At 36.0% G+C, this 102,606-nt stretch carries 75 protein-coding genes (1 of these 75 cut by a window edge); 36 read left to right on the forward strand and 39 right to left on the reverse strand.

The window, feature by feature from the left end; genetic code table 11:
* The 3 genes in view from VB248_RS13325 to VB248_RS13335 are tightly spaced (at most 9 nt apart) and all read left to right on the forward strand, a layout consistent with a single transcriptional unit that may run on beyond the window.
* A protein-coding gene (locus VB248_RS13325; protein WP_323297283.1) for an SLBB domain-containing protein crosses the window boundary here: on the forward strand, positions 1-1,849 show its 3' portion. It extends 320 nt beyond the left edge of the window; 1,849 of the gene's 2,169 nt are visible here — the last part of the coding sequence; its start codon lies off the left edge, out of view; it ends in the stop codon at positions 1,847-1,849.
* Between the two features lie 9 nt (positions 1,850-1,858).
* Positions 1,859-2,908 (forward strand): GNVR domain-containing protein, encoded by a 1,050-nt coding sequence (locus VB248_RS13330; RefSeq protein ID WP_323297284.1) that lies wholly within the window; start codon positions 1,859-1,861, stop codon positions 2,906-2,908.
* Between the two features lie 4 nt (positions 2,909-2,912).
* Positions 2,913-3,779, forward strand: a complete 867-nt coding sequence (locus VB248_RS13335) for an alpha-1,2-fucosyltransferase (RefSeq protein ID WP_323297285.1) — start codon at positions 2,913-2,915, stop codon at positions 3,777-3,779.
* Between the two features lie 54 nt (positions 3,780-3,833).
* On the opposite strand, the gene VB248_RS13340 is transcribed toward VB248_RS13335, so the two are convergent.
* Positions 3,834-9,371, reverse strand: a complete 5,538-nt coding sequence (locus VB248_RS13340) for an alpha-2-macroglobulin family protein (protein ID WP_323297286.1) — start codon at positions 9,369-9,371, stop codon at positions 3,834-3,836.
* A 192-nt stretch (positions 9,372-9,563) separates the two neighbouring features.
* Entirely contained in the window at positions 9,564-10,376 is an 813-nt protein-coding gene (locus tag VB248_RS13345; protein WP_323297287.1) for a DUF6515 family protein, read from the reverse strand.
* 159 nt (positions 10,377-10,535) lie between these two features.
* On the opposite strand from VB248_RS13345, the gene VB248_RS13350 reads away from it, so the two are divergent.
* Positions 10,536-11,432, forward strand: a complete 897-nt coding sequence (locus VB248_RS13350) for a 3-keto-disaccharide hydrolase (protein WP_323297288.1) — start codon at positions 10,536-10,538, stop codon at positions 11,430-11,432.
* A gap of 3 nt (positions 11,433-11,435) precedes the next feature.
* On the opposite strand, the gene VB248_RS13355 is transcribed toward VB248_RS13350, so the two are convergent.
* Positions 11,436-11,720: a DUF2934 domain-containing protein gene (locus tag VB248_RS13355; RefSeq protein ID WP_323297289.1), complete on the reverse strand. Its 285-nt coding sequence runs from the start codon at positions 11,718-11,720 to the stop codon at positions 11,436-11,438.
* Between the two features lie 396 nt (positions 11,721-12,116).
* Here VB248_RS13355 and rplK point away from each other — a divergent pair, with 396 nt between their 5' ends.
* From rplK to rplL, 4 genes are all read left to right on the forward strand, one after another.
* Complete coding sequence (rplK, locus tag VB248_RS13360; protein WP_109743999.1) at positions 12,117-12,554, forward strand: 50S ribosomal protein L11; 438 nt, start codon at positions 12,117-12,119, stop codon at positions 12,552-12,554.
* Positions 12,555-12,662: 108 nt separating this feature from the next.
* On the forward strand, positions 12,663-13,361 hold the full coding sequence (rplA, locus tag VB248_RS13365) for a 50S ribosomal protein L1 (RefSeq protein ID WP_323297290.1): 699 nt from the start codon (positions 12,663-12,665) through the stop codon (positions 13,359-13,361).
* Positions 13,362-13,363: 2 nt separating this feature from the next.
* Positions 13,364-13,897, forward strand: coding sequence for a 50S ribosomal protein L10 (rplJ, locus tag VB248_RS13370; protein WP_323297291.1), 534 nt, complete (start codon positions 13,364-13,366; stop codon positions 13,895-13,897).
* 136 nt (positions 13,898-14,033) lie between these two features.
* Positions 14,034-14,417, forward strand: coding sequence for a 50S ribosomal protein L7/L12 (gene rplL, locus VB248_RS13375; protein WP_323297292.1), 384 nt, complete (start codon positions 14,034-14,036; stop codon positions 14,415-14,417).
* A gap of 191 nt (positions 14,418-14,608) precedes the next feature.
* On the opposite strand, the gene VB248_RS13380 is transcribed toward rplL, so the two are convergent.
* Entirely contained in the window at positions 14,609-15,901 is a 1,293-nt protein-coding gene (locus VB248_RS13380) for a serine hydroxymethyltransferase (protein WP_323297354.1), read from the reverse strand.
* Positions 15,902-16,124: 223 nt separating this feature from the next.
* On the opposite strand from VB248_RS13380, the gene VB248_RS13385 reads away from it, so the two are divergent.
* Positions 16,125-16,700, forward strand: coding sequence for a peroxiredoxin-like family protein (locus VB248_RS13385; RefSeq protein ID WP_323297293.1), 576 nt, complete (start codon positions 16,125-16,127; stop codon positions 16,698-16,700).
* A 73-nt stretch (positions 16,701-16,773) separates the two neighbouring features.
* A complete protein-coding gene (locus VB248_RS13390; RefSeq protein WP_323297294.1) occupies positions 16,774-17,517 on the forward strand; it encodes a class I SAM-dependent methyltransferase in 744 nt (247 codons plus the stop codon).
* Here the strand turns inward: VB248_RS13390 and VB248_RS13395 are convergent.
* From VB248_RS13395 to VB248_RS13410, 4 genes are all read right to left on the reverse strand, one after another.
* Positions 17,510-17,920: a hypothetical protein gene (locus VB248_RS13395; protein ID WP_323297295.1), complete on the reverse strand. Its 411-nt coding sequence runs from the start codon at positions 17,918-17,920 to the stop codon at positions 17,510-17,512. The genes VB248_RS13390 and VB248_RS13395 overlap by 8 nt on opposite strands.
* Positions 17,921-18,730, reverse strand: a complete 810-nt coding sequence (locus VB248_RS13400; RefSeq protein ID WP_323297296.1) for an endonuclease/exonuclease/phosphatase family protein — start codon at positions 18,728-18,730, stop codon at positions 17,921-17,923.
* A gap of 104 nt (positions 18,731-18,834) precedes the next feature.
* Positions 18,835-20,625 carry a MutS-related protein gene (locus VB248_RS13405; RefSeq protein WP_323297297.1) on the reverse strand — a complete coding sequence of 597 codons (1,791 nt, stop codon included), beginning with the start codon at positions 20,623-20,625 and terminating at the stop codon, positions 18,835-18,837.
* Between the two features lie 54 nt (positions 20,626-20,679).
* Positions 20,680-21,324, reverse strand: coding sequence for an oxidoreductase (locus VB248_RS13410; protein WP_323297298.1), 645 nt, complete (start codon positions 21,322-21,324; stop codon positions 20,680-20,682).
* A 185-nt stretch (positions 21,325-21,509) separates the two neighbouring features.
* On the opposite strand from VB248_RS13410, the gene VB248_RS13415 reads away from it, so the two are divergent.
* The 6 genes from VB248_RS13415 to VB248_RS13440 all read left to right on the forward strand — a co-directional run bounded on the left by VB248_RS13415 (position 21,510) and on the right by VB248_RS13440 (position 32,552).
* On the forward strand, positions 21,510-25,496 hold the full coding sequence (locus tag VB248_RS13415) for an AAA domain-containing protein (protein WP_323297299.1): 3,987 nt from the start codon (positions 21,510-21,512) through the stop codon (positions 25,494-25,496).
* A 162-nt stretch (positions 25,497-25,658) separates the two neighbouring features.
* Complete coding sequence (locus VB248_RS13420; RefSeq protein ID WP_323297300.1) at positions 25,659-26,525, forward strand: UbiA family prenyltransferase; 867 nt, start codon at positions 25,659-25,661, stop codon at positions 26,523-26,525.
* 110 nt (positions 26,526-26,635) lie between these two features.
* On the forward strand, positions 26,636-28,012 hold the full coding sequence (locus VB248_RS13425; protein WP_323297301.1) for an L-serine ammonia-lyase: 1,377 nt from the start codon (positions 26,636-26,638) through the stop codon (positions 28,010-28,012).
* A gap of 357 nt (positions 28,013-28,369) precedes the next feature.
* Complete coding sequence (gene lon / locus VB248_RS13430; RefSeq protein WP_323297302.1) at positions 28,370-30,856, forward strand: endopeptidase La; 2,487 nt, start codon at positions 28,370-28,372, stop codon at positions 30,854-30,856.
* 340 nt (positions 30,857-31,196) lie between these two features.
* Entirely contained in the window at positions 31,197-31,931 is a 735-nt protein-coding gene (locus VB248_RS13435; RefSeq protein WP_323297303.1) for a hypothetical protein, read from the forward strand.
* 150 nt (positions 31,932-32,081) lie between these two features.
* Positions 32,082-32,552, forward strand: a complete 471-nt coding sequence (locus VB248_RS13440) for a DUF4231 domain-containing protein (RefSeq protein ID WP_323297304.1) — start codon at positions 32,082-32,084, stop codon at positions 32,550-32,552.
* Positions 32,553-32,646: 94 nt separating this feature from the next.
* Here VB248_RS13440 and rpsG read toward each other — a convergent pair whose 3' ends face one another.
* The 4 genes from rpsG to VB248_RS13460 all read right to left on the reverse strand — a co-directional run bounded on the left by rpsG (position 32,647) and on the right by VB248_RS13460 (position 37,181).
* On the reverse strand, positions 32,647-33,117 hold the full coding sequence (rpsG, locus tag VB248_RS13445) for a 30S ribosomal protein S7 (RefSeq protein ID WP_323297305.1): 471 nt from the start codon (positions 33,115-33,117) through the stop codon (positions 32,647-32,649).
* Between the two features lie 140 nt (positions 33,118-33,257).
* Positions 33,258-33,680: a 30S ribosomal protein S12 gene (gene rpsL, locus VB248_RS13450; protein ID WP_309921726.1), complete on the reverse strand. Its 423-nt coding sequence runs from the start codon at positions 33,678-33,680 to the stop codon at positions 33,258-33,260.
* 162 nt (positions 33,681-33,842) lie between these two features.
* Positions 33,843-35,039, reverse strand: coding sequence for a mannonate dehydratase (uxuA, locus tag VB248_RS13455; RefSeq protein ID WP_323297306.1), 1,197 nt, complete (start codon positions 35,037-35,039; stop codon positions 33,843-33,845).
* A gap of 150 nt (positions 35,040-35,189) precedes the next feature.
* Positions 35,190-37,181, reverse strand: a complete 1,992-nt coding sequence (locus VB248_RS13460) for an OmpA family protein (RefSeq protein WP_323297307.1) — start codon at positions 37,179-37,181, stop codon at positions 35,190-35,192.
* A 536-nt stretch (positions 37,182-37,717) separates the two neighbouring features.
* Between VB248_RS13460 and VB248_RS13465 the strand changes: the two genes are divergently transcribed.
* Positions 37,718-39,697: a pseudouridine synthase gene (locus tag VB248_RS13465; RefSeq protein WP_323297308.1), complete on the forward strand. Its 1,980-nt coding sequence runs from the start codon at positions 37,718-37,720 to the stop codon at positions 39,695-39,697.
* A 188-nt stretch (positions 39,698-39,885) separates the two neighbouring features.
* Here the strand turns inward: VB248_RS13465 and VB248_RS13470 are convergent, their stop codons facing one another.
* The 4 genes from VB248_RS13470 to VB248_RS13485 form a co-directional block, all read right to left on the reverse strand.
* Positions 39,886-40,812: a helix-turn-helix domain-containing protein gene (locus VB248_RS13470; RefSeq protein WP_323297309.1), complete on the reverse strand. Its 927-nt coding sequence runs from the start codon at positions 40,810-40,812 to the stop codon at positions 39,886-39,888.
* A gap of 434 nt (positions 40,813-41,246) precedes the next feature.
* A complete protein-coding gene (locus VB248_RS13475) occupies positions 41,247-42,521 on the reverse strand; it encodes a sensor histidine kinase (RefSeq protein WP_323297310.1) in 1,275 nt (424 codons plus the stop codon).
* Positions 42,522-43,010: 489 nt separating this feature from the next.
* Positions 43,011-43,796: a 5'-methylthioadenosine/adenosylhomocysteine nucleosidase gene (locus VB248_RS13480; protein ID WP_323297311.1), complete on the reverse strand. Its 786-nt coding sequence runs from the start codon at positions 43,794-43,796 to the stop codon at positions 43,011-43,013.
* A gap of 163 nt (positions 43,797-43,959) precedes the next feature.
* Positions 43,960-45,261 carry an NCS2 family permease gene (locus VB248_RS13485; protein ID WP_323297312.1) on the reverse strand — a complete coding sequence of 434 codons (1,302 nt, stop codon included), beginning with the start codon at positions 45,259-45,261 and terminating at the stop codon, positions 43,960-43,962.
* A 112-nt stretch (positions 45,262-45,373) separates the two neighbouring features.
* Here VB248_RS13485 and VB248_RS13490 point away from each other — a divergent pair, with 112 nt between their 5' ends.
* Positions 45,374-45,820 (forward strand): DMT family transporter, encoded by a 447-nt coding sequence (locus VB248_RS13490; RefSeq protein WP_323297313.1) that lies wholly within the window; start codon positions 45,374-45,376, stop codon positions 45,818-45,820.
* A gap of 169 nt (positions 45,821-45,989) precedes the next feature.
* Here VB248_RS13490 and VB248_RS13495 read toward each other — a convergent pair whose 3' ends face one another.
* The 4 genes from VB248_RS13495 to VB248_RS13510 all read right to left on the reverse strand — a co-directional run bounded on the left by VB248_RS13495 (position 45,990) and on the right by VB248_RS13510 (position 52,331).
* Positions 45,990-47,435 carry a TolC family protein gene (locus VB248_RS13495; protein WP_323297314.1) on the reverse strand — a complete coding sequence of 482 codons (1,446 nt, stop codon included), beginning with the start codon at positions 47,433-47,435 and terminating at the stop codon, positions 45,990-45,992.
* A complete protein-coding gene (locus VB248_RS13500) occupies positions 47,435-50,626 on the reverse strand; it encodes an efflux RND transporter permease subunit (protein WP_323297315.1) in 3,192 nt (1,063 codons plus the stop codon). Before VB248_RS13500 ends, VB248_RS13495 begins: the two co-directional genes overlap by 1 nt.
* Positions 50,627-50,652: 26 nt before the next feature.
* The gene (locus VB248_RS13505) at positions 50,653-51,738 is read right to left on the reverse strand and encodes an efflux RND transporter periplasmic adaptor subunit (RefSeq protein WP_323297316.1); all 1,086 of its coding nucleotides are present in this window, start codon (positions 51,736-51,738) and stop codon (positions 50,653-50,655) included.
* A 164-nt stretch (positions 51,739-51,902) separates the two neighbouring features.
* Positions 51,903-52,331, reverse strand: a complete 429-nt coding sequence (locus VB248_RS13510; protein ID WP_323297317.1) for a hypothetical protein — start codon at positions 52,329-52,331, stop codon at positions 51,903-51,905.
* A gap of 548 nt (positions 52,332-52,879) precedes the next feature.
* Between VB248_RS13510 and VB248_RS13515 the strand changes: the two genes are divergently transcribed.
* Positions 52,880-53,053 (forward strand): hypothetical protein, encoded by a 174-nt coding sequence (locus VB248_RS13515; protein WP_323297318.1) that lies wholly within the window; start codon positions 52,880-52,882, stop codon positions 53,051-53,053.
* Positions 53,054-53,055: 2 nt separating this feature from the next.
* Complete coding sequence (locus tag VB248_RS13520; protein WP_323297319.1) at positions 53,056-53,688, forward strand: hypothetical protein; 633 nt, start codon at positions 53,056-53,058, stop codon at positions 53,686-53,688.
* A gap of 51 nt (positions 53,689-53,739) precedes the next feature.
* Here the strand turns inward: VB248_RS13520 and VB248_RS13525 are convergent, their stop codons facing one another.
* Positions 53,740-55,188: a Gfo/Idh/MocA family protein gene (locus VB248_RS13525; protein WP_323297320.1), complete on the reverse strand. Its 1,449-nt coding sequence runs from the start codon at positions 55,186-55,188 to the stop codon at positions 53,740-53,742.
* A gap of 219 nt (positions 55,189-55,407) precedes the next feature.
* On the opposite strand from VB248_RS13525, the gene VB248_RS13530 reads away from it, so the two are divergent.
* Together VB248_RS13530 and VB248_RS13535 are read left to right on the forward strand one after the other, a co-directional pair.
* Positions 55,408-56,529, forward strand: coding sequence for a trans-sulfuration enzyme family protein (locus VB248_RS13530; RefSeq protein WP_323297321.1), 1,122 nt, complete (start codon positions 55,408-55,410; stop codon positions 56,527-56,529).
* 286 nt (positions 56,530-56,815) lie between these two features.
* A complete protein-coding gene (locus VB248_RS13535) occupies positions 56,816-57,979 on the forward strand; it encodes an acyl-CoA dehydrogenase (protein ID WP_323297322.1) in 1,164 nt (387 codons plus the stop codon).
* A 44-nt stretch (positions 57,980-58,023) separates the two neighbouring features.
* Here VB248_RS13535 and VB248_RS13540 read toward each other — a convergent pair whose 3' ends face one another.
* The 3 genes from VB248_RS13540 to VB248_RS13550 form a co-directional block, all read right to left on the reverse strand.
* Positions 58,024-61,209: a PAS domain S-box protein gene (locus VB248_RS13540; protein WP_323297323.1), complete on the reverse strand. Its 3,186-nt coding sequence runs from the start codon at positions 61,207-61,209 to the stop codon at positions 58,024-58,026.
* Between the two features lie 431 nt (positions 61,210-61,640).
* Positions 61,641-64,757, reverse strand: a complete 3,117-nt coding sequence (locus VB248_RS13545; protein ID WP_323297324.1) for a PAS domain S-box protein — start codon at positions 64,755-64,757, stop codon at positions 61,641-61,643.
* Between the two features lie 82 nt (positions 64,758-64,839).
* Positions 64,840-65,544 (reverse strand): MIP/aquaporin family protein, encoded by a 705-nt coding sequence (locus tag VB248_RS13550; RefSeq protein WP_323297325.1) that lies wholly within the window; start codon positions 65,542-65,544, stop codon positions 64,840-64,842.
* A gap of 232 nt (positions 65,545-65,776) precedes the next feature.
* On the opposite strand from VB248_RS13550, the gene ruvB reads away from it, so the two are divergent.
* Positions 65,777-66,802, forward strand: coding sequence for a Holliday junction branch migration DNA helicase RuvB (ruvB, locus tag VB248_RS13555; protein WP_323297326.1), 1,026 nt, complete (start codon positions 65,777-65,779; stop codon positions 66,800-66,802).
* A 263-nt stretch (positions 66,803-67,065) separates the two neighbouring features.
* Here ruvB and cobA read toward each other — a convergent pair whose 3' ends face one another.
* Both cobA and VB248_RS13565 read right to left on the reverse strand, forming a co-directional pair.
* Positions 67,066-67,857: a uroporphyrinogen-III C-methyltransferase gene (cobA, locus tag VB248_RS13560; RefSeq protein WP_323297327.1), complete on the reverse strand. Its 792-nt coding sequence runs from the start codon at positions 67,855-67,857 to the stop codon at positions 67,066-67,068.
* Between the two features lie 81 nt (positions 67,858-67,938).
* Positions 67,939-70,041, reverse strand: a complete 2,103-nt coding sequence (locus tag VB248_RS13565; RefSeq protein WP_323297328.1) for a nitrite reductase — start codon at positions 70,039-70,041, stop codon at positions 67,939-67,941.
* 291 nt (positions 70,042-70,332) lie between these two features.
* Here VB248_RS13565 and VB248_RS13570 point away from each other — a divergent pair, with 291 nt between their 5' ends.
* Complete coding sequence (locus VB248_RS13570) at positions 70,333-70,770, forward strand: hypothetical protein (protein ID WP_323297329.1); 438 nt, start codon at positions 70,333-70,335, stop codon at positions 70,768-70,770.
* A 36-nt stretch (positions 70,771-70,806) separates the two neighbouring features.
* Here VB248_RS13570 and VB248_RS13575 read toward each other — a convergent pair whose 3' ends face one another.
* Positions 70,807-71,445, reverse strand: coding sequence for a hypothetical protein (locus VB248_RS13575; protein ID WP_323297330.1), 639 nt, complete (start codon positions 71,443-71,445; stop codon positions 70,807-70,809).
* 252 nt (positions 71,446-71,697) lie between these two features.
* Positions 71,698-71,955: a hypothetical protein gene (locus tag VB248_RS13580; protein ID WP_323297331.1), complete on the reverse strand. Its 258-nt coding sequence runs from the start codon at positions 71,953-71,955 to the stop codon at positions 71,698-71,700.
* A gap of 227 nt (positions 71,956-72,182) precedes the next feature.
* Between VB248_RS13580 and prfA the strand changes: the two genes are divergently transcribed.
* Positions 72,183-73,259 carry a peptide chain release factor 1 gene (gene prfA, locus VB248_RS13585; protein WP_323297332.1) on the forward strand — a complete coding sequence of 359 codons (1,077 nt, stop codon included), beginning with the start codon at positions 72,183-72,185 and terminating at the stop codon, positions 73,257-73,259.
* Between the two features lie 212 nt (positions 73,260-73,471).
* Positions 73,472-76,015 carry a T9SS type A sorting domain-containing protein gene (locus VB248_RS13590; RefSeq protein ID WP_323297333.1) on the forward strand — a complete coding sequence of 848 codons (2,544 nt, stop codon included), beginning with the start codon at positions 73,472-73,474 and terminating at the stop codon, positions 76,013-76,015.
* Between the two features lie 91 nt (positions 76,016-76,106).
* Here the strand turns inward: VB248_RS13590 and VB248_RS13595 are convergent, their stop codons facing one another.
* Both VB248_RS13595 and VB248_RS13600 read right to left on the reverse strand, forming a co-directional pair.
* The gene (locus tag VB248_RS13595) at positions 76,107-77,288 is read right to left on the reverse strand and encodes a M20 metallopeptidase family protein (RefSeq protein WP_323297334.1); all 1,182 of its coding nucleotides are present in this window, start codon (positions 77,286-77,288) and stop codon (positions 76,107-76,109) included.
* 250 nt (positions 77,289-77,538) lie between these two features.
* A complete protein-coding gene (locus VB248_RS13600; RefSeq protein WP_323297335.1) occupies positions 77,539-78,984 on the reverse strand; it encodes a M61 family metallopeptidase in 1,446 nt (481 codons plus the stop codon).
* Positions 78,985-79,184: 200 nt separating this feature from the next.
* Between VB248_RS13600 and rpmH the strand changes: the two genes are divergently transcribed.
* From rpmH to VB248_RS13625, 5 genes are all read left to right on the forward strand, one after another.
* A complete protein-coding gene (gene rpmH / locus VB248_RS13605; RefSeq protein WP_309921952.1) occupies positions 79,185-79,340 on the forward strand; it encodes a 50S ribosomal protein L34 in 156 nt (51 codons plus the stop codon).
* A 109-nt stretch (positions 79,341-79,449) separates the two neighbouring features.
* Complete coding sequence (rnpA, locus tag VB248_RS13610) at positions 79,450-79,887, forward strand: ribonuclease P protein component (protein WP_323297336.1); 438 nt, start codon at positions 79,450-79,452, stop codon at positions 79,885-79,887.
* A gap of 122 nt (positions 79,888-80,009) precedes the next feature.
* Positions 80,010-81,674, forward strand: coding sequence for a S41 family peptidase (locus VB248_RS13615; protein ID WP_323297337.1), 1,665 nt, complete (start codon positions 80,010-80,012; stop codon positions 81,672-81,674).
* Positions 81,675-81,801: 127 nt separating this feature from the next.
* Positions 81,802-82,485, forward strand: coding sequence for a tRNA (adenosine(37)-N6)-threonylcarbamoyltransferase complex dimerization subunit type 1 TsaB (gene tsaB / locus VB248_RS13620; protein ID WP_323297338.1), 684 nt, complete (start codon positions 81,802-81,804; stop codon positions 82,483-82,485).
* A gap of 6 nt (positions 82,486-82,491) precedes the next feature.
* The gene (locus VB248_RS13625) at positions 82,492-83,007 is read left to right on the forward strand and encodes a DUF2480 family protein (protein WP_323297339.1); all 516 of its coding nucleotides are present in this window, start codon (positions 82,492-82,494) and stop codon (positions 83,005-83,007) included.
* Positions 83,008-83,034: 27 nt separating this feature from the next.
* Here the strand turns inward: VB248_RS13625 and VB248_RS13630 are convergent, their stop codons facing one another.
* Both VB248_RS13630 and VB248_RS13635 read right to left on the reverse strand, forming a co-directional pair.
* On the reverse strand, positions 83,035-84,225 hold the full coding sequence (locus tag VB248_RS13630) for an ATP-binding protein (protein WP_323297340.1): 1,191 nt from the start codon (positions 84,223-84,225) through the stop codon (positions 83,035-83,037).
* Positions 84,226-84,384: 159 nt separating this feature from the next.
* Positions 84,385-84,906, reverse strand: a complete 522-nt coding sequence (locus VB248_RS13635) for an HNH endonuclease (RefSeq protein ID WP_323297341.1) — start codon at positions 84,904-84,906, stop codon at positions 84,385-84,387.
* Positions 84,907-85,238: 332 nt separating this feature from the next.
* Between VB248_RS13635 and VB248_RS13640 the strand changes: the two genes are divergently transcribed.
* From VB248_RS13640 to pnuC, 4 genes are all read left to right on the forward strand, one after another.
* Positions 85,239-86,402, forward strand: a complete 1,164-nt coding sequence (locus VB248_RS13640) for an AIR synthase related protein (RefSeq protein WP_323297342.1) — start codon at positions 85,239-85,241, stop codon at positions 86,400-86,402.
* Between the two features lie 498 nt (positions 86,403-86,900).
* A complete protein-coding gene (gene tatC, locus VB248_RS13645) occupies positions 86,901-87,734 on the forward strand; it encodes a twin-arginine translocase subunit TatC (protein ID WP_323297343.1) in 834 nt (277 codons plus the stop codon).
* Between the two features lie 280 nt (positions 87,735-88,014).
* Complete coding sequence (gene nth, locus VB248_RS13650) at positions 88,015-88,662, forward strand: endonuclease III (protein WP_323297344.1); 648 nt, start codon at positions 88,015-88,017, stop codon at positions 88,660-88,662.
* 151 nt (positions 88,663-88,813) lie between these two features.
* A complete protein-coding gene (gene pnuC, locus VB248_RS13655) occupies positions 88,814-89,395 on the forward strand; it encodes a nicotinamide riboside transporter PnuC (protein WP_323297345.1) in 582 nt (193 codons plus the stop codon).
* Between the two features lie 56 nt (positions 89,396-89,451).
* Here pnuC and VB248_RS13660 read toward each other — a convergent pair whose 3' ends face one another.
* The 7 genes from VB248_RS13660 to VB248_RS13690 all read right to left on the reverse strand — a co-directional run bounded on the left by VB248_RS13660 (position 89,452) and on the right by VB248_RS13690 (position 101,806).
* Positions 89,452-91,758 (reverse strand): WD40 repeat domain-containing protein, encoded by a 2,307-nt coding sequence (locus VB248_RS13660; protein WP_323297346.1) that lies wholly within the window; start codon positions 91,756-91,758, stop codon positions 89,452-89,454.
* Positions 91,755-93,530 carry an nSTAND1 domain-containing NTPase gene (locus tag VB248_RS13665; RefSeq protein ID WP_323297347.1) on the reverse strand — a complete coding sequence of 592 codons (1,776 nt, stop codon included), beginning with the start codon at positions 93,528-93,530 and terminating at the stop codon, positions 91,755-91,757. The genes VB248_RS13660 and VB248_RS13665 overlap by 4 nt, the downstream gene beginning before the upstream one ends.
* A 4-nt stretch (positions 93,531-93,534) precedes the next feature.
* Positions 93,535-95,016, reverse strand: a complete 1,482-nt coding sequence (locus VB248_RS13670) for a toll/interleukin-1 receptor domain-containing protein (RefSeq protein WP_323297348.1) — start codon at positions 95,014-95,016, stop codon at positions 93,535-93,537.
* An 833-nt stretch (positions 95,017-95,849) separates the two neighbouring features.
* The gene (locus tag VB248_RS13675) at positions 95,850-97,307 is read right to left on the reverse strand and encodes a TlpA family protein disulfide reductase (RefSeq protein WP_323297349.1); all 1,458 of its coding nucleotides are present in this window, start codon (positions 97,305-97,307) and stop codon (positions 95,850-95,852) included.
* A gap of 79 nt (positions 97,308-97,386) precedes the next feature.
* Complete coding sequence (locus VB248_RS13680) at positions 97,387-98,817, reverse strand: TlpA family protein disulfide reductase (protein ID WP_323297350.1); 1,431 nt, start codon at positions 98,815-98,817, stop codon at positions 97,387-97,389.
* A gap of 74 nt (positions 98,818-98,891) precedes the next feature.
* The gene (locus tag VB248_RS13685) at positions 98,892-100,472 is read right to left on the reverse strand and encodes a TlpA family protein disulfide reductase (RefSeq protein WP_323297351.1); all 1,581 of its coding nucleotides are present in this window, start codon (positions 100,470-100,472) and stop codon (positions 98,892-98,894) included.
* A gap of 107 nt (positions 100,473-100,579) precedes the next feature.
* Positions 100,580-101,806 (reverse strand): TlpA family protein disulfide reductase, encoded by a 1,227-nt coding sequence (locus VB248_RS13690; protein ID WP_323297352.1) that lies wholly within the window; start codon positions 101,804-101,806, stop codon positions 100,580-100,582.
* A gap of 425 nt (positions 101,807-102,231) precedes the next feature.
* On the opposite strand from VB248_RS13690, the gene VB248_RS13695 reads away from it, so the two are divergent.
* On the forward strand, positions 102,232-102,537 hold the full coding sequence (locus VB248_RS13695; protein WP_323297353.1) for a Crp/Fnr family transcriptional regulator: 306 nt from the start codon (positions 102,232-102,234) through the stop codon (positions 102,535-102,537).
* The last annotated feature ends 69 nt before the right edge of the window (positions 102,538-102,606 follow it).

A 102,606-nucleotide genomic window follows, 5' to 3' on the forward strand; every position in this document is an offset into this window, starting at 1 on the left:
TGCTTTGGATAATTATAAAGTAAAAATTAGTCCAGAAGGAACAATAAAAATACTCAACCTTGCTCCTATTTACGTCAACGGACTCAGTATCGAAGCCGCATCCGAAAGAATCATTAAACATCTCAGGCAACTGTATCAAGGTATTAATCTGCCTCAAAGTGGTGTTTCGGCACAAATTACTTTGTCGAATGTAAGGAGTATTAAAGTAACGCTCACGGGCGAAGTACATCGCCCCGGTACTTATACACTTTCGTCTTTGGCGAGTGTTTTCAATGCCCTTTACTTGTCGGGCGGGCCATCTGAAAATGGTTCGTTTAGAAATATTCGAGTGATTAGGAATAACAGAATCATCAGAACGATTGATTTGTACGACTTTTTACTTCGTGCCGACCAAAAAGATAATATCAGATTACAAGACCAAGATGTTATCAGAATTGCCGATTATGAAACAAGAGTAGAAATTGCTGGCGAAGTAAAACGCCCAATGATTTTTGAAGTAAAACCCAACGAAAGCCTTTACGAAGTACTGCGTTTTGCTGGCGGTTTTACCGATAAAGCCTATACTTATCTGATTTCATTAAGAAGAAATACCGCCACAGCCCTAAAACTTTTCAATATTAGCCAAGAAGAAGTGGCTCATTTTATGCCCAAAAACGGTGATAAATATACCGTCGGAACAATTTTAGACCGCTACGAAAACAGAGTACAAATAAAAGGTGCTGTGTTCAGGGCAGGCGAATATGCACTGGAAACAGGACTGAGTACAGTAAAAGAGTTAATTGCAAAAGCCGAAGGACTTAAAGAAGAAGCATTTTTGAACCGTGCAAGTATTATTCGGAAACAGGAAAACAACGAGCCACTGCTGATTGCTTTTGACTTGGGGAAATTGATAAAAGGTGAAATAGAAGATATTCCTTTACAAAAAGAAGATATTGTTGAGATTAGAACGATTCCGTCTCTTCAAGAAAAAAGGACGGTAAGTATTTATGGTGAAGTAAACAAAAATGGCGTTTACGAGTTCATAGAAGGGCAAAGCGTTGCCGACTTGATACTCCTTGCAAATGGTTTTACCACAGGAGCAAGTAATGCAGAAATTGAACTTTCCAGACGAATTACGGACGATACCAAAAAGAACGAACAAGTAAAAATACTTACGTTTAAAATCGACCGTAATCTGAAAATTTCACCTCCAGAATCAGGCTTTAAACTTCAAGCTTTTGATAGAATTTATGTACGAAAATCACCTAATTATGAAGTACAAAAATCGGTAAGTATTAGTGGAGAAGTAAAGTTTGCGGGCGTTTATACTATCAAAGACAAAAAGCAACGCATCACAGATTTGGTTCATCTTGCTGGGGGTTTGAAAAATGGAGCTTTTCCGAAAGGGGCAAAATTTGTGCGAGATAGCTCAATTTTGGCAATAGATTTAGCCTATATTTTACAAAACCCAGATAGTCCCGAAAATCTTTTATTACTCAATGGCGATTACCTCGAAATCCCAAGAGCCTTAGAAACCGTAAAATTATCAGGGGAATTTTTAAATCCTGTTTCGGTTACTTTTCGGGGAAATCTTAGCGTTAAAGATTATGTCCGCCAAGCAGGAGGTTTTACAGAAAAAGCAGACAAGCGTAAATTGTATGTAAAGTACGCCAATGGTATTTCTGATAAAATCAGAAGTTTCTTGTTTTTTCATACTTTCCCCAAAGTAGAACAAGGAGCAGAAATTATTGTACCAAGTAAACTAAACGAAAATACTCATAAACTTTCCACAGGCGAACGCATCGCTTTGGTAGGAGCAATTACCTCTGTATCATATCTTTTTGTCAATATCAGCAACAATTTAAAATAAATCTATACCATGAAGCCTAATCCTATTTTCGACCAACACAAACTCAGGCAAATTTGCCATTTACTTATCCTCAAGAAAAGGAAAATACTCCTGAGTACCTTACTTTTTACTTCATTGGGCATTTGGGTTGCTTTGAATATCCCGAATGAGTACACTTCTTTAGTTCAGATTTTGCCCGAACTGGAAATCAAAGAAGGAACAGAAAGTATGAGTAATTTTAAATCTTTAGCTGGACTCGCTGGTGTTGACCTCAGCAGTTTTGGTTCAACCGAAGCCGTCCGCCCAGATTTATACCCGAATATTTTACAAAGTACTCCTTTTTTAATGGCTCTACTTCGTCTAAAAGTGTATTCGAGCGAGCATCAAAAAGAGATGTTCTTGGCGGAATATTTAAAGGAAAGTAGAAAAAAAGAGTTGCTTACAAAACTCTTTGGCGAAGCTAAAAAACATGATTTACCCATGCTTCATTCGCCTACGATTGTTCCCGAAATCATTCGTTTGAACAAAGAAGAGGATTCACAAATCAAAGAATTGCACAAAAGAGTAGTTACGGCTTTGGACAAAAAAACGGGAGTAATTACGATGTCGGTAAAAATGCAAGATCCCCTAATTGCCGCTACCCTTGCCCGATTCACCCAAGAGTATTTGATGAAGTATGTTATCCAGTACCGAACCGAAAAGACACAAAAAGACATCGACTTTTTGTCTTCTCGTATCGAAAAAGCAAGGAAACGCTATGACAAAGCACTTTTTGCCTACTCGCATTACCAAGATATGAATAGAAATTTATTTCTGAATATCGCCAAAGACGAAGGCAAAAAACTACAACATGAAGTTGAATTGGCATACAATCTTTACACGCAATTAGCAACGCAACTGGAAGAAACTAAGATTAGAATTCACCGAGAAACGCCCGTTTTTAAAGTACTCGAACCCGCACAAGTACCTGTGAGAAAGAGTAGTCCATCAAGAGGAATAATTATCCTTGGTTTTGCTCTGTTGGGTCTTTTTCTCTCTACTGCCACTATTTTGTTCAGAAATATTCATTTTTTCAAGTAAAAAGATGATTTATGTTTACCCAAAATTTCGTTCCAGAATAGACATTGGCATCAGAATCGGAGGCATGGGCTTGGCAAATTGCCTGCTGGTTTATGCCAGAGCATTGTGCTTGGCAAAAAAACTAAATGCCCAAATGATTGCTCCAACTTGGGAGCAATTCAATGTAGGCCCATACTTACGGCGAGAATCTGACAAAAGGCATTATCGTAAGCTTTTCAAAAAAGAAGGCATAACTGGCTGGAAAAAGTATTTTTTATTGAATCGTCTAAGAAAAATTTCAGAGAATGAATTATCGAAAATTGAAGATTTGAAGTCTCAAAATCTTTTGATAGAAGTAAAAGGCGTTCAACCATATTTCAAGGATTTGATTGCTGAACGAGATTTTATTGTAGAAAATGTTCTAAAACTGGTTTACCCTTTTCGTTTGAAAGAAGTACATACTTTTTCATTTACAGGGAAAATCGGTATTCATATTCGTTTGGGCGATTATCATCCTTCGGCACAAAAAAGCTTGGCTTGGTATGTAGAAATTATTCGTCAAATTGATTTACACACGAATTGTGGTTATGAATTTTTACTTTTTTCGGATGGAAAAGCAGAAGAATTAGTTCAAATTCTTTCCTACTCATCCAGAATTAAAAACATTCATTTTGGTTCAGCAATCGCCGACCTTGTGGCTTTATCAAAATGTGCATTTATCATTGGTTCAAACTCTACTTTTTCGGCTTGGGCGAGTTTTATGGGAGATAAAATGCTACTCATTCCAGAGCCAAAAGGCTATTTGAATGATTTTACGGGTTTGAATTATTATATTTTGGATGAAGAACCCACTTTGTCGCAAGAGATTTTATCGAAAATTGCTCTTTTATAAACAAAAATGCTGAGTTAGTTCAGTACCAACTCAGCATTCACAATCAAAAAATCTTTATTCTACCACCGCAATACCTCCACCTGAATAACTTCTGTACTCTCCACGATACATCGCATCTGCCGAAACTGGCCCCATTTGGAATTTACCTTTTGAAACGGCTCTTACCAAATAATAGAACGTTTGGGTTTTGTCGGAAACATTGGTGAAGAAATTAATTCTATCGTCTCGAATGTCAAAATGCTCTGGCGTACTTTGGTCTTTTATCCACACTAAATCTCTATCAGCATTCAATCTTGGGTTTTCAATTTCCAAACCTGCTGGAAGCATATCTGTCACCACTACGTTATCCACATTCAAACCATTCGATGTGGATAAGGTAATTTTCACCACAATCAATTGATTTTGTTTGAATTTAGCCTCGCCCAAAGGTTGTCCAGAACGAGTATAGAATTGCTTACGCACTCTTAAAATATTGTCCGTTTCTTCGTATTTGCCCGAAGCACTCAAACCTTCTGCTTGAGCGAAGTAATACAAAGTACCTTTTCCTTGCGTGCGAATCTGCGACTGGTTAGCGATATTTTTGACCAATAAATCTTTTGTGGTAAAATTGCCAACCACTTTTCCGTTGGCAATCAACGAAGCCGTAATGTTGCTTGCGTTGGCTTTTTTCGCCAATTTACCCAAAGCTAAAAAGGCAAAAGATTGCTCTTGCGTCGTTAGCCAACGTTCTTGCTTGAGTACTATGGAAAGTTGTCTTGCCAAAGTCGGAATCTGAATATTATTCGGGTCGGTATCAATCAAAGTATTCAATACCAAAGCCTGATTTCTAATCGGCGAGCTGAAACTTCCGCCAGATTGCTTTTCAGTTTGTTCAAAAGCATAATTTTTCGGTAAAATGGCTGAGTAACTTCTTACATCGCCAATCAAACTATAAGCTGCTGCTAATAAATACTTTTCGTCAGTTGTTAAAATATTCGGATTGGCTTTGTAATAATTCATGACCGAACGGTTGGGTTTGCCAGCCAAAGCCAAAACGTACAAACTATAAATGGTTTCTCGGCTTGCAATTACTTTGGTAGTAAAGCTACTTCCCACATAATAATATTCGTTTTCGGTCTTTTTCGTATTAGATTGATTACTGAGGTACTCAATCAGTTTGCCCAAAGTGGTATTATTTACTTCAAAATCATTTTTCTGAGCTTCCAACAAAAAGTGCGTGGCAAAAGCAGAACCCCACCAAGATTCACGCTCGCCACCTTGCCAATACGACATTCCTCCGCTTGGCAATTGCATCGTTTCTAATTTGCGAATGGCAGTTTCTACATTAAAGCGTGGATTCAACTGATTATCGCCCGTTTTCATATAAGGCTTTTTGCCCGACTGAATTTGTTTTACCAAATCGGCAAAGTATAATTGTGGGAAAGCCGAAGCCGTAGTTTGTTCTACGCAACCATAAGGATAATCCAACAAACTTTGGAACTGGTTCGTAAACTGCACCATTGGCGATTTACTCAAAGTAATTTCAGAACTAATACTGTTTGGTAAATAATCATGCACCAAATTTACCGAAGCCGTTCCGCCTCCATTTACTTGTCCAGCAACAGCCGTTTTCATCAAAGAAGTACTTGGGCGAATGGTTAAATCTATTTTTTCAGTAAACTTTTCTTTCAAACCATTTACCGTAACATTGACTACGGCATTGCCCGTCATCGCTCCTGCTTTTACAGAGAAGTAAGTTCTACCTTCTTTTTCTGCTGGAATAACCAAATTTTGCGTTCTTTGTCCCGTAACCATCAGTCCGCCCGATAAAGTAATATTGGCACTTACCGAAGCATTTTGTTTAGTAGTATTGGTGATATTTACAGGTACTTGTATTTCATCGTTTGGCGAAACAAATCTTGGCAAAGCCGTACTTACTACCAATGGGTCGGCAACTTTCATGTTTTTGGTAGCCGAACCAAATGCTTCGTCTTTGTAGCCGACTGCCATGATGCGTAAATCGCCAGAAAACTGTGGAATATCAACTTCAAAAGTAGTTTCTCCGCCAAAACCAGTTTTCACAATACCCGACCAAATCGCTACTAATTTTACTCTGCCGTTGATTAATGGATTGACTCTTTTTTCCAAATCATAACCATCGCCACCTACCGACGAGCTTCCCGAAATAGATAATTCTGGAAAAAGGAAAGGATATAAATCAAAGCTATTTACTTCTAAAGCCTGTTTTTGGTAAAAATAATTATAAGGGTCGGGCGTTTTAAAATTTTTCAATTGCAAAATGCCTTCATCGACTACCGCAATCGTTACTTCTGTATTGGCTTTGGTTTTAATGGTGATTTTCTGTTTGGTTTTTGAACGAGATTTTTCAACTGCCACAATTTCAATCGGCAATTGATTATCAACATCTTCGACCATCACAGGAGCGTAACCATGTGCCACCGTCAGCGGTAAATTTGAATCATCCAAAGGACGAATCAGCGTAGCCGAAACATAGACATTGGGCAAATGTTCTTCCCGAATCGGGAAACTCAACTCTGCCGATTTTTTGTCGGTTTCAATTACAAAATTTTCTAACACGTGATTTCGCTCAATGGTCACAATCAGTTTTCCAGCAAAAGGCGTTTTGAAAAGTACTTTGGCTTTGTCGCCTACATTGTACTTTTCTTTATCAAATTCCATTTCTACTTGTCCTTCGTTGTTTACTTCAAAAGAACTGTTTTGCGTACTGCCAAAACCATAAGCATAAAAACTTTGTGCCGTCCAAGACTTCGCTCCTTCGCTGTGTACTCTTACTTCGTATTCTCCCGAAACTGGCGGAGCATAAGCCACAGTAGTTTTACCATTATCAAAAGATAAAGCTCTTGAATACACGACTTTCGTCTGTTTTTTTGAAGAATATTTTAACGTATTATCTGAATTTTTCTGAATAACAGTCTGATATTCAAAACGTACAATTTCTACTTTACCTTTCGCTGCCGTTAGTTTTCCATCTTTGTTCACAGCCACCAAAGGAATCTGAACGGGAACGTTGGTACTTATGTATGTATCGGGCATTCCGATTCCGTAAAAAACACTTTGTGTAAAAATGTCTAACTTCTTGAGTCTATTCACTGGGCGACCAGTTTCATCAAAAACAGTCACAAAAGTTTTGGATTCCAACACGCCCATATTGCTATAAGTAGCAGGAATTTGGAAGTTTTCTTTAAACATTCCGCTGGCATCGGTTACACCTTCACGAGCTACATCTTCAAAATTGGTATTGTCTTGAATGTCAAAAATATAGTTTTTGAAATCTTTTGCTTCAAAGCGTTTACGTTTTAGTTTAAACTGCATTTCGTAATTTCTATCAGCAGCAGGCGGCCCAAATAAATTTAAAGCTGTCGCTGAAATTTGTACTGTTTCGCCATTTCGGTAAAATTCTTTGCCCGATTTTACTTCTACTTTGATTCTATCAGGCATGAATTCCTCAATCGCAATATTTCTGGAAGCCAACAAAACATCGTTGGCATTTAAAACTTCAAGAATATAAGTACCCGTAATGGCAGAAGTATTAGTTGGAATAGATAAAGCCACTGCTCCTTGTGCATTGGTTTCTTTTCTAAAGCTTTTAAATTCTCGTCCATTAGGTAATAAAAGACGAATTTTTACAGGAATTTCGCCAACCGATTCCCAGTTTTGTTTACGAATAATGGTATTGGTATTGATGGTTTCTCCCGGACGATAAATGTCACGGTCGCCGTAAACGAAAGCTTCAAAACCAGAAGTATTATCACGTTTGCCTTCTACATCAAAACGAGAGGTTTCTACTTGCGAGCCATCCATCAATAAGTAATTGAAATCGTCGGCAGTATGTGCCGAAATCATCGCTACTTTAAAGCCAGAAGCTTTTAAATCTTTGAAAGTAACAATGCCTTTTGAATCGGTTTTAGCTGTTTGAATGGTTTGATTATTACTTGAAACCAAACGGATTTCTACATCACGAATAGGTTCAGCCGTTTTGATAGAATTGGCAAAAACCACTACTTCATTTTCAGAAGTTTTCATGATTAAACCAATGTCTGAAATACTCACCAATTTGGTAGCACTGTTGTAATACTCATCATTTGAATTCAAACTGACTAAATAAATTCCTTTAATGCTATTTTGTTCTGGCAAAGATAAATTCAAGGCTCGCACGCCTTTTACTTTGGCAAGGTTTGACGTTTCTACGGTTTTATTCACAATTACATCCGAATATTGCCCCGATTCATCCGTATCGTACATGTATGAACCTGCTTTGTATTCGCCTGTTTCTTCGTTGTAATCGTTATAGTCTTGATAACGTCCATTCTTCATAAAATGCAAAATGTTATTTTCATACACTTTGGCGATTCTAACATTTACTTTAGGCGTATTTACGATATTGACAGCAATATTTTTACTTCCTTTCGACGACAAGTATATGGCTTTTTTATTCACAAAACCAATCGAAGCAGGCATTTGTCCGAAGTACAAATCCTTCACATACTCATCCGACAAACTCGCTCCGAGTACGCCTTTGATAGTATTAGCAATCGTCAGAATATAATTATCACTTTCGTTAAAATCTCCACGAATAACAAAACCATTCTCAATCGTTTCTACTTTTGTAGTAAGTGTTGGATTATTCTTTTCTGGCGTTACAGATACAGTTTTTGTTTCGATGGGATTTCCTGTAGAATCGTATTCTACAATGGCTTCTTCAACCTTTTCTTGCTGTTTTTCGCCACCATCGCTCGTTACTGAGTACATTTCTTGCAAACGTTCTGCCGACACGCTTTGGTTGGTAATTACTTTTATAAAACCTTGATTATTCTCGAAACCATGTTGAACGTCAATAATTTCTAAGGTTTTAATATCGGGTAAAGTCGTTTCTAAGCTCAATTCTTCTGAAGTTTCAAAAGTAGAATTCGGCATCGAAAGTCCTTTTTCAATGGTTATTTTAAAAGATTTCCCACTGGCATTACTTTGGTTTTTAAGCTTAACCAACACATTCGCCAAAGCACCCGACTGTGTAATTTGAAAATCCTGTTGCTTTCCGTCTTCGTCCGTCACAACCAATACTTTGGCTAACTCTTGTGGATTGACTGGATAATTGAAATTCACTTTCAACATCGCCGAAGCTTGTCCGTCTTCTCTTGATTTTGTCCAAAACGCCTCTACGTTTTCTGCTTTCAAATAAGGCGTATGAAACTTAATTTTATCGACATCCAAGCCTAAATCTTTTTCAGCTTTCGTCAAAATACTTTTCAACACCGTTGCCGAATAATCGGTAGCTGGTTCAAAACCCACAGCAGGCGAAAACACCAATTCGTTGGTGGCTGTCCACTTAAATTTACCTTCTACTTTTGGCGAAAATTCAATCAGAGGCTCAGACGACCAAGTATTCAAATCTGATTCTTTGACCAAATCTTTACTAAAAGTAAAAACCAAATTCTGCGTAAGCTGTACTTCATCTTCAAAGTTGGTACTTTGCAGACTAACATCGCCAAATTTTGAACAGGAAACTAAAAACAGGAAAACAAAAGAGAGAAAGTAAATGCCTAATCGGGATGCACTAAAAGAGGTTTTCATAGAGCTTTGAGTCGATTTTGGAAATCGAAAAAACGTGATTAAATAGCTTTGTGATATTTCAAGAGAAGTTCAGAATTTTTGATGATTTTTCAATTCTTTTATGAGAAAATTTTACAATTCTCATCAAGAATTAAAATTAAAAAAGGCATCAGCTTTATGGCTGATACCCTTTCTATGTTTTTATGAAAGATTTTACATAATCTTGATTACTTCGTACCAAATTTCACCGTTTTGAAGTACCGCTCGGTACTGAACACCATCAACGATATAATAAGTATCGCCGTCGATTTGTAGTTTTTCATAACCCGCAGGAATACTTTCTACCAAAGCCCCAATCGGCGGTGCTACCACTATATAGTCGTTGTTGATGTATTCATAAAACGTTCCGTTATAATAATGATACGGACGGCTATAAAGCGTAAATACTCTGTGTCGTGGTGGTAAGAAATTCACACGCAAACCAATTGGCGGCGGAGCTACCACGTATGAGTTTTGGTAAGGTCTGTAATATACACCATTGTCATAACGAAAATTGATACCTCCAAACGAAACAGAAATAGAAGTATGCGGCACAACCGATACTACGCTATTGCGTCTGGGTAAAGACGCATATCGCCAATTTGGTGTGTTGTTTCTATAAACTACTGTTTGCTGATTGACAATAACAGGTCTTCTGTTGGCTTCTCCTCTACGATTGTCGTAGCCATAATTATCATTACGGTTTTGATTTCCAGCATTTCTATCCCAATGATTATCGTTTCTATTAGCAGACTCTCTGCCATTTCCACGGTTATCGTGGTTATCGCCCCTGCCACGGTTTTCATTTCTTCCTCTATTTTCTTCTCTGCCACGGTTATCGTCTCTGCCTCTATCGCCACGATGTTCCTGAGCAAGCCCTACGAACGAAGTAGTAAAACCAATACTTGTTAAAAATATCAAAGTAGCTAAAGAGAATCTATTCTTAACTTCTCCAGAAGTGTTTGGCTGAATGTGTATTGCTTTCATAATAGTATTGTTTTGAATGTTTTGTTACTTAGATTACTCAACTTTCCAATCGTTTAGTTTGCCTAATCAGCATTAACAATCATTAACATTTGAGTAAAATATGCTAAATTTCTCTTATTAGACTGTAATCTGTTTTCTATCTAACTAAAACCAATAACGATGAAAAAATATCTTATTTTAATCTTTTTAGTAAACGGTTGTTTTTTTTCAATTTTTGCTCAGAAAAAGTCGGAGAAACAAGCATGGATTAAATTATTCAATGGCAAAAATTTAGATGGCTGGGACATCAAAATTGCTGGCGAAGACCTAAATGTAAATTATAAAAATACCTTTCGAGTAGAAGACGGCATGATGCGAATTGCTTATGACCAATACAAAACCTTTGATGATAAATTTGGGCATATTTATTATAAAACGCCTTATTCTTATTATATCATCCGATTTGAATACCGTTTTCAAGGAGAACAATTGGCTGGCGGAGCATCATGGAATGTAAGAAACAGTGGCGTAATGTTGCATTCGCAGTCGGCACAAAGCCTTTCAAAAGGTCAAAGTTTCCCTGTTTCATTAGAATTACAATTATTGGGCGGTTTAGGAAAAGCAGAACGCCATACAGGAAATTTATGCACACCCGGCACAGAAGTATATATGAATGGAAAAATTGTAACAGACCATTGCACCGATTCTAATTCAAAAACCTATCATGGCGACCAATGGGTAAAAGCAGAAGCCATTGTTTATGGAGATTCATTAATTCACCATATTATTGAAGGCGATACAGTATTGACTTTTGAAAAAATGCACATTGGCGGTGGCTTCGTTAGCCAAGATTACGACTGGAAACAAGCAAAAATTGATAATAGCGAAGAATGGATTAAGAAAGACGGACAAGCCCTAAAAGAAGGTTATATCGCTATGCAAGCAGAAAGCCATGCGATTGATTTCCGAAATATTGAATTATTAAACTTGAAAGGTTGTACCGACCCAAAGGCGAGTAACTATAAATCGTACTACAAAAAATCAGATAATAGTACTTGTATCTATCGGAAGAAGTAAACCCTATTGATTCCAAATAGCTTTATATTCTTCTTCGGCTTTGAACCAGTGTTCGAGGTGTTTACCACGAGGGCGGCGTTCCTCAAGGTATATTTCATAAGCCCGTAATTTGATTTGTTCAAAACGCTGAACATCCTGCCAGAAAAAAGCACAAGTATTTTGCTCGAAATCGAACGGAAGTGTAGGGAAATAATCCTGCCTTCCTTCTATTTCGGCAGTATTTCTATAACAAAGATGCTTTTGAGGACAATGCTGTCCACGGCACATCGTAATATCATGTAAGACCATAATCAATTTTAGGTTTTAAAGAGTATTCATAAAATCAAACCTCAATAGCAATACATCCGCACAAGCCCCAAGGATTGTATCACTAAAATAATTCTATTCTTTCATATTGCAAGAATTATAGCAGATTTATGCCCTCAAGAGCATAAATATTGAAAAAACTCCTTAAAATTCTTCATAACTATTTGTATATTAAGAAGAAAGCCGTAATTTTGCAGTCCGTTTCGTGACCCAGTTGATACGAAAGCGTTGAAAAGCACTTTCAAACAACTGTGAATCAGATTGTTTCGTTACAAAACAATCGTCATGGAATAGACCGAAGATTTTCAGGTAAGGAAGCTTCCACCCTTATTGGCAGAGAATTTTCAATAACTCAAACGATTTTAAATTTTTACCATAATGGCAAAAGAAATAGCAGGCTACGTAAAGTTGCAATGCAAAGGTGGTGCCGCTAACCCATCACCCCCAATCGGTCCAGCCTTGGGTTCTAAGGGTTTGAATATCATGGAGTTCTGTAAGCAGTTCAATGCAAGAACTCAGGATAAACCAGGTGTTATTCTTCCAGTTTTAATTACTTACTACAAAGACAAATCTTTTGATTTCGTAGTTAAGACTCCTCCTGCACCAATTTTGTTGTTGGAAGCAGCGAAAGTAAAATTGGGTTCTGCTCAACCAAACTTGAAAAAAGTTGGTTCAGTAACTTGGGATCAAGTACGTACAATCGCAGAAACAAAAATGCCTGATTTAAACTGTTTCACCATCGAATCAGCAATGAGCATGGTAGCAGGAACAGCTCGCTCAATGGGCTTGAACGTAACAGGAGAAAAACCTTTCTAATTTGAAGATTAGATAATTTGAAAATTTGAAGATTGATTTTAAATCAACTTTAATTTCAATATCACTTTCAAATTAGCTCATTTTCAAATTTTCAAATTGAAAAGAATAATGGCTAAGTTAACAAAAAAGCAAAAAGAGGCTCAATCAAAATATGACGCAACGCAATCGTATTCACTTACGAAAGCGGCTGAAATTTTGAAGGAGATTTCATATACGAAATTCGATTCTTCAGTAGATATCGACGTTCGTTTGGGGGTTGACCCTCGTAAAGCTGACCAAATGGTGCGTGGTGTAGTTGCTTTGCCTCATGGAACAGGAAAAGAAGTACGTGTATTAGTACTTTGTACGCCTGATAAAGAGGAAGAAGCAAAAGCAGCAGGTGCAGATTTCGTTGGTTTGGATGAATATATCCAAAAAATTGAAAAAGGTTGGACAGAAATTGATGTTATCATCACTATGCCAACAGTAATGGCTAAGTTAGGTCGTTTAGGTCGTATTTTAGGACCTCGTGGCTTAATGCCAAATCCAAAGTCAGGTACAGTTACTTTGAACGTTGGACAAGCTGTTTCAGAAGTGAAAGCTGGTAAAATCGACTTCAAAGTTGACAAAACTGGTATCATCCACACTTCTATCGGTAAGGTTTCATTCACTCCTGAGAAATTAGCTGAAAATGCTCAGGAACTTATCAACACTTTGTTGAAATTGAAGCCATCATCAGCCAAAGGAACTTATGTGAAGTCAGTTAATTTGTCTTCTACTATGTCTCCTGGTATTAAAATTGACCAAGCAACAGTTAAAGGTTTGTAATCATGACAAAGGAAGAAAAAGGTATAATTATCCAAGAGTTGAGCGAAAAGTTCGCTGCTACTCCTTACTTCTATATTACAGATACCGGTGGTTTGACTGTTGCAGAAGTAAACGCATTTAGAAGAATGTGTTTCCAACGTGGTTTTGAGTACCGTGTCGTTAAAAACACGCTTATCGCAAAAGCATTGGAAACAACTGGAGTGGATTATTCTCCATTCAAAAATACAGTTTTCAAAGGTTTATCAGGAATCATTTTCTCTCCAGAAAATCCTAAGTCACCTGCGAAATTGATTAAAGACTTCAAGAAAGAAGCAGGTAAAGATAAAATTAAATTCAAAGGTGCTTCTATTGAAGGAGGTTTATACATCGGAGAAGATCAATTAGCTGCTCTTGAAAATGTTAAGTCTAAACAAGAGATGATTGGCGAAATCGTTGGATTGTTACAATCTCCAGCGAAAAATGTTGTTTCTGCTCTTCAAAGCAGCGGTGGCAAATTAGCTGGCATCTTAAAAACTCTTTCAGAAAGAGAAGGTTAATTTTTAAACTTGACTCTGATTTAGATAATCATTTTCAAATTTTCAAATTAGCTTATTTCCCATTTGAAATAGGCTTCCAAGTACAAAAACATATAGTAAATTAATAAAATCGTAAACAATAAAAAATCTTAATACAATGGCAGATTTAAAAGCATTCGCTGAGCAATTGGTGAACTTAACTGTAAAAGAAGTTAATGAATTAGCAGCAATTTTGAAAGATGAGTACGGTATCGAACCTGCTGCTGCTGCTCCAGTAGTAGTTGCTGGTAACGCTGGTGGCGGTGAAGCTGCTGAAGCTCCTGCTGAACAAACAGCATTTGATGTAATCTTGAAATCTGCTGGTGCAAGCAAATTAGCAGTAGTTAAATTGGTGAAAGACTTAACTGGTCTTGGCTTGAAAGAAGCTAAAGATTTAGTTGACGGTGCTCCAAAAGCTATCAAAGAAGGCGTTTCTAAAGACGAAGCTGAAGGTTTGAAAAAATCTTTAGTTGAAGCTGGTGCTGAAGTTGAAATCAAATAATTTGATTGATATTCTTTAAAGAAAAGGCTACGACGAAAGTTGTAGCCTTTCTTTTTTGCCGAAAATTACCTAATAAAAAAAGTCCCAAATGAAATTTCATCTGGGACTTTTTTATTTTTGTAAAGAATTGATAATTAAAACATTGAAAATCTAATCACCAATCTCTAATTACTAATCACTATTTTTAAGACCTAAACATATAATGGAAATGCTTCCATCCATTTGTTTACTTCTGTTTTCACAGAACGAAGATAAGTATCGTTATCGTGATTCATCAATACGCTGTCGATTAATTCTACGATATGTAACATTTCTGCTTCTTTCATACCACGAGTAGTCATCGCTGCTGTACCAACACGCATACCTGAAGTAACAAATGGAGATTTGTCATCAAAAGGAACCATGTTTTTGTTGATAGTAATATCAGCTTTAATCAAAGTATTTTCTGCCAATTTACCAGTCAAACCTTTTGGACGTAGGTCGATAAGCATTAAATGGTTATCAGTACCGCCAGAAATAATTTTATAACCTTTATCAACAAAAGCCTGAGCCATTACTTTAGCATTTTTCTGCAATTGTTCGGCATAAGCTTGGAATTCGTCAGTAAGGGCTTCTCCGAAAGCGATTGCTTTAGCAGCAATTACGTGTTCTAATGGACCACCTTGTGTACCTGGGAAAACACCGCCATCTAATAAAGCTGACATGGTTTTTAATTCACCTTTCAAAGTTTTGAAACCGAATGGATTTTCAAAATCTTGTCCCATCATAATCAAACCACCACGAGGCCCTCTTAGTGTCTTGTGAGTAGTTGTCGTTACGATATGGCAATGTTGCATTGGGTTGTTTAATAAACCTTTAGCAATCAAAGCTGATGGGTGAGAAATATCTGCTAATAAAATTGCTCCTACTTGGTCAGCAATAGCACGTAAACGTACATAGTCCCAGTCACGAGAGTAAGCTGAAGCACCACAGATAATCAATTTTGGTTGTTCTTTCAAAGCTGTTGCTTCTACTTTGTCCCAATCAATCAAACCAGTTTCTTCTTCTACACCATAGAAAAATGCTTGGAAGTATTTACCAGAAAAGTTTACAGGAGAACCATGTGATAAGTGACCACCGTGCGAAAGGTTGAAACCTAAAATTTTATCTCCCGGATTCAAGAAAGATAAGAAAACCGCAGCATTTGCCTGAGCACCTGAGTGAGGTTGAACGTTTGCCCAAGTAGCACCGAACAATGCTTTTGCACGCTCGATTGCAATTGTTTCAACTTGGTCAACTACTTCGCATCCGCCATAATAACGTTTGCCTGGTAGTCCTTCTGCATACTTGTTTGTCAAAACTGAGCCTTGAGCTTCCATTACTTGCTTAGAAGTAAAGTTTTCAGAAGCAATCAATTCGATACCGTACTCCTGACGGTGAGCTTCTTGATTAATCAAGTTGAAAATTTCGGTATCTCTTTCGAGCGTGAAAGTTGCTGTTGCCATTGTATTAGATGATAACATGGTTTGTGAAGCCATGTATTTTTGTTTCTGTGAAAGAAAATCAAGGAATTATTATAATTGTGTCAACAATTCAATAATTTTTTTGTAAAAATACTGCTTAAAAATGGATTGTAAAAACATTTTTCTAAATGTCGGCTTGCTTACTTCTAAAGAAAGTAAAATCTATGAAATTTGTCTGTAAATTTTATCTAAAGTATAAAAAATCATGAAAAAACTATTCACAATTCTTCTAACAATCAGTAGTTTAAGTATTTTGGCACAGGACACGCCCAGAGCTTTGAATATTGGCGACAAAGCACCCATTTTTACAGCAACCGACCATGCAGGCAAGAGCGTAAATTTGAAGGAATTAACGAAAAAAGGTAAAGTTGTGTTGATGTTTTACCGTGGGGCATGGTGTCCGTACTGTAATAAATACATGAGCGAAATAGAAAAAGCTTTACCTGATTTTTCAGCGAAAAATGCCACCGTCATTGCCATCACACCCGAACCCGAAGAATCAATCAGCAAAGCCGTAGAAAAAACCAAAGCTACCTTCTCTATCATTTACGATAAAGAAAGAAGTATTATGAAGCAATGGAAAGTAGCTTATGAAATGTCGCCCGATTTACAAACCAAGTACAAAGGCTATGGTTTAGACCTTGAAAAACAACAAGGTGATTGGATGTTGCCAGTACCAGCTACTTATATTATTGGTAAAAATGGTAAAATTGAATTTGTACATTTTGACGAAAACTATCAAAAAAGAGCAGATATAAAAGAACTTCTCAAAACGCTTTAGTACCAAATTTGTCTTTAGGTTATTGCTGAGTAATTACTTATTTTTATCCGAAAATAAAACCATCAGAAGAACCATGCCTAAAGACAATTTTTCCACTCAAGCTGCTTTGTATGCCAAATTTCGTCCAAAATATCCTGCTGAATTATATGATTTTGTACTCGAAAAAGTAAAAAACTTCAACACCGCTTGGGACTGTGCCACAGGAAACGGACAAGTGGCTTCTCGTTTGGCTGAAACTTTTGAGCAGGTTTTTGCTACGGATATTTCGCAAAAACAATTAGACAATGCTCATCAGGCTGAAAACATTCATTATTCAATTGCACAGGCTGAGAAGACAGCTTTTCCAGATAATACCTTTGATTTAATTACGGTCGGACAAGCTATTCATTGGTTTGATTTTGAGCGTTTTTTTCAAGAAGTACGGAGAATCGCTAAACCAGAAGCCATTTTTGCTGCTTGGGGCTACGGCACGCTGACGATTGATAATGCACAAGCCAATACTTTATTTCAAGATTTTTATCAAACACAAATTGGCGAATATTGGGATTCTGAGCGGAGATTTATTGATGAAGAGTACCGAAGTATTCCATTTCCTTTTGAGATAATGGAAAGTCCGACTTTTGCGATGGAATATGAATGGACACTTACGGAGTTGGAAGGCTATTTGAATACTTGGTCGAGTGTACAGAAGTACATCAAAATTCACCATGAAAATCCTGTGGATGCTTTTATAGAAAGTTTAAAAGTAATCTATAAAAGTACAGATATTTTCAAGGTGAATTTTCCTGTTTTTATGAAGATGGGGGAAGTTAAATAGAAGAATAACCTATACGCCCTACTAAAGAATTAATAGCATCCTTTACCAACTTAGATCTTAGTATTTGGGCTAAAGTTCTCTTAAATTCTCCTTCATCATATATTACAAAGCTCTCTTCATTTAATTCATCAGTAATTGTTAATGGATAAATAGATAATTTATGTGCTACTTTCAATAATACAAACTGATAATTACCCATGAAAGGAGCTTTGATGATAAATTCATGGTTGATATAGTTTTCACCTTCGTTTTTTATCATAACAGCAGATGTTTTTACCTCTCCAACCAATAAATTCTTTGTCCTTTCTGTTAAATAATTCGCTTGTTCTATTAATATTTCTTTTGGTGAAGGAATATCCATCCTTACCAAATCTTCTGGCCATAAATCTTCAATTGTTTTCATCTAAATATTGATTTTAAATTTTATTGGAAGATGGTCTGAGTAATTTGTATCAATAGTATGATTTTTTGTTAAAAGCTCTATTTTCCCGATTTTGGTAATTATATCTAATTCATCATCAACAAAATCATTAATCAAAGCTGGTCGAATTAATACTTGGTCAAATAAATTCCAATGATAGTTGATAGGTTTAGCAGGGCTGTAATATAAACTTCCAGATACCTCTCCCTTACCTAAGTCTCCTAAAAAAGACCACATTGGATTATAAAAAAAGTCGTAACTATCACCATCTATTATTCTTGATTGCTTAATTGCTATTTTCTTTTCCATTACCGCATGTAGTCCTGTCGATTGAACCATTCCTACATCAAAAGGATTCATATTAAAATCGCCACAAATAATAGTTCTTTTATGCCCCTCTCGTGCTTCTACCGAATCTATTAAGTTTTTGTATATCAAACTTTGAGCAGCTTGGTCTTCATTCGACCAATTTACTTTGCTATTGTAATGAACTGCTACCAAAGTTACTACTCCATGCTTTGCCGAAAATAACCTGCGAACACTTATCCTATTTTTTTCTTCAATCAGACTGAATAACTCAGGCTTAAACTTTATGAAGAACTGGATTTTCTTACATATTATTTCGGGTGCATAAAAGTAATCACTACTATATTGGTTAAGGATTAGTAACAACTCAGATGGCTCGTAAGGAGACTCTCCCAAAATTAGAATATCTAATTGATTTATTATGGCAAAGTCTCTAATGGGTGTTCCAAGCTTTTTCCCATTAATATTCCAAAAACCAATGTTCATTTTAGGTGATTATAATTATCTGAATATCTATTTAAGAAATGAAATACGCTATTTAAAGTTAGTTAAATATAGGGAATTGAACAACTGTAACTTTTCTAATTTAATCACATCTCAATCCCAATCCGCTTCATCAATTCACTGGCGTTGAAACTATGGCAAACGCCTTGGCGGAGTTTATAATCGAATACCAAATCATCATTGATTACTTCTGAAGAAAAACTATAATTTTTTACAAAATCCTGCTCGTCAAATTCATCTCCTAACTCTACGTCATGCGTAGAAATAAATCCTGATGCTGAGGTTTTGTGCAATTGCAACATCAAAGCTCTTGCTCCTTCGTGGCGGTCTTTAGAGTTCGTTCCTTTCAGAATTTCATCTAAAAAGTAAAGTATCGAAGGAGTATTTTTATCTTCTTGGGCTACTTCGTCAATCAATTGTTTCAAGCGTTTTAGTTCAGCATAAAAAGACGAAGTACCTTCTTCCAAAGAATCATTGCTTCGCATACTGGTAAATACTTGTAAAGGCGAACATTCAAAGCTTTCAGCACAAACTACCCCTCCAGCTAAAGCCAAAACAATGTTGATGGCAACAGTGCGTTGAAAAGTACTTTTCCCCGACATATTCGAGCCTGTAATGATAATCGTTTTTCCTTCGCCAACTAATTCTATGTCGTTTGATACTCTTTTGCTAGCACGAATCATCGGATGCCCCAAAGCTTTTGCTTTTAACCAAACGCTTTCATTGATAAGGCTCGGTTGAATAAAATCGGGATTTGCAAAACGATAACCGGCTAAACTATTCAAGGCTTCAAACTCAGCAATAACCGCTAACCAAACAGGTAAACTTTCTCGGTGATTTTCTTTCCAATTTTCTAATTTGGTGAAGTACAAAATATCCCACAAAGTAGGTACGCCCACCACAAAAGCAAAAAAGGGATTGGTTCTATTCGCCATTTTGTTGAGAATGTCTTCCAAGCTTCTAATAGCTGTACTTGCGTTTGCAATTTTACTTTTTAATGTTTGGAGTTTTTCTTCTTGAAAATCCTGTTCAACAATCAACTCCGACAAAGTAGCATAAGCTTTCATCGCACCTGCTATCCGATTGGTTTGGTCGAGTGCCAAGGTTACTTCATCATAAATTTGCTTTAGAATGATTCCGTGAACGATTAATAAAGCTAAAGCGAAGTAAATAGGCACTATTCCAATGAGCCAAGCCAACAACACAGGAATTGTGAAATAGGGCAAAAACTTAGCAAACTTAAATAAAGGTTGATTGATTTTAGGGTTTGCAAGCGTATCGTTCCAAGCTAATAATTTATCGGTAGATTCGGATACTTCTTCAATCAACATGGCTGATGCTTCTAAATCTTGTCGCCAATCTATTTTAGGACTAAGTTCTTCTATGGCTTTTTGTCGTAAAAGAATTTCAGTAGTGTCTGCCGAATGTTGTAGCCAATTTGCCAGCGTTTTAGCCCCATCAAAAGTATGAGTACGATTAAGTAATTTGAAGAGCGACTGTTTACCAAAAATATCCAAATCACTGGCGTAAAAATGTTGATTTTCAATAAATTTTTCGCCTGTTTCCGAACGAGTAAAGCTGTTATCCAAACGCTGGATTTCATCTTCGTTAAGGGTACTTAAAACTCTATTTTTATCTCTTAAATACTTTATTTTTAAATGTTTAGTAACCGAAAACAAAAACAAAGCAATGCCCACAAGTAGTACTAAAAGCGAGTAAGCAAAATCATAAAATTCATAAAAAAAGTAAGCAACAAGGGCGACAACTACAAATAAAATAGCCCTAAAAACAGCCCATTGATTATACTGTTTTTGAAATTGTTCAGCAATATTTTGGAAATGGATTTTTCTGGATTGAAAGGTTTCGATGATTGTCATAAGGATATTTTTATTTCAACAAAGATACACAAAGGGTACTGAAAATATCTCAGCCTACAACTCCGCCAACGCATCCGACTCAATGAAATGTACGCCTTTTAAACCTTTGTTAGCCAATACTTGCATTCCTTTTGCGATTTGGGCGGCTTCTATTCCTCTATATTTTTTAAAACTTCCTATTAAAAGGGGTGAAATTACTTTGGCTAATACAATCCCGATTTTTTCGCCCAAACGAAATTCTTGTCTATCGCCCAAAATAAAAGAGGGGCGAACGCTGATGAAATTTTCAAAGCCTAAAGCCTTGATTTTTTGTTCTAAATCGCCTTTGGTTCTTAAATAAAAATTACTTGAATTGGCATCAGAACCAATTGACGAAACCAAAATGTACTGTTTTACGCCATTTGCCTTGGCGATTTTACCCATTTCAAAGGGATAAGTACAATCTATTTTATACTGTGCTTGTTTTGAACCCGCTTTTCGCAAAGTCGTTCCCATCGCACAGAACAAATCATCGCCAATAATTTTTGTACTGTCGAGTTTATCAAAATCAATAATTTCTTGTGTCAATTTTGGATGCTGTAAATCCAAAGGTTTACGAAGCAACAAGGTTACTTTCGAGTACTCAGGATTTTCAAGTATTTGTTTGGCAAGCGTACTTCCGACCAAGCCCGTTGCTCCAATTATTATGGCTGTTTTCATTATCTCTTTCATTTGTTTACTTGTTACTATTTTAAACCTAAAAAACAGATTGTACGTTCATATATAGAATAGGGGAAATATTAAAATTAGACATCTTGAAATTATCGCTAATCACACTAATTTTCTTATCTTTTAGGTAATTTCATTTTGAGTAAATCCGAATCATCAATTGTCAAATATTTATCGTGGAAGAAAATACCTTACAGTCTGTTCTAAAATCATACTTAAAACGACTTACGAATCTGAGTTCGAGGAATAAATCCTTGCTGTTGTTATCTGCTTCCACAGAACAATTTTTGGATGTTCACGAACTTGATTTTCTCTATAAAAAACCTTCATTTCAGTTGATTGAGCAATTGATGGCTCAAAAAAGTACTATTTCGCTTTGCGAAACCCACGACCCACGCTACGAAAAAGTAAACGAATTGAGTAAGCGTTTACGAAAAATTTCAAGACATGAAAAACTGATTGAGGAAGAGCGTGGCTCTGAGGATTTGTATGTGGGCTATCCAATCGTTCAAGGAAAATTCTCGGACGGAACGGTTGTGCGTTGTCCCTTACTTTTTTTTCCTGTTCATCTTCAAACAGTTCTTACGAGTACTGCTGAGGAAAAACAAGAAGTTTGGCAAATCGAAATGCGTGAAGAGCCTATTACGCTCAACCGAAGTTTTTTGTTGGCTTATTCTTACTTCAATAATATTCATTTGACTGACGAGTTTTTAGATTTTTCTTTAGAAGATTTCGCTAAAAATTCGCTTGAATTTCGCACTCAACTGTACGAGTACTTGAAAAACTCTCCATTGAAAGTCAATTTCAACAAGGACTTGTTCAATAATCAATTAATTCCTTTTGAAAAATTCACCAGAGCATCTTTAGAAAGTACCGAACGCAACGGCGAATTGATGCTAATGCCACAGGCTGTACTGGGAATTTTTCCACAGGCTGGTTCATTTTTAGTACCTGATTATGAATTTTTGATTGAAAAATTCACTCAAAATGAAACCTACGCTGTTGAAAATCTTTTTCCCAACCATCGTAGTGATGAAGTCATTCAAATCAAAGAAGAGCAATTACTTACGCCTTTTGAAATTGATACTTCACAAGAAAAAGCCTTGCGTGAAGTAAAGGAAGGGCAGTCGTTGGTAGTACAAGGTCCGCCCGGAACGGGAAAGTCGCAGTTGATTTGTAATCTGGTAGCAGATTTTACGGCTCGTGGCAAAAAAGTATTAGTTGTTTGTCAGAAAAGAGCGGCTTTGGATGTGGTGCAAGAACGACTCACGCAAGTTGGAATGCGTGATTTTGTTGGCAATGTTCACGATTTCAAGAATGATAGAAAAGCTTTGTACGGACAAATTTTGAATCAAATTGAGCAAGTTGAGCATTACCAAAAACAAAATTTGAGTCTTGATTCATTTTTTATTGAAAGAAGTTTCACGCAACAAAGCCGACAAATTGATAAGATTTCGGAAGAATTGCAAGATTTCAAAGAAGCACTTTTTGCCATTAATGACTGCGGCATTTCTGTGAAAGAATTGTACCTGACCAGTGCTGTTGATGAAGATTTTATAGATTTTCCACTGCATTATCAACATTTCAATTTTAATGAATTGGATGAATTTATTAGCAAGTTCAAACAATTTTTGGCTTATTCCACTCGCCTCAATCAAGATGAAAGTATTCAGTTTTGGCAACATCGTTTAAGCTTTCAGCATCGCCAAGCAAGCGAAATTGCTAAAATAGAAGAGGCGATTTTGAGTTTAGATACCTTTGTGAAAAGTATCGAAAAACAATCAGAAGAAGTATTGCAACAAAGACTTTCTTTAGAAAATCTACAAAAAATTGCCAATGAAAAAGCTGAACTTGAGCAAGTAAAAAAAGCCATTATCAACGAAAAAGTATTTGTCACAGCCAAACGTAATTTCACGGAAAAAGTCAAAATTAATAAATTGAAATTGTCGGTACTGGAAGCAGAAGTTGGAGGTTTTTTCTCGGGACAAGGAATAGAAATTACTTTACCCAATGCCGAACTTTTGCCAATGGCTTATCAAATTGACAAAGCGATAAAAGCGAAAGCAAATCCTTTGGGAGGAATCGTTTGGACGCTATTTTCTAAAGAGAAAAAAGCCATCGAAAATCTTGTGATTGCCAACGCACTTAGTCTTTCGGTAGATGATTTAAAAAAATTGCAAGAACGCATCCAACGACGAATAGATTTAGAAAAATGGTGGGAAAAACACGACTATTTATTCTTGGGTAAAAAACCAATAAGTACTTCTGCCGAAGCCTTATGGTTGGGTAAAGGTTATCGTTGGTTTGAACGAAATTTCAAATTATTATACCAAGTTGCCCAGTTTGAAACCGAATTGAAAAACATTAAAAGTATCAATCTCAGCGAATGGCTTAGTGGCTCTTGGACAGACTTTCAAGCGAAATTAAACTTTTTGCAGCAGGCTATAAGCGAGCTTGTGAATTTACAAATCACTTGGAAAAACTACTTATCGGCGACACAAATTCAGCAATTGGCTACACGCCGAAATGCTCCGAAGGCTATTGAGTACTTGCAAAAGTATTTCGATGAAATGCAAGCCTTGGATATTTTAAAAGCAAGTCTTAGCCGAACAGAACAAAGCGTAATGAATCTTTTTTTGAATGAAAAAAATCCAATTGCTTGTTTTACCAACAGCTTGAAACTCGCTTGGATAAAAGAAATTGAAAATAAAAAACCAATTTTAAAAGGAGTAAGTACGCTGAAAATCAAAGAATTAGAAAATTCATTACAAGAAGCTGTTTTGAGTAAACAAAAACTAAGTAAAGAAATTTTATTGCTAAAATTACGGACGCTGACCTATCAGAATTTAGAAAAAAACCGATTGCAAAACATCGTTACTTATCGTGAACTCAAACACCAAGTAGCCAAAAAACGAAAAGTTTGGTCGCTCAGAAAACTGATTGCTGAACTTTCTGATGAAATTTTCAGGCTTGTTCCTTGTTGGTTGGCTTCGCCCGAAACTGTTTCGGCAATATTTCCGATTGAACTTGAACAAACTATTTTTGACCTCGTAATTTTTGATGAAGCCTCTCAATGTTTTTCAGAACAAGGCATTCCAGCACTTTTTAGAGCGAAACAAGTAGTGATTGCAGGCGATTCTAAACAGCTTCAACCCAATGATTTGTATCGACTAAAATTTGATAACGAAAACGAAGAATCGCCTGCTTTGGAGGTTGACTCTTTATTGGATTTGGCTTGCCAGTACTTGCCACAAACACAATTGCGTGGACATTATCGTAGCCGTACTTTAGATTTAATTGATTTTTCAAATCAACATTTTTATAAAAACACCTTACAACTTTTACCTGATTTTCAAGAAATCAATAAAAAAGAACCCGCCATTCAGTACTTGAAAGTAGAAGGAATTTGGGAAAATAACAGTAACCAAATTGAGGCAGAAAAGGTAATTGCTTTGGTAGAATATTATAAAAATACGTTCCCAGAAAAGTCGGTTGGTATTGTTACTTTCAATTTTAAACAGCAAAATCTAATTCAAGATTTAATTGATGCTCAACCCAATTTACGATACAATGAACTTGAAAAAACAACACCTCTATTTGTAAAGAATATTGAAAATGTACAAGGCGACGAACGAGATATTATTATTTTCTCAGTGGCTTATGCAGCAGATAAAAATGGCAAATTGAATATGCAGTTTGGTTCATTGAATCAGCAAGGAGGCGAAAACCGTTTGAATGTAGCCATTACCAGAGCAAAGGAAAAAATCGTAGTAGTTAGCAGTATTTTGCCATATCAACTAAAGGTAGAAAACACCTTGAACGATGGGCCAAAATTATTGAAAAGCTATTTGGAGTACGCCCTAAAAGTATCAGAAGGCAAGTACAAACCACAACCTTTTTCTTCAACAAAGTACCAAGCAAATTGGTTATTGAAAGAACAAATCTCGAAAAATAAAGAAGAGCATTTTAAAGAATTGCCTTTTGCTGATATTACCGTAAAATCGGGAGAAAAGTATGAGTATCTGATTTTAACAGACGATGATTTGTATTACGAACACATTTCTCCGAAAGAAACCTTCGCATATATTCCAGCAGGACTAAAAGCCAAAGGTTGGACTTTTGAGCGTATGTATAGTCGGAATTTTTGGAAGAAAAAAGGATAAAACTTTTGGGTTTTGGATGTCGGGTTTCGGATGTCAGCTTTCGGTGTTCGGATTTTAGGTAATTTTAACATAGGAGTTTGAATTACTAATTATAAAATATCAGCATTTCAAACTCCTCACTTACAATTCACTAATTCGCTCAATTACTCAATACAACCAACTATGAAAAATATTCTCTTACATCTCAGGATTCCATTTTCTTTTTTCCTGATGCCCGTTTATTGGTTTGCTTTGAGCCAAACCCAACAGCCCGATTTTAGCGTAGCGATTGGCGTTTTTATGCTTTTACATTTGTTGATTTATCCTGCTTCTAATGCTTATAATAGTTATTACGACAAGGACGAAGGGGCGATTGGAGGTTTAGAAAATCCGCCTCCTGTGAGCAAAGAATTGTTTTATGTAGCTTGGGCTTTGGATATTGTGGCGGTTGTAATTGCTTTTTTTATTTCAAGTTGGGTTTTAGCGGTGGCTTTGTTGGTGTACAGTAGTGTTTCAAAAGCTTATTCAAATGATGTTATCAGACTAAAAAAATATCCGATTATTAGCTGGCTAACGGTGGGTGTTTTCCAAGGGGCTTTTACTTACTTAACCGTTATTCAATCTATTGATAATATTTCATTGACAGATTTGTTCCAATACAAATATTTGTTTCCAGCGGCTTTGAGTAGCTTTAATTTATTAGGTTTTTACCCGATGACCCAAATTTATCAACACGAAGAAGACGCTAAAAGGGGAGATTTAACCATGAGTAGATTGTTGGGAATCAGAGGTACTTTTCTGTTTACGGCAGGTATTTTTTTATTGGTAACCATTGGCTTTTTCTTCTTTTTTCAAGGAAAAACCATTTTTACTTATCCAACATTTGCGGTTTATTTAGGGTTGATGTCGCCTGTTTTAATCTTTTTTAATGTTTGGTTTTTAAAGGTTTTAAAAGATGAAACCTTAGCCAATTTCAAATATACGATGCAACTCAACTTCTTGGGTTCTATTTGTTTAAACGCATTTTTTGTTTTGCTCTTTTTAAGTTAAGCATAAACGTATAACTATTTTTTATTAAAATATAGTCGGGCGAATACTCATAAAAAAGGGCTTAAAATATGTATATTTATCCCTATAACTGATAATTCATCCTCATGACTATGCACTCAAAAGTAATCACTACTTCTATTTTTGATTTATTCAAAGTTGGGCCTGGTCCATCAAGCTCACACACGATTGGGCCAATGAAGGCAGCCTACGATTTTCTCACAGAAATCAACCACTTGCCGAATACTATTTTTTCAACAAAGCTAAGTATTGAAATTCATTTATACGGTTCATTAAGTGCCACAGGCAAAGGACATGGAACAGACAGAGCCATTGTTGCAGGACTTTTGGGTTGGAAACCAGATGCCTGCGACCCAGTGAAATTTTTGAAGATTCTTAAAAACCCTGATGAGAAATATCCCGTACAATTTCATGAACAACTTATTGAAGTAAATGCCGAAGACTTTTTCTTTCATAAAGGAAAATACGATTCTCCACACGCCAATACAATGGTTTTGAAATTGAAAGAAGGTGAAAATATTCTTCTTGAACACGAGTATTATTCTATCGGTGGTGGTTTTATTTACAGAAAAGGCGAAAAACAACAGCAAGCCAACATGCCTGTGCCACCCTACCCCTACACCACCATGAAAGATTTAAAAGCCCATCTTAGCCGTGAAAAAATCACTTTGACGGAGCTAATGATGGCAAACGAAATGGCATTGACAGGAGTAAGTAAAAAAGAAATCGAAAAAAGGATAGATACTATTTTGGATTTTATGCACAAAGCCGTGAAGCGAGGACTAAAAGACAAAAGAATTCTACCCGGTACGATTAAATTAAGCCGAAAAGCTCCTTTACTTTATGAGAAAGCTAAAAACTTAGCCATTACCAGTGATAGTTTTTTGATTTTTCTAAATGCCTATTGTTTGGCAGCCTCCGAAGAAAACGCTGCTGGAAATATCGTTGTAACAGCTCCTACTTCTGGGGCATCAGGAGTAATTCCGGGCATTACTTATTTGATAAAAAATCATTTTCACTACTCGCCAGCCTTGATGCGTGATGGCATGTGGGCAGCGGCAGCAGTTGGCTTTTTGGTAAAACACAATGCCAGTATTTCGGGAGCAGAAATGGGTTGTATGGGCGAAATCGGCACGGCTTCGGCGATGGCAGCGGCGATGCTTACTTACTGTGCTACCAAAGATATAAATGCGATGGAATCGGCGGCTGAAATCGGTATCGAACATCATTTGGGAATGACTTGCGACCCTATCGGTGGATATGTTCAAATTCCTTGTATCGAACGCAACGCAATGGGAGCAGTAAAATCCTATAACGCATTTTTATTAGCAACTTCTGGAAATAGTTCGTTACAAAAAATTTCATTGGATAGTGTTATCAAAGTAATGAAAGCCACAGGGAAAGATATGTCGAAAAAATATAAAGAAACATCCGAAGCAGGTTTAGCATTAAGTGCAACAGAATGTTAGCAAAAACGTTTTGATAAATAAGCCTATTTCAAATCATTAACCAACAAACGAAAGTAATTACTCAATGCCAATTTTTGTCAATCATCCACAATCTTTTTATAAGTTTATGAAAATACCTGTCAATGTGTCAATTGGCATAAGGTTTGACCATTTAATAAATCAAATTTGATTGTATTAATTTTAAATGTAATTTTATGTATTCTGTCATAGTGGCAGAATATTCCATTTGAATTTGGAAATATCACTTTATAACTCTTAAACCCCTTTAAAGTATTTTTATAAAATTAATATTCACACTCTGAGGATTTCCTACATTACTATTGTTCAACATATTTCCAAATTTGCATAATTCATAATATGAGTCTCGATAAAAACTTTTTAAATAACCTTAAACTTGCCGAAATTTCTGATTTCGAAGGCATAGAGCTGATTCCATTAGGTTCGGAAGGAGTTGACGATGAAAAATTGGGAAAACTCACCAACGAATTACCTATTTTGCCTATCCGCAATGTGATTCTATTCCCAGGTATGGTTATTCCAATTACTGTGGGAAGACAAAAATCTGTTCGCCTTGTAAAAAAAGCTTATAAAGGCAATAGAACAATTGGTGTAATTACGCAAGCAAATCCCAATAAAGAAGAACCGACTGGCGATGATTTATATAAAATAGGAACAGTAGCACACATCATTAAAATGATTGTGTTGCCCGGTGGAAATACGACCATCATCGTACAAGGTCGTAAGCGTTTTGAAGTACAAGAATATACCAAAACAGAGCCAAATTTAATTGCCAAAGTTACTTATCTTGAAGACAACCTTCCAGCAAAACTGAACAAAGAAAACAAAGCCTTGATTCAGTCGCTGAGAGAAATGGCTTCACGAATTTTGTTCTTGAATCCCGAGATTCCTCGTGAGGCACAAATCGCTTTGGATAATATCGAATCACCCAATTTCTTGATTCACTTCCTTTCTGCCAATGTAAATGCTGAATTAGCAGAAAAACAACAATTGTTGGAGACTATCAACGGACTTGACCAAGCTCGTAGATTACTCGAATTGATGATGACTGATATTGACTTACTGGAAATCAAGCGTGAAATCCAAAGTAAAGCCAGTAGCGACATCGACCAACAACAAAGAGATTATTACTTACGCCAACAAATAAAAGTTTTACAAGAAGAACTTGGCGTTGATAGCCCCGAAGCCGAAATTGATAAAATTAGAGCGAAAGGAGCAAATAAAAAATGGAGTAAAGAAATTGGCGAACACTTCCAGAAAGAACTTGGCAAATTACAACGTACTAATTCAATGTCGGCTGAATATCCGATGCTGATGAACTATGTAGAATTGTTGGTTGATTTACCTTGGAACGAAACCACAAAAGATAATTTCGACCTCAAAAAAGCCCAAAAAGTACTTGATTCAGACCATTTCGGACTTGAAAAAGTGAAGGAAAGAATCATTGAGTACTTGGCAGTTTTGAAAATGAAAGGCAATATGAAAGCCCCAATTTTGTGTTTGTACGGCCCTCCGGGGGTTGGAAAAACCTCTTTGGGAAAATCCGTTGCCAAAGCATTAGGTCGTAAGTACGTAAGAATGGCATTGGGTGGTTTACATGACGAATCTGAAATCAGAGGTCACCGTAAAACCTACATCGGAGCAATGCCCGGAAAATTGATTCAGAATATCAAAAAAGCTGGCTCGGCGAATCCTGTTTTTATCTTAGATGAAATTGATAAAGTAGGTTCAGACCACCGTGGCGACCCTTCTTCGGCTTTGTTGGAAGTACTTGACCCAGAACAAAACAATGCTTTCATGGACAATTATTTGGAAGTAGAATACGACCTTTCAAAAGTATTGTTCATTGCTACGGCAAACTCTTTGGATACGATTCATCCTGCCCTGCTCGACCGTATGGAAATAATCGACATAAGCGGTTATACCATGGAAGAGAAGATTCAAATTGCGAAAAAACACCTTGTTCCTAAACAAAAAGAAGAACACGGTTTAGATAGCAAAGCATTGAATATTACAGATGGAGCATTGCAGAAACTCATTGAAGGCTATACTCGTGAATCGGGCGTTCGGAAACTCGAACAGCAAGTAGGTAAATTGATTCGTAAAATTACCAAATCAATTGCCATGCAAGAGGAATATCCTAAAATGATAAAACCCGAAGAAGTAGTAAAACTTTTAGGACAAGAATTATTCGATAAAGATTTATATGAAACCAACGATACTGCGGGCGTTGTAACAGGCTTAGCTTGGACACCAGTAGGCGGTGATATTTTATTTATTGAATCTATTCTGAACCGAGGAAAAGGAGGAGTAACGCTTTCGGGACAATTAGGCGATGTGATGAAAGAATCTGCTATGGCAGCACTTTCATACTTGAGAGCCCATGCCGATGAGTATGATATTGATTATCGTATTTTCGATAATTATAATCTCCATATTCACGTACCTGCTGGAGCAGTACCAAAAGATGGCCCTTCGGCTGGTATTACCATGACGACTTCCATTGCCTCTGCTTTAACGCAACGCAAAGTGAAGCCACATTTAGCCATGACGGGCGAAGTAACCCTCAGAGGAAAAGTATTGCCAGTAGGAGGTATCAAAGAGAAAATTTTGGCAGCCAAACGTGCCGGTATTCAAGAAATTATTCTTTGTCATAAAAACAGAAAAGACATTGAAGAAATCACGCCTTCGTACATTGCTGACCTTACTTTCCATTATGTTGACATGGTAGATGAAGTGTTGCAAATCGCCTTAATGAAAGAAAAAGTATCAAAACCCATCAACTTTATTTTTCCAGAAGAAAAAAGAGAAGTAGTTTTGAATTAATACCAAAAGAGTCCATTGAAATTGAATTTTCAGTGGACTCTTTTTATTAAATACCTTTTTACAAAAGCCCCCAAAAGTATTGATTTACCCTTATTGTACAATTCCCATCATTGCTCCCAAAAACCTATATTTTTTTCTGCTGACATAAGTAAAAGTCATTATGTTTTTAAAAAATATAAAAAAAATTATAAATTTAAGATTGATATTATGAATAAATTCTTCATATTTAGGATTCAAGAATCTAAATAATTACGCCAAGAATATTTTTTTGCTTTGTTTTAGTTTAAGACAATAATCCAAAACGACATTTCGTTTTCTTGAGTATATTATTACCACTATTATGAAACAGTTAATTGTTATCCTTATTTTTTCGACAAGTATTTCATCTTTATTAGCTCAAGATAATACTGTTTCTTTGGCAAGCAACCGAGCAATAGCGAAAAAGGAACTTATGCCCGACAGCCAAGATGTGAAATACATTGCTCTTTTTGGTAATAAGAAAGCGGCAGATGAAGAAGTAATTAAATCTAAAGAATTCTTCCGTCAGTGTGACCAAAACTTCAAAGACCGTGCAGAAGCCAGTAAATTCTTTGCTGAAAGAGGTTGGGAATATTTGAGTGAAGGCTTGTTAGATACGGCTACTTATCGTTTCAATTTATGTTATCTTCTCGACCCAAACAACGTAGAGGCTTACTGGGGTTTAGGTTCTGTAAGTTATCAGAAAAAGAACTACGAAGAATCTGCTAAGTTATTACGAAAAGGTTTGGTTTTAGCTCCTGAAAACCCAACCTTGATGATTGATGTTGCTACGGTTCAGATTGCTTGTTTTAAAGAAAAAAAGAACTGTGATGACATTGACGATGCTTTAGCTTTATTAGAAAAATCACTGACGATTGATTCAACAAATGCAAATGGCTGGCTAAAATACTCTATTGCTGAGTACGAATTAGAACATTATGACAAAGCTTGGACTTACTTTCATAAGTGTAGATCCTTAGATATAACAATGATTGATATGGGTTTTCTTCAAGAATTATTAGTTAAAAAAGAAGATCCTTTAGGTGTTTTTAAATAAACAAAATCATTCAAAAAAAGCCTCTTTCTTGGTATCAGGAAAGAGGCTTTTTTATGCTCAAATAAAAAGTGATTAGAATTTGTATTGAAATTTGTACTTTCAAAAAGATATTTCTAATATTATGGATTATCTAAAAATCCCTAATTAGTTATGACAGAACAAGAATACTTCGACCAACGCTTGGAAGACCAAAGAGCATTTTTTGAGAAAAAAAGTACTGAAAATAAAAAAAAGTACTTTAGATTTAAAGTTATTGTAATCATCCTTTCAGCATCTTTACCCTTTGTCGTTAAGTATAGCGACGTACCTGCTTTTCCTGAAATTATCGGTTTGATTGGTGTTATCATTTCCATTTTAAGCGGTATTGATACACTTTACAATTATCAAGAACACTGGGTAAATTACCGAAAAGTAGAAGAAGCTTTGAAGAGAGAGAAATTCTTGTATCTCACAGATTCAGAACCTTATAATACACGTACTAAGTTTAAAAAATTTGTTGCTAATATAGAAAGTATCATTGCTTCAGAAAACAATGAATGGGTAAATGTCAATAAAAATCAGCCTTCACAAGTAAGTACTAATACTTTGAGCCAAGACAAACCTCCCGTTTCAGAAGAATAGTATTCTAAAGTATCAAGCTATAAAAACAAAAAAGCGAAAGCCTCTCGGTTTTCGCTTTTTTGCTGTGTGTATCTCGTTGTTGTTAATAATTGAATTAGAATCTGAAGTGAGAGAATGCTTTGTTAGCTTCTGCCATACGGTGCGTATCATCTTTCTTCTTCACTGCTGCACCTTCACCTTTAGCTGCTGCCATGATTTCGTTAGCAAGACGGTCGATCATAGTTTTATCTCCACGCTTACGAGCATAAAGAATTAACCATTTCATACCTACTGATAACTTACGGTCTGCACGTACTTCCGTTGGAACTTGGAAAGTAGCACCACCTACACGACGGCTTTTTACTTCTACCGATGGCATAACGTTGTTTAATGCTTTTTTGAATAGCTCTAAACCGTTTTTCTCTTTGGTTCTTTCTTCAACTTTGTCTAATGCACCGTAAAAAATTGTAAATGCTGTTGATTTTTTACCGTCGTACATCAAGTTATTAACAAACTTGGTTACCATTACATCCCTAAATTTAGGATCAGGTAATACGTATCTCTTTTTTGGTTTTGACTTTCTCATTGGATTGTTAAGATTTTAAGTTTAGCCCATCTTCTGCCCTTAACTAAAGCATACTGGACTGTTTTTGTAATTTGATGATTTGAAAATTTGATGATTTGAAAATGTTATACTTTCAAATTTCTCAATTAACGAATATCAAATTATTTTTTCTTACCGCCTTTTCCGCCTTTTACTGGAGCTGCCACTTGACCTGGTTTAGGACGTTTAGCACCATATTTAGAACGACGTTGACGACGACCATTTACACCAGCAGTATCTAATGCACCACGGATGATATGGTAACGTACCCCTGGTAAGTCTTTCACACGACCACCACGAATCAATACGATTGAGTGTTCTTGCAAGTTGTGTCCTTCACCTGGAATATAAGCGTTTACTTCTTTGCCGTTTGTTAAACGTACACGGGCTACTTTACGCATCGCCGAGTTTGGCTTCTTAGGCGTAGTAGTATAAACCCTTGTACACACGCCACGACGTTGCGGACAAGAATCAAGAGCAGGAGATTTCGACTTCCAAGTCATTTGCTCCCTGCCATTTCTTACTAACTGTTGTATAGTTGGCATTTTGTGTTGTTTTAATAGAGATACACATATCTGATTTTTAAACACTTAGCTAATCATTCTCCGAAAAATTTACTTTTACCTTGAAGGATTTCGTATAATTACCTCAAAATCAGGGGTGCAAAATTACGCAAAGTATCTGAGATACAAAAGGTTTAATTAAATTTATTTAACATCTAAGCTACGTTCAATGCCTAATTCTAAGCCTCGTAGCTCTGCCAAGCCTCTCAAACGCCCAATTGCTGTATAACCCGGGTTGGTTCGCTTCTCTGGATTGAGGTCATCTAACATTCTGTGTCCGTGGTCGGGGCGGAATGGTAAACGGTAATCATTTCTACCAGCTTCGATTCTTTTACGCTGTTCGATTACCAAAGCTTTCATTACGCCGTACATATCCACATCGCCAGCAAGGTGGTCTGCTTCGTGGAAATTTCCTTCTGCATCACGCTTGGTTGCTCTTAAATGGACAAAATTGATTCTATCTCCTAATCTTTCTACCATGCCAACCAAATCGTTGTCTTCACGAACGCCATAGCTACCTGTGCAGAAACACAAGCCATTGTTAGGGCTTTCGTAAGCTTCCAAAATTTGTTTTGCATCAGCTTCTGTACTTACTACTCTTGGTAAGCCTAAAATTGGATACGGCGGGTCGTCGGGGTGAATGGCTAAATTAATGCCCGCTTCTTCGGCTACGGGCGTGATTTCTCTTAGAAATTCATAAAGGTTCTCTCTTAATTCTTTATCGCCTACTTCTTTGTAGCCTTCCAAAACGACTAAAAATTCTTCTACGGTAAAACTTTCTTCGCTTCCCGGCAAACCTGCGATAATATTACGAGTAAGTTTTTCACGCTGTGCTTCGGTAGAGTTTTCAAACCAAGCTTTGGCTTTTTCTAATTGAAGGGCTGTATAACTTGCTTCGGCATTTGGTCTTTTTAAAATATAGATTTCAAAAGCCGCAAACTCGGTGGCATCAAAACGCAAAGCCGTTGAGCCATCTGCCATCGGAGCATCTAAGTCGGTACGAGTCCAATCTAAAACAGGCATGAAATTATAGCAAACGGTATCAATGCCACATTTTCCAAGATTGATTAATGATTGCTTATAATTTTCAATATACTCACGATAGTTTCCTGTACGTTTTTTGATGTCTTCATGCACAGGTACACTTTCAATTACTGATAAAGTCAAGCCCGCTGCTTCTACTTCTGCTTTACGTTTTTGGATTTCATCTACCGTCCAGATTACGCCATTAGGTAAATGGTGTAAAGCCGTAACGATTCCTGTTGCTCCTGCTTGACGAATATGGGCTAATGGAACTGGGTCTTTTGTTCCAAACCAACGAAATGTTTGTTCTAAAGGCATTTTGCTAAATGAATAATAGATTGATAATAAAATATAAAGAAGTATAAGGACTTTATTTACCCATTTCGGCACACAAAAAAATAGAGGCTTTTGCAGTACTTTATAAATAAGTATTACAAAAGCCTCTATGGAGCTATATTAATTTGAAAATTAGTTTACAGAAATTACTTTAAATTCTGTTCTACGGTTCAATTGATGTTCTTCTTCGGTACATGGAACGCCATCAGCACATTTGTTCACCAATTGACTTTCGCCATAACCTTTGGCTATAATTCTCGCTGGCGAAATTCCTTTTGAAATAATGTAAGCAACGGCTGCATCGGCTCTTCTTTGCGAAAGTTTCGCATTATACTCTGTGGTAGCTCGTGAGTCGGTATGTGAGCCTAACTCCAATTTAATAGTAGGATTATCATTCAAAATCTGAACGATTTTATCTAATTCTGGCGAAGCATCACTTCTAATATTTGCTTTATCTAAATCGTAATAAATTGGAGCTATTTGAAAGAGTTTTGTAATTTCTTTTCCAACCTCTGGTTTATCTAATTTGATACTTGCATAGAAAATCGTGTCGGTTTCTGTTTTAGTAAGTTTTTCTAATGGAATAGATTTTCCGACCATCGTAAAAGGCTCACGTTTGGTGAAATAACCTTTTTTCTCCGTCACCAAAGTATAGCTTTGGTCTTCTTCTAATTTTACTTTGCCAAATTTACCAGCCTTTGTATAAAGCTCGTCTATTGCCTGATTACTCGCATTGTCGATGATGGCTACTTTCACAGAATCAAGAGCTTGGTCGTTCATGTCTGTTACATTTCCAATCAAATAATAGCGAACGATTTTTTTCTTATTAGGATTCTCTTTGGCTAAAATCGGCGGAACGTCGTACTTTTTATCTGGTTGAGTATTTTCAAAATAATAAATATCGTCGTCTCCTTTACCAGAATCACGGTTTGAAGCAAAGTAACCTTTGGTAGAATCAATGGCAACTAAACCAAAATCATCAAAACGAGAGTTGAGCGGAATTCCCAAATGCTCAACCGTAATTTCTCCATTTTTACGAGTAGCCACAAATAAATCTAAACCGCCAATACCAGCATGACCATCCGAAGAGAAGTATAATTTGCCATCCGAAGAAACATAAGGAAACATTTCATCGCCTGCTGTATTGATTTCCGAACCTAAATTAATGGCTCTTCCGAAGCGTCCTGCTTTGTCGATATTGGCACGATACAAATCTATACCGCCTTTTCCACCTGCACGGTTCGAACCAAAATAAAGTGTTTTATTATCTGCCGAAAATGACGGGCAACCATCCCAAGCCAAAGAATCTGAAACCGAAATTACTTCTGGTTCTGTCCAAACGCCATCAACATTTCTTGAAATATACAAATCTACATCTGGCGAATCGTCTGAGCGTTTTCCTGCGTTTCCTCTGGCAAAAACCATTGTTTTTCCATCTTTCGAGAAAGTAGGCGTTCCTTCATTGACATTATTTTTGAAAACATTGGCACTAAAAAGATTGGGCGTTCCCAATTCGGTTGGCGAATTCAAAGAAGCACGATACAAGCCTAAATAAGGCAAACCATTACTTTTATAAACGATGTCTTTGCGAGAAGCCGTAAAAATCAAATCATTTCCTTGAATGATAGGAGCAAACTCTGCCCCCGAAGAATTGATATTCAAAGGCTTTAATTCAATAAAAGTTTTTTTATTTGCCAAAGCTTCTACTTCTTCCAATTGGTCGATTTCTGCTTGTGCTTTGGCTTTGAAAACCTTGCTTGGTACGCCAGAAAGATATTTTTCAAAATTTTGGGCAGCCTCTTGATACTTGCCTTGCATTTTCAAAGCCATTCCCAAATGATAACGCAAATCGGTGTCTTTACTTCCAGAAGCTAATGCTTTTTCGTAAAACTCACTTGCTAAAGTTAAGCGATTAGACAATCTATATGATTCGGCAATGAAATAATTGGTCTTTCCAGATTCATAATTGGCAGCAGATGCTTTTTTAAATTCTTTAATGGCTAATTCGTACTCGCCATTGTCAAATTTTTTCTGTCCTTTTTTAAACGATTGTAAAGCTGAATTACAACTATTCAACAAGATAATCGCAGCGAAAAGAGCTATAAGTTGACGAAATTTTTGCATAGTTTTCTTTTGAGAGAATTAATTTGATAAATCTGAGTAAAGGTTTTGGCTACGTTTAATTTAAAATAATGAAGTTGGAAAATGAACGAAATTTACTCAGAATACGGTAAATATAACCAATTTATAAACGTCTTTTGGCGTAAAATGATTGTACTCTAAAGATTTTAATTTAGACAACATTAATAATGACCTTGAAATTACTTTAAAAGAAATCTGAATAAACGATTTTTTTACTGAATCATAAGCCTTTGAACAGCCTAAAATTGAGTGAAAGTAAAGAGAAAAAAAATCTTTAAAAATTTGTACTTTAAGAAGTATCAAAAGTATAAAAATTTATTGTACCTTTGCGAGCCTTTTATCAAAAGGCAATATTTAAGTTTCTGAAAGTGAATTACTTATTTTTATTTCACCTTTATTTTAAAGATTTTTTCAGAGACTAAAATATTTTATTTTACAGCAGTGATGTTGCAATATTTCAACTAAGACATCCACGGAAGGAAAACTGATAATTTCTGTATCCGTCGATAAAATTAACAATGAGAAAGCGAATCGAAAAAGAAGATTTGGGCTTCGAGAGAAGACAACAAACTCGTGAAAGAAAAGACGAGTTAAGCCGTGAATTAGGACGTGAAGTGCCTACAAGAAAGACTTACGGAGGTGATGCAGAACGCAGACCACAGGGCGAAAGAAGAGAGTTTAACGCAGGTGAGCGTCGTGATTTCAAACCACAAGGCGAAAGAAGAGAGTTTAACTCAGGCGAACGTCGTGATTTCAAACCACAAGGTGAAAGAAGAGAATTCAACTCAGGCGAACGTCGTGATTTCAAACCACAAGGCGAAAGAAGAGAGTTTAACTCAGGCGAACGTCGTGATTTTAAACCACAAGGCGAAAGAAGAGAATTTAACTCAGGTGAACGTCGTGACTTCAAACCACAAGGCGAAAGAAGAGAATTTAACTCAGGTGAACGTCGTGATTTCAAACCACAGGGCGAAAGAAGAGAATTTAATTCAGGCGAACGTCGTGATTTTAAACCACAAGGCGAAAGAAGAGAATTTAACTCGGGCGAACGTCGTGACTTCAAACCACAAGGCGAAAGAAGAGAATTCAACTCAGGCGAACGTCGTGATTTTAAACCACAAGGCGAAAGAAGAGAATTCAACTCAGGCGAACGTCGTGATTTTAAACCACAAGGCGAAAGAAGAGAATTTAACTCGGGCGAACGTCGTGACTTCAAACCACAAGGCGAAAGAAGAGAATTTAATTCGGGCGAACGTCGTGATTTTAAACCACAAGGTGAAAGAAGAGAATTTAATTCGGGCGAACGTCGTGATTTCAAACCACAAGGCGAAAGAAGAGAATTTAATTCAGGCGAACGTCGTGATTTCAAACCACAGGGCGAAAGAAGAGAATTTAACTCAGGCGAACGTCGTGATTTCAAACCACAAGGTGAAAGAAGAGAATTTAACTCAGGCGAACGTCGTGATTTTAAACCACAAGGTGACAAACCAGCTTTTGAACGCAAAGAGTTTGTAGATAAAAGAAAACCTGTTGGCAAAAGATTTGATAAAGGCGACTTTAACAAACCTCGTCCGGGAGTTGAAAGTTTTGAAAAAAAAAGTCGAGGCGATAAATCTGAAAAAACCTTTGGTTCGTCCAAAGCAAATTTCGGAGGAGATAACCTTTTCAAAGCTCATAGACCAGTAGAACAGTCTGATAAATGGACACCTAACTACAAGCTTGACAAGTACAAAGAAACCGCTCCAAAGAAAGTTCAGAAATTGATTGAAAAATCTGAGCATAAATCTACTTCTGAAGTACGTTTGAACCGCTACATTGCGAACTCAGGCGTTTGTTCTCGTAGAGAAGCGGATGATTTAATCAAAGCTGGCGAAATTAAAGTAAATGGTACGGTAGTAACCGAAATGGGCTATCAAGTAAAGCCAGGCGATATTGTAAAGTACGGTAGCAAAAAGTTGAATCGTGAGAAAATGGTATATGTTTTGGTGAACAAACCGAAAGATTTTATCACAACCACAGAAGACCCGAACGACCGTAAAACAGTAATGGATTTAGTGAAAAATGCTTGTGAAGAACGTATCTACCCAGTAGGTCGTTTGGACAGAAACACGACAGGTCTTTTATTATTAACAAACGACGGGGAGTTGGCAGATAAATTGACTCACCCTTCAAATGAAGTAGAGAAATTATACCAAGTTGAATTAGATAAACCTCTGACAGAAGAGCATTTCGAGCAAATCAAAGGGGGTATTACTTTAGAAGATGGCGAAATCAAAGCTGATGAATTAGGCATTGTTACTCCTGACGCTATGGTAGTTGGTATCAAAATTCACTCTGGAAGAAATAGAATTGTTAGACGTATTTTTGAATCTTTAGGTTATGAAGTATTAAAACTTGACAGAACGACCTTCGCAGGTTTAACCAAAAAAGACTTACCAAGAGGTACTTGGCGTTTCTTAACAGAAAGAGAAGTTGTAAAGCTGAAATTCTATAAGTAAGCTGTCTGCCATGAGCAATCAGCTATGAGATTTTTAATTTTACAAAATCTCAAGTCTTTTATCTTTTGTCTTTATGACGTTAAAGTAAAAATTAAAAAAGCCACTGAAATTCAGTGGCTTTTTTAATATCAAAACAATTTTTTAAAACATAATCTCGAAGCTAATGGCTCAAGGCTAACAGCTACTAATTACAAGTTCATCAACGACTCTCTGCGTCTCATTTTTCCTGCTGGAATACCAAACATCATTTTGAAACGACGACAGAAGTAAGCAGTATCTTTATAACCTACATCAGCACCAATGGCACGAATGGATTTTTTAGAAGTTCTCAACAAACCTACGGCAGCCTCCATTCTTTGGTACTCGATATAATCTTGTGGATTGATACCTGTCAACATCTTGAAGTACTGACCTACATAATCTTCAGAAACGTTGGCAACGTTTGCCAATACTTTATTTGATAAGTCGCCACCGATATTATCTTTGATATAAGCAAAAATGTCAATTAAACGTGGGTCTTTGAAATAAGTACTGTTGGTTGCTAACTGTTCAACGAATAAACGGTTTTTGATGATGTAACGAATAATTTCGATAACAATTTCTTCCGTTTTAATTTTGATGACACGGCCTTTACCAAGAACATCCGTCATGTCTTCTTTCAAAATCTCCGCTAACATGTGAGCGAGCTTGTCGTCTCTTTTAATTAAAAACGGAGGAATATCTAAAGACGTAAAAAAGTTTACAGAATCAAAAACTTTTGCTTCGAATGCGACCATTCCGAAAGAGTTTTCAATCTGACCAATTCTTGAAGGATCTAAATTATATTCAAAGTAAGACTCACGATGAGTCATAAATTCTTCGTTTGAAATCGCTTTTGGTTTATCGGCATTACCGTAAGTAATCGAAAGCATTTTACCACCGGGGATAAATAGCATATCTCCAACCTCTGCATGAACAGCCTCTTCTCCAAATGAAACCTCACCGTTGTACAAAATCAAGAGTGTATTTTCTACATCGTAAAAGTTTTTGATACGGATAGGTTGTAATATTCTAATGTTGCGTGACTTGATAAACTTCACGCCGAGAGATTCTATTATCTTATTATAATCTTCCATTTTGCATCGTAATTTGGGTAATTGGATTTTTTGACCTTTTAATTTTGGACAAAACTAATAAATCCATGTAAAATTCCAAAATAAAAAGTAAAAAAGTATAACATAAATATTAAAAGATTTTTTACGTATCTATTTCAGATTTATTGTAATATCCTAAGAATTTAAAATTTCATAAGTTTATTTTTCAAAATTCAATATTTGGAGTTTTAAGGGATTTGTTAATATTCCGTTATTATAGCTGTAACTTTTAGAAATAAAAACAAACGTTCCGCTCTTGAGTGATGCTTATGATTAGATAAATGTAATTATATTATATATAAAAATAGTTATAAATTGTTCTAAAAAAATCATTCTTTTGAAAAATTTTAATATTTTTTAGTATTACTGACTAAGCAAAAAGTACTATACGAAGATTATGAGTGTTTATTCTTATATTACTGTGGAATTATCAAACGAAATTCGCAACCTTGCTCTATTTTACTCTTCAATTCTATGCTCCCCTTGTGTCCTTCTACCATTTCTTTTACATAATAAAGTCCGAGTCCGAAACCTTTTACATCATGGACATTTCCTGTGTGTACTCTAAAAAATTTGTTGAAAACTTGCTTTTGGTCTCTTTCAGAAATACCAATTCCGTTGTCTTTGATACAAATCACTAAATTTCGTCCTACATTTTTGGTACTTATTTCAATCATTGGCGAACGTTTGCAGTACTTCAAACCATTGTCGATAAGGTTATGAATGATATTGGTAAAATGTAGGCGGTCGGCTTGAATGATTGGATTTGTGGCTTCTAAAAGCAAAGACAAGTCTCCATTTTTTTCTTTAAAAGAGGGTTCACAACTGATGGCTAAATCTTCTATCAATTCGTGTATATCTACTTTTTCAAAATTGAGTTTATCTATTTTCTGAGAAATATTAGCCGTTTGCAAAACGGTATCTACATTTTTTTTCAGTCTTGCAGCTTCTTTTCTAATAATGGTAGCATAACTCAAAAGCCGTTCGGGAGTATTTACAATTTCTGGTTTCATCAATACTTCACTGGAAATAGAAATCGTAGAAATGGGCGTTTTAAACTCATGCGTCATATTGTTGATAAAGTCATTCTGAATTTCAGAAAGTCTTTTTTGCTTAAAAATCACCATCAAAGCATACACAAAAAACGCCATTACCACTAAAAGTATTGCCGACGACACAAACCAATTGTCGAGGTCGCTCAACAAAAACAGTTTTTTATCTGGAAAGTGAACCCCAAAATAATAATTATGAATATCTAAATCGGGAAAATGGTAAATCCTTGTAGAATCTGTACGATTACAATTTTCTGAAAAACAAACGAAAGAAGTATAATTGATATGATCTTTTAAACAATCATAAACACCAAATTCAAAATTGAGACGAATATCGTTGTGAGCGAACTCTTGCTTTAAAAACTCCTCTAAAATTTGGTGATTGATGGTATCATTAATTTGTACAGTATAATAATTTGACGTAATCCTCCGCACAGGCTTCAAGAGTTTGTTATTGGGATTTTTATTAAAATCCAAAATCCGCTTACTTACCATTCTTAAAGCACTGGTAGTACGGCGGTCAAAATCTTTGTCCTGTAAATCATAAGCCTGACGAAACCAATAATATTGGATAACGATTACGCCACTTAACAATAGTACCGATAAAGCAACGAATATTCTGAGTGTTTTTGAATTCATATTATTAGCTGTGAGCATTTAGCTATTAGCTTTGAGTTATGAGCTTTGAGCTTTTTGTATTTTTAAAATCCTAAAGTATTTGTCTTGAATCCTTTCTCTAAAACCAAAATCCCGTAAAATCCTCCAGTCCTAAAGTCTTCGAGTCCCCAAGTCAAAGTCTTTCTTCTTGTATCTTGCATCTTGACTCTAAAACCAAAATCCCGAAAATCCTCCAGTCCTAAAGTCGTAAAGTCACATAGCCAAAAGTCTTTCTTCTTGTATCTTGCATCTTGACTCTAAAACCAAAATCCCGAAAATCCTCCAGTCCTAAAGTCTTCAAGTCCCAAAGTCCAAAGTCTTTCTTCTTGTATCTTGCATCTTAACTCTAAAACCAAAATCCTCCAGTCCTAAAGTCTTCAAGTCTCAAGTCTTGCTTCTTGTCTCTAAAGTCTAAAAAAAAATAACGCTTTTTTCAAGCAAAAAAGTCTTTCTCTTAACAATCATTAACTTTTACAGATTTCCCAAAATACCTAAAACCAAGCTCGCAGAATTATAAGCCGCCACATATTCAAAAGTTTTCATATCTAAATGAGCTTTTGCATTCGCATTGTCGCTGATACTTCTTATCACCAAACAAGGAATTTTTTGTTGATAACATACCTGAGCCACCGCTGCACCTTCCATTTCGGTAGCGTCTGCACCGTACTTGGTTCGTAGTTCTTCTACTTTCTGGTTAGAATTGACAAAAACATCGCCCGTAGCAATTGTGCCAGTCATTACTTTTAAGTTTCTATCTCCAACAATTTTATAATGTGTTTTATTGGCAATCGTCTGGGCTTTTTTCAATAAAACTTCATCTGCTGGAAAATAAATCGGATTTACATCAATGTATCCGGGGTTGCGAGTAGGACGCAAAGTAAACCCCGTAGAATCTATTCTACCAAAATCATGTTCAAAAGTAGCTTTCGCAATCACAATATCGCCCGGCTGTAAATCTGGATGAATGCCTCCTGCAATTCCTGTAAAAATCAATTGCTCAGGATTCCATTTCATCAATAAAATACTGGTCGTCATGGCGGCATTTACTTTGCCAACGCCTGTTAAAGCAACTACTACAGAACGCCCACGCAATTCGCCCGTAAGGAAACGGATACCTTTTAGGTTTACTTCTTTTTTATTAGCGAGAGAATCTTCTAATAATTTTACTTCTTGACTAAACGCTCCTAAAATAGCCGTCAAAGGCTTTTGAGCTTGAATTTGGAAACTGAGAAAGAGAAAGAAGAATATTTTTTTCATGAGAAGTAATTTGAAAATTTGAAAGTATGTTGATTTGAAAATGTATTCTTCAAATGATTACAGATGGTATGACTCCAAGTCATGCCATCTGTAATTTAATCAATATGAATTTGGCGTAAAAGTTTACTCTTTTATCTCAAAGCTGATAGCTCATCGCTGATGGCTAACTTATAATTAATGACAAAACCGCAAAGGCATCTATTACCCAAAGTGCGGTTGATACTTCTTTGGGTTTGCCTACAAATACTTTGATGATTGTCCAAGAAAGAAAGCCCCAGATGATGCCTTGTGTGATGGAGTAAGAAAATGGAATTAGTACTAAAGCCAAGAAAGCAGGAATAGCATCATCCATTTTCGCCCAATTGATTTTGGTAATCGGTTTCATCATAAATACGCCAACCAATACCAAAGCAGGTGCAGTGGCAATAGAAGGAATAACCGATAATAATGGCGATAAAAACATAAAAGGTAAAAACAAAACCCCTGCTGTGATGGCAGTTAAGCCTCTGCGTCCGCCTTGCTCTATCCCTACGGCAGATTCTATATAAGATGTGCCAGGACTTGTACCCAGTACTCCACCTAACAAAGTTGCCACTGCGTCTGTTAGTAAAGATTGTCTGATATTTCTTGGTTCGCCGTTTTCGTCGTACAAGTAAGCGGCTTCTGCCAAGCCCACAAAAGTTGAAAGGCTATCAAACATATCAGTAAATACAAAAGCAAAAATGATAGGAAATAAAGCAAATTTGAATGAGCCTACAATGTCTAATTGAAAAAGTAAACTAAAATCGGGCGAAGCGATGAGTCCGTTCCAATTGACTAAAGTTTTTTGTCCAAAATTTACGGCAGAAGCGTCTCCCCATATTCTTCCAATCGGAATTGCCAATAAAGTAGTAATAACGATACCGATGATAATTGCTCCTTTTACTTCTCGAACTACCAAAACGGCAGTCAGCAATAAACCAATTAAAAAAGTAATAACAATCGGATTATGAAAATTAGCAATACTGACCAAAGTAGCAGGATTTGAAACGATAAAATGGGCATTTTCAAAGCCAATCAAACTAATAAATAGCCCGATTCCAGCAGAAATAGCAAAACGAAGTGGTTTTGGAATAGCTTTTACGATATAAGTACGCAAGTTGAAAACAGACAAAAGCAAGAAAAAAACACCTGCCCAAAACACCGCCCCCAAAGCTACTTGATAGGAAATCCCCATGCCTTTTACGGCTGTAAAGGCAAAAAAAGCATTCATTCCCATGCCCGGAGCTACAATAATTGGGTTTTTGGCATATAAACCCATCATCAAACTACAAAAGAATGAAAGCAAAACCGTAGCAGTAAGTACGGCATTGAAAGGCATTCCTGCCTGAGAAAGGATAGAAGGATTTACAATGATGATGTACATCGTAGCTAAAAAAGAACTAATGCCTGCAAGTATTTCAGTTTTGTTGGAAGTTGATTTCATTGTTGCTTGTTTTTCTTTAAAAATAGGCATTGTTCATCACAAAGACAACAGATTGAACTAAGAGAGGAGAATTATCATTTTATCAGAAGACCCCGAAACAATCGCAAAATTTATGATGCAATACTTCTTTATCTTCTTGGCTTTTCTTTGTGGTGTTGTATTTCCTACACAAGCAGGCTTGAATGGCAAAATGACAAAGCTGGTAGAAAGCCCTATTTTAGCCGCTTTTTTATCGTTCCTTACAGGTTTGATTACTCTTGGAATTTATGCTGTTGTTGCTCGCATTCCACTCAAACAACTTACTTATGCACAAAATGCTCCGTGGTATGTTTGGCTTGCTGGGGTACTGGGTGCTTTTTATGTAAGTACTGTTGTTATGCTAATTCCAAGATTGGGCGTTGCTTTTACTTTTGGGCTAATCGTGGCGGGACAAATGGCAATTTCTATGGTTTTAGACCATTTTGGTTTGTTTGATTTACCCGTAAAACCTATTTCTTTGGGCAAAATTATTGGAGCTATTTTATTAATCGTAGCAGTAATATTAATTCGTAAATTTTAAATATTAAGTAGTAATTAGTATTTCATATATCTACTAATCAGAGCTTTACATAAAACAAAATCCGTAAGAATAACAAAGTACTCTTACGGATTTTTTGGCTTTAAGTAACGAATACAATTTAATCAACAGTTACTATTTACCAATCACTACTTAAAATAATGGTTCTTGCTTAATTCCAACCTCCACCGAGTGCTCGATAAGTATTTACCAAAGCATTCATTTGTTGCATTTTAGTTTCTATCAGCTCCATTCTCGACTCCAACACATCACGTTGTGTTAGTAAAACTTCCATGTAGTCTGCTCGTGCTGATTTGAATAATTTCAAAGAAATAGCCGTAGATTGAGTAAGAGCCTCTACTTGATTGTTTTTCATATTGTAATTTTTCGACAAGTTATCAATGTTCGACAACTGGTTGTTTACTTCTATGTAGGCATTCAAAATAGTTCGCTCAAATTCATAAACAGCTTGAATTTGCTTTGAATTAGCATTTTTATACGTAGCAATAATTGCATTTTTATTAATCAGCGGCCCCGCAATATCACCTGCCAAAGATGACATGAGCGACTGTGGAAGATTGGCTAAGTACAAAGGATTGTACGAGCGAAAGCCCAAAGAAGCCGAAAGACCCAATGATGGATAAAAATTCGCTTTTGCTACACTTACATTCAATTTACTTGCTTCTAATTTCAATTCAGCCTGCTTGATGTCTGGACGATTTTCAAGCAATTGTGAAGGAAGACCAGCATAAATTTTAGTAGGAGTTAGCTCGTTGAAATGCTGTGAATCTCGTTGAACTGGTTGTGGAAATCTTCCGACTAAAAAATTAATACGGTTTTCAGTTTCTACAATTCTCTGCTGAATTTTGTATTGCATACTTTTAGTTTTGAATACTTCTGCCTCAAACCTACGTACAGCCAATTCGCTTACTTTTGCTGCTTCTTTTTCTAATTTGATGATTACCAAAGCATTATTAAGAATTTCAATGTTTTTTTGGATGATTTCCAACTGATTATCCAAAGCCATTAATTCATAATAAGAATTGGCAATTTCTGCTACCAAATTGGTTACTAAGAAATTTTTGCCTTCAATAGATGACAAATAATTCGTAACGGCTACTTTACGAGCATTACGGAGTTTGTGCCAAATATCGACTTCCCAACTGGCAAAAGCTCCGAAATATGTATTCGGTAAGATGGTTGGCGTTGGTTTACCCGGTTTTATTTCAGAAATCTCATCACTTGCTCCTTGACTGGTATATCTGGAAGTTTTGTCAACCCCAGCTCCTCCACCAAGATTTACAAAAGGTAAGTACTCTCCTTTTCTGGCTCTGATTTCGTTTTGAGCAATGTTGATTTCCTGTAAAGTGATATTTAATTCCTGATTGTTATGCAAAGCGGTGTCAATCAAAGCTAATAAATAAGGGTCTGTAAAATAATTCTTCCAAACAGTTTTGGCTGTGTTGGTAGAGTCCTGAACGTTATTAAAACGTTCAGGAGTATTTTTATTAGCCTTTTTTTCAACAATGCTTACAGGAACGACACAAGCCGAAAACGATAATGCAAAGAACAAAAAGCCTAAGCATTGAATGGTGAATTTTTTATTTTGTGTTTTCATTATTCTTCTTCGGGTTGAGGGAAACTATCAATTGAATGAACAAAGTCTTCTGATAATGAATCTTCATCTTCGTTTTTAATCAGCTTACGACCGTCGGCCAAAGTACCAAAAATGTAGTACAAGCCCGGCACGATAATTACACCGAAAACTGTTCCGAAAAGCATACCACCAAGTGCCGATGCTCCGATGGTATGGTTACCAATTGCCCCAGCACCATGTGCCAGAATCAGCGGAATCAAACCTGCGATGAAGGCAAAAGATGTCATTAAAATCGGACGGAAACGTACTTTTGCTCCTTCGATAGCCGCTTCCATTACTGTAAAACCTTGCTTGTGTTTCATCATAGCAAATTCTACAATCAAAACCGCATTTTTACCCAGCAAACCTACCAACATCACAAGCCCTACTTGTGCATAAATATCGTTTGCCAAGCCCATCAATTTGAGTAACAAAAACGAACCAAAAATACCAGCAGGAAGTGAGAAAATTACCGACAGTGGAATCAAGAAACTTTCGTACTGTGCCGACAATACAAAATACACAAACACTACTACGATTAAGAAAATGTAAATGGCTTCATTGCCACGAAGTGTTTCGTCTTTTGAAAGTGCCGCCCAGTCAATATCAAAGCCTTGTGGTAAGGTTTCTTTGGCTACTTCTTGAATCACTTTAATCGCTTCACCACTACTGTATCCTTTCGCAGGAGCACCTCTGATGGCGGCTGTATTATACATATTGTAGTGGTTGATTTCGTTTGCACCTTGTACTTTTTTGATTTTCATAAAGGCAGAAAACGGCACCATTTCATCACGATTATTTTTCACATACAGTTTTAAAATATCCGTCGGAAGTCTTCTGTATTCTGGTGCAGACTGCACGAATACTTTAAAGAAACGTTGGAATTTAATAAAACCGAGTTCGTAAGTACTACCAATAAAAATCGACAAAGTATTCATCGCATTTCCGATAGAAACACCTTTTTGCATTGCCAATTGGTTATCTATTTCGATTTCATACTGTGGATAATTGGCACTAAAGAAAGTAAATAAACCTGTTAGCTCTTTACGTTTTCCCAGTTCTTTCATGAAATCATTTTTTACTCTTTCCAATTGTTTATAGTCACCAGAGTTGGTTTTATCTAACAATTGTAAGGCAAAACCACCTGCTGCACCATAACCCGGCACTGCTGGCGGGTCGAAGAATTCAATGGTTGCTCCCGGTATTTCTTTGGCTTTTTCTTCCAATTCATAAATGATTTCGTTTACAGAATGTTTACGTTCATCCCACGGTTTAAGGTTAATCAAACAAGTACCAGCGTTTGAACCTCTACCTTCTGTAAGTACCTCATAACCAGCGATTGAAGAAACCGATTGTACCCCTTCTACTTGCTGAATAATTTCTTGGAGTTTTCCAGAAATATCATTGGTTCGTTCCAAGGTTGACCCCGGAGGTGTTTGAATAATGGCGTAAATCATCCCTTGGTCTTCTGAAGGAATAAAGCCCGAAGGTAAAATATTAGTAATACCCAAAATTCCACAACTGAAAGCAATTAATATACCAAACGTAAGTACTCTACGATTTACGATTAATCTCAACAAACCTACGTACTTACCCGTCAGTTTTTCAAAACCGCTGTTGAAACTATCCAAAGCTCTATTTAACCACGTTTTCTTTCTTGGTTTTCCATGATTATTTTTCAAAATCATGGCACAAAGTACTGGCGTAAGCGTAAGTGCAACGAAACCTGAAATCACGATTGAGGTTGCCATCGTAATCGCAAATTGTCGATAGAAAATCCCTACTGGTCCAGTCATAAAAGCTACTGGAACGAATACGGCTGTCATCAATAAAGTAATGGCAATGACCGCACCGCTGATTTCTCCAATTACTTTTCTTACGGCATTGTAGGGCGACAGATGTTCTTCTTCCATCTTGGCATGGACGGCCTCGACGACGACGATAGCATCATCGACCACAATACCAATCGCTAACACAAGGGCAAAAAGCGTAATCATGTTGATTGTCAGCCCGAAAAGTTGCATAAACATAAATGCACCAATCAAAGAAACAGGCACGGCAATCGTAGGAATCAGCGTTGAACGCCAGTCACCCAAAAAGACAAACACTACCAATGCCACCAAAATAAAGGCATCTCGTAAAGTATGAATTACGTTTTCGGTTGAAGCATCAAGGAAGTTAGAAACGTCGTAACTAATTTCATAATCCATTCCCGGAGGGAAAGATTTTTTCAACTGCTCCAATTGTGCTTTTACTTTGCCGATTACCTCACTGGCATTACTACCATAAGTTTGTTTCAAGACAATCGCTGCCGATGGATGTCCGTTTAGGTTAGAATAAATATCATAATATTCACTACCTAATTTTACTTCTGCCACATCTTTTAAGCGAAGAATCTCACCGTTTGGATTCGCTCTGATGATTACATTTTCGTATTCTTCGGGTTTACTAAATCTATCTGAATACGCCAAAACATACTCTAAAGCCTCCGAACGGCTACCGTCGCCCCTACCTATACGTCCAGCTTTACCAATCACACTTTGGTCGTTGAGGGCTTCCATTACTTCATCGGGCGAAATCTTATAAGCACGCATACGGTCGGGGTTCAACCACACACGCATAGCGTACTGGCGGCTACCCAAGATTTTTGCTTGACCTACACCACTAATCCTCTGTAATTCAGGAATCATGTTAATCCCTGCATAGTTAAAAAGAAACTTCATGTTGGCGTTTTTGTCCTTACTGAACAAATTAACGTACATCAACATACTTGGCATAATCGGAGTAATTACTACCCCTTCTCTTTGTACTAATGTCGGAAGTTTGTTTGTGACTTGTTGTACACGGTTTGAAACCTGTACTAAGGCTTCGTCGGGGTCAGTTCCCAAGTTGAATACAATTTGGATATTGGCTTCACCCGCACTGGTAGCATCTGAGGTCATGTATTTCATACCCCAAGCACCGTTGATTGATTGTTCCAAAGGAATAATCACTGATTCTGCCAGTGATTTGGCACTTGCACCCGGATAAGATGCAGAAACCATTACCATCGGAGGAGCAATTGAGGGAAACTGCGAAGTTGGCAGTGTCTTAATTGCCAGTACGCCCATAAAAATAATAACGAGCGATAATATGATGGCTAATACTGGCCTCTTAATGAATTTATTAAACATATTATTAGTTTTTTGAATCGTTATTACTACTCAGCGTACACTCTTAAATTATTCAACACCTGCTTAGGGTCTTGATAGTCGTAAGTAATTTTCGTATTATCTTTTACTTTACGGATTCCTTCAAGAAGTATCTTGTCGTTTTCTGTTAAACCGTCTTTGATGACATACAAATCGGGCATCTCAGCACTGACGGTAATCTCCCGAGACCTTGCGATATTGTCTTTCCCCACTACATATACGTACTTCTTTTCCAATACTTCAAAGGTGGCTTTCTGAGGAATAATAATGGCATTCTTGAATGGTACAACCATTTCAATATTACCAGTTTCGCCATGACGTAAAAGTCCTTTTGGATTAGGGAAAGTTGCTCTGAAAGCGATATTACCTGTTTCATTATTGAAGTCGGCTTCAATCGTTTCAACAATGCCCGGATACTCAAATAACTGATGATTCGCCATCGACAAGTTTACTTTCATCAATTTGTTTCCTTGCGTAGTTGCCTTATAGTTAAGGTATTCCGCTTCTTGAACGTTGTAATACACCCACATTTTACTGTTGTCAGAAAGCGTAGTAAGTAAATCGCCTTCTTCTAAAAGACTACCCAGTCTTACCTGAAAATGGTCGATGATTCCATCAAAAGGAGCTCTGATTTCGGTAAAACCTAAGTGTACTTTCGCAACAGCTAATTCAGCTCTGGCTTTGTCTAATTTTGCTTTCGCCAAGGCTAACTCATTACGAGACACGATATTACTGTCTGCCAACAATTTGGTGTTTTTGTATTCTACCTCCACAAAATTGGCTTCAGCTTCGGCTTTTTGTACTTCTGCTTGATATTGCACAGGTAGAATTTGAAATAAAAGCTGTCCTTTTTTTACAAACTTACCTTCGTCCACAAAAATTTGCTTTAAATAGCCTCTTTCCAATGCTCTGAGTTCGATGTGCTGGATGGCATGAATCTGACACACATACTCATTCGTCACAGTAGTATCTTTTCGGATTGGACTCGTCACCAACAACTTGGTGTCTTCTTTTTTTTCTTCATCTTTTTTGGATTCACAGCTTGTATGGCACAACAAAGCACCCAAGCTCATGATGATGAGATGTCTTTTCATAATCATTTTCTTTAAAAATAAATTTTACAGGAGTTTTTTAGATAGCATAGAGCATAACAAAGCATATAGTGCTAAGTATCAGCCTATTAATTTTTGATAATTAATAATGAAATTTGAATAACAAGAAGAGGTGGCAAAATCAAATTGCCACAAAGAGTATTATATCATATTCTGAAAACACGGAATACGACAAATAATTTATTAAGAGGATACTGTGAAAAATGCTTACCGAAATGTAAGACTTGAGAAGTATTAAATAAGAAAAGTTTTGTGTACCAGTTGTAAAAATAAGCAGAGTGAAAGTAAGCTTTTGCAATATTTTTTTTGTGTGAAGCTATACATTCTTTTTCATCCTCTTCATGTTCTTCGCTGTAACCGTAAACTATGTTTACACGATTGTCAAATGAAGTAGAAGTAGCAACAGATGTTAAGTTACGATGTTGTGTATTTAAACTGGCGTGTCTCGTATCTTTACGAGGCTTGATAGGCGAATAAAAGGCACTATCCTTTTGCTTTTGAGCGTGCAGATGATTGGTAACGCCCAGCAAAAGAATACATATAGAGAGGAGATATTTTGATATTGCCTTTATCATGGGGGCTAAAGTAATCTACGATGTTTATTTGTACAAACCTTTTAATCATTTTTTTTTAATAAACAATGATTTTTCTTATATTTTTCATATTATTTCTTTTATAATTTAATAAATTTTTCAAACGGCTTTTGTTTGGCTTAAGAAAAAGTTGAAAAAAAGCCACTTTATAACTCTGTTTATTTGTAAAATATTGTAAGCATAGAAAGCCGAAAAAGCTTATGGTTAAAGGTTTCGAAAGTTATCTATTCAAAGTACAGATAAAAGAGTAAAAATTCACTTTTCATTACTCTTTTGAATTCTCCAATTTATTAGAAACAATCTTGAAGATTAGGTTTTATAGATAAACTTGATTCATAAAAAATTCTTAATACTCTCCAGAACTTATAATTACAAATAGAGATATTTTAATATACTTTATCGGTAAACTAATTAAAGTATTTTGTATTTTTTGTAAAAAAAAGGTGTAAAGCTAAATTTGTAAAAGCCAACTAATTAGGAATTAGTATTTAATGAATTACATTTGTTCTGATGATTTAAACAAAATTCTCATGGAAGCAAATCAAATTAAACTTTTAGCTTCGCTGGCTAAAAAAATCAAATCTGAGAGAAAAGAAAGAGCTAAAGTTGTAGCCTCTTTGCAGTCTGCCAAAATCCTAACAAAAAATGAAAACTTTACGGGCCATTACAGTAATCTAAAAAAAGTTGTTAATATTTCTGCCTAATAATGTATAACAGAAGACCCAATTTAATGCTTGGTTTTCATGGATGTGATGAATTTGTAAGAAACGAATTAGTTAATAACCCTGATATTGTAAAAAAGAGTCAAGAAGCTTTTGATTGGCTTGGAAATGGTTTTTATATCTGGGAAAATAATTATCAACGTGCTTTTCAATGGGCTTTAGATAAACAAGCAAGAGGCATAATACAAACTCCATCGGTTGTTGGAGTTGTTTATCAACTTGATTATTGCTTAGATTTTACAGATTCAGAGTTTATTCCTATTCTTTCATCGTACTATGAATTGATGAAAGATGACTTACTTTTTGCTGGTAAAACCCTACCTAAAAACAAAGATTTACCTAAAGATAAGTACCATGATTTGATTTTGAGGGAATTAGACTGTGCGGTTATAGAGTATTTACACCAAAAAATCAGTGAACAAATTGCTGAAGATATAGCTTTAAAAGGCTTTAGTGAATTAAAACATTTTGATACCGTAAGAGGTATTTTCACTGAAGGAGGACCTGCATTCGAGGGTGCGGGCATTCAAACTAAAAATCATATTCAAATTTGTATCAGAAATTTGAATTGCATAAAAGGTTTTTTTATTCCACGAAAGGAAACAAAATTTCCGTAAGTATCAATCTCTGATTCTTACGGAAATTTTACTTTTCAATGGTTAAAAGCTCTACAAATTCCAACCCTGACGATACTCTCGCTTCACAAACTGATTTGCTTCGTCGAAATTGGTAATTTTCATTTCTTTACCATCCCAAAGCAGTTTCTTTCTTCCATTGTAGTCATATTCTTGTAACCATTGCTTGTCTTTTTTAGGAGTACGGAAGAAGTAACTTCTAATCGCTAAATTTCCCATCAAAACTGCCTCAGACATTGGGCCTGAGTAATCAAATGATGAACTCAAAGGCTTATGCTTTCCGTAGCCATCTCTACAAGCTTGTAACCATTGCTGATAATGTCCTGCTCCGTCTGCACCTACAACTCTTTCAATTGTAATGGGTAGTTTTTCACCTTTTGCTTTTAGGCTTTCACTTCCCCAAAGTGTTGGATTTGAACCATACACACCGCACATCATTACACCTTTTGTTCCCATTAATAATACACCGCCACTCCAGTCGCCTAATTTTACATCAGCAGGAATTTCTTCTGGACGCTCAGGCATCAATCCGCCATCATACCAAGTCATTTTTACATCAGACTTTCCTTTTCTTGGGAATTTCAAATGAATCATTGAAGCGGCTGGATAACTTTCTGGGAAATACCCTTCTTTGAAAGGCCCCGTCCAAGCTGTATTAGCAATACTACATTCTACTTCTGAAGGATACCCCAAACCTAATACTCTGTACGGTGGGTCCATCATGTGGCAAGCCATATCGCCCAAAGAACCTGTTCCGTAATTTACCCAACCTCTCCAGTTGAAAGGATGATAATCTGGTTGGTAATCTTCCCACGGTGCAGGCCCAAGCCATAAATCCCAATCTACTTCTTTGGGTACTTCTACTTTGCCTGTTGGTTTAGCAATACCTTGCGGCCAAACAGGGCGGTTTGTCCAAACATGTACTTTTGATACTTCACCAATCAAACCTGCTTTATACCATTCCATCATTCTTCGTACACCATCGCCCGAAGAACCTTGGTTTCCCATTTGCGTTACTACTTTTTGCTGAACAGCGGCTTCGGTCATTTTACGTACTTCGTAAATATTATGAGCCAAAGGTTTTTGTACATACACGTGTTTCCCCAAACTCATAGCTGCCATTGCCGAAACATAGTGAGTGTGGTCGGGCGTAGAAACGGTCACGGCATCAATATTATCTTTTTCTTTTTCCAACATAATGCGGAAATCCTTATACTTTTTAGCCGCTGGGAATTTCTCGACCGATTGCTTCATTTGGCGGTCGTCTATATCACAAAGTGCTGCAATGTTATTACGTCCGCTGTCATAAGCTCCCATAATATCCGACCAACCTTTTCCTCCACAACCGATGGCTGCAATGTTGAGTTTATCGGAAGGAGCAATGAAGCCCTTTCCTCCTAAAACATGGCGAGGTACAATGTAGAAACCCGCCATTGCTAATGAGCTTTTCTTGAGAAAATCCCGTCTTGAATTGTTTTCCATAGTTTGATTTTCCATTGCCCAATGGAAATCTTTTAAAGCTTTTACGGGTTCAAATGGGCAAAATGAACCTGTTGTTTTTAGTTTTTTAGTTGAATGATTCTTTGATACTTATATCAAATAGCTAAAGATAAAAGACTTGAAATTAGCTTTTGTACTGTGATATAATGAACGGATTTTTGTTATTTTGAAAAAGATTATAAAACACTTCATGACAATTTTATGAAAATTGAAACCCTTGCGATACAGTCAACACAAATGCACGATGCCAATGCAGGTGCTGTTATTTCACCCATTTATTTATCTACTACTTTTGAGCGAGAAACCGATGGCTCATATCCACACGGTTATATTTATTCAAGAGCTGATAACCCAAACCGCCAATTACTTGAAAAAAGTATCGCTTTACTCGAAAACGGAGCTGTTGGATTAGCTTTTGCTTCGGGAATGGCAGCGACAACAGCTTTATTTCAAAGTTTAAAATCAGGCGACCATATCATTACGCCCGACGATGCTTACTTTGCTACGAATGTATTAATCACAGAAGTATTCGGACAATGGGGTTTGTCTATGACAACTGTGGATATGACAGATTTGGAAGCCGTAAAATCTGCCATCCAGCCCAATACTAAATTATTTTGGATAGAAACGCCTTCAAATCCACAATTGAAAATTGCCGATATTCAAGCCATTAGTGAAATCGCAAAAGGAATCGGGGCTTTAGTAGCCGTTGATAATACTTGGGCAACGCCCATTTTACAAAGACCTTTAGACTTAGGGGCTGATATTGTGATGCACTCGACCACCAAGTATTTTGGCGGACACAGCGACGTATTAAGTGGTGCGTTAATCATCAAAGAAGAAGGTGAATTATCGAATAAATTAAGAACGATTCAGAAATTAACGGGGGGAGTTCCTTCGCCTTTTGAATCGTGGTTGGTGGCAAGAGGTATCAAAACTTTAGCTTTAAGAGTAAAAGCACAAACAGAAAATGCTGGAAAATTAGCTGATTTCTTAAGTACTCATTCACAAATTGAAGCAGTACATTATCCAGGTTTAACAACACATCCGCAATATGAAATTGCTAAAAAACAAATGCTGGGCGGTTTCGGAGCGATGCTTTCAGTACAAGTAAAAGGCGATGCCAAAAATGCGATGGCAGTAACGGGAAAACTTAAACTCTTTACAACAGCAACCAGTTTAGGCGGTGTTGAAAGTTTAATCGAACACAGAAAATCAGTAGAAGGGCCAAACAGTCCAACACCTGACAATTTACTTAGAGTATCGGTAGGTTTAGAAAATATAGAAGATTTGATAGACGATTGGAAGGAAGCTTTGAGATAAATATGAGTTATGAATTAGGACTGTAAGATTAAAAGTAATTTCTGATTTGGGATTTCTGATTTCGGATATAAAGACCTTTTTAAAAAATCTTAAATCCGACATCACAAATCACAAATCCGAAACTTTTATAATTTTTCTAAAGAACTAAACAAAACCTTACAAGGAGGCTTCGCAAGAGCCTCCTTTTTTGTGTTCAATAGAAAATAATTTTATAAAATTGTTATGCAAGCATACTATTTTTATATATTTGAGCATTAATCTCAAAAAACTAAAAACCGTATCTACTATGAGTAATCAAATATTTCAAGGCTTAAATTTTCAGTTAAGTGAAGAACATTTAGCCGTTCAACAAGCTGCTCGTGATTTTGCTCAAATTGAATTATTACCCGGAGTAATAGAACGTGATGATAAAGAATTTTTTCCAGAAGAGTTAGTTCGCAAGATGGGTGAAATGGGTTTTCTGGGCATGATGGTTTCGCCAGAATATGGAGGCGGAGGCATGGATACTGTTTCTTATGTGCTGGCGATGGAGGAACTATCCAAAGTTGATGCTTCTGCTTCGGTAATGGTTTCGGTGAATAATTCTTTGGTTTGTTATGGTTTAGAAGCCTTCGGAACGGAGGAGCAAAAACAAAAATACCTTGTGCCTTTAGCAAAAGGCGAAATCATCGGAGCTTTTGCTTTGTCTGAGCCAGAAGCGGGTTCGGATGCTACTTCTCAGCATACCACTGCCGAAGACATGGGCGATTATTACTTATTGAATGGCACAAAAAACTGGATTACCAATGGCGGAAGAGCCAGCGTGTATTTGGTAATGGCACAAACGCATCCAGAATTAGGACATCGAGGTATTAATTGCTTGATTGTAGAGCGTGGAATGGAGGGTTTTCAAATCGGAAAGAAGGAAAGAAAATTGGGTATTCGTGGCTCAGATACACATTCGTTGATGTTTACCGATGTGAAAGTACCTAAAGCAAACAGAATAGGAGCGGATGGTTTTGGTTTTAAATTTGCCATGTCCACTTTAAATGGTGGTAGAATTGGCATTGCTGCACAGGCTTTGGGCATTGCTTCAGGTGCTTATGAATTGTCGGTGAAGTACGCAAAAGAACGTAAATCTTTTGGCAAAGCCATTGCCGAACATCAAGCGATACAATTCAAATTAGCAGAAATGGCAACTAATATTGAGGCTGCTCGCTTACTTTGTTTCAAAGCGGCTTTCGACAAAGACCAACACAGAAGTTATGTACAGTCGGCGGCGATGGCAAAATTATTTTGCTCGCAAGTAGCGATGGATACGACCATTGAAGCAGTACAAATTCACGGAGGCTACGGTTTTGTGAAAGAATTTCACGTAGAAAGAATGATGCGTGATGCTAAAATTACGCAGATTTATGAAGGTACTTCCGAGATTCAGAAAATTGTGATTGCTCGTGAACTGTTGCATTAAAAGAGTCTCTCATTGGCATAAATGAGAGACTCCTTGTCTTTCATTTATGCTTCTAATTGTCTTTTTAGTACTTTTTCAGATTTAATTCTAATCTTCTCCAAATCTGCAAACTCTGCTTTAATTATCTCAATGCTTAATTGTTGCCCTGCTTTTTGCTCCAAAGATGAAAGTAAACCTTTGTCGTTCACGCCCATTGAAGTAAATGACGATTTGAGTTTATGAGCAGTAGCTTTAATTACTGAATAATTTTCAACAGCAATTGCTTTTTTGATAATATCGAATTCAACTGGAATTTGCTCTAAATACAGATGAATGATTTCCTGTTCAAAATCCTTATTATCATCTGAGAGTTGTCTTAGATAGGATAAATCTACTACTCCTTCTAAATCTTCATCAGGCTCATTACCTGTATTTTGCTTATTGATTTTAGCAAAATGAGTAATTTTTTCAAACAATTCTTGCGGCACAAAAGGCTTAGGAATATAGTCATCCATACCCACAGAAATACACTTATCTCTTTCGCCAATCAATGAGTGAGCAGTCATTGCAATAATTGGCGTTTTGATATTTAGTTTATTTCTGATAAACTCCGTTGTTTGATAACCATCCAATACAGGCATTTGTAAGTCCATCAAAATAACTTCATACTCATTTTCCTGTACCATTTCTGTGGCAATTTTGCCATTTTCAGCTAAATCTGGTTCAAAACCAAATTTACTTAATACTCTAATGGCCAATTTTTGGTTCAGAGGATTATCCTCTACCAAAAGTATTTTTATTTTATCCTCGCTTTTCAACAATTTAGGTTTTTGTGTGTTGTGGTTAATGTTGTTATTATTTGTATCAATTCCATAAGGAATTACAAATGTGAAAGTTGAGCCTTTATCGAGCGTACTTTCTACCCAAATTTTCCCATTTTGTAATTCTACCAAAGACTTAGAAATACTAAGTCCCAAGCCAGTTCCTCCGTATTTGCGAGTAGTATTGCTATCAGCTTGAGTAAATCTATTGAAGATTGCTTCTAATTTATCCTCGGCAATACCAATGCCTGTATCCATTACACTAAACTGAATTGTGTTTTCATTTTCGGTACTACTTACAAGCTCAACTAATACTCTTACGCTGCCCTTTTCAGTGAATTTGATAGCATTATTGGTTAAATTCAGCAAAATTTGGTTGAGACGTGTAGGGTCTCCGACTACAAAAGTAGGAATATTTTGGTCGATAATAATGTTCAAAAGTAATCCTTTTTCAGAAGCCTTATGCCCCAAAACTGCCTTGGCATTATTGAGTAAATCCTTTAGATTAAAAGAAATACTTTCAAGAGCAATATGCCCAGATTCTATTTTAGAAATATCAAGAATATCATTAATAATGCCCAACAAGTTCTGCGAAGCAATATTGATATTCGATACGTAATCAAGCTGTTCGTCTTCGAGTTTGGTATCTTTCAAGAGATTGGAGAAACCAATGATGGCATTCATAGGAGTACGGATTTCGTGACTCATATTTGCCAAAAAGGTATCTTTGGCATAAGCGTTTTTCTCGGCAATTTCTTTTGCTTTGATTAACTCTTTTTCCATTAATATTCTTTCTGTAATATCCACCGCATTACCGATAATGTATTGTTGTCCTTCTATTAATTCAGAAAGAACGTTATTGTACATCCAAGTTCTTAATGAGCCGTTTTTGTGGATAACTCTCATCAAACCTTCGCTTTTGCCTGTTTGTCTGATTTCTTGAAGGTACTTGTTCACTCCAGCATTTGAAGAAGCAGGCACAATATCGAAGAGTGTTTTTTCCAACATTTCTTCTTTGGTATAACCAACTAATTCTGCCCCAGCAGGATTGATTGTCAAGAACTTTCCGTTTATATCATGTGTACACATCAAGCCTTGGGTATTTTCAAAAAACCCTCTGTGAAGGTTTTCACTCATTAAAATCAGGTTTTCCCTTACTTTCTTTTCCGTAATGTCTTTGGCAATTCCCATAAAACCTGTTATTTCATCATGGTTATTTTTAAGGGCTGTTACGGTAAGTTCAACGGTAATGCGTGTTTTATCTTTGCGGATATAAGTCCACTCGTTTGTATCTGCAACACCTGTTTTTGCCTTTATAATAAAGGTTTCAAATGTGGGAGCTACTGCTGTATTTAATTCTTCCGAAAGTACTTTGGCTCTGTTGATAACTTCTTCTGCATCATGAATAATCGCAGGGGTTACTTTGTCCACTACTTCGTCGGCATGGTAGCCAAGCATCAACTCTGCTCCACGGTTGAAAGTCTTGATAATGCCTTCGGGCGTTGTAGAAATGATTGAATAGTTTGTTCCGTCGAGAATGATATTCTGGATTTCTGAAAGTTTCTGGTTTTCAGATTTAATTCTTTGATAATCCGTAATATCTCTTGCTATTGCATAAAGGCTGTTGGTAGCAGTATCGGGCGTTACAATCCATTCAAGAAATCTATAATCACCTACGTTTGTTTTGAAACGGAGATTGAAACGTAAAGATTTGAGTGTTAAATCTTGTAATTGCTTGATAGCATTTTGTGTTTCAGCAATATCGTCTGGATGCGAAAACTCGAAAAAGGATTTTCCTAATAATTCCGATTCTTCCCAACCCAAAGTCTGACAAAAAGCTGGATTGATTTTCTTGAAAACGCCATCAAAACGAGTAATACAAATCATATCAATTGATTCTAAGAATAACTTTTCATAATTCTTGAGCGTAATTCTTTCTTTTCTTGATACAATCTGAGCAACTACTTCTTTTCCTAAAATCGTAAGAGCGACTAACTGATTTTCATTTAATTTTTGAGCTTTGTCATTAATCACACACAACGAACCCAAGGCATAACCATCGGGGTCGATTAGTGGAAAACCAGCATAAAATCGTATTTGGGGAATGTCTTTTACTAAGGGATTATCTTTGAAACGATGGTCTTGTAAGGCATCTTCTACTTCAAGTATCGACTCGCCGATGATGGTATATTGACAAAACGAAATATCTCTTGATGTTTGGTTTGAATCAAGTCCAATATTCGATTTAAACCATTGTCTATCTCTATCTATAAGTGAAATCAATGATATAGGTACGCCACAAATCATTGAAGCCAACTTTGTAAGCCTATCGAATTCCTCTTCTGGTAAAGTATCGAGGATATTATATTCTTCTAATGCTTTTAACCTTAATTCCTCATTATCTGGTATAGGTAAAGTGTGCATCGACATAATTGCAGGATATTTAGTAAAATAATTATAGCCAATGTGTTTATAACTATTTTTTTGATATTAAAATATGATTCTTTTACCCAAAAATATTAAACATTTCCATATTCAGTGACAACAATTTATTCAATTCAAGCATAAATCTGCCATTTTTTATGATAAAGTATTTATCTAATTTAATTTTCTTCGATTATTCCAATAAATCAATAAGTATTTGTACAAGTGCCTTGCTTTTAACTTACTGCTTTGTCTTATGAATTTTTCTTGTTAAAAAAACAAAATTTGTAAGATGCCTAATCCGAGTTTTACATTATACATTTTAGACTATCAGAAGGAAATTTAGTCACTTAGCGACAAAGTACTTATTGGCTCGTTCTGTACCTTTTTAGGTACAGATTTTAGGGCATAAAAATCGACATTTTTTTCAATATAATCTACTCCTTTACGGTTTCCTCAACTGAGTTTATAAAACTTGCGATTTTATTAAATAAGTTTTTAGGAGCAAAAGGTTTGGTTATATAATCATTCATGCCTGCATTAATACACTTTTCTCTTTCACCGATTAGCGAGTGTGCTGTTAGGGCAATGATGGGCGTTTTCTTCTTGAGCCGCTGGCGAATCATCGCTGTTGCTTGGTAGCCATCCATTACAGGCATTTGCAAATCCATCAAAATAACATCGTAGTCATTTACTTGTACTTTGTCAAAAGCTATTTTGCCGTTTTCGGCTAATTCGGGAATGAAGCCAAAATTTTGAAGTACTCGCATCGCTAATTTTTGGTTGAGCGGATTGTCTTCTACCAACAAAATACGTACTTCTTTTGAAGGATTGATTGGTAAAAGATGCGTTTCAACGGGTTTGTTAATCAATTTTTGAACCTGCTTTTTGAAGGTCAAATGAAAGAAAAAGACAGAACCTTCGCCCAATTTACTTTCTACCCAAATTTTCCCTTTCTGGAGTTCAATCAATAATTTTGAAATACTTAAACCCAAACCTGTACCGCCGTATTTACGAGTAGTATCGGCATTTGCCTGAGTGAAACGCTCGAAAATTAGCTTCAATTTATCTTCCGGAATACCCACACCTGTATCAATTACTTTGAAAAGAATGGTATAATCGAAAGGACTTTCGTTGAGGGTTTCAACGATAATTTGTACAGAGCCTTCTTCCGTAAACTTAATGGCATTGTTGGTAATGTTCAACAAAATTTGGTTTAATCTTGTAGGGTCGCCCATTAAGGTTTCGGGAATGGCTTGGTCTATCTGAAAATTCAGGTCTAAATTCTTTTCTAATGCCTTAAAAGCTAAAACTGATTTTACATTTCTGATGAGTTCACGAACATTAAAAGGTACTTCTTCAATCACCAAATGTCCTGATTCAATTTTAGAAAGGTCAAGAATATCATTAATAATACTTAGTAAATTTTCGGCAGCAGTATTAATGTTTGTCACAAACTCTTCTTGTTCTGGACTAAGTTTGGTTTCTCTGAGTAAGTTTGCAAAACCCGTAATGGCATTCATCGGAGTTCTGATTTCGTGACTCATATTCGTCAAGAAAACATCTTTGGCATGAGCGTTCCTTTCTGCCAGTACTTTGGCATTGATTAACTCTCGCTCCATTTTGATTCTCTCGGTAACGTCCACAGCATTGCCGATTACGTACTTTTTACCATCCAAAAACTCAGATAAAACGCCACTGTACAACCAAGTTTTATATGTACCGTTTTTGTGTTCAACTTTCACTAAACCTTTGTACGCACCTTTGGTGATAATTTTTTCGAGATAAGCACGTGTTTTATCGTGTGTATTTTGGGGCGTAATGTCGAACAAACTTAGTTGCAAAAATTCTGAGGTACTATAACCCAAAAATTCTGCTCCAGCAGGATTTATCGTTTGAAATCTCCCTTCAAGGTCATGTGTACACATAATTCCCTGTGAGTTTTCAAAAAAGCCTCTGTGTTTTTCTTCGCTTAGCAGTAATTTCCTTTCCCAAGTTTTTTTGGCAGTGATGTCCTGTACTTGTCCGATGATGTTCTGAGGTTTACCTTGTTCATCTCGTACAAGCGTTGCCACCAGCTCAATCCATACTTGGTTGCCTTGCTTGTTATTATAGCGTTTTTGAAGTGTAATGACAGATAAATCGCCAGAAAGGAGTTTTGAAAACTGTTCATCGCTGTAAGGTAAATCGCCCGAAAAAATTAAATCACGGATGTTTATTTTCAATAACTCTTGAATGCTAAAGCCCGTAATTTTGGCAAACGATTCATTTACTTCAATAAAAGCCCCCGAATTGAGGTTGGCCAAAAACATTCCATGTGCGGCATTATCAAAAATCTTTCTGAATCTTTCATAGCTTTTAGAAAGATTTTTTCTGGGCATTTTACTTGCTTCAATTTCTTCAAAAGTACCCGATATTTTCACACATTTATTCTCTACAAAAGTACTTTTCCCTGTGGCTCTAATCCACTTAGTTGTTTGCTTTTCAGTGATAATTTGTACTTCTATATCAAAAGGCTCGCCGTATTTTATCGCTTTTTTTAGTGCCTGACTGATAATGGTTTTACTTTTTCCGATACTAAAAAAAGAAATTCCTTTGCTCAGCGAAGGCTTGAAATAAGCGGATACTTCATAAATTTCACGAGTGGCATTTGTCCAGTTCAAGGTTTTTGCCACTAAATCAAACTCCCAAGCACCTACTTTGCTAAGGTTATTGCTGGTATCAAGAATTTCCTTTAAACTTAAAATATCAATTTCTGTTTGTTTTATCTGTGTTACATCTCGCCCAATTACACTAATGGTATTGGCTGAAATATTGGAGAAAACAAACCAATCAATGCTTTTATAAGTACCCGACTTGGTTTTATATTGATTTGAAAAATGAATATTTGTAATAAATGAACTTACTCGATGAATTACTTCTTGGCTTTTCTCTAAGTCTGTCAGATGTGAAAAAGTGATGAATTGTTTCCCCAACAGTTCCTCTTCACTCCAGCCCAAAACTTTAGTAAACGAAGGATTTATTTTGATATACTTGCCTTCAAAATTCAAAACGCCTATCAAATCGGGGGTATAATGAATGAGCGAATCATAATTTTCAAAAGAAATATTACTCGTCAATCTTGATACTACTTCTTCTGTTAGGCTTTTCAGAGCAGATTTCTGATAATTATCCAATTGTTTGGGCGTATTTCCTAAAACAGAAAGTACACCGATGACCGTTCCTTCGGGACAAATCAACGGATAGCCCGCATAAAAGCAAATGGGGTTTTGTTTGGCAATTACCAAATAATTTTGGGCAAATCGCACATCCTTGCGGGCGTCTTCGATGAGGACAACAGCTTTAGTTTGAATTACTTCATCACAAAAAGCTAAATATGCCTGAGTACCTTCGTCATCAAAAAGCTGAGTGGGAGGAATAGGTTTATTGTTTTTGTCTAAAAGAGTAATTGTAGCAAAGGGTACACCGCAAAGTAGTGATGCTATTCGTGATAGTCGCTCAAACCCTTGTTCGAGCGAAACGGTAACAACAGCATCTTTTTGTACTTCTTCCATCGTAAATGAGTATATCTATTGAGCAAGGATTGTAATTCTGCTAAATTACAAGACAAAAAAAATAATCACTACTTATAAAGGTTTATTTCAGTAAATTTAAAATCAATGCCCCTACAATACCTCCTGCGATAGGCCCGGCAATTGGAATCCAAGCATAAGACCAGTCGGAACTGCCTTTATCGGGTATTGGTAATAAAGCATGAGCAATGCGTGGGCCTAAATCTCGGGCTGGATTGATGGCATAACCCGTAGTTCCGCCTAAAGAAAGACCAATAGACCAAACCAAAATACCCACCACAAATGGGCCTAAACCAGTACTGATAGCTCCGAAAGAACCCAAAGCAATAATGGCAAGAGCCGTAGCAAGAAACTCTGAAAGGAAATTGGCAAAAGTATGTCTAATGGCTGGAGCGGTACTGAAACAAGCCAACTTCAAGCCTTTATCTTCTGTAATAGCCCAATGAGGTAAGTATTGTAGCCACACAAGGCTTGCACCTACCATAGCACCAAGTATTTGTGCAACAATAAAACCCAAGGCATTCGACCAATCGCCAGATTTTACGGCTTCGGCAACGGTAACAGCAGGATTGAGATGAGCCGCAGGACTACCGAATTTGGTAGAAACAAAAATTCCCATCGTTACGGCAAAAGCCCAGCCAGCCGTGATAACAATCCATCCGCCTTGCTCTCCTTTTGAACCTTTCAATAATACACTGGCTACTACGCCATTTCCTAAAAAAATCAATACTGCCGTACCGACAAACTCGCCTATTAATGCTGAATCCATTGTTAAATAATCGCTTAGAATAGTTTTTTAGTTATAATTAATTGTACAAATTAAAGCATTTTTTTTCAAAAATAATCCTGCTCAAGATTTTAGAAAATGAAAGCTCGTTCAGAATGTTTTTATCAGAGTAGAAAATGGCGTATTTTTGAACATTCAGAAAGAATCAATTAAAGAAAGCTATTGAAAAACGGTTTTAGCAAAATATTCCGTTTCAATTTATATTCATTCAACCATGCGAGAAGATTATTTAAAAGGCAATAAAGAAGCTCTTTCCTCTGTGGAAAAGGAAATAGAAAGAGCTTTGCGTCCACTTTCGTTTGAAGACTTTACAGGACAAGACAAAGTACTTGAAAACCTGCAAGTGTTTGTAACGGCGGCTCGTTTACGAGAAGAAGCCCTTGACCACGTACTTTTGCATGGCCCTCCGGGCTTGGGTAAAACTACGCTTTCAAACATTGTGGCTAATGAGCTAAAAGCAAATATCAAAATCACTTCTGGCCCAGTATTAGACAAACCTTCTGATTTGGCGGGATTACTCACCAATTTACAGCCTTTTGATGTGTTGTTTATTGATGAAATTCACCGTTTGAATCCAATCGTTGAAGAGTATTTATATTCAGCGATGGAAGATTACAAAATTGATATTTTGCTGGACTCAGGCCCTAATGCCCGAAGTGTACAAATTTCACTAAATCCTTTTACACTCATCGGGGCAACTACTCGTGCAGGGATGCTTACTTCGCCTTTAAGAGCAAGGTTTGGTATCAACTGCCGACTGGAGTATTATGATGCCAAATTATTAACCAATATTGTAAAGCGTTCTGCTCAGATTTTGAATACGCCTATCGACGACGCTGGAGCTTTTGAGATAGCACGCCGAAGTAGAGGTACGCCACGTATCGCCAATAATCTTTTGCGTAGAACTCGTGATTTTGCCCAAGTAAAAGGAAAAGGAAAGATTACGATTGAAATTGCAGAAATGGCTTTGCAGGCTTTGGATGTTGACCAAAATGGCTTGGACGAAATGGACATTCGTATTCTAACAACGATTGTTGAAAAATTCAAAGGTGGCCCCGTGGGTTTATCTACCATCGCAACAGCTTGCGGAGAAGAAGCCGAAACCATCGAAGAAGTGTATGAACCATTTTTGATTCAAGAAGGATTTTTAAAACGTACTTCTCGTGGGCGAGAAGCGACAGAACGAGCTTATGTACATTTGGGAATTGTTCCGAAGTATAGAACTGGGGAATTGTTTTAGGATAGAAACACAGCGTTTTGAATTTGCCATTGTAGATAATACGACACGCACATTCTGATTTTTTTGCAGGATTAAAATAGACTCATAAAGGCGAAACATTTCGCCCCGATGGGGCTTGGAAATGGGCAAAATGCCTTGTACTTCTACCGATATACAGTTCCTAACGGAACTAAAATCAAAAAGCGGTCAGAAGAAAATAATCTTCTGACCGCTTTTTGATTTTAAATTCGAGATGATTCCTTTTAAAAGAATATCAATTTTCTCTACTGATTATTACCTGCATTTTTTGAAATTGTAGAAAGTTCAGCCAAATCGGCGTACTTCACTACTTCGCCCAAAATAATCACGGCAGGGTTTGATAATTGATTGTTTTCGGCGATTTCTTTTAAATCTTTTGCTACACCAACGCCTACTTTTTGTTGGGTTTGTGTACCGTTTTGAATAATCGCTACGGGCAAATGTTCTTTGCCGATTCGCTGACAAATGGCTGAAATCTGGCTGAGTTTATTCATTCCCATCAAAACCACAATAGTAGCACTTGTTTGCAATGCCATTTCCAAATCGTTTGATAGCGAACCATCAGTTTTTGTACCTGTAATTACCCAAAAGCTTTCGCTTACGCCACGGGTTGTCAAAGGAATATTAGCATAACCAGCCGCCGCTACCGACGATGAAATGCCCGGAATGTAAGCTGTTTCTAAACCAAAACTTTTTGCATACTCTATTTCTTCCATGCCACGCCCAAAAATAAAAGGGTCGCCGCCTTTCAATCGAACCACATGACCGTACATATAAGCCTTTTCTACAATCAAAAAATTAATAGCATCCTGCGAGTGGCTTTCTCCCGGACGTTTTCCTACATAGATTTTTTCGGTTTCGGGCTTACAATAATCCAATAGTTCACTGGAAATTAAGGCATCATACAACACAACGTCTGCATCCTTCAAAGCCTTAATTGCTTTTACGGTAATTAAGTCAGGGTCTCCAGGCCCAGCACCTACTACGCTTAGTTTCGGTTTGGGGTCTAAAGTATTGAAATGTTCTAAACCAGTCATAATCGTATATAAAGTACAATGGTGAATAAATAGGTTCAGAATACGTCCTATTCACTCACCATTGATGATTGATTGTCAGTATTAAACCAAAGTTGCTTGGTTTCTATACGCTTTTGCTAATGCTAAAAATGCTTTAGCTTCTTCGATGTACGAAGTAGCAAATGCCTCAGAAGGCTCGTTTTTATTAATTTGTAATACTAATTCTTTGAAAGTTCTTCCACCCAAAGCAATATCGCCTGTTGCTACAAAGTGTTCGTCGAATTTATCAATTACACCACTTTGTGTAGAAGCACTTACTGATTTATCCAACATCAAAGCTTTTGCCGCACTTACAAATACGCTATAAGCATGATAGATTGAATCTGCCCAACGATTTTCATTGTAGGCGTTGATTGTCCAATCCATTTTTTCTTCTGATTCAAACAACAAAGTAGCTACTAAGTCGATGATTACACTCGCACATTCACCTACACCAATTTCTGTTTGGAATTGCTCAGAAGCTCCCCAGTCGATAAAATCATCTTCTTTCAAAGTACTTAAATCAGCTACTGGCTTTAATAAATTATAGAAGTATTTTTCGCCCTGACGGTCGTAATAATCATTGAAGTATTCGCCTTCGTTGGCGTTTTCTTCGTAGTTGTTCAATACTACTCTTAATACTTCTGGCCCACGTTTTGATGGTACTTTGATTACTTTATCCGCAACACGACCTACGCCGTTTCCGACTGTACCTCCGCCCAACAATACTTGAAGAGCTGGTAAAACACGTTTGTCGGCAGCTTTTAATGAAGAACCGTGGAAACCGATATTTGCCATACCGTGCTGTCCGCAAGAGTTCATACAACCCGAAATCTTGATTTTAATATCACTATTGTGGATTAAATCTGGGAAATCTTCGGTAATAACTGATTCTAATTTTGAAGTAATATTGGTACTGTCTGAAATAGCCAAGTTACAAGTATCAGTTCCGGGACAAGCCGTAATATTTGCCATCGAATTTGCTCCGGGTGCAGCCAATCCATGTGCTTCTAATACAGAATAAACATAAGCCAAATTAGCTTCTGGAACGAATTTCAACATCAAACCTTGATTGATGGTTACTCTTACGTCGTCGCCGATGTATCCTTCTAATTGTTCAATTAATGAACGAGAAGTAGTTGAATGAATATTTCCATTCAAAATTCTTACATAAACGCCATAATAACCTGCTTGCTTTTGCTCGAAAGTATTGGTTGCTTTCCACAAATCGTAAGCTGCTTGGTCGGCAATTTCAGCAGAAGCCGTTTTTGAAGGCATTGCCTCAGCTTCTACATTCCATTTTCCAGTCGTAGTATCAATGGTTACAGATTTGTTTTTCAAAGCTGTCCATTCTGCTTGAATCAATTCAACCAATTTCTCAAAACCGATTTTTTGAATCAAGAATTTGATACGAGCTTTATGACGAGAATTTCTTTCGCCGTGGCGGTCGAAAACTCTAAGCGTTGCTTCTAAATATGGGATAATTTGGTCTTCTGCCAAAAAGTCGAAAGCATTATGAGCCAACATTGGCTGAGCTCCCAAACCTCCACCTAATACTACTTTAAAACCACGTTTTCCATCTTGGATTTTAGGAATAAAACCCATGTCGTGCATATAAGTTAAAGCAGTATCTTCATCGGTATTCGAGAAAGCGATTTTAAACTTTCTTCCCATTTCCTGACAAATTGGATTTCTAAGGAAATATCTGAAAGCCGCATCTGCATAAGGCGTAACGTCGAAAGGCTCTTGTGGGTCGATACCAGAAGAAGGCGAAGCCGTAATATTTCTTACTGTATTACCACAAGCTTCACGTAAAGTAATGTCATCTTCTTCTAATTTAGCCCATAATTCTGGGGTTCTTTCTAAAGAAACAAAGTGAATTTGTACGTCCTGACGAGTAGTTAAATGTAAATTTCCAGTAGAGTACTCATCCGAAATATCTGCAATGCGTTTCCACTGCTTGAAGGTCATTTTCCCATAAGGCAATTTGATACGAACCATTTGTACGCCCTGCTGACGTTGTCCATATACACCTCTTGCCAAACGAAGACTGCGGAATTTTTCCTCATGAATTTTCCCTTCACGGAATAATTCAATTTTGCGAGCTAAGTCAATAATATCTTTCTCTACAAGTGGATTTTCGAGTTCGGTTCTGAAACTTTGCATGATTTTTCTTTATCGTTATCGCTTATAACTGAGCCTAAGAGCTTTGAAAGCGTTTCTTTTTACTCTATTAATTATATAGATTTAAGGCAAAAATAATCAAGAAAGTTCGGCATTCAAGATTTTTTCAGGAAAAAAAGTTTGTTTTTCCTCTCAAAAGCAAAGTGTTAAATACTTTTGAAAGGCTTCATAAATGGTACAAATACGGGACAGGCAGGCGATTTTCTCGTTTTTATCCAGCACTTTTCTGCTATCTTTGTAGCTCCACTACTTGGTCAAACAAATTCAAAATCCATGAAAAAAACCTTATATTTTATCATTGTCACGCTAACGTTGACTACTTCTGCCTGTACAGAAACCAAGAAAATAGCTGAACTTCAAGACCAACTTCGCCGCCAAGAAAGCCAGATTTTGAAAGAACGTCAGGAAAATGCCGAAAGTAGTAGCTTACGTTTTAGTTTAGAAAGTCAGTATAAAAAGAAGAATGAAGACTACATCAAATGCCAACAAGACAGCAAAGAAACTTTTGAAGCCATAAGTAATAAGTACAACCGTTTATTGGATGATTATACCAAGTTACAAACAGCATATAAATCTTTAAATGATGCCTACGAAACCAGTAAAGAAAATGCCGCTTCGGTAATTATGGAGCTGGAAGAGAGAACTCGACAAGGAAAAGCCGAGGCAAATAGAGCAAAACCTAAAGCAAAAAGTAAAAAAAGACGTAGATAACAAAAGCCCAGACTTTGCGAGGTCTGGGCTTTTGTTTTATTGTTTAGAATTTAATTCTTTCAAATGTTTTGGGTCGGCCAAGCGAACCACTTCTTTCTTTGAAAACTTCACTAACCACAAACCTATAAAATCACCTTCTTTACGAAAAGGTAGGCTATCTAATTTTGCTTGAACGCCCAATGTTTCCATTTGTTTTTTGCTTAGTTTTTTGAGAGTAGCATTAGCGTGAATAGGTGCTGTATAATAAAAATAAACTTCATCTTCTGATTTCTGAATGTTTTCTACTTGTGGCAACTTATGCAAAACATTGTATTGATAAGCATCCAAAATTTCGTTGATTTTTTTGTCCCAAGCAGGATTTTTCAGTTTTAGCGGACTTCCAGAAAGAATTTCTACCCGATAAGTTTTAGCCAAAGAATCTACCACAAGCGAGTCTTGAAGGTTTTTTACTAAATCTTTATTCAATGTTCGTACAATGATGCCGCCCCACTCATCTACTTGAGCTATAAACTGAGAAGGTGTAATACGTTTTACTTCACGTTCGTGAAGTTCTTTTACGGCGGCAGTGGTATCTATTCTTTTAGAAAAATCGCAGCTTGATACAAGTATATTAACAGTAAAAATGATAAAAAAGACTTTAGCCAAAAAAGCCCAATATGAATGGTTCTGTTTCATGTTTTCTTGAATTTATTTTAAGAAACTTAGTGGGGACAATCAAAGAATATACTGAAAAGATGAATTTACAAATCCAGCACTTTCAGTAATTGCCTGTAAAGATAAACCCGAAACACGAAAAAAGCCGTGAATTAGGTTCACGACTTTTCGGTAAATAAGCTATTAAAAACAAACGAAATGGCTCAACTAACTTAATTTTGTGATATTGAAGTATTTAGAAATTATTACTTGTGTTTCACAAATTATTACCCACTAATATCTACCTCTTCTTCCACGGTAATGTCTGTCGCCATGATAACGCCCCGGAGAACCATATCTTGGAACTACAATTACTCTGGTAGGAGGTGGCGGAACAACATAGCCATAACGATAAGGGCGACCATAGCCATACCCATAAGGACGGCGGCTATCTACTCTTACATACGAAGGGCCACAAGAAGCCACCAACAGCATCAGGGAAATACACAAGGCAAATACCTGAACGATTCTATGAATTTTAGTATTTTTCATGGCAACTGATTTTAAATAATAAAAACACTTAGCATTTATTTAACGAAAAAAGCTTTAAAATGTGTACAACTCTTTACTTTATGTTTGCATAAATGACATTAGCATCAAGATTTACCCCTATTCAATATAAAGATTTTTGTATCTTTGCACCCTGATTTTCAGTAAGCGTGGAGGTTTTGCTTTACTGGTCTGAATCAAGCTGTTGTAATTCCGAAAAAAGAAATAAAATGTTAGAACAATTAGAAGCCATCCGTGAACGATTTGAAGAAGTTGCCCAGCAAATGACGCAGCCAGAAGTTGTTTCGGACATGAAGAAATATAAAACTATCAGCAAGGAGTACAAAGACCTTGAGAAGATAGTGGTGAAATATAACGAGTACAAGAATATTCTTTCAAATATCGAAGGAGCGAAAGACGTAATCGCTACGGAAAAAGATGAAGAATTTCGTGCTTTGGCAAAAGCTGAATTAGAAGAGCTTTTACCTCAGAAAGAAGAGTACGAAAAAATCATTAAAGAAATGTTGATTCCGAAAGACCCGAATGATTCTAAAAATATCATTATGGAAATTCGTGCTGGAACAGGTGGCGACGAAGCTGGGATTTTTGCAGGCGACCTTTTCCGTATGTATCAACGTTTTTGTGCAAACCAAGGTTGGCAGTTTCAATTGATGGATTTTACGCCTGCTTCTTCGGGTGGTTATAAAGAAATCATCGCCAACATTCAAGGCGAAGATGTGTATGGAAAAATGAAGTTTGAGTCGGGCGTTCACCGTGTACAACGTGTACCAGCTACCGAATCTCAAGGACGAATCCATACTTCTGCCGCTACTGTGGCTGTGTTGCCAGAAGTAGATGAAGTAGATGTACAGATTAATATGAACGATATTCGTAAAGATACTTTCTGTTCGTCGGGTGCGGGTGGACAGTCGGTAAACACTACTTACTCTGCCGTTAGGGTTACTCACCTTCCAACAGGCTTGGTAGTACAATGTCAGGATGAGCGTTCACAAATCAAAAACTTTGAAAAAGCAATGACCGTTTTGCGTTCAAGACTTTATGATATTGAATTAGCAAAACAACAAGAATCTATCGCTGGCGACCGCCGTTCAATGGTTGGTTCTGGCGACCGTTCAGATAAAATCCGTACTTATAATTATCCACAAGGACGAGTAACTGACCACCGTATCGGCTATACTGTATATAATTTACCCGTAGTAATGGATGGTGAAATCGGAGATTTTATTGAACAATTAAGAATTGCTGAAAACGCTGAAAAATTGAAAGAAGGAGCAAATGCAATCTAAAATCAATGAAATAATTTAAAACGTAGAAAGGCTATTTCAAAATAAGTAAACCAAGGTTTAATTTTGAAATAGCCTTTTGATTTTTAGATAGTTTCGCCTTACTGCATTTATTACTAAAAGTAGTTTAATTGAATTACTTTAAGTTTCTATAAACAAATATCATTCAAACCCAGTCGTTTAATATATAAAATTCTTGACCATCCATTAATACCATGAAAAGAACCCTTACTTTATTCATCTGTATATTCTTACTTTTCAGCACTTCAACTTACGCACAAAGAATTTACAGTACAGTTTTCGAGAATCTTCCACAAGAAAACCAGTTTTATCCTCGCAACGACAATAACCTTGCATACGTACCTATCAACGGATATATTGATATTTTGGGTTGGAAAAGTGTATCTGTTCAAATTTTCAGAGAAGATACACTGATTGGTCATCAACGAGCAAGCGTTACTTATAAAGGAAATATCGGCTCTTTTGCTTTTAATCCGATTCCGATAAAAGCAGAATTGGCAGAGTACGGTTTCAAAATTTTTGCTACCAATATTCAAGGCGATTCGGTAGAGTTGGTGTATCGTCAACATATCGTAGCTGGAGATATTTATCTTTTAGGAGGGCAGTCAAATTTAGAAGCCGTTTTTGCAGATGGTCTGATTCGCTATCGAAACAGATTTGCAAGAACTTTCGCAGGCGGTTATCCTTATGAACCTGTTATTACTTGGCAGTATTCAGAATACGATAATAAACGAGTAGGACAAGTAGGAGCTGGCTTACAAAAAAGAATTATTGAAAAATATAAAATTCCTGTTTGTATTATCAACCGTTCGGTTGGTGGCATTAGTGCCAGTGCCAGTGCTATCAGAACAGCCAATAATGTAGCAGACCAATCTAATAATTATGGGCTTACTTATTTTGTACTTCAACAAGCAGGTTTATTGAATGGTGGAATAAAAGCCTTTATTTGGCGACAAGGAGAAAATGAATCTTCGGGAGCAGCGTCGTATTGGCCCGAACTTTTTGATAAACTGTACGGATATTGGCATCAGGATTATCCCAAAATCAATAAATATTATATTTTTCAAGTAGGAATTATTGCTTCACCAGAAGGCAATGCAGGCTTACTTAGAGACTATCAACGAAGAACGAAATTTATCTATCCCGATGTTGATAACCTTACGGCAATTGGAACAAGAGGGTACGATGGTATTCACTATGATACCGCTGGTTATTCACAAACGGCTAATGAACTTTTCAGAATGCTCGACCGTGACTTTTACGGAGGAAAATACACTACGAGTGTTAATTCGCCCAATATTCAACACGCTTATTTTTCAAATGCTTCCAAAACCGAACTTACTTTGGAGTTTGAAAAAGACCAAGAAATGGTTTGGGTAGAAGATACTACACTGATTGACAAACAAGGAAAAGCCCAAAAGCAATACATGAATAATAATTTTTACTTTGATGGAAACAGCCTAAATACGCTTGTAAAAGAAGGTAAAGCTGTTGGCAATAAAGTAATTTTAAGTTTATATCAAGCTCCGCCAAATGATAAATTCAATTATTTGCCTTCTTTCCACGACGACCAAGTATTTAGCGTATTCGGAGGGCCGTTTTTGAAAAATAAAATCGGGATGAGAGCCTTTTCATTCAACCAAGTAACCATGGAGGCTTATACTCCGCCGCTTTCTACGCCCACAATCAGTTTAAAAAATGTTTCTTACAAATCTGTAAAAATCACTTGGGAAGCTATAAAAAATGCTGAAACCTATTTGATAGAAAGAAAAACAGCTACTGGCGATTATCAAAAAATTGTTGAATTGAATAATGCTTCTACGGAATATACTGATGAAACGGTTAGCGATAATACCCTTTATTTTTATAGAGTAAAAGCGGTGGCTGAAAGAACTTCATCAGAATATGCAGTGGCACAAACCACAACGATTGCGAAACTCAAAACGCCTGAGTTGACAGAAAACCTACTTTCTTATAAAAGCTTAACTATTACTTGGAAAGCCATACAAAATGCTACTGCATTTATTTTAGAACGCAAAACAAGTACAAGTACAAGTACTTATCAAGAAATAGCCAAATTAGATAGTACTAAAACTGAATACACAGACAATACTTTACAAGAAAATACAGTTTACGATTACCGTTTGAAGGCGTTTGGTATCAACACTGAGTCTGACTATGCTACGCTGAAAGTAACAACCGCTACCAAGCTGAATACGCCAACCATAAGTACAGAAGTGCTTTCTTATAAATCTATCAAAATTACTTGGCAAGCTGTTTTGAATGCTACCGAGTACAGTTTAGAACGCAAGTCTTTGCTGGACGATACTTATATAATTATTGCGGCAAAAGTAATTGGAACAAGCTATACAGACGATAATTTGCAAGGCAATACCACTTATACTTATCGCTTGAAAGCTGTGGGTTTCAAGACCGAATCTGATTATGTCACTACCCAAGCGACTACGGCAAGTGTATTAGGTTTTGAAGAAGAAATAGGAGTGAATGTATTTAGTCTTTTCCCGAATCCAAGTAAAAGTCAAGTAACTGTTAGGTTCAAAAATATTACTCATGGAACATTGAGTATCCGTAACCTTAGTGGACAGACTATTTTTGAAGAAGAAATAAAAAATACACAGGAAAAAAATATTCCCTTATATCAATATGCCACAGGCATGTATTTGGTAATGATTAAAAATGAACACGGAAGTTTGGTGAAGAAATTAATAATTGAATAAGGGCTTTCAGTCTTCGGAAGTAGGCTATTGTTTTTCATAAAAAAACCCTTGAAGATAAAACTTCAAGGGTTTTTTTATGAAATGTATCAACTTAAACTGCCAATTCACTCACTGCTAACCAAGACATCAAACCTGCTCCGATTTCCAAAGCACTTTCGTCAATGTCAAAAGTAGGCGTGTGTACTCCTGAAATAATACCTTTTTCTTCGTTACGAGTACCCAAACGATAGAAACATGAATCAACATGATGTGTATAGTAGGCAAAATCTTCGGCAGCCAACCAAATATCTAAATCAATTACGTTTTCTTCGCCCATATAATCTATCGCAGCACCTTTCATTCTACGAGTGAGTTCTGGTTCATTTTTCAAGAACGGATACCCTTTCTGAATAAATACTTCACAAGTACCGCCCATTGATTCGGCAATGCCTTCCGCCATTTTCTTGATACGAGCCAAAGCATCTGCACGCCAAACTTCGTCCATCGCACGGAAAGTACCTTCTACATATACTTCGTTTGGAATCACGTTGGTAGCTCCATTGGCAATTACTTTCCCGAAAGTCAAAACAGACGGATAACGTGGATTTCTATTTCGGCTAATGATTTGTTGCAAAGCCACAATGATATGCGAAGTAATCAACACAGGGTCGATACCCAATTCGGGCATAGCACCATGTCCGCCTTTGCCTTTTACGGTAAAGTACAATTCATCCGCACTTGCCATGTACATTCCTTCACGAAAACCAATTTTACCCACAGGAATATTCGGTGCAACGTGCTGACCAAGCATTTTACTGGGTGCAGGGTTTAATAAAGCTCCTTCGGCAATCATTACCGAAGCTCCACCCGGTGCTTTTTCTTCCGCAGGCTGAAAAACCAATTTCACCGTTCCGTCGAATTCATTACGGAGATTGTATAAAATTTTAGACACACCCAACAATGAAGCGGTATGCACATCATGTCCACAAGCGTGCATTACTCCTTGATTCAATGATTTATAAGGTACGTCATTAGCTTCCACAATCGGCAAAGCATCCATATCAGCACGCAAAGCCACGATTTTTGAAGAAGGATTATTGCCTTCAATTGTTGCCACTAAACCCGTATTCGCAATTTCGGTTGGCGTAATACCAATTTCCTTTAAACGTGCGGCAACGTATTGCTGAGTTTTAAATTCTTCATAAGACAACTCAGGGTTTTGGTGCAAATGTCTGCGATTCGCAACGAATTCTCCAGCCAAATCATTGGCTAATTGTTTTATTTTATCTTTCATTATTTTTCTAAATATCTCAATAATTAAGAGCAAACACTCATTTTAAAGTCCCGTTAGGGACAAAATATTGGTAGTAATTAAATTATAGTTTCCACAAGTTCCGTAGGAACGGCATATTTCGTTCCTACGGAACTTTCATAGAAGAAATACTTTTATGCTTTCTACCGATATTTTACTCCTAACGGAGTTTTTTATTTAGCGTAAAAGTCCGATAATATTTATCTTTTCGTCTGTTTAATTTCTGTTTCCCCTACAAATTTAACCACAACTTTAGGTTTTCATTCTCTGAATCTAATAATTCCAAATGTATTTTGCCATTTTCGTTCCATTCTATACTGATGCCAAAAGCTTGTAGTAATTCATTTACTAAACTTTCTAAAGGCATATTGCCGTAAATGCAGTCTTTAAAATACACTTTTAATGAACCTGCATATACTTCTTCGCATATCTTTTGGTAATCTTCTATCGAATAGCCTTCGCCTGTTTTGCCAAAACGTTCCCACATCAACTGCATCACATTGCCCAATGAACGACGATGACCGAATTTCAAGCGAATCATTAAATCTAAAATCAAAGCAACTACTGCTCCTTTTTGATAAATTGATACTCTGCGATGCGGAATGGGTTGACTGTAACCATCTAACCATAAATCAAAAGAGGATTCTACAAGCGATTGAAAGGCTTTTCCGTCTTGTTCAAAATGGCGTTTGATGACCGTTTCTAATTCTTTTAAATAGGCTTCTAAATTAAATACTCCTGATTGCACCAAAAATAAATCACCGAAATAAGTAGTTACACCTTCGGCTACAAAACCCGTTGGGAAGTAATTTTCTTTGGTAAAATCATAAGGTGACATTTCTATCGGACGAATTTTACAGATATTCCAAGCATGATATAATTCATGAGAACTGATGCCCAATAAATCTGTATAAAGTCCGTCGCCCTCAGAAGCTGGCCCTAAAACTATCATGGTAGAATTGCGATGTTCTACGCCATGATAAAAAGAAGTTGGCAACATCCAATTGATAAAGTGATAATCCTTTTCAGGAAAATCGCCCATCACTTCAAGCTGTTTTTCGGTGAATTGTTGAAAGTCAGCCAAAGTTTTTTCCCAGTTTGGAATATAATTTCCCAAAAACCAAATAAAAAAATCTGTGTCGGCAACACGATATGTTTTGTGTTGTAAGTACGGACTTGCCAACATCGGCGAGTCCACCAAATGATAATAGTCTGATGCTAACAAAGTATGCGACTCGTTGACTTTACTGGGCAGTCCACACACTATTTTGTAGTCGTCTGGCAACGTAATACTTACTTCACAGGCTTCGTCCATTCTACCTTCAACATAAGGCAAACAGTTTACAAAATTAATGTACATTACTGTATCATCAACAAAGGAACTTCCTGCATTTTGTAGATTTGCAAAATAAGTAAAAACTACTTTAATATACTGAATATCAGAAGTTTTCACTTGCCATCTATCTTTGGTAAGTTTACCAAATTCAAGTAAATTACCTGCTAAATCAAAAATTTCAAAGCTTTGAATATTTTTAGCAAAATGCTGTAATTCATAACGTCCCGGCCGCCAAGCGGGTAATTGTAACTCGATAGTTTCTGAGTTAATATTTTCAATGAGCATTTCAATATTCAAGAAATGACTCTGTGGATTTTCTGAATAAATTTTATATTTCATCATTCATTTTTAGATTTTCTTATGAACATTTTTGGAGACAGAACAAGCTTTCGTCTATATAAAATCTGCTATTTTTTACCAAAGATACTCATTATCATTACCTTAGTAACAGAAAGTTTTTAGAAAGAATTTGTAACTTCCAAAAAGTTCTGTACCTTTGCAGTCCTGTTTTAGAAATATAAGAATTATAAAGATATAATGCCATGAAAAGAACATTTCAGCCCTCGGTAAGAAAGAGAAAAAACAAGCACGGATTCCGTGAAAGAATGTCAACTCCAAACGGACGTCGTACTTTAGCTGCTCGTCGTGCAAGAGGAAGACATAAATTGACAGTTTCTGACGAAAAAAGAGGTAAATAGTCTTAGAATGTGAATAATTTGAAAATTTGAAAATTAGTACAATTTGATATTTGTTTTTAGATTGAAAACATTCTCAAATGAACAAATTTTCAAATGACCGAATTAAAGCATGAAATTTACTTTCAAAAAGTCCGAACGTCTCTGTTCTAAGAAAGTTATAGATAAGCTCTTTGATAGAAAGGGTAGTGAAAAAATCAACTCGGTTTTTCTCTACCCTTTTCGTGTTTCTTATATTTTCAATGAAAGTAATGTAGTGAATAATGAAGAGGCGGTTGATACTCCTTCGGAAGTTTTGACACAAAATATTGCTTCGCCCACACCTGCCATTTTAATTTCTGTTTCAAAACGTTATTTTAAACACGCTGTTGACAGAAATCTCATCAAACGTCGTACTCGTGAAGCCTACCGTTTGAATAAATCGCTTTTATTACAAAAACCTTCTCCGCAAATTCCAGCTTATATCGCTTTTGTGTATATTGCAAAGACGATAGAAGACTATGCCAAAATTGAAAAGTCGATGAAAGCGATTTTCAAAAAAATAGTGTGAGAAATCCCTATGCTTTTTTGGCAAAGTACATGGTGAAATACTTCCCCTAAATCTTCGTTATAAAAACCAATGCCTGCTATCAGGCAAATTTTTGACTATTTTTCTATCAAAATTTTCCAACAATGAACATAAAATTAACAGCCAAGTCGCTTATTGTCACAGGAGTTGCTGTCGTTGGACTTTCTTTGGCTTCGTTTACCGACCCCGGAGAGCGTTTTTTTGAAATTGCTAAAAACTTAGATATTTATGCGACACTCTTCAAAGAGTTGAATCGCTATTATGTCGATGAAATCAATCCGAATAGAACTATCAAAACTTCTATTGATGCCATGTTGAAATCATTCGACCCATATACCGTTTATTATGCCGAAGACGAAATCGAAGATTATATGACGATGACCACAGGCAAGTACAATGGCATCGGGATTGTTACTTCAAACCGCAACGGCAAAGTACTCATCATGCTCATTGACGAAGGAACACCTGCCGAAAAATCAGGCTTACGCATTGGCGACGAAATCGTGAAAGTAGATGGTATCGACTTGTTGGCTCGTAAAGTTGGCGATGTGGGCAAGCTCATCAAAGGACAAACGGGTACAGCCGTAAAAATTACGGTAAAACGATATGGTTCAGATAAATTAGAAGAATATTCTGTTGTTCGTGACGTAGTAAAAATGAAAAATGTACCCTATTACGGCATGATTAACGACGAAGTAGGCTACATAGATTTAAAAGATTTTACAGGAACAGCCTCAAAAGAAGTACGCACGGCTTTCACAGAATTGAAAGCAAAAGGGATGAAAAAATTAGTACTTGATTTGCGTGAAAATCCGGGAGGCTTGTTAAATATGGCGGTAGATATTTGTAATATTTTTCTTCCGAAAGAATCAGAAATTGTTTCTACCAAAGGAAAAGTACAAGAATGGAACAAAACCTACGTAGGTTTGAATCCAGCCGTAGATACAGAAATGCCCATTACTGTTTTGACGAACTCACACAGTGCTTCGGCGGCTGAAATTGTAGCGGGCGTTATTCAAGATTATGACCGTGGCGTATTAATCGGACAACGTAGTTATGGCAAAGGTTTGGTACAAATTACTCGTGATTTAACTTATAATACCAAACTAAAAGTAACCACCGCCAAGTATTATATTCCAAGCGGACGCTGTATTCAAGCCATTGATTATAGTCACCGTAATCCAGACGGAAGCGTTGGGAAATTACCAGATTCTTTGCGTCGTGCTTTCAAAACTTTAAGAAGTGGGAGAGTAGTATATGATGGCGGAGGTATTTTGCCAGATATTGAAGTAGAAAAGCAGAACCCAGCGGCAATTACGATTGCCATGTCGAACAAATACATTTTGTACGATTATGCCATCAAGTACCATTTTGAACACCCAAGTATCAAGCCAGCCAAAGACTTTGAACTCTCGAATGCAGAGTATCAAGATTTTATTAAATGGGCTTTAACACAGGATTTCGACTATACAACACAAGCCGAAAAAGACTTAAATATCTTAGAAGCTTCGGCAAAAAAAGAACGTTATTTCGAGAACGTTTCTGAACAACTCAAAGCACTTAGAAACAAGCTTTCGCACAACAAAGAAGCTGATTTAGTGAAGTTTAAGGATGAAATCAAAACAGCATTGGAGCAGGAAATTGTAGTGCATTATTATTTACAAAAAGGTACTCGTGAACAATCTTTTGCCAAAGACCCAGAGATACAATCTGCTTTGAAACTGTTTGCAGATATGCCTCGTTATCAAGCAATTTTAAAAGGAAAATAGCAAGCAAAATAAGCTTCAACACAAGGTGGCGTTAGAGAAATCTATCGCCATTTTTATTTGCCATCGCTTGGGTGTAATTTTGTAAAACATTTATTGCCAATCGGCAAAATTTAACATTGATTTTTTTATGGCATTAATTCTTAGTATTGATACTTCCACCAAAGTATGTTCGGTAGCACTTCACCAAGACGGACAGCTTTTGGCTTGTAGCGAACTTTTCGCAGAAAAATCACATTCAGGCATGTTGACCAGTCTTTGCGAAAATGCGGTGAAGTACTCAGGTTTCAGTTTGAATCAGTTAGATGCCATTGCCGTAGCCAAAGGGCCAGGTTCATATACAGGTTTGCGGATTGGTGTTTCTACGGCAAAAGGCTTTTGTTTTGCTTTGGACAAACCCCTGATTTCGGTAAATACTTTAGAAGCAATGGCAATGCAAATAAGTGATTTTTTCCCTGATAATTACTTGTTCTGCCCGATGATTGACGCCCGAAGAATGGAAGTATATTGTAGCGTTTTGGATAAAAAGCGTCATAAAATTGTAGAAACAGAAGCTAAAATTATCGACGAATATTCTTTTCTTGATTTACTGAATACGCAGCCTGTGGTTTTCTTTGGCGACGGAGCAGAAAAATGCCGTGAAGCCATTTCGCATAAAAATGCTATTTTCTTGCCTAATACTGTTCATCCTTCAGCCAAAACCATCGGTATTTTGGCAACTAAATCTTTTGAAGAATCGTTATTTGAAAACGTAGTGAGCTTTGAACCTTTTTATTTAAAAGACTTCGTTGGAACACAACCTAAAAAAGTATAATCGAATATGGAAGATATAATTGTAAATAAAGTAGCCAATAGCGGATTGATTTCATTCGACCTCGAAGACCTTTATCATAAAGGCGAAAGAGTAGTTTATGATTTGAAAGATAACCTTTTTATGGGAATGATTTTGAAGGAAAAAGACTTTAGAGAATTCCTAAAAACGCACGATTGGTCGCAATATGAAGGTAAAAATGTAGCGGTGATTTGTTCAGAAGATGCCGTAATTCCTACTTGGGCATATATGTTATTGACTTTGAAATTACAGCCAGTAGCCAATTTGGTAGTCTTTGGCGACTTGAAAGCCTTAGAAGAAAAACTCTTTTACGATGCCATTGCCAAAGTAAATCCAGAAGAGTACCGTGGGGCAAAAGTAGTAGTAAAAGGCTGCTCAAAAGTAGCCGTACCCACAGCCGCTTATGTAGAAATCACAAGAATTTTACAGCCAGTGGTACAATCACTCATGTTCGGCGAGCCTTGTAGTACAGTTCCGCTTTATAAGAAGGGGATTTTGAGGTAAAAAGCGTGAATATGTTATTTGATATACCTACATATCGAATAACATATTTACATCTGATTGTAAGAAATCTTGCCATCTAATACCACTATTTCCTATCAAAACTACTTTATTGTGCCGAACTTTTTTGGTAAATGCAATCATTCCTTTTGCACTTTGTGTACGACCGCTTTTTACCTCCACACCAATAACGTTATTTGATTTTTTTAATACAAAATCTACTTCATCATTTCCTTCTCGCCAATAGAATACTTCTGTTTTCTGTAATCGTTGAGACCTAATTAAATGTACACCGACTGCGGTTTCAACACATCTGCCCCAAATGTCTGGATTTTTTAAAGAATCTTTAAAACTCATTGGACTATAAACCGATGAAAATGCAGTGTTCTGTACTTGCCATTTTGGAATTGACATTTTTTGTCTTGCTACATCAGGAGCATATTTTTCAAGACCTACTAACAAACCAGCAGAATCCAAAAGTTCGAGATAGTGTGACAAAGTTGTTGTATTTCCTGCATCTTGCAACTGTCCCAAAAGCTTAGTCATGGATAAAATCTGACCCGAATATCCACAGCCTAATTCAAACAAATGTCTTAGCAAAGCTGGTTTATCTACCCTTGTCATCATCAAAATATCTTTTGAAAGCGTAGTTTCAATTAAGCTTTGTAATACATATTCTCTCCACCTTTCTTCATCTTCAATCAATGAAGCCGCACCGGGATAGCCCCCAAAATAAACAAACTGTTCTACAGATATATCAAAAGCTTCACGCATTTCTGAAAAAGACCAATGAGTCATTTGTATTATCTCAAAGCGACCTGCCAAAGATTCACTTAATCCTCTTTGCAAAAGTAGGCGTGCAGAACCCAAAAGTATCAATTTGATATTTCTATTATCAAAGCTATCCTTATCCCATTCTGTTTTGATAATTTCCGCCCAGTTATCAATTTTCTGTATTTCATCAATAATAAGAATACATTCTTTAGCACCAGTGTTTAGCAACTGAAAACGAGCTGTCTGCCATTGTTGACTAATCCAAGAGGCATTTGCCGATGGCACTCCATCAGCAGCAACAAACACGACTGGCACATTAAGCTGACTTATGAATTGCCTAATTAAAGTAGTCTTACCTACCTGACGAGGGCCCATAATTACTTGAATAAATTTGCGTTGCTCTTCTATTCTTTTTTTAAGAATTGATATTTCTGATTTTACAAACATAATATTTTACTCAATGTATTGAGTAAAATTACTAAATATATTGAGTAAAATATAAATGCAGGCAAGATTAATTTATAATAAAGAGTTTTTTGAAAGATAAAGCCATACTGGGAGAATATAAATATAAGAGGTCGCCCAAATTGAGCGACCTCTTATACTTTATTGAATCATCACTTTCTCTTTTTTCTTCCCTAAGAAAGGCAACCAACTCTCTTCTATACTTCCCCCGAAATCTCTTAAAAACATCACAAATGATGGTTTATAAGGTTTGGTTTTTAAAGGCATTCTTGCTTCTTCTGGCGTAAGGTCTCCTTTTCTGGAATTACACCTTTTACAAGCCGTTGTAAGATTATCCCACGAAGTTCTTCCTCCTCTCGACTTTGGCAATACGTGGTCTAAAGTCAAATCTTCTGGTGTTCCGCAGTACTGGCATTGTCCGCCGTCACGTCTAAAAATATTTTGTCTCGACAACATTACTCCTTTGTAAGGCAAATAAACGTAGCGATGCAAACGAATAACCGAAGGCATTGGAAAAGACTGCGAGACACTTCTTAGTTGCTCGGTGGCAGATTCAGAAATTAAATCAGCTTTTTTTAAGAAAACCAGCAAAAAAGCTTTAGGAATCGAACAAACGGTTAAGGCACTGTAATCTTGATTTAAAACTAAAACTTTCCGACCCATAATCCTTAAATTTTAATGTTGAAAGAATATACTTGAACTCGTAATTGCTTTATCAAAACTTCTTCAAAAGATGAAGGAAACAATGATTGAGTAAATTACTGATAAATCTTGAAAAAATAACTACTTATCATACTTTTTTAGTTTTCTTAATCTTTTGTTAATCAGAAGTTTATTGAAACACTTACAGAAACGTTTATTGCTAATAAAGTATATCGTTTTAGAATTATTTTTTGGCTCTTTTGCTTTAGTACCAATCTGAATGAAGTTTTTTGTTGAGATAAGCGTAACTTTGCACAATTGATTGTCTTGAAACAAAATTAGTAAATCGCATAATGACCGATCGTTACATGCAAAGAGGTGTTTCTGCCTCTAAAGAAGACGTACACAAAGCCATCGAAAAACTCGATAAAGGGCTTTTTCCGCAAGCGTTCTGTAAAATTTCCCCAGATATGTTAGGTGGCGACGACACCTATTGTAATATTATGCACGCCGATGGTGCTGGCACAAAATCTTCCTTGGCTTACCTTTATTGGAAAGAAACGGGTGATATTTCTGTTTGGCGTGGTATTGCTCAAGATGCCGTAGTGATGAATACAGATGATTTGATTTGTGTAGGAGCTACGGATAATATGTTATTGTCGAGTACTATCGGACGAAACAAAAACCTGATTCCGGGTGAAGTAATTGCTGAAATCATCAACGGTACTGAAGAAGTATTAGAAATGCTCAGAGACAATGGCATTGGTATTTGGAGTACTGGTGGCGAAACGGCTGACGTAGGCGATTTGGTAAGAACCATTATTGTTGACTCCACCGTGATTGCCCGCATGAAACGTGCCGATGTGATTTCAAATCATAACATCCAAGCAGGTGATGTGATTGTAGGTTTGGCTTCGGACGGACAAGCGAATTACGAAAAAACATATAATGGCGGAATGGGTTCAAATGGACTTACTTCTGCTCGCCATGATGTATTGGGGCATTATTTAGCTGATTTATACACTGAAAGCTTTGACCCAGCCGTACCAAAAGACTTGGTGTATAGTGGCTCAAAACGCTTGACTGACGCAGTAGCAGGCACGCCTCTGAACGTTGGGCAATTGATACTTTCACCCACTCGTACTTATGCCCCCGTTGTAAAAGCGATGTTGAACGAATTACGCCCTGTAATTCATGGAATGGTTCACTGCTCTGGCGGAGCTCAGACCAAAGTATTACATTTTGTAAATAATGTTCATATCATTAAAGACAACCTTTTTGCTTTGCCTCCATTGTTTAAAATGATACAGGAAGAAAGCAATACCAATTTCAAAGAAATGTATAAAGTGTTTAATATGGGACATCGTTTAGAAGTTTACATAAATCCACAGTATGCACAGACTTTGATTGATATTTCAAAATCTTTTGGCATTGATGCCCAAATCATCGGTAGAGTAGAAGCTTTTGAAGGCAAACAAGTAACGATTCAGTCTGAATTTGGTGAGTTTGTGTATTAATAGAATATTCATTCAGCACATATATAAGTACTGAATTGTGAATGCTGAGTTGTGAGTTTAAAATGGTGAGTATAAATTATTTATCATCACAACTCCACACTCGTAATTCAGTACTCATATTTAGTCTATGAAGAATAAAATATTTGACTGGATAATATTATAAAATATTCATAGAAGCAATACAATAAAATACCCTGTAAAATACGGTGTAGAAAAATTGTCTATCTATTAGATAAAGAATAATATAGTGTACTAAGATTCAGTTTATCAGCACTTTAAACTCATAACTCATAATTCATAACTCATAACTCATACTTGTATGCCCTACAAAGCCCCGACAATCACAAACGTTGTCAGGGTTTTTTGTGTTTTTGATGTACTTTTGTATTCTGCACTGATAGCATTTCAGTAAAATATTAGAGCAGTATTTAGATTGAGGAACAAATAGGTCGATATTGAAAAATATTACCTACCCTAAACATAATTAATATTCAACAAATGGCTTTAGACCAAGAATTAGACGAAGAAGGCGGCGATGAAATGACCTTCCTCGACCACCTCGAAGAACTCCGTTGGCACATTATCCGTTCATTAGGTTCTATTTTGATATTTACAATTTTGGCTTGGATTTTCCAGAAAGAAATCTTTGGACAAATCGTTATGGGGCCAACAAAATCTGATTTCTGGACAAACCGAATGCTTTGTAAATTATCAGATGCCACAGGCATTGAAGGTTTATGTTTCCAACAAGCTAATTTTATTTTACAAAGTAGAGAAGTATCAGGGCAATTTATGATGGCTCTTACGCAGTCAATCATTGTGGGTTTACTCTTTTCTTTCCCTTATTTCTTCTGGGAAATTTGGCGTTTTGTAAAGCCCGGCTTAAAACTATCAGAAGCAAAAGCTGCTCGTGGTGCAGTATTTTGGGTGTCATTACTGTTTTTTATGGGCGTTTTCTTCGGATACTTTGTTGTGTCTCCTATGGCAATCAACTTTTTGGCAAGTTTCAAATTAGACGATTCTATCCAAAATCAATTCGATATAAGTGATTATATCTCTCTACTTGCCATGATGACTTTGGCTTGTGGGCTTACGTTCCAATTACCAATGATTACTTATGTACTTTCAAGAGTAGGCGTAGTTACGCCTGCCTTTATGCGAGAGTACCGTCGTCATGCTATCGTTGTTATCTTAATTGTAGCGGCTGTTATTACACCTTCACCAGACATGATTTCACAATTATTAGTAACCATTCCATTGTTAGGTTTGTACGAAGTAAGTATCATCGTTTCTGGAAGAGTAAAACGCCAACGTGACGCAGAAATGCTATAAGTGAAGTTGATGAGATTATGACTCGTTCCGAATTTATGTCTGTAGTTCCGTTAGGAACTGAATATCGGTAGTAGTAGTATCCTATTATCCACTTAGCTCCATCGGGGCGGAATATTTCGCCCCGATGGGGCTAAGTAATGAAATAAATGTGCATTTATTTACTACCGATATATAGTTTCTAACGGAACTTAAAACTCAAAAAGGTAATCAAAAAACTATTTTTGACTACCTTTTTAAGTTTTAAATTCTGGATGATTCATGTTTAAATTATATAGATACCATGCTCAAGAAAGAACGTTATCAAAAGCTAATCGCTTATTTCACAGAGAACTTTCCGATTGCTGAAACAGAATTGCATTACCGTACACCTTATGAATTATTGGTGGCGGTATCCTTGTCGGCACAATGTACCGATAAGCGTGTGAACATGGTAACGCCAGCCTTATTCGAGCGATTCCCTGATGCGGAATCTTTGTCTAAAGCAGAATTTGATGAAGTATTTCATTATATCCGCTCAATTTCCTATCCGAACAATAAAGCCAAGCACTTGATTGGCATGGCACAGAGATTAGTTTCTGTATATAACTCTGAAGTACCCAGTAGTATAGAAGAACTTCAAACCTTACCGGGCGTTGGACGAAAAACAGCGAATGTAATTGTTTCAGTAATTTATAATCAGCCAGCGATGGCGGTTGACACACACGTTTTTAGAGTATCGCATAGAATAGGTTTAGTAGCCAAAACCGCTACAACGCCCTTAGCCGTTGAAAAAGAATTAGTAAAATATATTCCAAAAGAGTCTGTGCCAGTAGCACATCACTGGTTAATCCTTCACGGGCGTTATGTATGTATTGCCAGAAGTCCAAAATGTGGAGAATGTGCTTTGAAAAATCTTTGTAAGTATTATGAGAAGAATACTAAGCTATGAGCTATGAGATTTGAGCCTTGAGTTATGAGCTTATTTTGTTTACTCAAAGCTCGTAGCTCACAACTCAGAGCTAAATGCCTTTAGCTTTTCTTTTTCCATTTATTTAAAGCTCACAACTCAAAGCTTATAAGCTTTTTCAAATTAAACAATCATGCAACAATACATAGAACAAAACTGGTTAGAGGGCTTAGGAATTCTTACAACATTAATTTGTGTATGGTTAAATACTCGTCAGAATATTTGGGGATGGCTTTGGGCTGTTGTTTCTTCAGGAATTTATGGCGTGATTTATTGGCAATTCAAGCTGTATTCAGACATGGAATTGCAGGCAGTATTTATTGTACTAAGTGTTTACGGTTGGTATCAATGGCTCTTTGGAGGGAAAGAAAAAACAGAATTGCCTGTAAGTAAAATGCCATACTTTCAATGGATTGCTTGTACAGTAGTATTTATTGGTTTTACTTTAGTTTCGGGCTATATGCACGGTAATTATTCAGATGCCAGCTTGCCTTATATGGATTCATCATTAACAGCCATCAGTTTAATTGCCCAATGGATGATGGCACGCAAATATGTAGAAAACTGGCTTTTATGGATAAGTGCCGACTTCTTTTATACAGGAATGTATTTCTACAAAGGACTTTACGGCACAAGCATACTCTATTTCCTTTTATTACTCTTAGCCATCAAAGGCTATCAAGACTGGAAGAAAAGCCAAGATTCAATAATATAGGATTTGTGATGTCGGATTTGAGATTTTTTCCGAAATCCGACAGCACAATTCCAAAATCATTTAATGCTGTATTTCTTCTTTATCTCCTCATCCAAAGGCAAGAGGTATTTATCTCCAAAAACCTTTATCCATTCTTGTATTTCCTCATATTTATAATCCAGTCTTTCACCATCTCCGAAACTCATTAAATTACCTTTTTGAGTTTGTAAATCTGTTTTAACAATGGCTTTACCAACTGTGACATATAGGTAACGATTGTCTATGATTTGTACTTCTGTTGGTTTTTTATTCAGCCATAGGGTTTGGATTAGTTCGCCTGTGGAGACTTTGTAAGTTTTTACTTTATGGTTTGTTATGATACTTAGGATTTTACTGTCTTTTGAAAAAATAGCATTACTAATCTTTTTCTCGTCTTTTAAAAATTCAGCTTGTATTCCTTTTTCCACTGACCAGATTTTGGCATTTAGGTTATCATCTGTTATTATGAGCCATTTACTATCTGGAGAGAAAGTAGCGGAGCGAATAGTTTTATCGACCAAAGGATAGATTGATATTTGTTCAGTAACCATATTCCAAAGATTACATAAATCATTGGTTTGTATTAATAACCACTTTCCATCTGGTGAAAACTTTACATAACGCATCTCATTTACATTATTAATAAATACTGGTGCTTTACCAGTAATAGTATTATAAATTTTATAGTCGCCATTAATGTTTACCATCAGCCATTTATTATTTGGAGAAAACGAAATATCATAAATATTTTTTTCTCCCAAAGGGAAATCTCGCACCTTTCCTGTAGACATTTCCCAAATTTTTGTCTGATTTTCTTTATTGATAGTTACCACCCATTTTCCGTCAGTTGAAAAAGCTGCTTGATATATATTTTTTTCATCCGAAAGAAAAGCTGGAATTTTCCCTGTCTTTATTTCCCAAACTTTTGATTGATTGTTGGTTGTTATTAGCCATTTACTATCTTGAGAAAAAGTTACGGAATTAATTTCTTTTTCATTTGAAAAAATATCAGAATTTCTTCCTTTTGATATTTCCCATAATTTTGACTGTTCATTTGATTTTGTGACAATCCACTGGTTATTTGGAGAAAAAGTAGCTGTATTAATATTTTCATTTATAAGGGATTGAGGTGTTTTACCAGTTGATATGTCGTAAACTTTGGCTTCATCTTCTGGGTCTTTTTCATATTGAATTACTAACAGTTTGTTATCCGATGAGAAAAGAGAAGAAATAATATTTTTATCTTCTGTTATGAATGCTGTAATATTAGGATTTACTAATTTCCATTGCTTGTATTCACCCTTTCCATTTTTTGTAACTACGAATGTATCTTCCTTTGAAAACTCCAGAAAAACAATGCCTCGCTCTTCTTTTAAGAATTCAAAGGTTTTTCCCGTAGCAATTTCCCATAACTTATATTCCCCATTTGCTTTTTTAGTTATCACCCATTTACTATTGGGAGAAAAGTCAGCAGAGCTAATATGTTTTTCACTCTGAAAAAATATTGGGATTTGTTCGGTTGATATATCCCATAATTTGTGTTCATAGTGTACATTTCTTGTTAATAACCACTTTCCATCAAACGAAAACTTCGAGTCACTCACAGCTTTTTCACCAGCAGGGAAATTATAAGACCTTCCTGTCGTTCTTTCCAATAATTGGACTCCATCGTTATAATTGATGACTTCCCATTTATTCTTAGACGCTTCATTATCTTTTTCTTGTGAAGATATTGATAGTTTTTTTTCTAAGGATTCAATAGTATAAGCTCTTCCTTTTTCAAGCCATTGATGTTTGTTACTTTGTTGAAAAATAGCTTCTGTTGCCTCTTTTATTGTTCTGAGTATATTAGTATCATTGGTTTTAGTAATCGCTTTTTCTAAAAGACGTAATCCTTGAATAGGATTAATCTTAGTTGATTCTGCTGACCAATAAAGAGCTTGAGTATTACTATCATCGGCTACCGAAATTATTTTAATTTCGGTAGCCGATGTATCTGTATGAATTTTGTTCTTTTCAATACTCTTAATTGTGTCTTTAAAATTTTCAACTTCCGTTTGTCCATCATTTATTTTGGCTTGCTCTTCTAATTTAGTGATGCTAATGAAAATTCTATTAAATTTATGATCAATAATATAATTTTTTCTTTTATCTGTACCTGCTAAAATACGAGCAACATTGTAAGCCTTGATAGATTTACCTATGTTTTTTGCCTTCAGCAAACGGTCGCCTTCTTGTAATATGGTACTAAAACTATCTTGTTTTTTAGTTATTTGGGCTTTTTGCTGTCCTAAAGTAGATACTCCCCACAAAAGGTATATACTTATTAATATGATTATTCTCATGGTTTCTTCTTTTTCAAATCAATTAATTCATTTTTTAATCCTATACCTAAAGTATCAGGCTTTATTATTTTACTAAGCTTTTTTAGTGCTGAATCATAAAACACTTTGGCTATTATTGGATATTCGTTTCTATAAATATTAACACCATTGTCTTTAATTACTTTAGCTTGTTCATAATAAACTTGGTTTAAAGCTCTTTCTGCTTTTATTTTTTCCCTGTCTGCTATTTCCTTTAATTGTTCTGCATTTTGCTTTGCCTTATAAGCTATTCGTTTAGACTCATTTGCATCATACCACTGATAAAGAGTACATCCTAATAAGCCCAGCAATACTACTCCAGCTACAGTTGCATATATTAGTAACTTCTTTCGGGCTTCTAAAGCATCTTGTAAGTTTTTGTTCTCTAAAGCCTGTAATTGCTGTAGTCGCTTGTTTTCTAATACTTGCTGTTGCCTTTCATTTTCTAATGCTTGTTGCCGATTTTGTTCTTTAAGTTGTTCTTCTTTCTCTTTGGTTTTTCGCTCATTAGCAAACTCTACAATAGGTTCTATCAAAGTATCATGTCCTATTTCATACATAAAGCGTCCAGCGGTATCTCTTTCTTTACGTAGTAGCGTACTCTCTTCCAATTGCTTAAATAATTCATCCGTCCATTTATCTTCCAATTTCAGATATTCCCCAGCAAATGGAATCCGCTGATTGTTTTGGATAAACCTTTCTTCTATACTTTTACTTACTTTGGCTTTATCTTCTGTATTGAGTTGATTAAGCGTACTTTGATAAAAGTCTCTAAAAATATCTTTTACATTGCCCAAATCATTCAGTGTAATGATACTGTTTGCTTGTGATACTTTCTGCGATTCTATAAATCGACAAATAATTTGTAGGGTTGCGGTTTCTATTTTACCATCATATTTGTTCTTTACTCTTTCGAGAATGGCATCAACCACGGTATTTTCAAACTGAAAATTAGGGGTTTGAAAATCGCCTTTTAATTGAGCTGGTTGAATTATGGCATTACGTGCATCCTTTTCACTGATTGCCTCTAACTCATAAAAATGTTTGAGAATTTCTGGAATATGCAGGCTCAACTTATTTAGCAGAGCCATTCTATCTGAACGAATAGCGAAGACTAATTTTAAATTAATTTTTGTATATACTTTATCAGCTTGTTCTTCACTTAGCGTTTTAAAGTATTCTTTCTTATTCAAAAAACCTGGTATTTTCTCGTAAATCAATGTTTTGAGTTCTTCACCAAACACTTCTATTTCTTCTGGCGAATAAGTAAATAGCTCTTCAAATTGGTCGAAGAATAAAATAATAGGTTGTTCAGGCTGATATAATTGCCATTGTTTAAGCCAATACCAGAGTTCTCCTTTTGGATAAGCGTTTCTTTTAAATTCCTCCATCCAAGGATTTTCAATATCCTCAATTTGTAAAAGGTTTTTCTTTGCAAGAACTTCTTGATTTGTAAGAGAATTGATTAATGTCTTGATAGGCGATACATTAATTTCGTTTCCTCCCTGATTACTATTGTATAATCGAATGGTGAAATGGTTCGCTTTTTTATCTCGTTCCAATAGTGGGATAAGGCCTGCATTAATCAAAGAGCTTTTGCCTGTTCCACTTTTACCATACAGCAATACTACCTGTCGAGCAGAAATTAATTGCCATAGTTTTTTGGTATCGTTATCTCTTCCTTCAAACAAATGAGCTTGTTCAGTTGTAAAACAAACCGCTCCAGGATAACGGTATAATTTATCATTTGCCATCTGATTATTTCTTTACTTTAGATAGATAAATACGGATAGAATTAATAATTTTCTGCAATCCACTTTCATAAAGATTGCCTCTTAAATCGCCTCTGTTTTTTTGATTAAACTCCGAAACAATCGTATCATAATTGTTTTTCAGTTGTAATAATCTGTTTCGCTGAAGGTCTAAATCATCTGTACTCTCATCTTTATCAAGGCGTTTTTTAATTTCTTCTTTCAATTCCTTGAGTTTAGAATCGAATTTGTCCATTGCGGTTTTCCTAAAGTTGGTATCTCTTAAACTTTCGTCTATTTCACAAGGCAACACAATCTTTCCAGCCACTTCGGCAGCTATAAATGCCCTAATAGATTCTTGGGCTACCCAAGCGGAAGTAAGAAAATCTTTAGAAATAAGCTGTAAAGTAAAATCTGCTTTTTGAATACTTTCGTTTATAAATTGTGGAATCTCAAATCCAATAGGGTTATCGGTATCAATAATGACCTCTATGCCAAAAGCTTCTAAATCTTTCTTTAATTGTAAAGCAATGTCTGAATCATTATGATTGTATGAGATAAAGACTTTTGCTTCTATTTTTTTCTCTATTTTTTTAGAAGATGTTGTTCTTAGAAGGTTTTCATTTTTGCAAGCGTCATGAATATCTTGAAGTAAAGGGATGGGCAGGCGATTTTTCTTTAGACTTACCTTTAATCTGTTTTTAGCTAATTTGTCTTCATTTTCTTCTTTAACATTTACAAAAGCAAGTTTATCGGTGGCAGAACTAACGTCACCAAGATGGAGTAAGAGATTGATAAGCATTTGTACATACCATTTTTCAACCCTTACACCGATAAAAACAATTACTTGAGCCTCTTTGATAAGATTGATAATTACCTCAGGAACTTTAGGATTATCTTTAAAAATACTATGAAGAAAATCAAACCAATCATTAAAAGTAAAAGTGGAGTCTTTGTTTGATAGTGTTCCTAATAGTTTATATAAAATCGTTTTACCTTCGGGAACATCGTCGATACTTCTTACTTTTTTATTTAAGCGAGAATAGTGACTAATAACAAAAGCATCCTTGTTAACTTCCTGCATTGTAGTCTCTAAATGCTCATCTGGTAACAAAGACAATATTAAAGAAAAAGGAATTTCTGCAATTTGTGTAAATGGTTTTTTCCAGCCAACCAATTGCTCAAAATACCATTTCATAAAATCGTATAAATGCCCTTCATAAGCTTCCGAAACCGTCAAGAAGTTTTCTTTTGCAAAGGGATTATCTATAAATCTGATTGGATTACTTAAAATTTCTTCTTTTTCGTCTTCGTCTTGTATCTCATTATTAACATAATATTCGTAAGCTAAACGAATAGAATCATCAAAATTTTTGGGTGTATTGCCTTCAAATATATTAGTACTAATTTCACCAATCTCTGGACCAAGTACCAAAAGGCATTTATTATCTTTTATAGCATCAATTATTTTTTCAAGTTCTTTATCCATTGTTAGGCAGTAAGTTTTTAATTAGGCTATTATTTATTTGATAAATATACCAATAGCCTAATTAAAAACATAAATACCCAACTTAATTTTATTAAACGGTAAAAGCACTGTCATTTAAGCCTTTATAAAGGCTATTTTGGTACTTCTTAATCATGGGTATCGCTTTGTTTTACTCATGCCATGACTAATGTAATTGTTTGATAATTGATAGATTACTACAAAGTCATGCCATGAGTTGTTTGGTGGTTTCAAAGTAATTCTTTCGCTATCAGCTTTCGGTCATCGGTTATCAGAAATGGTAGGATTAAGTAAAACGGAGTTATAGAACCAGTAATAGTATAACTGTTGCATATTAAACTGGCAAAATGCTCGTGAAGACACGAGCAATGGCACAAGTGAAAGAGCTAATTGATATTTCACTTTATGTAAGTAGGAACGCTTCGCTTAATCTATGTCCAGTAATAACTCCGGTTATTTTCGTTTTTATTCGGGAAATTGCGGTAAAAAGATAGGTTTGATATGCTGGAGTGTATCAAACCTATCTTTTTACCGCATAAATCCGCAAAAAAGCCTCGTTATCCTCACTTTTAGAGAGCTTTTCCCTTCTCCGAGCATATCAAGCCTATCTTTTTACCGCATCAATCCGCAAAAAAGCCTCGTTATCCTCACTTTTAGAGAGCTTTTCCCTTCTCCGAGTATATAAAGTCTATCTTTTTACCGCATCAACCGAGCAAAAAGCCCCGTTATCCTTGCTTTTAGAGAGCTTTTCCCTTCTCCAAGCATATCAAGTCTCGCTTTTTACCGCATCAACCGAGCAAAAAGCTCCGTTGTCCTTACTTTTTCAGTAATTGTTCATTAAAATACAATCTAATGTTTTTGTCTGTTGGTCTTGGAGCATTATCGCTAATAATTGTACCATCTCGTCCTATGAGCATATAACGAGGAATAGTACTGATCTTAAATTTATCTGCAAAGGCAGATTTTTTCCCGTCGGGCATCAGATAATGAACCGAAGAATTGAGACCTAATTCGGTAATAGCTTTATGCCAAGTACTTCCATTGTCGTCTATTGAAATATAAACAAACTTGAGACCTTTAGAGGAATATTCTTGTTTGAGTTGCTTAGAGGCAGGCATTTCTGCACGGCAAGGAGCACACCAAGAAGCCCAAAAATCTACATAAATAAGTTTATTTTCGTCTGTACTCAATAACTCTCGCCATGTATGTGTGTCCAAATCTTTGTTTGAAATAAGTTCGCTATCTAAAATATCGTTATTCACCCCTAATCGTTTAGCCAGTATTTGTGGTTGAAAATTTTTGATGAAGTATTCTTTTAAAAAGCCATCCGAAGCATATTTTAAATATTCGCTGAGGGTTGAGGTTGTGTTCTCTTGTCCTAAAACGACAGTCGAACGAACCAAATCATACATTGCCATTTCACGGATATTCCCTTTTAATAACTGGTGTGCTAAACTCATCAAGCTTGTAGCATCGGTTGGTTGTTTATTTTTAAGTGCCCAGTAATAAAGATATTGCTGAACACAGCTTCGTTGTTCTCCCAAATAGAAAAACTGTTCATCTAATTTCAGCCATTCTTCTATTTTTTTATCAATCAACACCTCTCTCTTTTTTAGTACTCCTCTATAAACGGAGTAATAGCCCGACATAAGAAACGAAAGTCGTCTATGTTGAAAAAGTGCTGTTATTTGAGCAATGAAAGAGGGACTTAGCTCATGATTTTGTTGATACTTTGCTAAAAAACGCATTCGTTGCTCGAATTTGTCATTGACAAATTTTAACTCTTCTGTGGCAGAGAATTTATTAGGCATTAAATCTGCCCCAAATCCTTCAAATAGACCCAACTCTTTTTCCATCTCTACAAAAAAGTTGAGTTCATTTGTACGCACCTTATCCTTAGCACTAAAATGAGTGATGTTTTCCTCATCTTTTTCTACTTTAATTGTTTCGTTAGGCTGAACTAAGCAATTGTTTACCGTAAAACTCCCATGAAACTTGCCATAGAGGGTATTTCTGTTGGGGGTACTATCTGTTACAATAATCAAAATAGGATAATCAGTGTAGATGGTAAAAAGAGTATCCGAATATATTTCATATAAAGCAGGGCGTTCACCATATAAATTGTTGTAATAAAATTTAAAGGGTTTTTCTTTAGAAGCTCTAATGTCTAAAATAGTCGAATCTTTGGATATGAATGGTACTAAATTTTTGCTGTAACTTTTAAACAAAGTACATGCAAATAGGAAGCTCAAAAAGAGAGAGGTTTTTTTCATAATATGTTATGGTTTTACCTAACAAAATGACTCATAAAGAACAATTTGTACTATTGAAAAACGATGCTCATACTTGCCATCATTCTTTGAGCAACTTATCAAAAACCTCTTTTAACTTAGGGGCGGATGGGCGTAAAGCATCGGCATTTATTACTTTGCCATTTTTGTCAATAAGCATATATCTGGGAATACTTGTGATATTAAACTGCGATAATATGACTGAGTTTTTGGATGAACCAATCAAATAATGGCTTTCCTTTGACATATTTCTCGAAAGTATGGAGTTTTCCCAATGTTTGTAGTTTTCATCTTGAGAGAGATACACAAAGTTAATGTTGGGATATTTTTTCTGAACCTCATGCGAATATTTCATTTCTTCAATACATGGCTTACACCAACTTGCCCAAAAGTCTAAATAGGTAATTTTCCCAGTATTTTTTTCCAGAAACTGTTTCCAAGTAAGCGTTTTTTTGTCTGAAAAATGAATGACAGTCGAACTGTCTAATGATTTATTTCCACTCGAATTTAAAGTATTCGCCATGAATTGATATTGCTCTTTTAGGTTGTTTTTCAATACAATATTTTCTGCATCCTTTTGGAAATAAGTATAAAGCGTATAGATATGTTTAGAAGTATTAATAATACAAAAATCAACAAATCTATATAAAACGATGTCTCGGGTTTTTCCTGAGTATTTGGTTTTAAGGTTTTGATAGAAGTCTATTTCAGATTTATCTGCTTGCAACAAAGATTCTAAGAACCTTAGAGAATGCCCATAAATTGGAATTTCGCTGGCACTATCATCAAGCTTAAAATCAGAAATAAAACGAGCTACTTGAGTATCCTGAACGATAACTTTATTTTTTAGGAGATTCTCTTGGTAGAGAGCTAAAAAGTCAAAGTATTGTTTATAGTAAAATTCTTTGCTGATGAAATCCTTAAAAGATTTACTTGAACGATTGACTTTAAAGAATTGATTGGCAAATGCTATACGATTTTGATAGGCATCTTTGATTTTTTGTATTCTTACCGCTGGCGTATCATCACGGAAGGGTATTGGAACAAACCAACCTTCATAATTCCCAAATTGCTCTCTGAACTGAGGGAAAAAAGAAAGCTCTTTATTTCTTTGGTCAGATTTGCCAGAAATGCTGGTGATTGATTGAGGCTTTTCAAGAAATACGGTATCGTTTGGATATAACAAAAAAGTATGTTGTACAACCTGAAAATTTTTACCGCTTCTAATCATATCAGAACTGTTAAGTTTAACAGGGATATTACTTTTTATAAGAATAGTATCGTGGGCTGACGTAGCTTCATAAGGTTGAGTAGAGGCATCAAGCAAAGAAGACCAATCAAAAAATATTTCCTTCTTCAATGGATTGTTAACAATAATGGTGATGTTTTGAGGTGGATTAGTCGATGTTGAATCTGAAACAGAGCTATCTTTTTTTTCATTATTACATGAAAAGAAAATGATAGAGAAAATGACAAGAAAGCAATATTTCATGTTTGTGGTGCGAGCGTAAATTGATAACTTATGAGTTTCCATAGTAAATGATAGTTTGAGTTTTTAAAAGGGTATTACTTTCTTAACAATTCATCCAATAGTTGTCGAATTTTTGGGTCAGATGGGCGAGGGGCATTATCATTGATTATTTGCCCATCTTTGTCGATAATCATATACCTGGGAATTGATTTGAATTGATGTTCTTGGATAAATTTCGATTCTCCAAAATTTAAAATCTTGAAATTGTTGGGAATTTCGGTAAGCTCTAAACGTTCACTGGCTTTCGCCCATTTTTGAAAATTATCATCCGTAGAAAAAAAGGTAACTTCTAGATTACTGTCTTTATAAGTTTGTAAAAGTTGCTTAGAGTATTTCATTTCTTCGATACATGGCCCACACCAACTTGCCCAAAAGTCTATATACAGCACTTTCCCTTTCTTTTTTTGGAGAAAATCTTCTATCGAAGTCTGTTGTTTATTTAATGTTTCTAAATGTAAATTTGAAGGACTGGCATTGACAATTATATCCTTTTGATATTTCTTTTGAGCTTCTTGGACAAGACTTTTATTGCTGGCGAATGCAGTGAATAAAGGTAAGTATTTGTCGATTTCATCACGAAAAAAGTAGTCAATATTACCTAAACCGAGAAATAACATTTGTTCTTTTACTTCATGGCATAATAATGATGAATTTAAAATCAATAAAAAACTTGCTCTGGGGTCTCTGAAATTAAACTGATTAACTACTTCCCATTTTACTTTTGATGTGAAATGTTTCTTTTCAAAATTACTTATACATTGATTCCAGTACTCATCATATACAAGCTGTTTCTTATATCTTTCATTCAGTTCCGTGGCTGCAGAAGTAGAGTCAATCTCTCCCGACATTACTTTTAATTTGAAAAGTAAATTATCATATTTTTGCTGGTAAAAGGCGTATATCTCTTTAGAAATGAGCTTATTCCTGTTCAAAGAATCCAGAAAGTGTTGTGTATTATCATTGAGTATTTTCATTGAAGGAATCAATGTTTGTCCCACTTTATTTTCGAGGGTTTCCAGATATAATCCTTTTTCGTAACCTTTTCTGGCACTTTGTTTTACGGGTTCTTTGGGGTCGTCATAAAAATACCTGAAAGCAGTATTTCGAGTGTCATTTGCCATACCAGTTGTTAAATAAGCTCCAGTAAATTTTTGATTGAGTTTATCTTCAACGATGAAATCTTGTGCTGTATAACTATAATTTGAGTGTTTTACTACAACAGGTTTCTTCCTATCAAAACTGATGACAAGAGAGTCCCCTTTATGAACTAAAAAATCTTGAAATTCAAAGAAACTTAAATACCTGCGAATCATTACCCAATTTGAGGAGGTAGAAAAAGTCACTGACTTTTTTGTTGCAATATCACCAAAAGATATTCTCTCCAATTCCAAATCATCACAAACAACCAGATATTCAAATCTTCCTATTTGCATTTTTGTTTTTGTCATGAGGTTGCTGTTAAATTCAGGTTTGCCTGTAAACTGAATATGGACTACTCCTTTGGAGATATTCTTAGTAGAATCTTTTGTGATATTTTTGATTTCAATGCAAGCCGATACATTGCTATAAATCAATAGTAAGCTTACCGTTAAGAAAGAAAGGATAGGGTGTTTCATTATTGGAGGAGTTTCATGAATCAAGTAATGTAAATCTGTTTACTATGTTTTAGCTTTTTACTTATTATTGATTTGTTACAGGTATAAAGAAAGTATTTTAGTGGCTCTTACTTTCGTAACAATTCATCCAATAGTAGTCGAATTTTAGGGTCAGAGGGGCGAGGGGCATTGTCATTGATTACTTTACCTTCCTTGCCGATTAGAATGTATCTTGGAATTGATTGAATCTTAAATTTTTTCGCTAAATCAGATTCAAAGTTCTTGGTAACTAAAAAGTTCTTACTTCCTTCTTCTAATGCTTCAGCACTAATGGCTTTTTTCCATGCCATTTTGTTTTCATCCATCGATAAAGCAAGGAAAACCACATTTTTATCTTTATAGTCAATCAGCATTTTCTTTAAGCTGGGGATTTCTGCCCTACAAGGCATACACCAACTTGCCCAATAATCTATATAAATGATATTGCCTTGATACTGTTTGAGTAGCTCCGAATAGGTTTTTATTTCATTATGCTCATTTACTAATGTTCCATTAACAGAAGGCGTGCTTAGATATTTCTCCCTTAAATAAGTAACATATTCTTGATTTTGAGTCTCTTTTAGAAATGTCTGTAAATACTTATTAAAGTTTTGGTTTTTACTATTAGCATGATTAAGATGAAAAAACTGTAGGAACTCCTTTATTGCTCCTTTGAAATGGGTAGCAATTACTTCATATTTAGTTTTAAATTCATCGGGTTTATTCAATGATTTTCTGGATAAATACTGTGTATATCCAATTAAAGCCATTCTGAAATCAGAGTTTTGCAGATAAGTTTCGTCATAGAATATACTTTTTTGTTTTTCAATAGCCGCTATTTCTTTGGCTGTATAACTCTTCAAATTAGGTGGTGATATATTTATTAAATGATGAGCATTTAGTAGCTTCTTTATTGCATTGAAGTATTGTTCAGAAATGGGATGCGTGATATTTGCTTTTTCTATTTCATTCAAAATGTCTTGATAAGCTAAGTCTTGGTTGTACACAAAGAAGTTTTGATGTTTTAAAATAATAGGAACAATAAAGGCTAATTCCTTAGAGCGGTTATCATCATCAGAGGTTAAGAGCGTTGTCTGATTTTTGTCTTTAACGACATACACTTTTTCCGATTTGTTAATTGGAAATATCATTTGCTTTTCGGTATCTTTCAATAAAAGATAATCTTTGAAGGCAATTTTCACTTTCATTGAATCTTGAAATTCAATAGGCATATTTAGGTCTTGAAGATGGTCATAGAAATACAAATAAGCCTTTTCGCCTTTTTTAAGCTTGCTGATGATTTCTAGTGTATCCATTTTAATCGTTTGATTGCGTTGGACTAAGTACTTAGAAGAATGTATTTTGCCTTTCAGCTGAAATGAAATGATAGTAAGAACCACAAATAAAGATGTGAATGAAAGCTTTTTCATAGATTAAGGTATAATTAAAGGTTTTACAAATAACTAAAAAAATAGTTTACTGAAATTAAATAAAAAGTTTACAACTACCAATCTGAAAACAGATAATTTTTTAAAATATTTTACCACTTACAAAATACAATAAACACCCATAATTTTGGTTTATCCAAAATATACGTCACTACGACATTGCCCATATCATCACGGGCTATATTTCGTTTACTTGTGTGTACTGCCGAAATACTTGTGGGGAAACGAGTAGAGGCACAGTATTTTTTGCCATTTGACAAAAAAAGTGAGAATGTAATTTATACTTTTGCAAAATGGAACAATTAGTCAATTATTTATTATTATTTGGACAGCTTAATCAGCAACAAATTGACTTACTAACAAGTAAAGTAAAAGTTGTTGTTCTGAAAAGAAATGAATACTTTTCAGAAGCAGGCAAAACTGCAAAACATATTGGCTTTATTATAAATGGAGTAATGAGAGTTTGTTATTACAATAACGAAGGCAAAGAAATAACAAGATACTTTATTGATGAAAACAATTTTGTTGTAGACTTAAACAGCTATTCTTGGCACCCTCCCTTTAGTTGTGTAAGTTTTGTTGGGGCTTTGATTTTTTAAAAAATCAAAGCCCCAACAAAAAACTTTAAATAACTTAGGAACAATAATTGTCATTTTTATGGATAAGTC

The organism is Arcicella rigui (genome assembly GCF_034929435.1).
Lineage (GTDB): Bacteria > Bacteroidota > Bacteroidia > Cytophagales > Spirosomataceae > Arcicella > Arcicella rigui.

Bases quoted from the DNA above. Each gene is read 5' to 3' on its own strand.
- VB248_RS13330 (WP_323297284.1), top strand. From the start codon at position 1,859: ATGAAGCCTAATCCTATTTTCGACCAACACAAACTCAGGCAAATTTGC.
- VB248_RS13335 (WP_323297285.1), top strand. From the start codon at position 2,913: ATGATTTATGTTTACCCAAAATTTCGTTCCAGAATAGACATTGGCATC.
- VB248_RS13340 (WP_323297286.1), bottom strand. From the start codon at position 9,371: ATGAAAACCTCTTTTAGTGCATCCCGATTAGGCATTTACTTTCTCTCT.
- VB248_RS13345 (WP_323297287.1), bottom strand. From the start codon at position 10,376: ATGAAAGCAATACACATTCAGCCAAACACTTCTGGAGAAGTTAAGAAT.
- VB248_RS13350 (WP_323297288.1), top strand. From the start codon at position 10,536: ATGAAAAAATATCTTATTTTAATCTTTTTAGTAAACGGTTGTTTTTTT.
- VB248_RS13355 (WP_323297289.1), bottom strand. From the start codon at position 11,720: ATGGTCTTACATGATATTACGATGTGCCGTGGACAGCATTGTCCTCAA.
- rplK (WP_109743999.1), top strand. From the start codon at position 12,117: ATGGCAAAAGAAATAGCAGGCTACGTAAAGTTGCAATGCAAAGGTGGT.
- rplA (WP_323297290.1), top strand. From the start codon at position 12,663: ATGGCTAAGTTAACAAAAAAGCAAAAAGAGGCTCAATCAAAATATGAC.
- rplJ (WP_323297291.1), top strand. From the start codon at position 13,364: ATGACAAAGGAAGAAAAAGGTATAATTATCCAAGAGTTGAGCGAAAAG.
- rplL (WP_323297292.1), top strand. From the start codon at position 14,034: ATGGCAGATTTAAAAGCATTCGCTGAGCAATTGGTGAACTTAACTGTA.
- VB248_RS13380 (WP_323297354.1), bottom strand. From the start codon at position 15,901: ATGGCAACAGCAACTTTCACGCTCGAAAGAGATACCGAAATTTTCAAC.
- VB248_RS13385 (WP_323297293.1), top strand. From the start codon at position 16,125: ATGAAAAAACTATTCACAATTCTTCTAACAATCAGTAGTTTAAGTATT.
- VB248_RS13390 (WP_323297294.1), top strand. From the start codon at position 16,774: ATGCCTAAAGACAATTTTTCCACTCAAGCTGCTTTGTATGCCAAATTT.
- VB248_RS13395 (WP_323297295.1), bottom strand. From the start codon at position 17,920: ATGAAAACAATTGAAGATTTATGGCCAGAAGATTTGGTAAGGATGGAT.
- VB248_RS13400 (WP_323297296.1), bottom strand. From the start codon at position 18,730: ATGAACATTGGTTTTTGGAATATTAATGGGAAAAAGCTTGGAACACCC.
- VB248_RS13405 (WP_323297297.1), bottom strand. From the start codon at position 20,625: ATGACAATCATCGAAACCTTTCAATCCAGAAAAATCCATTTCCAAAAT.
- VB248_RS13410 (WP_323297298.1), bottom strand. From the start codon at position 21,324: ATGAAAACAGCCATAATAATTGGAGCAACGGGCTTGGTCGGAAGTACG.
- VB248_RS13420 (WP_323297300.1), top strand. From the start codon at position 25,659: ATGAAAAATATTCTCTTACATCTCAGGATTCCATTTTCTTTTTTCCTG.
- VB248_RS13425 (WP_323297301.1), top strand. From the start codon at position 26,636: ATGCACTCAAAAGTAATCACTACTTCTATTTTTGATTTATTCAAAGTT.
- lon (WP_323297302.1), top strand. From the start codon at position 28,370: ATGAGTCTCGATAAAAACTTTTTAAATAACCTTAAACTTGCCGAAATT.
- VB248_RS13435 (WP_323297303.1), top strand. From the start codon at position 31,197: ATGAAACAGTTAATTGTTATCCTTATTTTTTCGACAAGTATTTCATCT.
- VB248_RS13440 (WP_323297304.1), top strand. From the start codon at position 32,082: ATGACAGAACAAGAATACTTCGACCAACGCTTGGAAGACCAAAGAGCA.
- rpsG (WP_323297305.1), bottom strand. From the start codon at position 33,117: ATGAGAAAGTCAAAACCAAAAAAGAGATACGTATTACCTGATCCTAAA.
- rpsL (WP_309921726.1), bottom strand. From the start codon at position 33,680: ATGCCAACTATACAACAGTTAGTAAGAAATGGCAGGGAGCAAATGACT.
- uxuA (WP_323297306.1), bottom strand. From the start codon at position 35,039: ATGCCTTTAGAACAAACATTTCGTTGGTTTGGAACAAAAGACCCAGTT.
- VB248_RS13460 (WP_323297307.1), bottom strand. From the start codon at position 37,181: ATGCAAAAATTTCGTCAACTTATAGCTCTTTTCGCTGCGATTATCTTG.
- VB248_RS13465 (WP_323297308.1), top strand. From the start codon at position 37,718: ATGAGAAAGCGAATCGAAAAAGAAGATTTGGGCTTCGAGAGAAGACAA.
- VB248_RS13470 (WP_323297309.1), bottom strand. From the start codon at position 40,812: ATGGAAGATTATAATAAGATAATAGAATCTCTCGGCGTGAAGTTTATC.
- VB248_RS13475 (WP_323297310.1), bottom strand. From the start codon at position 42,521: ATGAATTCAAAAACACTCAGAATATTCGTTGCTTTATCGGTACTATTG.
- VB248_RS13480 (WP_323297311.1), bottom strand. From the start codon at position 43,796: ATGAAAAAAATATTCTTCTTTCTCTTTCTCAGTTTCCAAATTCAAGCT.
- VB248_RS13485 (WP_323297312.1), bottom strand. From the start codon at position 45,261: ATGAAATCAACTTCCAACAAAACTGAAATACTTGCAGGCATTAGTTCT.
- VB248_RS13490 (WP_323297313.1), top strand. From the start codon at position 45,374: ATGATGCAATACTTCTTTATCTTCTTGGCTTTTCTTTGTGGTGTTGTA.
- VB248_RS13495 (WP_323297314.1), bottom strand. From the start codon at position 47,435: ATGAAAACACAAAATAAAAAATTCACCATTCAATGCTTAGGCTTTTTG.
- VB248_RS13500 (WP_323297315.1), bottom strand. From the start codon at position 50,626: ATGTTTAATAAATTCATTAAGAGGCCAGTATTAGCCATCATATTATCG.
- VB248_RS13505 (WP_323297316.1), bottom strand. From the start codon at position 51,738: ATGAAAAGACATCTCATCATCATGAGCTTGGGTGCTTTGTTGTGCCAT.
- VB248_RS13510 (WP_323297317.1), bottom strand. From the start codon at position 52,331: ATGATAAAGGCAATATCAAAATATCTCCTCTCTATATGTATTCTTTTG.
- VB248_RS13515 (WP_323297318.1), top strand. From the start codon at position 52,880: ATGGAAGCAAATCAAATTAAACTTTTAGCTTCGCTGGCTAAAAAAATC.
- VB248_RS13520 (WP_323297319.1), top strand. From the start codon at position 53,056: ATGTATAACAGAAGACCCAATTTAATGCTTGGTTTTCATGGATGTGAT.
- VB248_RS13525 (WP_323297320.1), bottom strand. From the start codon at position 55,188: ATGGAAAACAATTCAAGACGGGATTTTCTCAAGAAAAGCTCATTAGCA.
- VB248_RS13530 (WP_323297321.1), top strand. From the start codon at position 55,408: ATGAAAATTGAAACCCTTGCGATACAGTCAACACAAATGCACGATGCC.
- VB248_RS13535 (WP_323297322.1), top strand. From the start codon at position 56,816: ATGAGTAATCAAATATTTCAAGGCTTAAATTTTCAGTTAAGTGAAGAA.
- VB248_RS13540 (WP_323297323.1), bottom strand. From the start codon at position 61,209: ATGTCGATGCACACTTTACCTATACCAGATAATGAGGAATTAAGGTTA.
- VB248_RS13545 (WP_323297324.1), bottom strand. From the start codon at position 64,757: ATGGAAGAAGTACAAAAAGATGCTGTTGTTACCGTTTCGCTCGAACAA.
- VB248_RS13550 (WP_323297325.1), bottom strand. From the start codon at position 65,544: ATGGATTCAGCATTAATAGGCGAGTTTGTCGGTACGGCAGTATTGATT.
- ruvB (WP_323297326.1), top strand. From the start codon at position 65,777: ATGCGAGAAGATTATTTAAAAGGCAATAAAGAAGCTCTTTCCTCTGTG.
- cobA (WP_323297327.1), bottom strand. From the start codon at position 67,857: ATGACTGGTTTAGAACATTTCAATACTTTAGACCCCAAACCGAAACTA.
- VB248_RS13565 (WP_323297328.1), bottom strand. From the start codon at position 70,041: ATGCAAAGTTTCAGAACCGAACTCGAAAATCCACTTGTAGAGAAAGAT.
- VB248_RS13570 (WP_323297329.1), top strand. From the start codon at position 70,333: ATGAAAAAAACCTTATATTTTATCATTGTCACGCTAACGTTGACTACT.
- VB248_RS13575 (WP_323297330.1), bottom strand. From the start codon at position 71,445: ATGAAACAGAACCATTCATATTGGGCTTTTTTGGCTAAAGTCTTTTTT.
- VB248_RS13580 (WP_323297331.1), bottom strand. From the start codon at position 71,955: ATGAAAAATACTAAAATTCATAGAATCGTTCAGGTATTTGCCTTGTGT.
- prfA (WP_323297332.1), top strand. From the start codon at position 72,183: ATGTTAGAACAATTAGAAGCCATCCGTGAACGATTTGAAGAAGTTGCC.
- VB248_RS13590 (WP_323297333.1), top strand. From the start codon at position 73,472: ATGAAAAGAACCCTTACTTTATTCATCTGTATATTCTTACTTTTCAGC.
- VB248_RS13595 (WP_323297334.1), bottom strand. From the start codon at position 77,288: ATGAAAGATAAAATAAAACAATTAGCCAATGATTTGGCTGGAGAATTC.
- VB248_RS13600 (WP_323297335.1), bottom strand. From the start codon at position 78,984: ATGATGAAATATAAAATTTATTCAGAAAATCCACAGAGTCATTTCTTG.
- rpmH (WP_309921952.1), top strand. From the start codon at position 79,185: ATGAAAAGAACATTTCAGCCCTCGGTAAGAAAGAGAAAAAACAAGCAC.
- rnpA (WP_323297336.1), top strand. From the start codon at position 79,450: ATGAAATTTACTTTCAAAAAGTCCGAACGTCTCTGTTCTAAGAAAGTT.
- VB248_RS13615 (WP_323297337.1), top strand. From the start codon at position 80,010: ATGAACATAAAATTAACAGCCAAGTCGCTTATTGTCACAGGAGTTGCT.
- tsaB (WP_323297338.1), top strand. From the start codon at position 81,802: ATGGCATTAATTCTTAGTATTGATACTTCCACCAAAGTATGTTCGGTA.
- VB248_RS13625 (WP_323297339.1), top strand. From the start codon at position 82,492: ATGGAAGATATAATTGTAAATAAAGTAGCCAATAGCGGATTGATTTCA.
- VB248_RS13630 (WP_323297340.1), bottom strand. From the start codon at position 84,225: ATGTTTGTAAAATCAGAAATATCAATTCTTAAAAAAAGAATAGAAGAG.
- VB248_RS13635 (WP_323297341.1), bottom strand. From the start codon at position 84,906: ATGGGTCGGAAAGTTTTAGTTTTAAATCAAGATTACAGTGCCTTAACC.
- VB248_RS13640 (WP_323297342.1), top strand. From the start codon at position 85,239: ATGACCGATCGTTACATGCAAAGAGGTGTTTCTGCCTCTAAAGAAGAC.
- tatC (WP_323297343.1), top strand. From the start codon at position 86,901: ATGGCTTTAGACCAAGAATTAGACGAAGAAGGCGGCGATGAAATGACC.
- nth (WP_323297344.1), top strand. From the start codon at position 88,015: ATGCTCAAGAAAGAACGTTATCAAAAGCTAATCGCTTATTTCACAGAG.
- pnuC (WP_323297345.1), top strand. From the start codon at position 88,814: ATGCAACAATACATAGAACAAAACTGGTTAGAGGGCTTAGGAATTCTT.
- VB248_RS13660 (WP_323297346.1), bottom strand. From the start codon at position 91,758: ATGAGAATAATCATATTAATAAGTATATACCTTTTGTGGGGAGTATCT.
- VB248_RS13665 (WP_323297347.1), bottom strand. From the start codon at position 93,530: ATGGCAAATGATAAATTATACCGTTATCCTGGAGCGGTTTGTTTTACA.
- VB248_RS13670 (WP_323297348.1), bottom strand. From the start codon at position 95,016: ATGGATAAAGAACTTGAAAAAATAATTGATGCTATAAAAGATAATAAA.
- VB248_RS13675 (WP_323297349.1), bottom strand. From the start codon at position 97,307: ATGAAAAAAACCTCTCTCTTTTTGAGCTTCCTATTTGCATGTACTTTG.
- VB248_RS13680 (WP_323297350.1), bottom strand. From the start codon at position 98,817: ATGAAATATTGCTTTCTTGTCATTTTCTCTATCATTTTCTTTTCATGT.
- VB248_RS13685 (WP_323297351.1), bottom strand. From the start codon at position 100,472: ATGAAACACCCTATCCTTTCTTTCTTAACGGTAAGCTTACTATTGATT.
- VB248_RS13690 (WP_323297352.1), bottom strand. From the start codon at position 101,806: ATGGATACACTAGAAATCATCAGCAAGCTTAAAAAAGGCGAAAAGGCT.
- VB248_RS13695 (WP_323297353.1), top strand. From the start codon at position 102,232: ATGGAACAATTAGTCAATTATTTATTATTATTTGGACAGCTTAATCAG.